At 67.4% G+C, this 114,430-nt stretch carries 101 protein-coding genes, 2 tRNA genes and 1 pseudogene (1 of these 104 cut by a window edge); 48 read left to right on the top strand and 56 right to left on the bottom strand.

The genetic code is table 11. From position 1 onward, the window contains the following. Positions 1-271: the 5' portion of a hypothetical protein gene (locus tag ASC81_RS18565; protein ID WP_056270308.1), read on the bottom strand. It extends 206 nt beyond the left edge of the window; the window shows 271 of its 477 coding nt (coding positions 1-271); the start codon lies at positions 269-271; its stop codon lies off the left edge, out of view. Positions 272-347: 76 nt separating this feature from the next. Here ASC81_RS18565 and ASC81_RS18560 point away from each other — a divergent pair, with 76 nt between their 5' ends. The 6 genes from ASC81_RS18560 to ASC81_RS18535 all read left to right on the top strand — a co-directional run bounded on the left by ASC81_RS18560 (position 348) and on the right by ASC81_RS18535 (position 3,859). Then, positions 348-1,643: an SDR family oxidoreductase gene (locus ASC81_RS18560; RefSeq protein ID WP_056270305.1), complete on the top strand. Its 1,296-nt coding sequence runs from the start codon at positions 348-350 to the stop codon at positions 1,641-1,643. Between the two features lie 12 nt (positions 1,644-1,655). Continuing rightward, positions 1,656-2,120 carry a DUF2269 domain-containing protein gene (locus ASC81_RS18555; protein ID WP_056270302.1) on the top strand — a complete coding sequence of 155 codons (465 nt, stop codon included), beginning with the start codon at positions 1,656-1,658 and terminating at the stop codon, positions 2,118-2,120. A 1-nt stretch (position 2,121) separates the two neighbouring features. Next, on the top strand, positions 2,122-2,688 hold the full coding sequence (locus tag ASC81_RS18550) for a hypothetical protein (RefSeq protein WP_056270299.1): 567 nt from the start codon (positions 2,122-2,124) through the stop codon (positions 2,686-2,688). Beyond that, positions 2,685-2,873 (top strand): hypothetical protein, encoded by a 189-nt coding sequence (locus tag ASC81_RS18545; protein WP_056270297.1) that lies wholly within the window; start codon positions 2,685-2,687, stop codon positions 2,871-2,873. The genes ASC81_RS18550 and ASC81_RS18545 overlap by 4 nt, the downstream gene beginning before the upstream one ends. After that, the gene (locus tag ASC81_RS18540) at positions 2,870-3,316 is read left to right on the top strand and encodes a DUF2243 domain-containing protein (RefSeq protein WP_056270294.1); all 447 of its coding nucleotides are present in this window, start codon (positions 2,870-2,872) and stop codon (positions 3,314-3,316) included. The genes ASC81_RS18545 and ASC81_RS18540 overlap by 4 nt, the downstream gene beginning before the upstream one ends. A gap of 66 nt (positions 3,317-3,382) precedes the next feature. Continuing rightward, a complete protein-coding gene (locus tag ASC81_RS18535; RefSeq protein WP_056270292.1) occupies positions 3,383-3,859 on the top strand; it encodes a hypothetical protein in 477 nt (158 codons plus the stop codon). A gap of 20 nt (positions 3,860-3,879) precedes the next feature. Here the strand turns inward: ASC81_RS18535 and ASC81_RS18530 are convergent, their stop codons facing one another. Both ASC81_RS18530 and ASC81_RS18525 read right to left on the bottom strand, forming a co-directional pair. Continuing rightward, positions 3,880-5,919, bottom strand: a complete 2,040-nt coding sequence (locus tag ASC81_RS18530; protein WP_082536638.1) for a S9 family peptidase — start codon at positions 5,917-5,919, stop codon at positions 3,880-3,882. A 75-nt stretch (positions 5,920-5,994) separates the two neighbouring features. Continuing rightward, positions 5,995-6,297, bottom strand: a complete 303-nt coding sequence (locus ASC81_RS18525) for a hypothetical protein (protein WP_056270288.1) — start codon at positions 6,295-6,297, stop codon at positions 5,995-5,997. A 416-nt stretch (positions 6,298-6,713) separates the two neighbouring features. Here ASC81_RS18525 and ASC81_RS18520 point away from each other — a divergent pair. The 7 genes and pseudogenes from ASC81_RS18520 to ASC81_RS18490 all read left to right on the top strand — a co-directional run bounded on the left by ASC81_RS18520 (position 6,714) and on the right by ASC81_RS18490 (position 11,907). Next, positions 6,714-7,874 (top strand): annotated as a pseudogene (locus ASC81_RS18520) (hypothetical protein). Between the two features lie 170 nt (positions 7,875-8,044). Beyond that, positions 8,045-8,827 carry a ferritin-like domain-containing protein gene (locus ASC81_RS18515; protein ID WP_056270287.1) on the top strand — a complete coding sequence of 261 codons (783 nt, stop codon included), beginning with the start codon at positions 8,045-8,047 and terminating at the stop codon, positions 8,825-8,827. A gap of 16 nt (positions 8,828-8,843) precedes the next feature. Next, a complete protein-coding gene (locus ASC81_RS18510; protein WP_056270284.1) occupies positions 8,844-9,164 on the top strand; it encodes a hypothetical protein in 321 nt (106 codons plus the stop codon). Between the two features lie 5 nt (positions 9,165-9,169). Beyond that, positions 9,170-10,168 carry a patatin-like phospholipase family protein gene (locus ASC81_RS18505; protein WP_056270280.1) on the top strand — a complete coding sequence of 333 codons (999 nt, stop codon included), beginning with the start codon at positions 9,170-9,172 and terminating at the stop codon, positions 10,166-10,168. A 148-nt stretch (positions 10,169-10,316) separates the two neighbouring features. After that, the gene (locus tag ASC81_RS18500) at positions 10,317-10,505 is read left to right on the top strand and encodes a DUF3606 domain-containing protein (RefSeq protein WP_056270277.1); all 189 of its coding nucleotides are present in this window, start codon (positions 10,317-10,319) and stop codon (positions 10,503-10,505) included. Positions 10,506-10,508: 3 nt separating this feature from the next. Continuing rightward, on the top strand, positions 10,509-11,312 hold the full coding sequence (locus ASC81_RS18495) for an exodeoxyribonuclease III (protein WP_056270273.1): 804 nt from the start codon (positions 10,509-10,511) through the stop codon (positions 11,310-11,312). Between the two features lies 1 nt (position 11,313). Next, a complete protein-coding gene (locus ASC81_RS18490; protein WP_056270272.1) occupies positions 11,314-11,907 on the top strand; it encodes an alpha-ketoglutarate-dependent dioxygenase AlkB in 594 nt (197 codons plus the stop codon). Here the strand turns inward: ASC81_RS18490 and ASC81_RS18485 are convergent. Then, on the bottom strand, positions 11,904-13,064 hold the full coding sequence (locus ASC81_RS18485) for a glycosyltransferase (RefSeq protein ID WP_056270269.1): 1,161 nt from the start codon (positions 13,062-13,064) through the stop codon (positions 11,904-11,906). The genes ASC81_RS18490 and ASC81_RS18485 overlap by 4 nt on opposite strands. 82 nt (positions 13,065-13,146) lie before the next feature. On the opposite strand from ASC81_RS18485, the gene ASC81_RS18480 reads away from it, so the two are divergent. The 7 genes from ASC81_RS18480 (at position 13,147) to ASC81_RS18450 (ending at position 20,343) form a co-directional block, all read left to right on the top strand. Then, complete coding sequence (locus tag ASC81_RS18480) at positions 13,147-13,863, top strand: HAD-IIIA family hydrolase (RefSeq protein WP_200946907.1); 717 nt, start codon at positions 13,147-13,149, stop codon at positions 13,861-13,863. Beyond that, on the top strand, positions 13,812-14,312 hold the full coding sequence (locus ASC81_RS18475; RefSeq protein WP_235533706.1) for an adenylyltransferase/cytidyltransferase family protein: 501 nt from the start codon (positions 13,812-13,814) through the stop codon (positions 14,310-14,312). The genes ASC81_RS18480 and ASC81_RS18475 overlap by 52 nt, the downstream gene beginning before the upstream one ends. Next, positions 14,309-15,259 carry a D-glycero-beta-D-manno-heptose-7-phosphate kinase gene (gene rfaE1 / locus ASC81_RS18470; protein WP_156392273.1) on the top strand — a complete coding sequence of 317 codons (951 nt, stop codon included), beginning with the start codon at positions 14,309-14,311 and terminating at the stop codon, positions 15,257-15,259. Before ASC81_RS18475 ends, rfaE1 begins: the two co-directional genes overlap by 4 nt. Beyond that, a complete protein-coding gene (locus ASC81_RS18465; RefSeq protein WP_056270264.1) occupies positions 15,256-15,861 on the top strand; it encodes a D-sedoheptulose 7-phosphate isomerase in 606 nt (201 codons plus the stop codon). The genes rfaE1 and ASC81_RS18465 overlap by 4 nt, the downstream gene beginning before the upstream one ends. Before the next feature lie 145 nt (positions 15,862-16,006). Continuing rightward, a complete protein-coding gene (locus ASC81_RS18460) occupies positions 16,007-18,091 on the top strand; it encodes a hypothetical protein (RefSeq protein ID WP_056914146.1) in 2,085 nt (694 codons plus the stop codon). Positions 18,092-18,192: 101 nt separating this feature from the next. Beyond that, the gene (locus ASC81_RS18455) at positions 18,193-19,185 is read left to right on the top strand and encodes a PEP-CTERM sorting domain-containing protein (RefSeq protein WP_056270260.1); all 993 of its coding nucleotides are present in this window, start codon (positions 18,193-18,195) and stop codon (positions 19,183-19,185) included. 135 nt (positions 19,186-19,320) lie between these two features. Next, a complete protein-coding gene (locus ASC81_RS18450) occupies positions 19,321-20,343 on the top strand; it encodes a PEP-CTERM sorting domain-containing protein (RefSeq protein WP_156392271.1) in 1,023 nt (340 codons plus the stop codon). Here the strand turns inward: ASC81_RS18450 and ASC81_RS18445 are convergent. Both ASC81_RS18445 and ASC81_RS18440 read right to left on the bottom strand, forming a co-directional pair. Continuing rightward, positions 20,312-20,959 (bottom strand): general secretion pathway protein GspB, encoded by a 648-nt coding sequence (locus ASC81_RS18445; RefSeq protein ID WP_056270253.1) that lies wholly within the window; start codon positions 20,957-20,959, stop codon positions 20,312-20,314. The genes ASC81_RS18450 and ASC81_RS18445 overlap by 32 nt on opposite strands. A 6-nt stretch (positions 20,960-20,965) precedes the next feature. Continuing rightward, positions 20,966-22,651 (bottom strand): ExeA family protein, encoded by a 1,686-nt coding sequence (locus tag ASC81_RS18440; RefSeq protein ID WP_056270250.1) that lies wholly within the window; start codon positions 22,649-22,651, stop codon positions 20,966-20,968. 338 nt (positions 22,652-22,989) lie between these two features. Here ASC81_RS18440 and ASC81_RS27125 point away from each other — a divergent pair, with 338 nt between their 5' ends. Both ASC81_RS27125 and ASC81_RS27120 read left to right on the top strand, forming a co-directional pair. Further along, complete coding sequence (locus tag ASC81_RS27125; protein WP_156392270.1) at positions 22,990-23,898, top strand: hypothetical protein; 909 nt, start codon at positions 22,990-22,992, stop codon at positions 23,896-23,898. An 84-nt stretch (positions 23,899-23,982) separates the two neighbouring features. Then, positions 23,983-24,357 (top strand): hypothetical protein, encoded by a 375-nt coding sequence (locus ASC81_RS27120; RefSeq protein WP_156392268.1) that lies wholly within the window; start codon positions 23,983-23,985, stop codon positions 24,355-24,357. A gap of 596 nt (positions 24,358-24,953) precedes the next feature. Here ASC81_RS27120 and ASC81_RS18430 read toward each other — a convergent pair. From ASC81_RS18430 to ASC81_RS18405, 6 genes are read right to left on the bottom strand one after another with little or no spacing between them, the layout of a single operon-like run. Beyond that, positions 24,954-25,928 carry a UDP-glucuronic acid decarboxylase family protein gene (locus ASC81_RS18430; RefSeq protein ID WP_056270239.1) on the bottom strand — a complete coding sequence of 325 codons (975 nt, stop codon included), beginning with the start codon at positions 25,926-25,928 and terminating at the stop codon, positions 24,954-24,956. Beyond that, a complete protein-coding gene (locus ASC81_RS18425) occupies positions 25,925-26,875 on the bottom strand; it encodes a glycosyltransferase family 4 protein (RefSeq protein ID WP_056270237.1) in 951 nt (316 codons plus the stop codon). Before ASC81_RS18425 ends, ASC81_RS18430 begins: the two co-directional genes overlap by 4 nt. Then, on the bottom strand, positions 26,851-27,933 hold the full coding sequence (locus ASC81_RS18420; RefSeq protein ID WP_056270234.1) for a glycosyltransferase family 9 protein: 1,083 nt from the start codon (positions 27,931-27,933) through the stop codon (positions 26,851-26,853). Before ASC81_RS18420 ends, ASC81_RS18425 begins: the two co-directional genes overlap by 25 nt. Then, entirely contained in the window at positions 27,933-28,922 is a 990-nt protein-coding gene (locus tag ASC81_RS18415; RefSeq protein ID WP_056270231.1) for a glycosyltransferase family 2 protein, read from the bottom strand. The genes ASC81_RS18420 and ASC81_RS18415 overlap by 1 nt, the downstream gene beginning before the upstream one ends. Further along, positions 28,919-30,025 carry a glycosyltransferase family 9 protein gene (locus ASC81_RS18410; protein ID WP_056270230.1) on the bottom strand — a complete coding sequence of 369 codons (1,107 nt, stop codon included), beginning with the start codon at positions 30,023-30,025 and terminating at the stop codon, positions 28,919-28,921. The genes ASC81_RS18415 and ASC81_RS18410 overlap by 4 nt, the downstream gene beginning before the upstream one ends. Further along, complete coding sequence (locus tag ASC81_RS18405) at positions 30,022-31,353, bottom strand: glycosyltransferase family 1 protein (RefSeq protein ID WP_056271737.1); 1,332 nt, start codon at positions 31,351-31,353, stop codon at positions 30,022-30,024. The genes ASC81_RS18410 and ASC81_RS18405 overlap by 4 nt, the downstream gene beginning before the upstream one ends. A gap of 242 nt (positions 31,354-31,595) precedes the next feature. Here ASC81_RS18405 and ASC81_RS18400 point away from each other — a divergent pair, with 242 nt between their 5' ends. The 12 genes from ASC81_RS18400 to ASC81_RS27100 all read left to right on the top strand — a co-directional run bounded on the left by ASC81_RS18400 (position 31,596) and on the right by ASC81_RS27100 (position 46,569). Beyond that, positions 31,596-34,241: an ATP-binding cassette domain-containing protein gene (locus ASC81_RS18400; protein ID WP_162245925.1), complete on the top strand. Its 2,646-nt coding sequence runs from the start codon at positions 31,596-31,598 to the stop codon at positions 34,239-34,241. 148 nt (positions 34,242-34,389) lie between these two features. After that, positions 34,390-36,240: a carbamoyltransferase C-terminal domain-containing protein gene (locus tag ASC81_RS18395; RefSeq protein ID WP_235533705.1), complete on the top strand. Its 1,851-nt coding sequence runs from the start codon at positions 34,390-34,392 to the stop codon at positions 36,238-36,240. A gap of 63 nt (positions 36,241-36,303) precedes the next feature. Beyond that, positions 36,304-37,524, top strand: a complete 1,221-nt coding sequence (locus ASC81_RS18390) for a glycosyltransferase (RefSeq protein ID WP_156392266.1) — start codon at positions 36,304-36,306, stop codon at positions 37,522-37,524. Positions 37,525-37,534: 10 nt separating this feature from the next. Continuing rightward, positions 37,535-38,404 (top strand): amidohydrolase family protein, encoded by an 870-nt coding sequence (locus ASC81_RS18385; protein ID WP_056270224.1) that lies wholly within the window; start codon positions 37,535-37,537, stop codon positions 38,402-38,404. After that, on the top strand, positions 38,395-38,901 hold the full coding sequence (locus ASC81_RS18380) for a glycosyltransferase family 4 protein (RefSeq protein WP_056270213.1): 507 nt from the start codon (positions 38,395-38,397) through the stop codon (positions 38,899-38,901). Before ASC81_RS18385 ends, ASC81_RS18380 begins: the two co-directional genes overlap by 10 nt. Continuing rightward, a complete protein-coding gene (locus tag ASC81_RS27565; protein WP_255354452.1) occupies positions 38,895-39,611 on the top strand; it encodes a glycosyltransferase family 4 protein in 717 nt (238 codons plus the stop codon). Before ASC81_RS18380 ends, ASC81_RS27565 begins: the two co-directional genes overlap by 7 nt. Next, a complete protein-coding gene (gene glf / locus ASC81_RS18370) occupies positions 39,608-40,765 on the top strand; it encodes a UDP-galactopyranose mutase (protein WP_156392264.1) in 1,158 nt (385 codons plus the stop codon). Before ASC81_RS27565 ends, glf begins: the two co-directional genes overlap by 4 nt. Positions 40,766-40,806: 41 nt before the next feature. Further along, entirely contained in the window at positions 40,807-41,835 is a 1,029-nt protein-coding gene (locus ASC81_RS18365) for an SDR family oxidoreductase (protein WP_056270207.1), read from the top strand. Between the two features lie 143 nt (positions 41,836-41,978). Next, the gene (locus ASC81_RS27115) at positions 41,979-44,564 is read left to right on the top strand and encodes a CheR family methyltransferase (RefSeq protein ID WP_056270206.1); all 2,586 of its coding nucleotides are present in this window, start codon (positions 41,979-41,981) and stop codon (positions 44,562-44,564) included. An 18-nt stretch (positions 44,565-44,582) separates the two neighbouring features. Next, on the top strand, positions 44,583-45,503 hold the full coding sequence (locus tag ASC81_RS27110; protein WP_056270202.1) for a PAS domain-containing protein: 921 nt from the start codon (positions 44,583-44,585) through the stop codon (positions 45,501-45,503). 33 nt (positions 45,504-45,536) lie between these two features. Next, entirely contained in the window at positions 45,537-46,157 is a 621-nt protein-coding gene (locus tag ASC81_RS27105; RefSeq protein ID WP_056270199.1) for a sensor histidine kinase KdpD, read from the top strand. A gap of 7 nt (positions 46,158-46,164) precedes the next feature. Next, positions 46,165-46,569 (top strand): response regulator, encoded by a 405-nt coding sequence (locus ASC81_RS27100; protein ID WP_056270197.1) that lies wholly within the window; start codon positions 46,165-46,167, stop codon positions 46,567-46,569. 15 nt (positions 46,570-46,584) lie between these two features. Here the strand turns inward: ASC81_RS27100 and ASC81_RS18340 are convergent, their stop codons facing one another. The 8 genes from ASC81_RS18340 to ASC81_RS18305 form a co-directional block, all read right to left on the bottom strand. Next, positions 46,585-48,999 (bottom strand): catalase, encoded by a 2,415-nt coding sequence (locus ASC81_RS18340; RefSeq protein ID WP_056270194.1) that lies wholly within the window; start codon positions 48,997-48,999, stop codon positions 46,585-46,587. A gap of 97 nt (positions 49,000-49,096) precedes the next feature. Then, a complete protein-coding gene (locus tag ASC81_RS18335) occupies positions 49,097-49,987 on the bottom strand; it encodes a YihY/virulence factor BrkB family protein (RefSeq protein WP_369820869.1) in 891 nt (296 codons plus the stop codon). A 90-nt stretch (positions 49,988-50,077) separates the two neighbouring features. Further along, positions 50,078-52,102, bottom strand: a complete 2,025-nt coding sequence (locus ASC81_RS18330; RefSeq protein WP_255354451.1) for a PAS domain S-box protein — start codon at positions 52,100-52,102, stop codon at positions 50,078-50,080. A gap of 212 nt (positions 52,103-52,314) precedes the next feature. Continuing rightward, a complete protein-coding gene (locus tag ASC81_RS18325) occupies positions 52,315-52,707 on the bottom strand; it encodes a DUF6766 family protein (RefSeq protein ID WP_056270190.1) in 393 nt (130 codons plus the stop codon). A gap of 56 nt (positions 52,708-52,763) precedes the next feature. Continuing rightward, positions 52,764-54,878 (bottom strand): TonB-dependent siderophore receptor, encoded by a 2,115-nt coding sequence (locus ASC81_RS18320; RefSeq protein ID WP_056270189.1) that lies wholly within the window; start codon positions 54,876-54,878, stop codon positions 52,764-52,766. A gap of 29 nt (positions 54,879-54,907) precedes the next feature. Next, positions 54,908-55,228 carry a DUF3325 family protein gene (locus ASC81_RS18315; protein ID WP_056270185.1) on the bottom strand — a complete coding sequence of 107 codons (321 nt, stop codon included), beginning with the start codon at positions 55,226-55,228 and terminating at the stop codon, positions 54,908-54,910. Beyond that, positions 55,221-56,888 (bottom strand): PepSY domain-containing protein, encoded by a 1,668-nt coding sequence (locus tag ASC81_RS18310; protein WP_056270182.1) that lies wholly within the window; start codon positions 56,886-56,888, stop codon positions 55,221-55,223. The genes ASC81_RS18315 and ASC81_RS18310 overlap by 8 nt, the downstream gene beginning before the upstream one ends. A gap of 17 nt (positions 56,889-56,905) precedes the next feature. Then, positions 56,906-57,208, bottom strand: a complete 303-nt coding sequence (locus ASC81_RS18305; RefSeq protein ID WP_056270181.1) for a hypothetical protein — start codon at positions 57,206-57,208, stop codon at positions 56,906-56,908. 223 nt (positions 57,209-57,431) lie between these two features. Here ASC81_RS18305 and ASC81_RS18300 point away from each other — a divergent pair, with 223 nt between their 5' ends. Genes ASC81_RS18300 through ASC81_RS18290 form a run of 3 tightly spaced genes read left to right on the top strand, consistent with a single transcriptional unit; the run spans position 57,432 to position 60,991 of the window. Beyond that, on the top strand, positions 57,432-58,817 hold the full coding sequence (locus ASC81_RS18300; protein ID WP_162245924.1) for an acetylxylan esterase: 1,386 nt from the start codon (positions 57,432-57,434) through the stop codon (positions 58,815-58,817). 11 nt (positions 58,818-58,828) lie between these two features. Beyond that, positions 58,829-60,055: an AGE family epimerase/isomerase gene (locus ASC81_RS18295; RefSeq protein ID WP_156392260.1), complete on the top strand. Its 1,227-nt coding sequence runs from the start codon at positions 58,829-58,831 to the stop codon at positions 60,053-60,055. 3 nt (positions 60,056-60,058) lie between these two features. Next, positions 60,059-60,991 carry a carbohydrate kinase gene (locus tag ASC81_RS18290; protein WP_056270171.1) on the top strand — a complete coding sequence of 311 codons (933 nt, stop codon included), beginning with the start codon at positions 60,059-60,061 and terminating at the stop codon, positions 60,989-60,991. 13 nt (positions 60,992-61,004) lie between these two features. Here the strand turns inward: ASC81_RS18290 and ASC81_RS18285 are convergent, their stop codons facing one another. From ASC81_RS18285 to ASC81_RS18265, 5 genes are all read right to left on the bottom strand, one after another. After that, entirely contained in the window at positions 61,005-61,358 is a 354-nt protein-coding gene (locus ASC81_RS18285) for a DUF1428 domain-containing protein (RefSeq protein WP_056270170.1), read from the bottom strand. 143 nt (positions 61,359-61,501) lie between these two features. Next, complete coding sequence (locus ASC81_RS18280; RefSeq protein ID WP_056270167.1) at positions 61,502-61,942, bottom strand: SRPBCC domain-containing protein; 441 nt, start codon at positions 61,940-61,942, stop codon at positions 61,502-61,504. Then, the gene (locus ASC81_RS18275) at positions 61,939-62,310 is read right to left on the bottom strand and encodes a helix-turn-helix transcriptional regulator (protein WP_056270164.1); all 372 of its coding nucleotides are present in this window, start codon (positions 62,308-62,310) and stop codon (positions 61,939-61,941) included. The genes ASC81_RS18280 and ASC81_RS18275 overlap by 4 nt, the downstream gene beginning before the upstream one ends. 51 nt (positions 62,311-62,361) lie before the next feature. Continuing rightward, positions 62,362-63,528, bottom strand: a complete 1,167-nt coding sequence (locus tag ASC81_RS18270; RefSeq protein WP_156392258.1) for a hypothetical protein — start codon at positions 63,526-63,528, stop codon at positions 62,362-62,364. Between the two features lie 43 nt (positions 63,529-63,571). Beyond that, positions 63,572-64,237, bottom strand: a complete 666-nt coding sequence (locus tag ASC81_RS18265) for a helix-turn-helix domain-containing protein (protein WP_056270160.1) — start codon at positions 64,235-64,237, stop codon at positions 63,572-63,574. A 205-nt stretch (positions 64,238-64,442) separates the two neighbouring features. On the opposite strand from ASC81_RS18265, the gene ASC81_RS18260 reads away from it, so the two are divergent. Next, a complete protein-coding gene (locus ASC81_RS18260) occupies positions 64,443-65,597 on the top strand; it encodes a YbdK family carboxylate-amine ligase (RefSeq protein ID WP_056270158.1) in 1,155 nt (384 codons plus the stop codon). Between the two features lie 27 nt (positions 65,598-65,624). On the opposite strand, the gene ASC81_RS18255 is transcribed toward ASC81_RS18260, so the two are convergent. The 6 genes from ASC81_RS18255 to ASC81_RS18230 form a co-directional block, all read right to left on the bottom strand. Next, positions 65,625-65,699 (bottom strand) — tRNA-Val (locus ASC81_RS18255). A 54-nt stretch (positions 65,700-65,753) separates the two neighbouring features. Then, positions 65,754-65,828 (bottom strand) — tRNA-Val (locus tag ASC81_RS18250). Positions 65,829-65,862: 34 nt separating this feature from the next. Beyond that, a complete protein-coding gene (dnaQ, locus tag ASC81_RS18245; RefSeq protein ID WP_056270155.1) occupies positions 65,863-66,594 on the bottom strand; it encodes a DNA polymerase III subunit epsilon in 732 nt (243 codons plus the stop codon). Between the two features lies 1 nt (position 66,595). Next, positions 66,596-67,411: a prolipoprotein diacylglyceryl transferase gene (gene lgt, locus ASC81_RS18240; protein WP_056270152.1), complete on the bottom strand. Its 816-nt coding sequence runs from the start codon at positions 67,409-67,411 to the stop codon at positions 66,596-66,598. A gap of 60 nt (positions 67,412-67,471) precedes the next feature. After that, the gene (locus ASC81_RS18235) at positions 67,472-68,455 is read right to left on the bottom strand and encodes a lipopolysaccharide assembly protein LapB (protein WP_056270151.1); all 984 of its coding nucleotides are present in this window, start codon (positions 68,453-68,455) and stop codon (positions 67,472-67,474) included. Between the two features lie 76 nt (positions 68,456-68,531). Continuing rightward, the gene (locus ASC81_RS18230) at positions 68,532-69,398 is read right to left on the bottom strand and encodes a LysR family transcriptional regulator (RefSeq protein ID WP_082536631.1); all 867 of its coding nucleotides are present in this window, start codon (positions 69,396-69,398) and stop codon (positions 68,532-68,534) included. A 91-nt stretch (positions 69,399-69,489) separates the two neighbouring features. Between ASC81_RS18230 and ilvD the strand changes: the two genes are divergently transcribed. Continuing rightward, positions 69,490-71,169, top strand: a complete 1,680-nt coding sequence (ilvD, locus tag ASC81_RS18225; RefSeq protein ID WP_056270145.1) for a dihydroxy-acid dehydratase — start codon at positions 69,490-69,492, stop codon at positions 71,167-71,169. A gap of 9 nt (positions 71,170-71,178) precedes the next feature. On the opposite strand, the gene ASC81_RS18220 is transcribed toward ilvD, so the two are convergent. Continuing rightward, a complete protein-coding gene (locus tag ASC81_RS18220; protein ID WP_056270143.1) occupies positions 71,179-71,436 on the bottom strand; it encodes a TIGR04438 family Trp-rich protein in 258 nt (85 codons plus the stop codon). 59 nt (positions 71,437-71,495) lie between these two features. Here ASC81_RS18220 and ASC81_RS18215 point away from each other — a divergent pair, with 59 nt between their 5' ends. Together ASC81_RS18215 and ASC81_RS27935 are read left to right on the top strand one after the other, a co-directional pair. Next, a complete protein-coding gene (locus tag ASC81_RS18215; RefSeq protein ID WP_056270140.1) occupies positions 71,496-71,798 on the top strand; it encodes a c-type cytochrome in 303 nt (100 codons plus the stop codon). Positions 71,799-71,928: 130 nt separating this feature from the next. Then, positions 71,929-73,302: an esterase-like activity of phytase family protein gene (locus tag ASC81_RS27935; protein WP_056270137.1), complete on the top strand. Its 1,374-nt coding sequence runs from the start codon at positions 71,929-71,931 to the stop codon at positions 73,300-73,302. A 289-nt stretch (positions 73,303-73,591) separates the two neighbouring features. On the opposite strand, the gene acs is transcribed toward ASC81_RS27935, so the two are convergent. After that, positions 73,592-75,553, bottom strand: a complete 1,962-nt coding sequence (acs, locus tag ASC81_RS18205; RefSeq protein WP_056270133.1) for an acetate--CoA ligase — start codon at positions 75,551-75,553, stop codon at positions 73,592-73,594. Positions 75,554-75,672: 119 nt separating this feature from the next. Between acs and ASC81_RS18200 the strand changes: the two genes are divergently transcribed. Continuing rightward, positions 75,673-76,260, top strand: a complete 588-nt coding sequence (locus ASC81_RS18200; RefSeq protein ID WP_056270131.1) for a TIGR00645 family protein — start codon at positions 75,673-75,675, stop codon at positions 76,258-76,260. A gap of 3 nt (positions 76,261-76,263) precedes the next feature. On the opposite strand, the gene fumC is transcribed toward ASC81_RS18200, so the two are convergent. Next, positions 76,264-77,649: a class II fumarate hydratase gene (gene fumC, locus ASC81_RS18195; RefSeq protein ID WP_056270129.1), complete on the bottom strand. Its 1,386-nt coding sequence runs from the start codon at positions 77,647-77,649 to the stop codon at positions 76,264-76,266. 179 nt (positions 77,650-77,828) lie between these two features. Here fumC and ASC81_RS18190 point away from each other — a divergent pair, with 179 nt between their 5' ends. Both ASC81_RS18190 and ASC81_RS18185 read left to right on the top strand, forming a co-directional pair. After that, positions 77,829-78,644, top strand: coding sequence for a PEP-CTERM sorting domain-containing protein (locus ASC81_RS18190; protein ID WP_082536630.1), 816 nt, complete (start codon positions 77,829-77,831; stop codon positions 78,642-78,644). A gap of 186 nt (positions 78,645-78,830) precedes the next feature. After that, positions 78,831-80,372 carry a fumarate hydratase gene (locus ASC81_RS18185; protein ID WP_056270127.1) on the top strand — a complete coding sequence of 514 codons (1,542 nt, stop codon included), beginning with the start codon at positions 78,831-78,833 and terminating at the stop codon, positions 80,370-80,372. Positions 80,373-80,458: 86 nt separating this feature from the next. On the opposite strand, the gene ASC81_RS18180 is transcribed toward ASC81_RS18185, so the two are convergent. The 6 genes from ASC81_RS18180 to ASC81_RS18155 are packed head-to-tail and all read right to left on the bottom strand — an operon-like array spanning position 80,459 to position 88,398. Then, positions 80,459-81,418: a polysaccharide deacetylase family protein gene (locus ASC81_RS18180; protein ID WP_056270125.1), complete on the bottom strand. Its 960-nt coding sequence runs from the start codon at positions 81,416-81,418 to the stop codon at positions 80,459-80,461. Next, positions 81,415-82,734 carry a putative O-glycosylation ligase, exosortase A system-associated gene (locus ASC81_RS18175; RefSeq protein ID WP_056270122.1) on the bottom strand — a complete coding sequence of 440 codons (1,320 nt, stop codon included), beginning with the start codon at positions 82,732-82,734 and terminating at the stop codon, positions 81,415-81,417. Before ASC81_RS18175 ends, ASC81_RS18180 begins: the two co-directional genes overlap by 4 nt. Next, positions 82,727-83,941, bottom strand: a complete 1,215-nt coding sequence (locus ASC81_RS18170; RefSeq protein WP_082536629.1) for a glycosyltransferase family 4 protein — start codon at positions 83,939-83,941, stop codon at positions 82,727-82,729. The genes ASC81_RS18175 and ASC81_RS18170 overlap by 8 nt, the downstream gene beginning before the upstream one ends. Beyond that, positions 83,938-85,143, bottom strand: a complete 1,206-nt coding sequence (locus ASC81_RS18165; RefSeq protein ID WP_082536628.1) for a glycosyltransferase family 4 protein — start codon at positions 85,141-85,143, stop codon at positions 83,938-83,940. The genes ASC81_RS18170 and ASC81_RS18165 overlap by 4 nt, the downstream gene beginning before the upstream one ends. Beyond that, entirely contained in the window at positions 85,140-86,456 is a 1,317-nt protein-coding gene (locus ASC81_RS18160) for a nucleotide sugar dehydrogenase (RefSeq protein WP_056271722.1), read from the bottom strand. The genes ASC81_RS18165 and ASC81_RS18160 overlap by 4 nt, the downstream gene beginning before the upstream one ends. Before the next feature lie 22 nt (positions 86,457-86,478). Further along, the gene (locus ASC81_RS18155; RefSeq protein ID WP_056270115.1) at positions 86,479-88,398 is read right to left on the bottom strand and encodes an XrtA/PEP-CTERM system amidotransferase; all 1,920 of its coding nucleotides are present in this window, start codon (positions 88,396-88,398) and stop codon (positions 86,479-86,481) included. 289 nt (positions 88,399-88,687) lie between these two features. On the opposite strand from ASC81_RS18155, the gene ASC81_RS18150 reads away from it, so the two are divergent. Genes ASC81_RS18150 through ASC81_RS18140 form a run of 3 tightly spaced genes read left to right on the top strand, consistent with a single transcriptional unit; the run spans position 88,688 to position 91,623 of the window. Continuing rightward, positions 88,688-90,241, top strand: coding sequence for a glycosyltransferase family 39 protein (locus ASC81_RS18150; protein WP_056270112.1), 1,554 nt, complete (start codon positions 88,688-88,690; stop codon positions 90,239-90,241). 10 nt (positions 90,242-90,251) lie between these two features. Beyond that, positions 90,252-91,226 carry a glycosyltransferase family 2 protein gene (locus tag ASC81_RS18145; RefSeq protein WP_056270108.1) on the top strand — a complete coding sequence of 325 codons (975 nt, stop codon included), beginning with the start codon at positions 90,252-90,254 and terminating at the stop codon, positions 91,224-91,226. A gap of 7 nt (positions 91,227-91,233) precedes the next feature. Continuing rightward, entirely contained in the window at positions 91,234-91,623 is a 390-nt protein-coding gene (locus tag ASC81_RS18140) for a GtrA family protein (RefSeq protein WP_056270103.1), read from the top strand. Here ASC81_RS18140 and ASC81_RS18135 read toward each other — a convergent pair. The 12 genes from ASC81_RS18135 to ASC81_RS18080 all read right to left on the bottom strand — a co-directional run bounded on the left by ASC81_RS18135 (position 91,581) and on the right by ASC81_RS18080 (position 106,523). Then, complete coding sequence (locus ASC81_RS18135; RefSeq protein WP_200946903.1) at positions 91,581-92,741, bottom strand: TIGR03088 family PEP-CTERM/XrtA system glycosyltransferase; 1,161 nt, start codon at positions 92,739-92,741, stop codon at positions 91,581-91,583. The two genes, ASC81_RS18140 and ASC81_RS18135, sit on opposite strands and share 43 nt — an antisense overlap. Then, positions 92,738-94,018 carry a nucleotide sugar dehydrogenase gene (locus ASC81_RS18130; protein ID WP_056270101.1) on the bottom strand — a complete coding sequence of 427 codons (1,281 nt, stop codon included), beginning with the start codon at positions 94,016-94,018 and terminating at the stop codon, positions 92,738-92,740. The genes ASC81_RS18135 and ASC81_RS18130 overlap by 4 nt, the downstream gene beginning before the upstream one ends. A gap of 44 nt (positions 94,019-94,062) precedes the next feature. Further along, complete coding sequence (gene xrtA, locus ASC81_RS18125; RefSeq protein ID WP_056270098.1) at positions 94,063-95,619, bottom strand: exosortase A; 1,557 nt, start codon at positions 95,617-95,619, stop codon at positions 94,063-94,065. Next, a complete protein-coding gene (locus ASC81_RS18120) occupies positions 95,616-96,809 on the bottom strand; it encodes a TIGR03087 family PEP-CTERM/XrtA system glycosyltransferase (protein WP_056270093.1) in 1,194 nt (397 codons plus the stop codon). Before ASC81_RS18120 ends, xrtA begins: the two co-directional genes overlap by 4 nt. Next, complete coding sequence (locus tag ASC81_RS18115; protein WP_056270090.1) at positions 96,806-97,855, bottom strand: FemAB family XrtA/PEP-CTERM system-associated protein; 1,050 nt, start codon at positions 97,853-97,855, stop codon at positions 96,806-96,808. The genes ASC81_RS18120 and ASC81_RS18115 overlap by 4 nt, the downstream gene beginning before the upstream one ends. Next, the gene (locus ASC81_RS18110; RefSeq protein ID WP_056271716.1) at positions 97,856-98,743 is read right to left on the bottom strand and encodes an XrtA system polysaccharide deacetylase; all 888 of its coding nucleotides are present in this window, start codon (positions 98,741-98,743) and stop codon (positions 97,856-97,858) included. 19 nt (positions 98,744-98,762) lie between these two features. After that, complete coding sequence (locus ASC81_RS18105; protein WP_056270088.1) at positions 98,763-99,860, bottom strand: XrtA/PEP-CTERM system-associated ATPase; 1,098 nt, start codon at positions 99,858-99,860, stop codon at positions 98,763-98,765. Between the two features lie 84 nt (positions 99,861-99,944). Further along, entirely contained in the window at positions 99,945-101,489 is a 1,545-nt protein-coding gene (locus ASC81_RS18100; RefSeq protein WP_056270085.1) for a TIGR03016 family PEP-CTERM system-associated outer membrane protein, read from the bottom strand. After that, on the bottom strand, positions 101,470-102,468 hold the full coding sequence (locus tag ASC81_RS18095; protein WP_056270081.1) for an XrtA-associated tyrosine autokinase: 999 nt from the start codon (positions 102,466-102,468) through the stop codon (positions 101,470-101,472). The genes ASC81_RS18100 and ASC81_RS18095 overlap by 20 nt, the downstream gene beginning before the upstream one ends. A 1-nt stretch (position 102,469) precedes the next feature. Beyond that, positions 102,470-104,059: an XrtA system polysaccharide chain length determinant gene (locus ASC81_RS18090; RefSeq protein ID WP_056270078.1), complete on the bottom strand. Its 1,590-nt coding sequence runs from the start codon at positions 104,057-104,059 to the stop codon at positions 102,470-102,472. Positions 104,060-104,123: 64 nt separating this feature from the next. After that, a complete protein-coding gene (locus tag ASC81_RS18085; protein WP_056270075.1) occupies positions 104,124-104,699 on the bottom strand; it encodes an XrtA/PEP-CTERM system exopolysaccharide export protein in 576 nt (191 codons plus the stop codon). 288 nt (positions 104,700-104,987) lie between these two features. Beyond that, entirely contained in the window at positions 104,988-106,523 is a 1,536-nt protein-coding gene (locus ASC81_RS18080) for an FAD-binding oxidoreductase (protein ID WP_255354450.1), read from the bottom strand. A 262-nt stretch (positions 106,524-106,785) separates the two neighbouring features. On the opposite strand from ASC81_RS18080, the gene ASC81_RS18075 reads away from it, so the two are divergent. Beyond that, positions 106,786-107,532, top strand: a complete 747-nt coding sequence (locus ASC81_RS18075; protein ID WP_056270067.1) for a PEP-CTERM sorting domain-containing protein — start codon at positions 106,786-106,788, stop codon at positions 107,530-107,532. Positions 107,533-107,811: 279 nt separating this feature from the next. Here the strand turns inward: ASC81_RS18075 and ASC81_RS18070 are convergent, their stop codons facing one another. From ASC81_RS18070 to prsK, 4 genes are read right to left on the bottom strand one after another with little or no spacing between them, the layout of a single operon-like run. Further along, positions 107,812-109,095 (bottom strand): GNAT family N-acetyltransferase, encoded by a 1,284-nt coding sequence (locus ASC81_RS18070; protein WP_056270064.1) that lies wholly within the window; start codon positions 109,093-109,095, stop codon positions 107,812-107,814. 18 nt (positions 109,096-109,113) lie between these two features. Continuing rightward, positions 109,114-111,900, bottom strand: a complete 2,787-nt coding sequence (gene prsT, locus ASC81_RS18065) for an XrtA/PEP-CTERM system TPR-repeat protein PrsT (protein WP_056270060.1) — start codon at positions 111,898-111,900, stop codon at positions 109,114-109,116. Further along, positions 111,900-113,261, bottom strand: a complete 1,362-nt coding sequence (gene prsR / locus ASC81_RS18060) for a PEP-CTERM-box response regulator transcription factor (protein WP_056270057.1) — start codon at positions 113,259-113,261, stop codon at positions 111,900-111,902. The genes prsT and prsR overlap by 1 nt, the downstream gene beginning before the upstream one ends. Beyond that, positions 113,258-114,319, bottom strand: coding sequence for an XrtA/PEP-CTERM system histidine kinase PrsK (prsK, locus tag ASC81_RS18055; protein ID WP_235533703.1), 1,062 nt, complete (start codon positions 114,317-114,319; stop codon positions 113,258-113,260). The genes prsR and prsK overlap by 4 nt, the downstream gene beginning before the upstream one ends. Between the last annotated feature and the right edge of the window lie 111 nt (positions 114,320-114,430).

Genomic DNA, 114,430 nt, shown 5'->3' with positions numbered 1-114,430 from the left:
CGCGGCGCTTGCGCAGGCTCTCGTACAGGCCGCTCCACAACAACGCGGCGCCGAAGTGCACGCCGGTGCCGGTCAGCGTGTAGCGGGCCGACACGTCGTTTTGCTGCAAGGCCTTGCGCGGCCAAAGCCAGTGGCTGACCGCGTTCAACGGCGCGGCGGCGCTGCCGGTCTCGGCGCGCCCGCGCCAGGCCAGCACGGCGGCCGACAGGCTGCTGGACAACAGGTCGCTGACGAGCAGACGCCCGGCCAGGTGGGTCAACAGAGGCTTCATCACGGCTCCCGCAGTTCGGTATCGCCACGGCTGGCAAACGTCGCTCCCAGGGCATGCGGCTTGCCACGCAAACGGCATGAAGATCATGCTGACCGGCGCCACCGGTTTCCTCGGCGGCCGGCTGTTGCGACAGCTGCTCGCGGCCGGCCACCAGGTGGTTTGCGCCGGGCGCAGCGCCCCGCGCATCGAGCATGGCCGCTGCGGCTGGCTGAAGCTGGACTTCGCCGCGACGCCGGCCGCCGTCTGGGTGCTGCACCTGCAGGGTGTGGACGTTGTGGTCAACCTCGTCGGCATCTTCCGTGAGAGCGGCGCGGCCAGCTTTGCCGCCGTGCACACGCGCGGCCCGCAGGCGCTGTTCGATGCCTGCGCCAGTGCGGGCGTGCGGCGCGTCGTGCAGGTCTCCGCGCTGGGCGCCGACGCGCAGGCCGAGACCGAGTTCCTGCGCAGCAAATATGGAGCCGACCGCCATCTGCTCGCCCTGCCGCTGGATGGCTGCGTCGCCCAGCCCTCGCTGGTGTTCGCGCCCGATGGCCTCAGTGCGCGGCGCCTGCTGACACTGGCCTGCCTGCCCGTCGTGCCGCTGCCGGCGGGTGGCAGGCAGCGCATCCAGCCCATCCATGTCGACGACGCGGTCGATGCGCTGCACGCGCTGGTCGAGTGGCCGGGCGGCGACCTGCGCGGCCGCCGCGTGCCGCTGGTCGGCCCGCGGCCGCTGATGCTGCAGGACTACCTGCTGGCCCTGCGCCGCGGCATGGGCTTTGCGCCCGGCGCGCTGGTGCTGCCCCTGCCGGCCTGGCTGATGGCGGTTGCCGCCTGGCTGGGCGACCACCAGCCGCGCTCGCTGTTCAACCGTGCCGCCTGGGCCATGCTGCAACACGGCAACACCGGCGACGCCACGCTGGTCGCCCGCCTGCTCGGCCGCTCGCCGCGCCCGGCCTCGGCCTTCATCCCGAACGAGCAGCGCGCCGCCGTGCGCACGCAGGCCCAGCTGGCCTGGCTGCTGCCGCTGCTGCGCCTGTCGCTGGCGGCGGTGTGGCTGGCCACGGCGGCCGTGTCGGCCGGCCTCTATCCGGTCGAGCTGAGCCATCAACTGCTGGGCCGCGCCGGTGTGCCCGCAGAACTGCAGCCGGCCGCGCTGTGGGGTGCCGTCGCGCTGGACCTGTTGCTCGGCCTGCTGACGCTGTGGCCGATGCGCTCGCGCCGCTGGCTATGGCTGACGCAGGCCGGGTTGATCCTGTTCTACAGCGTGGTCATCAGCGTGAGCCTGCCCGAGTTCTGGCTGCACCCCTATGGCCCCATGACCAAGAACCTGCCGATGCTGGCGCTGCTGCTGCTGCTTTGGCAGCTCGAGCCGCGCCGCGGCGAGCGATGAGGAGCGAGCGGCATGGAATACCTCATCGTCAAATGGCTGCACATCTTGTCGTCGACCGTGCTGTTCGGCACTGGCCTGGGCTCGGCCTACTACATGTTCTTCACCAGCCTGAGCCGTCAGCCGGCGGCCACGGCCATCGTCGTGCGCCAGGTCGTCTGGGCCGACTGGCTGTTCACGACGACAACCATCGTCTTCCAGCCGCTCAGCGGCCTTTACCTGGCCCACCTGGTGGGCATCCCGCTGACGTCGAAGTGGATCGTCTGGTCCTTCGCCCTCTACGTGCTGGCCGGCGTGTGCTGGCTGCCGGTGGTGTGGCTGCAGATCCGCATGCGCGGCATGGCGCAGGCGGCGGCCCAGGCCGGCCTGCCGCTGCCGCCGCAGTACTTCCGCATGCTCAAGGTCTGGACGGCGCTGGGCGTGCCGGCCTTCCTCGCGCTGGTCGTCGTGTTCTGGCTGATGGTCGCCAAGCCGGTCTGACATGGACGACAGCGCCGCTCTCGTCCAGGCCTTGCTGGCCTTCGTCTGGACGCCCGCGCTCGTGCTGGCCGGCGCGCTGGACTGGGCCTGCCATCGCCACGAGCGCATCGAGCTGAACGCCGGGTTGAGCGAATCGCTGCTGCATCTGCTGATGCTGGCCGAGCTGGGCACGGCGCTGCTGGCGGCGCTGTTCCTGCAGCCCACGGCCGGGCTGTTCGTGTTGATTGCGCTGGCCCTGTTGCTGCATGAGGCCACGTATGCGCTGGACCTGCGCGTGGCGCTGGCGCGGCGGCGCATCCCGGCCATCGAGCAATGGGTGCACGGCTTCCAGCATGTGCTGCCCTGGGCCGGGCTGGCGGGGCTGATGGCGCTGTCGCCGGGCCAGGCCCAGGCGCTGCTCGGCCTGGCGGGCGAAGCGCCCGACTGGTCGCTGCGCCTGAAGGCCACGCCGCCGCACCCCGTCTACACGGCAGCGACATTGACGGCGGCGCTGCTGCTCAACGGCCTGCCCTTCCTGCACGAGGCCTGGCGCAGCCTGCGGGCGCGCCAGCGCGGCGTTTCAACATGAACCGGCTGCTGCCCTGCCTGCTCGCGCTGCCGGGCGCAGCCCTTGCCTGCGGCTCGTGCCGGCCGCTGGTCTTCGCGCGCATCGCCGCGGAGTTCTCGTGGACCGCCCTGCTCGGGCTCGCCGCACCAGTCGCCGTGATGGTGCTCGTTGCCGCCGGCATCCTCATTGCCGGAAGAAAGCCATGATCAACACCCAACGCCGATCACCGCTGCTGGCCGCCGGCTTGCTGCTTGGCGCCGGGCTGGGCGGCTTCTTCGACGGCATCGTCTTCCACCAGCTGCTGCAGTGGCACAACATGCTGTCGGCGCGGCTGCCGCCCGACAACCTGGTCGACGCCAAGATCAACATGTTCTGGGACGGCGTCTTCCACGCCGCCGTGTGGCTGATGACCGTCGCCGGCGTGGGCCTGTTGTTCCGCGCCGGCCGGCGCGACGACGCGGTCTGGTCGGGCCGCGTGCTGTGCGGCGGCGCGCTGCTGGGCTGGGGCTTGTTCAACCTCGTTGAAGGCGTGATCGACCACCACCTGCTGCAACTGCACCACGTGATGGACGGCGCCACCAACCCCTTGCCCGCGGACCTGCTCTTCCTGGCCTGGGGAACGCTGATGTGGTGGCCGGCGCGGCGCTGATCCGGCGGCGGCGCCGCTAGCGGCCGGTACGGCACTTGCCGGCAATCCTCGTCCGAGGAGACCGACATGTTGCAGCCCGACCAGATCGCCAAGGAGGACGAGCGCACCAGCGGCCGCGCCGCCCGCCCCGAAGCCAAGTTGCCCAGCTACCAAGACCTGTTGGACACCGCGCTGGACGACACCTTTCCCGCCAGCGACCCGCCCGCCATCAGCGCCGCCGCCCATGTGCACGAGCCCCACACCACCCCTCGCGACAGCATCGACTGGACGCTTGAGCCGGGCGGCTGCAAGCCCGTGGGCCAGCCTTGCGACGACGGCCAGGGCCGGCCGCGCTCCGCACCCTGCGACGCACGCCTGCATCAGGCGGTGAAGCTCGACGACGTGGTGGTGCCCGCCGGGCCCTGCTGCATCGAGCAGTCCGAGCAGACCGCCACCCTGCGCTGGACCGACGCCGGCGGTGCCGCGCAGCAGCGCGACATCAGCCTGGAGCATCTGCGCCAGCTGCTGGCCGACGGCGTGCTGGCACGCGACGGAGACCGCTGAGCGGGCCCGGCCGTCCGGCCTTACTTGCCGTCGTCAGTCTTGCCGCCGGACTGCCTGTCCGATTTCGGCTCGGGCAGCGGCTCGTCGATCCAGCGTTCCAGCCAGTCGACGATGCGGTGCTGGATGTCCAGCCGGTGGGCGACCTTGCCTTCGCCGAAGACATGGTGGCTGCCGCCGGGGTAGAGGACCATTTCCGCCGGCGTGCCACCGGCGCGGCGCAGCTTGACGAACAGCTCCTCGGACTGGCCACGCGGGCAGCGCTCGTCGTCGGCGCCTTGCAGGAACAGCGTCGGCGTGCGCACCTTCTCGATGGTCGTCATCGGCGACAGGCGCCCCATCAGCTCGCGCTGCTCGTCGGGCTCGCCATCGGTCGAATAGGCATCGGCGTAGTAGCCGCTGTCGGACGTGCCGAAGTGCGACTCCATGTTGGCCACCGGCGCGCACACGACAGCCACGCGGAACAGGTCGCTGTGGCCGATGGCATAGGCGCTGAGGTAGCCGCCATAGGACGAGCCGGTGATGGCGATGCAGTCGTCCGCCAGGCCGTCGCAGCGCAGTTGCTTGATCGCTGCCAGGTGCTGCGGCAGGTCCAGCTCGCCCCAGCGCTCGCGCAGCCGCGCGGAGAACTTGCGGCCATAACTACTCGACCCGACGGGGTTCAACGCCAGCACCGACCAGCCGCGCGCGCACAGCCCCTGCCAGTAAGGATGCGTCGAGAACTTCAGCTGCACATAGGCTGCCGGGCCGCCATGCACGTCCACCAGCAGCGGGCCGGGCCGGGTGGCGTCTGCCGCCCCGGGCGTCAGCAGCCAGCCGTCGATTTGCTCCGTGCCGCCATCGCCGTCGGGCACCTCGAAGCGGCGGTACTCGACTTGGGGCATCTCGCGGTCCTGCCACCAGTCGTTGAAGTGGCTGAGCTGGCGCTCTTCGCCGCCCTCCCAGCGGTTGCAGAACAGCGCCAGCGGCGATGCGGCCGTCTCACTGCTGTACACCACATAGTCGTTGGCCACCAGCTTGCCGATGTGTCGCTCACCGTCGGCAATCGCGCGCGTTTCGCCACCGGGCACGGCGACGGCGGCGGCATGCTGCAGGCCGCGCACGACCTGGATGAAGGCCACCTCGCTGCCATCGCGGCGCCAGTGCAGGTCGCCCGGCATCACCTCGATGCCCTCGTCGCCCAGCGGCTCGACCCTGGCCTGTTCGACATCGATCAGCCACATCCGCATCTGCGCGTCGCCCTCGTCGAGGCTGCCGCTGAAGACGATCCAGCGCCCGTCCGGTGACCAGGCCGGCGCGGCGGAGTTGGCCTGGTCGAAGCTCAGTCGCCGCGCTTCACCCGGTTGGTCCCCATCCAGCTCCATCAGCCAGATGTCGGAGCAATGCTCCTTGCCCGCCTCGGTGCGCCTGCGGCAGTAGCACAGCCGCTTGCCGTCGGGTGACCAATCGGCCGACAACACGTCGAAGTCGCCACTGGTGAGCTGCGTGCTCGCGCCGGTCTGCACGTCGATGAGGAAGAGATGCTGGCGCGTGTCCAGCGTGTAGCCCGTGCCGTCCATCTTGTACGGCAGGCGCCAGCAGACCTGCGGCGCGTCCTTGTCGGGCGCCTCGGCCACGGCGCCGTCCTGGCGATCACAGCCCGCAGCCCGCTCGTCGGGGTCGACAGTGGCATAGCCCACCACCAGCAGCTTGTCGCCTTGCGGCCGCCAGCAGATCGCCGTCGCGCCGCGTGCCAGATGGGTGAGCTGGCGGGACTCGCCGCCGTCGAAGGGAATCAAATGGACCTGGGGCGTACCGGGCTCCTCGCGGTCCGCCAGGAAGGCGATGGTCTTGCCGTCGTGCGACCAGCGTGGCGATTCGACCAGGGCATCGCCTCGGGTGAAGCACCGGGCCTCGCCCGTATCGAGTGCGAAGGTCCACAGCGGGCCTTCGTACTGCCTGGAATTGGTGTTGATCGACTTGATCGCGCAGACGGCCAGCGGCCGGGTCGGGACGACGTGGACGTCGGTGATGAGCTGTTCCTGCAGCAGGTCGTCGGGTTCGAAGCGAAGCTTGTCGGCCATGAGCAGGCCACCTCATGCACACGAAGAGGTAAAAGAGAAAAGCGGCCCGGCGCCAGCCGGGCCGCACTCAGCCAATTAACGCTGGCCGCCTTGGCGGTTGGAGCCTTCATTGCGCTGCGAACCCTGCTGGTTCTGGTTGCTGTCGCGCTGTTGCGACTGCTGGTTCGAGCCCTGCTCGCGCTGACCACCTTGCTGGCCCTGGTTGCCGCGCTGCTGCTCCTGCTGGTTGGAGCCCTGCTCGCGCTGGCCGCCTTGCTGGCCCTGGCTGCCGCGTTGCTGCTCTTGCTGGTTGGAGCCGCCTTCCTGACGCTGGCCGCCCTGCTGGTTGGAGCCGGACTGCTCGTTGCGCTGGTTCTCGTTGCGGTTTTGCTGGGACATGTGGATCTCCTGAAAGTTAATCGGCATCTGCCGACACCCCCCTGTAGCAACGGCGGTGCCCGGTCCTGGCGCAGCGGTGCACCACATCGCGGCGCAGCGTCCCCTAGAAAAGAACGCGTGCGCCGCGCGAGCGACATGCGAGGCCGCAGCCGGCACGCCGCGTTTTGTTCGGCAAAACCTACATGTTCAAAAAAGCTGAATCGATCGGTCGTATCAGGAGCCGGTCAGCGCGTGGGCGAGATGCGCGGGCAAATCGACGCAGCAATCTTCTGATGCTTTGAATCTCGTCGACCGCCAGACGCTCCGGCGAGGCCCTCAACGCGCTGTCTGACAGGCGCGCTCGTTGCCTTAAAGCGCGCATGGCCGTCGGCCCTTCCGGCATGCGGTCCAGAGGCCCGAACCAAGGAGAACCTGCAATGGGACTGAACATCATGGACAACCGCGGCACGCCGCTCGACCGCCAGCGCTTCACCTGGCGCGACATGGTCGGCAAGCCGATCAGCAAGCTCGATGACGACGCCTACTCGCGCGTGCACATCATCTTGCTCAACGGCCTGGAGATGGAGGCGCTGCGCTTCTCGCACGGCTGCGCACGCATGAACAAGGAGCTTCAGCCGGTGCTGGCCCAGCTGCGCCGCGTGGAGCAGCACCAGGCCACGACGGTGAACTGGCTGATCGGCGCCGACCACTCGCCGCTGGAGACAACCATCGCCTACGAACAGGTCGCCATCGACGTGACCGCCGGCGTCGCGCTGCGCGAGCCCGATGAATACCTGGCCCAGGTCTACCGCTTCGGCCTGCTGGAAGATTTCGACCACATGTACCGCTACTCGGCGCTGCTTGACCGGCTCGAAGGCAAGGACGCCAACAACATCCTGCAGAGCTACACCGACATCCTGCCCGGCCGGCCCACCATCGTGGAGCACCGCGACCCGCTGGACGATCTGCGCGAACCCTACGACCGCACGGCGGTGCATCCGCTGTCCAAGCTGCACGCGCTGACCATCATGGCCGCCGAGCAGCAGACGCATAACTACTACATGAATGTGGGCCCGCTGTTCAGCGACCCGATGGCGCGGCTGCTGTACGCGGAGATCGCCTCCATCGAGGAGCAGCACACCACGCAGTACGAATCCATCATCGATCCGAGCGAAGGCTGACTGGAGAAGTGGGTGCTGCACGAGGCCACCGAGGTCTACAACTACCACGGCTGCGCCGAGCAGGAGACCAACCCGCGGCTGAAGGCGGTGTGGGAGCGCTTCCTGGACTACGAGCTGGGCCAGCTGCATGTGGCCATCGAGCACTTCCAGAAGCACGACGGCCGCGACGTCGCGGAGATCCTGCCGAGCGTGCTGCCCGACCCCATCCCCATCGAGTCGCAACGCGAGTTCGTGCGCAAGGTGCTGGCCCAGGAGGTGGACCTGCGCGCCGACGGCAAGCAGTTCGTCGACAAGTCGCAGGAGCCGCAGCGCTCCATCGACTACCGCGAGCAACTGAACGCCGACGGCTCGCCCACCGAGCAGGTCGCCGATGGCTACCGCTGGCGCCCCGGCACCGAGCTCAAGCGAGCGGCATGAATGGAGCCCCTCGCCCAGCCTCGCCGCGCTGAACGCGGGCGAGTCTGACCGATCCCCCGAGGGGATGGCGATGCTCGCGGGGGCCCCGCTCACACATCGCCTGACGGGCCGGCTTGGGAGCGGCCCGGCGCTCGGCCCGGAACACTGAATACCCAACGAAAGGAATCACCATGGACACGAGAACCCACCTGGGCCACAACCGAACCGGCATCCAGATGTCGCCGATGGACACGGCCGCGATGCGCCACGGCGCTGACGAGATTGCTGACGCCATCGAGCCGACCGATGTCGACGCCGAACTGCTCTCGGCCGATGTGCGCGGCGATCTGGCCGATGCGCAGCTGCGCGAGAGCTATGCCAGCGAGGCCGACGGCCTGGGCTCCGTGCCAATGCCGGCCACGTTGACCGGCGTGGCCAAGTCCGGCGTCGACATGCTGACCGGCAAGCGCCCGCAGGTGCTGATGGACAAGCTCGGCGAGCGGCTGGCCTTTGAGCGCGGCGGCGTGCGGCTCTACGACGGGCTGCTCGTCAAATGCCGCACAGCGATGGGCGTGCTGGGCGATGGCGAGATCGCGATGCTGCAGCGCTTTCGCGACCAGGAGGCCCAGCATTTCGAGCTGGTGGCCAGCGCCCTTGTCGATCTCGGCGGCGACCCGACCGCGCAGACGCCAAGCGCCGATCTGGTCGGCACCGAGAGCATGGGCCTGGTGCAGGCCATGAACGACCCGCGCACCTCGCTGCTGCAATCGCTGCACGTCATGCTCGATGCCGAGCTGATCGACAACGCCAGCTGGGACCTGCTGGGCCGCCTGGCCCGCAGCGCCGGCCACGACGCGCTGGCCGAGCGATTCGAGATCGCCGTGCAGCAGGAGGCCCTGCACCTGCGCACCCTCACCGAGCTGGTGGGCCGGCTGACGCTGGCGGACGCCGGCGTGGCCGACCGAATGATGTGAACCAGGAGAAATCGACATGAGCGAACTTGACCCGAACCCGCCCGGCCACGGCCGCGTCGATGCGGCCGCCCATTTCCTCGATGCCGGCGGAAAGCTGACGCAGACCGTCGCGATGGGTGTGGCCCAGGTGGCCGGCAACATCGCCGGCGCCATGGCCGGTGCCATGGCTGTGCCGTTGACGGCCGCGGCCGCCGTGGCCCATGCGCATGGCGACGCCAATGCGGATGGCGACGCCCGCGGGGCGGCCAACGACGCGTCGGTGGATGACGCGCCCGACGCGCCCGAGCGCCAGGCGTCCGAGGACGAGGCGGCGGCGCCGCAGGACATCCCCGGTTGAGCGGCATGAAAACGGCCGTCGTCTTTCAGGGTGGCGGCCCGCTCGGCGCCTTCGGCTGCGGCGCCTGGCAGGTCGTCGCGCCCTGGCTGCGCCGGCAGGGGCACGAGCTGGTCGCCGTGGCCGGCGCGTCGATCGGCGCACTCAACAGCGCGGTGGTCGCCTGCCATGCGCAGGATGAGCACGACGACCTGGGCGCTGCGGCGCTGGACCGCCTCTGGCGCCGCGACATTGCGGTGCCTCTGCCCAGCGTGCCGCCCATGACGGACGAGATGCGGGCATGGTCGGGCTGGTGGACGGGCTTTGCGCTGGGCAACCCCGCGCTGTTCGCGCCGCTCTACCAGAACTGGCATCCGCTGGCCGGCCTGCGCCGCGTCGCGTTGCCGCTCTACTCGCAGCAGCGCATGCGGAGTATGTTCGAACGCATCGTCGGTGACGGCTATGTCAGCGACGCCAGCGCGCCGGTGCTGGCTGTCGCGGCGACCGATGTGCTCAGTGGCGCGCTGCGCCTTTTCAGCAGCGCCGACGCGCCGGTGGATGCGGTGCAGCTCAGCGCCAGCGCGGCCATCCCGCTGATGTTCGAGCCGGTCACCATCGAAGGGCGGCTGTACTGCGACGGCGAGGTCAACCGCCGCTCCCCCGTCGCCCCGCTGGTGAACGCGCTGCGCGACGGGGGGCGCATCACCGCGGAAGAGCCGCTGCAGCTGGTCACCATCGGTCAGTTTTGCCGCAACGCCGGCAGGGCACCACGCACGTCGCAGGAACTGCTGGACCGCTCGCTGCAGCTGATGCTGGCCGACAAGCTGGCCGAACCACTGGACGTCACGCACCACATTGACATCACCCGTGCACCAGAACCGCACGACAACATCTCGGGCCAGTTCGACTACTCGACGCCGCGCATCGAGGCGCTGATCGAGGCGGGGCGAATCGCGGCGCAGGCTGGGCTGGACGCCTTGAGAGCGCGGTCCCTGCGCGTGGTCGCGACTAGCGCGGGGCGAGCGTGAACCTTCGAGGCGCCGCGTCGGCGGCACCCGCCAGGGTCATCTCAAACGTAGGTTTAGGACTGCGCGCGCCCGAGCGCTTGTCCGGCGCGACTGCCGCACCGCAACAGGCCACCATGCGAGACACCCGCAACCCCACGAAGGAGACGACATGTCCGACGACAAAGGCCAGTCCGGCGGCCAGGACCGCAAGCGCATCAGCCTGGAGCAGGACTACGAAGTGAAGGACTGGAGCAAGAAGTTCGGCGTCACACCCGACGAGCTTCGCGCCGCGGTGAAGGCGGTCGGCAGCGATGCTGCGGCCGTCGAGGCGCATCTTCAAGGCAGCAACCGGCGCTGAGCCGTGCGCGTCGCCAGCTGGAACATCAACAGCATCGGCCGCAGAGCCGAACTGCTGCTGGACTGGCTGGCGCGCACGCAACCCGATGTGGTCGCGCTGCAGGAGCTGAAGGCCCCGACCGAGGCCTTCCCGACCGCGGCGCTCCAGGCCGCGGGCTATGCGTCGGTCGTGGTCGGCCAGCGCACCTGGAACGGCGTGGCCCTGCTGGCCCGCGGCCACGACCTGCTGCCGGTCGTCACCGCCCTGCCCGGCGACGCCAAGGACAAGGAAGCGCGCTATGTGGAGGCCGCCATCAACGGCGTGCTGTTCGCCGGCCTCTACCTGCCCAATGGCAACCCGCAGCCGGGCCCGAAGTTCGACTACAAGCTGCGCTGGTTCGAGCGACTGCGCCAGCGGGCGGCGGCGCTGTGGGCCTCGGGCCAGCCGGTCGTGCTGCTGGGCGACTGGAATGTCGTGCCGACCGATGCCGACATCTACAAGCCCGACAGCTGGCGCGACGACGCGCTGCTGCAGCCCGAGCCGCGTGCCGCCTTCGCCGACGTGCTGAGCCAGGGCTGGACCGACGCCATCAAGGCCACCCACCCCGGCCAGGTGCCGTTCACCTTCTGGGACTACCGCCGCCGCGCCTGGGAGCGCGACGCCGGCCTGCGCATCGACCACATCCTGGTCAGCGCCGCGGTGACCGTGCTCAGCGCTGGCGTTGACCGGGAGGAGCGCGGCCGCGAAAGCGCGAGCGACCACGCGCCGGTGTGGGCCGAGATCAAGGTGGGCAAGCCCAAGCGCGCGCGGGCGGCCAAGCGCGCCTGACATGGAACAGCCATCGCTGTTTGACGACCTGCCGCCCTCGCCCGGCGCGCTGCCCGATGGCCTGCGCTATGAGACGGGCTTTCTGGGCACCGACGAGGAAGCGGCACTGATCGCGCTGGTGCAGGGCCTGCCTTTGCAGGAGGCGCAATACAAGGGTTACACCGCGCGCCGCCGCGTGGTCAGCTACGGCGGCAGCTTCGACTACGACGCCAACGCGCTGCTGCCTTCCGCCGAGCTGATCGAGGAACTGCAGCCGCTGCGCGAGCGCGTGGCGCAATGGGCGGGCCTTGATGCTGCCGCCCTGGTGCATGGGCTGGTCGCCGAATACTGCCCCGGCACACCGCTGGGCTGGCACCGCGATGTGCCGGACTTCGAGGACGTGTTCGGCGTGTCTCTGGGCAGCGAGGCCCTGCTGCGCCTGCGCCCCTACCCGCCCGAGCGGCCGCGGCGCGAGGACATCGTCCGGTTGCGCGTCGAGCCGCGCTCCATCTACGCGCTGCGGGGCCGCGCGCGCTGGGCCTGGCAGCACAGCGTGGCGCCGGTGGAGGCGCTGCGCTGGTCCATCACCTTCAGGACGGCGCGCCTCGCTGCTTAGGCGGTGGCCCTGGCGGCAGGTGGCATGGCCAGCGCCATCGCGTCGTCGCCATGCACCAGCCGCTGCATCAGTCGGCCCACCGCGGCCACGCTGTCGGCGAGGTCGAAGCGCGCCTCGGCACGCTGGCGGCCGCATTCGCCCATGCGCCGGCGCAACGCCGGGTCGGCAACCAGCGCGGCGCAGCGGCCGGCCATGTCGTCGAAGTCCCCCGGTGCCACCAACCAGCCGCTGCGCCCCTGCTCGATCAGCGCCGGCACGCCGCCCACGCGCGTCGCCACGACCGGCAGGCCGCTGGCCATGGCCTCCATCAGCGCCAGCGGCATGGCCTCCGAATGCGAGCTGGACACGACGACATCGAGCTCCTTGTAGAGGTTTGCCACGTCTTCGCGCAGACCCAGGAGGTGCAGGCGCTGCTGCAGGCCCAGCGCTTCGCCAAGCTGGCCGAGCTGGGCGCGCATCGGACCGTCGCCGATGACGACGCCATGCACATCGGGCGGCAGCCGCTGCACCATGCGAACGAAAACGTCCGGCCCTTTCTCGGGCGACAGCCGGCCGACAAAGCCGACCACGGCAGCCTGCGGGGCCAGGCCGAGCGCGGATCGCAGCGCGCTGGCGCCGCGGCGCTGCGGCCGGAAGGCGTGCAGGTCGACACCATTGGTCTCGCAGCTCAGCCGCTCGGCGCTGACGCCAAGTCCGAGCGCACTGTAGTAGCTGGGCCAGCAGACCGTGCTCACGTGGCTGTCCACCAGGCGGTGCACTTCCAGGTCCAGCACGGTCGGCTGCCGGCCATGCACGGTGGCCAGCACCGGCCGCGACGTCAGCCGCCCGACGATGCCCGCCAACACATGGGCGCGCGGCAGATGGGCATGCAGCAGGTCCACGTCGGTGAATCGCACGAGCGCGGCGGTGGCCTGGATGCTGTCCCAGGGTGGGCTGTCGGCCATGGACATCATGTGCACGTCCACGCCAAGCGCGCGCAGCCGGTCAGCGAACGCGCCGTCGGCCGGGCAGACGGCCGTGAAGCGCACCTGCGTTCGGGGCATGTGCTCGATCAGCTTTTCCACCCAGGTTTCCATGCCACCGACGATGGCGTTGCCGATCACCTCCAGCACGTGCAGGGGAGCGCGACCAGTGGCCGCATTGCGAAGCTGGCTCATCGGGGCTGCTGCAAGTCGGGACGGCAGCGCTTGGCAATACCGATGCCCACGACGGGTATGCAGTTTGCCAAACGAGCCCCTTGTGAACACCCATCTCGACCCACTCGGCATGCTCATGCCCCAGGATGTGACCCGCCCGCTGCGCCCCTGCCTGTTCATCGACAAGGACGGCACGCTGGTTCACAACGTTCCCTACAACGTCGACCCCGCGTTGCTGCGCTTCATGCCCGGCGCGGGTGCAGCGCTGGCGCGGCTGCAGCGGGCGGGGCTGGCGCTGGTCATCGTGACCAACCAGAGCGGCCTGGCCCGCGGCTTCTTCACGCGGGCGCAGTTCGATGCACTGCAGCAAGCGCTGCTGCAAAGACTGCAGCAGGAATTCGGCGTGCGCATCGACGGCGTCGAGATGTGCCCGCACGGCCCCGACGATGAGGGCCGACCCGCCTGCCCCTGCCGCAAGCCCGCGCCCGGCATGCTGATCCGCGCGGCGCAGCAACACGGGCTGGACCTGGCGCGCTCGTGGATCGTGGGCGACACGCTGGACGACGTTGAGGCCGGCCACCGCGCGGGTGCCGGCGGCCTGTTCTTCAACAGCGGCGGCGAAACCGTCTGGCGCCGCTCGCCGCTTCGCAACGCCGACGCCAGCTTTTCCAACTGGACGGCGCTGGCCGACTACGTCGAGAAAGCCCTGGCCGGGAACACCGGCTGCCCACCGGCCTGGATCCGACCCCCCGCCACAGGAGACGCCCCTTGCAGCAACACTGGAACAGCGCGTTCAAGTGCCTCGCCCCGGGCCAGCTGATCGAGCGCGAGCCCTGGCTTGAGCGGCCCCTGGTGTTCACCAATGGGGTGTTCGACCTGCTGCATGTCGGCCATGTCAGCTGCCTGGAGGCCGCGCGGCGCCTGGGCAGCACGCTGGTGGTGGCGCTCAACAGCGACGCTTCGGCGCGCGGCCTGGGCAAGCCCGGCATGACCGACATGCGGCCCTACTGCAAGCTGCAGGAACGCAGCCTCGTCATCGCGGCGCTCGGCTGCGTGTCCTGGGTCACCTGGTTCGACGAGGCCACGCCCGCCGCGCTGCTGGACAAGCTGCGGCCCGACGTCTACGTCAAGGGCGGCGACTACAGCGAGGACAGCCTGCCCGAGACGCCGCAGGTGCGCGCCTGGGGCGGGCGTGTCGTCGTCGTGCCCTATCTGCCGGGCCACTCCAGCACGCGGCTGATGATGCAGCTGGAGGCGGAGGCAGCATGAGCATGGGCAATTTCTCGGCACAGCTCAGCGCACCGCCCAAGGTGCTGGTCGTCGGCGACTGCATGCTGGACGTCTACCTGGAGGGCGCCGTGCACCGCATCTCGCCCGAGGCGCCGGTGCCCATCCTCAAGCTGAACCGCCAGTCCCAGCGGGCCGGCGGCGCGGCCAATGTGGCGCTGAACCTGGCGCGGCTGCGCTGCCCCGTCACGCTGACCGGCCTGGTCGGCACCGACACGGCTGGCGCCTGCCTCGTCGAGCTGCTGGACGAGCCCGGGCTGACCCAGCATTTCGTGCGCAGCGCTCACCTGCAGACGACGCAGAAGATCCGCCTCGTCAGCCAGCGCCAGCAGCTGCTGCGCATGGACGTCGAAGGCCCGCCGCCGCCCGAGTGTGTCGAGGAGCTGGCTGCCCGCGTGCGCGAGCTGAGTGCGCGCCACCGCTGGTTGCTGCTGTCCGACTACGGCAAGGGCGCGCTGGGCGGCGAGCTGCAGGCCCTCGTCGCGCATTGCCGCGCCGAGGGCTGCCTGGTGCTGGTGGACCCCAAGCGCAAGGACCTGTCGGCCTACCGCGGCGCCTGGCTGCTCAAGCCGAATCTGGCCGAGCTGCGCGAGGCCGTGGGCGACTGGGCCAGCGAGGCGGAGCTTTGCGCCCGCCTGGCCGAGCTGCAGCAGCAGCTCGACATCGAGCACGTGCTGCTGACCCGCGGCGAGGACGGCATGAGCTTGTACTCGCGCGGCGGACGCTGCCTGCATGTGCCCACCGAAGCGCGCGAGGTCTACGACGTCAGCGGCGCGGGCGACACCGTGCTGGCGGCGCTGACCTGCTGGCTGGCCCGCGGCGAGCCGCTGGAGAGCGCCGTGCGCGCCGCCAACCGCGCCGCCGGCCTGGTCGTCGGCAAGTTCGGTACCGCCGCCATCACACCCGAAGAACTGGAAGCCGTCACATGAGCGCCCTGCCCTCAGTCATCGTCCCTGCTCGCCGCAACATCTTTGCGTCCGGACTGGCCTCGCACCGCGCGCTGTTCGAGCGCATCCATGCCTTGCAGGACGACGTCGAGCGCGCCGCGGAGCTGATGACGCAGACCCTGCGCCGGGGCCGCAAGCTGCTGCTGATGGGCAATGGCGGCTCGGCGGCCGACTGCCAGCACCTGGCCGCCGAGTTCACTGGGCGCTTCCAGCACGAGCGCCGGCCGCTGGCCGCGCTGGCGCTGACAACCGACACCTCGGCGCTGACCTGCATCGGCAACGACTACGGCTTCGAGCACGTGTTCGCGCGCCAGCTGCAGGGCCTGGCCCAGCCGGGCGACTGCGTCATCGGCATCTCCACCTCGGGCCGCTCGCCCAATGTGCTGCGCGCGTTGGACAAGGCGCGCGAGCTGGGACTGACCACCATCGGCCTTTCCGGCCGTGACGGCGGCGAGATGCGGGCGCTGTGCGACCTCTGCCTGGTCGTGCCGCATGCCGACACGGCGCGCATCCAGGAGGCCCACATCTTCATCGGCCACAGCTGGTGCGCCCTTGTCGAGCAGGCGCTGGCAGAAGACGCATGAGCGCCGCGCCGGGCCGTCCCAAGCAAGCTCGCGCCCGCTCGGCGGGAGTGAGCCTGGACATGGGATGCCCTGAGGGCATGCCGTGCCTGGCGAACGCCTGGCCGATCCGTCGGAAAGGCAAGGCCGCAGGCCGAAGGGTGCACCAGTGAGCGCCGACGCGCTGCCCTCCTTCTGGATGGGCGGCTTTGAAGGCGCCGACCATGTGAACGGCGTCGGTGAGGCGCTCGACATGGTCGCCGCCACCGGCCACGACCGCCGCCTGGACGCCGACTACCGCGCCGCGCGCCGGCTGGGCCTGCGCTGCTTGCGCGAAAGCATCGGCTGGCGGCTGACCGAGCGCGCCGACGGCAGCTTCGACCTCAACCGGGCCGTGCGCATGGCCGAGGCCGCACGTCGCCAGGGCGTGCACATCCTGTGGACGCTGATGCACTACGGGGTGCCGCCAGACCTGACCCTGCTGGACGATGCCTTGATCCCGCGCTTCGCCCGCTTTGCCGGCGCCGTCGCGCGCACGCTGGCGCCGCTGTGCCCGGCGCCACGCTTTTACACGCCGATCAACGAGATCAGCTTCCTGTCCTGGGTGGCCAGTGCGACCAACGAGATGGGGCCCGCCGGCGTGCTGCACGCGCCGATGACCGAGGACTCACGCGTCAGCGGCTACCTCGTCAAGCAGCGCCTGGTGCGCGCCGCCCTGGCCGGCATGGCCGCCATCAAGGCCGCCGACCCGGGCGCGCGCTTCCTGCACATCGAACCCGTCGTGCATGTCGTGCCCTGCGACGGCAACGATGCCGAGCAGCGTGAGCAGGCCAAGCGCATCACCGCCTACCAGTGGCAGACCATGGACATGCTGACCGGCCGCATGGACCCGCAGCTGGGTGGCCACGTGGATGCGCTCGACTGGGTGGGCCTGAACCACTATCACAGCAGCCAGTGGGAAGTGCCCAGCGAGAAACGCCTGCCCTGGCACGCGCGCGACCCGCGCCGCCAGCCGCTGTCGGCCTTACTGGGCGACGTCTGGCGCCGCTACCGGCGGCCGATGATCCTGGCCGAGACCGGCCACATCGGCGTGGGCCGTGCGGCATGGCTGCACGAGATCGCGGCCGAGGCGCAGCGCGCCCGCGCCTTGGGCGTTCCGCTGCGCGGCGTTTGCCTGTACCCCCTGCTGGACCGGCCCGACTGGAACGACACGCGGCGCTGGCACCGCAGCGGCCTGTGGCACCTGGCCCGGCCGGATGCACGCTGCCTGAACCGGCCCTTTGCGCGCGCGCTGGGCCAGTGGCACAAGCCGCCGGCGGCCCCGCCTGGCGACGAGCGCCCCGGCTTGCTGGTGCTGCTGCCCTGCGCCTGGGAAGACTGGACCGCGCCGCGCGAGCGCCTGCTGCAGGCGCTGACCGCCCAGGGCCCGCTGCGCCTGCTGGAACCGCCACGCGCCAGTACCGGCACTGGCCAGCCACTGCTGCGCTGCCACGGCGTGTGGCCGCAGGCCGACCTGCTGCTGCTGCACGGCCCCGGCCGCGGCGGCTGGGCCGAGCCGCCGACCGCCGCCCAGCTGCAGCTCTTGCGCGCCGCGCTGGCCGAAGCCGGCTCACGCCGCTGGGCCTGCTGGCTGGCCGGCTGGCGCAGCGATGGTCACCCGGCCTGGTGGCGCGAGCTGGCTGACACGGGGCTGGTGCTGCAACCCGACGCCGCGCAGCCGCCGAGCACCGAACTGCTGCAGCGCGCGCGCGCATCGCTGCCCCCGCTGTGGCCGTCGCCCGCTGCGCGCCGGCCGCCCGCACACAGCTACGAAGCCGAAGAGATCGCGCGCCTGCTGCGCGGCATCCGCAAACCGCACTGCTGGCTGCTGGCGGCACCGGCCCATGTCGACGTCGGCGTGCGCCTGCGCGCCATCGCCAAGCATTGGCGGCGCCGGCAGTGGCTGATCGACGCTGTGGCGCCGCCCAGCGACCGACCTTGGCCGCCCAACCTGCACTGGCTGGGCCGCGTGCATGACGGCCTGCATGAAGCGCTGGCGGCGGCCGTCCCGCACGTCGTCAGCTGGGGCGGGCCGCCCGGCTGGCCGGGTGCCGACACGCCGGGCGGCGCGGCGGCCGCCGAACCGGTGGCCGCCAGGGTGGATGCCGCGCTGCAGGCCGTGCAGCGGCTCCACCGAGCGCCGCCGGCGCCCCATCCCACCAGCGCCTCGGCCTGGCCAACCGCCGCCGGCCGGCTCCAGGCGTCGCCCCCCTAGAAACGGCGAAACGCCCACGTCGGGACTGGCGCGGCGGCGATGCGGGGGCTATGTTCCGCCGCACCCCGACGCCCCTGTGCGGGTCATCTGAAGGATCCCCCATGCGTCGTCTCTGTCTGGCCTGGCCGCTGCTGGCCGCTCTCTGCGCCTCACTCGGTGCAGCCGCCCCGGCCGCTGCCGCCACCTTCGTCTCCCGTACCTCGGCCAGCGGCACGCCCGGCCCCGGTGGCGAACACAAGGACTTTGCCGCCGGCCAGGCACCGGTCCAGGCGCAGTCCGAACACCAGGGCTCGCGGCTCGTCCCCTACGACCCCATCCCGCCGTCCGCACCTTTCGAGTCGCACACCCTGGTGTATTCGCAGGCCACTGCGCGCGCTGACCTGGGCGGCGTCCACCTGGTCGCCCGGGGCCGCGGCCTGATCGAGGACGCGCAGCCCTTCTACTTCAGCACCTTCGCCGCCCATGCCACCGCCAGCGGCGGCTTCGGCGACAGCTTCACCATCAACGCGCCCGGCACCGCGGGCCTGCTGCAAGGCACGGCTGGCTTCTCCGTTCATGCCCTGCTGAGCGGCGCGGTGCAGGTGGCAGGCTCTGTCGACCCCGCCATCCCCGGCAATGCCGAGGTCTACCTGAGCTGGACCGCGCGCATGGTGGTGAGCGACGCCAGCGGCGTTCTCGGCGACCTGTCGCTCTCGGGTGGCTGCAGCAGCCTCACCAGCTTCAACGGCGGGCAGCTCATGTGTGGCGGCGATGCGCTGGGCATGCATTTCATGAACCTGAGCTTCTCCGGCGGCCAGACGATGTCGGTCAGCATCGAGGGCGAGGTGCGCACCTCCGTCTTCGGCACGCAGGGGCGCGGCGGCATGGCGCAGGCCGACGGCCTGGCCGACTTTGGCAACACGCTGGCCTGGGGCGGTTTCCAGAATGTCCAGGACGCCGCCGGCAACCCGGTGGCCGGCTTCTCGGCGCTCAGCGCCAGCACCGGCCTCAACTACGCCACGCCCTTCCCGTCGGCCATCCCGGAACCATCGATCTGGTTGCTGATACTGGTCGGGCTGGTCGGGCTGGCCAGGCTGGGTCAGCGGCGGCGCTGAACGCCGACCTGCACCGGCCGCGCGGGACAACGGGCGCCACCCCCTGAAGCTTGGGGGGTGGGGCATGGCCGGTTTCGCCCACGCATGGCGTTCGTTCAAGCAGGCCTTCCGGGCCGCTCATGAACGGAGATTGCCATGCGACATCGATACCTCACGCGCCTGCCACGCGCCCTTCGCCCTGCGACCGCGTTGACCCTGGCCGCGCTGACGCTGCTGCCCGCCACCGCCCAGGCCGCGGCCGAAAGCTGGGGGCGCTCCGAAACGCAGGTGCGCGTGGGCGGCCAGCCGATCCAGTTCAAGGCCGATCCCGACGACCGCTGGTTGCGGCAGGTCGATGGCTTCACGGTGCTCACCGGCGTCGACAACTTCAGCAGCGCCATCGATCCCTGGACCGGCAACCTGATGGCCGCGACCGCCAATGCCAGCTTCAGCCTGGAGGCCGGGCGGCCGCGCATGGAACTGCTGACGGCCGCCGACGCCGGTACCTACAGCTATGCGACCGCCGGCGGCGTGGTGTTTGTCACCGGCACCATCACCGGCACGCCCGGCGCACGCGGCCTGGTCACCTTCGATGGCAGCTTTGCCGCGGCCGTGGCGCCGTCGACCCAACCGGCCCTGTCGAGCGCCGCCACGGTGGACCTGGGCGCCGGCCTGGTGCTGACAGGCGCGGGCCAGAGCGCCTGCCGTTCCCAACGCTGCCAGGCCTTCGACTCGCTGACCCAAAGCTTCGACAACGGCAGCCACCCGCTCAACGGGCTGTCCAAGCCCTTTTCGCTGAGCCTGGAGGCCAGCGTGGGCGACAGCTTCCACATCTCGTTCAACGTGGGCGCCACGGCCAGCAATGGCTACTTCGTGCTGATCGGCCAGCCGGCCGGCGTGCCGCTGAACGCGCCGGCCGGGCTGGATGCACTGGCCGCGTCGGCCAACAGCGCCGCCACGGCGCCGGGCAGCTTCGCCGGCATCGGTGGCCTGCGCCTGAGCAACGGCCTGGGCGTGTCGGCGGACAGCGGGCTCTTGCTGCAGCCGGATGGCCGCTGGACACCGCCATCGCCGGTGCCCGAGCCGGCCGCTGGCTGGCTGCTGAGTTTCGGCCTGGCAGGCCTGTGGCTGCGGCGCTGGCTTGGCGCTAAACCGGCAGCCGGTAGCGCTGCCCCTTGAAGCTCAGCACCAGCTCGCGCGGGCGGATCTGTTCCAGCACCAGGTCGGCGCCCAGCTTGGCGCCCTCGCGCACGACTTCGCCGTTGACCATCACGAAGCGGCTGGCCGGATCGTCGGAGTAGACCGAGCCGCTGATCGCCAGGTTGGGCAGCTCGCGGCGCGTGCTTTCGGGCAGCTCGGCCAGCCGCGGGATGCGCGCTTCGCCCGCGGCAGCGGGCGCCGGGGCGGTCACGGTGGCGGGCGTGGGTGCCGGCGCAGGCGCCACGGCGACCGGCGGTGGCGCGGGCGGCAGGTAGGGCGAGCTGGCCGCTTCGGGCTGCGGCACCGGCACGCTGGGGTCCGGCGGCGTGCCGACGTCGGCAACCGGGGCGGGCGGCGGCGCCGGCTGCGCCACCGGTGGCGGTGCTGGCTGCGGCCCGCTCGCCCACCAACTGCCGGCACCGATGCCGGCCAACAGCAGCAGGCCGGCGCCGGCCCAGGGCAGCCAGCGGCGTTGGCCAGCGGCCGGCGCGGTCTCGCTGCCGGCCGTCGCCTGCGTGTGCAGACCCGGCACCTGGCCCCGCTCGCGTTCGCGGTCGGCTTCGGCGCGGCGCAGGGCGTCGAGGATGTAGGACATGGCGGCTCAGTCGGTAGATTCGGGGTTGTCCAGGCGCGGCTCGGCGATGCCGGCAGCCCGGTTGATCAGCATCAGCGTGATGGGCCCGACGCGGCCGTCCGGCTGCAGGCCCTGGCTGGCCTGGAAGGCTTGCACCTGGGCGGTCACCTCGGCCCAGGTGGGCGGCGCGGTGGCGGCCGTGGAAGCCGCGGATGCTGATGCGCCCGGTGGACCCGATGTGAGAGCCAGCTGGGCCGCCAGCCAGTCGCGCAAGGGGCCGATGTTGTCGGTGCGGCCGAGATAGCCCGGCGGCACGCGCCAGAAGGTGCTGAACTCGCCGCGCCAGGCGCGCGCCAGTTCGGCCAGCGCGACGCGCCGCCGCTTGCCGTCCACCATCAACGTGGCCTGCTCCGCATCCAGCCCCACCAGCGCGGCCAGGGCCGGCGGCTGGCCGGGGCGGCGCAGCGTCAGCAACACCGGGCGGTCGATCAGGCGCACCAGCGACAGGCTGCCGCTGGGCGTGCGATAGCACTGCAGGCCCCGCTGGGCGGCTGCCGTGCAGGGGTCGACGCCGTCCGGCAGCGGCAGGCCCCAGGCTTGCGCCAGCGCGGCCCAGGCATCGCCATCGTGCGGCGCCCAGTCGGCCAGCTGCAGCGGCTCGGGCGCCGGCGCCACGCTGCTGGCCGCCGGGGCGGGTTGTGAAGCAGCGCTCGCAGCCAACGGTACCGCGCTGGCAGGTGCGGACGTCGCGCTCGCCGCAGTGGCCACGACCGCTGCGGTTTCGCCGCCATGTTGCTGCTGCAGCCCCCACGTCAGCCCCGCACCGGCCACGGCCGCGGCCAGCACGGCCAAGCCGACAGTGGCCGGCGCTGGTCCACGCCGGGGCACCGGCGTGGCGTGCTGCGCATCGAACACCTCGGCCGCGGCCTGGCGAACGATGGCGGGCGTGACCTGCGCCTGGCCGCTGGCATAACCCCCCAACAGCGCGCGGTCGCACAGCAGGTTGATGCGGCGCGGCACGCCGCGGGTGAGCTCGTGGATCAGGCGCAGCGCCTTGGCGTCGAACGGCAACGCCCCCGTGTGGCCCGCCACGGCCAGGCGGTGGCGGATGTACTGCGCCGTCTCGGGCTCGGACAGCGCCCCCAGGTGAAAGCGCGCAATGACGCGCTGGGCCAGCTGCTCCAGCTCGGGCCGGGCCAGCATGCCGCGCAGCTCGGGCTGGCCGATCAGCACCACCTGCAGCAACTTGCGCTCGCTCGTCTCCAGATTGGTCAGCAGGCGCAGCTGCTCCAGCACGTCGGCCGACAGGTTCTGCGCCTCGTCGATGATCAGCACGTTGTTGCGCCCGGCCGCGTGCTGGGCCAGCAGGAAGGCGTTCAGCGGGTCGACGTAATCCTTCACCGTCTGCGCGCCCGCCGGCACCGGCGCATGGAACTCGTCGCAGATCGCCTGCAACAGCTCGGTCACCGTGAGCTTGGGGTTGAAGATGTAGGCAACGTTGCAGTTCGCCGGAATCTGCTCCAGGAAGCAGCGGCAGACAGTGGTCTTGCCGGCCCCGATCTCGCCGGTCAGCAGCACGAAGCCGCCACCGCCGTCCAGCCCATACAGCAAATGCGCCAGCGCCTCGCGGTGACGCTCGCTCATGAACAGGTAATGCGGGTCCGGCGCGATCGAGAACGGCGCTTGTTTCAAGCCGAAGAAGGTCGCGTACATGGGGCGGCAGGATAACCAGTGCGTTGGGGCGGCAGGAGGCGGATGCGCCTTGGCGGCATCACGGCTTTCCAGAGCAAGGTCGTCTCCCAGTACCGCCGAGTCGAGCGGACCGACATATCCGCTAGGTAATTCCGCGCTGGTACGCGGGGCCAACTGAAACTTACATTTCCTTGTCGCCGCCGCTGACGTGACCGTCAATGGGCGGGTGGTTCCGAGAGAGCATCGGTCGGTGCTATACCAACACCCCCCCAATGGACTTGGCATGCCCGGCTGTCAAACGCTAGCGCACATGTAGCTGAATATGTTTGCATGAAAACAATCTAGGGAGGACTTAAATAATGGACCACGCACTTCATAAACTGCGATTGCACTTCTTCTATTGCTCGGTAATTTTAACATTAGTAATAATTGCAATTGCCACCGACCGTTGGACCTTGCAACCGAAGTTCACTGAGTTTTTAAGCAACGCGGCCACGATGACCTCTCTTGTACTTGGTCTGGTTGCAATTTTCTACTCGTTCATCGCAAACGACGGACTTTCCAAAAGTCTGGGCAGTATAGGGGCCGTATCAGACGAGGTGAAAGCTTCTCGAGATCAGATCGTCAATCAAGTAAATTTGAGTACCCAAACTACGAAATCAGCGCAGCGAAGTGCAGAACTAATTGAAGGCGCGTCATCGTCAATCAGCGCCAATCTCGCAACGCTATCTGCCACGCTTTCCGCAATTAGTACCCATACCGAATTTTTGCACGGCTCTTTGGGTGATCTACCGACACGCCTGGATCAACTCGAAACTAAACTGATTGATGCCACGAAGTCACTGGGGATAAAGCCTGTAACGCCCGCATCAACCACAACGTCAAAGAGCATTGACCCAGTCATAGTTAAAACATTTTTATCAACGTCGTCACTTGCGGCAAACACATTGGCTTACGCCTGCGTGCTGGCATATCAAACGGGCAAGCCGCTGAATATTCCAGAGTTTTGCAGAGCAACAGGATCCAAACTAGAGAACTATCTAAATGGATTTTTAGCTTGCATGGATGCGGTCCAGTTGGCAGATATATTTCCAGTCGATGGCGCAATTCGGACATACACCATTACAGGCATTCACGATTCTTTAGTTAAAGACACCCGAGAATACATCTTTGGCTTTATAGAGCGCCAATATAAAGACAAAAACACCCAAGTATATGAACGATGGAAAAATGCGATGGTCCAACTTGAAACCCTATACGGCCAATAAGCTCAGCATCGGTTCAAATAAGATTTTTAAGGGGTTCCTAGCTAGAGCCTTGGGCGTTCCTCATCTCAAACATCAAATCTCACGATGAAGTTCCCTGAAGTGCTTGCATTTGAGGAGGGAGGCACTCTGCGCCTCTTCGCCAGCGTGAAAGACGCGGAACTCGCGTTTGAAGGAGTTGATGTGGAAAGCGGCACCGTGTCGTTCTATGACCAACATGGGCAGCCGTTGCGCGTTGACTTCGTCACCCCGAACCGCCGGGGTCGGCTGCTCGGTCATCTCGCTTGGTTCTCATCTGGGGCGTACAAGCTTGTACCCGCAGAGCCGGGCATCGCCGATCCAATTGCCCTAGCCATATTCGAGTCGTGTGCGCTTGATCCAAATCCTTGGTTTGCCTCACTCGAAGCGCTGAAGTCTGAGCTGCGCAGGCGCGGTGTCGACGCCCAGTGGAGGGAGGGATGACGGCAAGACTTCGCATCCCAATCAGTCGAAACGCCTACGGGGTTCCAGTCACTTCTACAGTCGGCTCCAAATGGGACCAGAGCCACTAGTCTTCCCGCTTGCCTTCATTGGCCTGATTGGGCTGGTCGTCTCATTGACGTTCATTGTCAAAGCACGAGGTCGATCGTGGTTAGCAATTCCGCTTTTCGCTGGCGTAGCGTTTGCCGCCTACGGGGCGCAGGGTGCGGACTATTTCCGTCACACGGTGACCACGTTCCTCATGGTTTTCGGCATCTTCGTCATAGCGAGCGCAGCCGTCTTTGCCACCGGATGCCTGCTACTGCTTCCTTTCAAGCCGCAATTGGTGCGCTTGGTAGGACGACTTGGATTCAAGAGAAAGTCGCCTCCTGCTCCGTGAACCGACAACTCCATGCGAGAAAAGTTTGAGCTGCAACCCGCCACTCGCTGAGCTAAATCGTTGAACGCCGACTTCACTGCGGCGCAGTCAGCCTCTGCCAACCGCTCTGGATCTGCCTCCGTACTCAATTCCCAAGCTTCCATCGTGCGCACGGTTCACGCCGCTCAATCAGGCAGGCAGCCTAGCTACCGCGCCACCCTCAAGCCACCGTCACCCTTCGCGCCCCCAACAGCCCGCGGAAGTGATGGATGGTCCGCTGCAGGCCGTCCTCCAGCGCCACTTCCGGCTGCCAGCCCAGGCGCTCCCTGGCCAGTGAGATATCGGGGCAGCGCCGCCGCGGGTCGTCCTGCGGCAGGGGCTTGAAGACCAGTCGCGCGCGGCTGCCGGTCAGGCGCAGGACCATCTCGGCCAGCTGCAGCATGGTGTGCTCGCCGGGGTTGCCGATGTTGATGGGGCCGATCTCGCTGCTGTCCATCAGCGCCAGCAGCCCGCGCAAGGTGTCGTCGACATAGCAGAAGCTGCGCGTCTGCTGGCCGTCGCCGTAGACGGTGAGGTCGTCGCCCTGCAGGGCCTGCACGATGAAGTTGCTGACCACGCGGCCGTCCCCCGGGGACAGGCGCGGGCCATAGGTGTTGAAGATGCGCGCCATGGTCACGTCAACGCCATGCTGCTGGCGCCAGGCCATCAGCATGGCTTCGGCACAGCGCTTGCCTTCGTCGTAGCAAGACCTGGCCCCGTTGGGGTTGACGTGGCCCCAGTAGTCCTCGCGCTGCGGGTGCTGCTGCGGGTCGCCGTAGACCTCGCTGGTGGACGTGTGCAGCAGCCGCGCGCCGCTGGCCCGGGCCAGCTCCAGCAGCCGCCAGGCACCCAGCACGCTGCTCAGCACGGTGTCCACCGGCCACTGCTGGTAGTGGGCCGGGCTGGCCGGGCAGGCCAGGTTGAAGATGCGGCCGGCGTCGCTCATCTCGGGCGTGGGCTCCAGCCCCACGTCGCGCTTGCTGAAGGTGAAGCCCTTGTGGCCGAGCAGGCGCTCCAGGTGGGCAACGTCGCCGGTGCTGAGGTTGTCCACCGCCATGACGCGGTGGCCGCGGGCCAGCAGGGCTTCGCACAGATGGCTGCCGATGAAGCCGGCGGCGCCGGTGACCAGCACGGTGTCGGTGGTGGTGTCGCTCATGTGGTGACCTCGTGGAGTGCGTGCAACCAGTCGCCGACGAAGCGGTCGATGTTGAAGCGCTGCTGCGCCAGTTGGCGCCCGCGCGCGCCCCAGCTGCGCGCCAGCTCGGGCTCGCGCAGCAGCTGGCGCATGGCATCGGCCAACGCGGCCGGGCGGTTGTCGATGAAGCCGTTGTCGCCACTCTGGATGACGGTGGCCAGCTCGGTGGTGGCCAGGCCGATGACAGGCTGGCCGACCATCATGGCCTCGATGAGGGCCAGGCCAAGGCTGGTGTAGCGCACCGGGTGGAAGTAGAAGCGGTGACTCGCCATCAGCTGGGGCAGCTCCAGCTGCGAGACCTCGCCGATGCCGCCGGGCAGGGTTTCGCTTTCCATGCCGGCCAGCGTCAGCGGGACGTCATGGCGCAGGCCGAGGTAGAGGTCCAGGCCGAGGCGCCGGCCGCGCTTGCCGAGCTGGTTGATGACGACCAGGCCGGAGGGCTTGTCGCCAACATAGCGCGCTTCGGCGACGGGCTTGACCCCATGTTCGATGACGCGCGACGGTGTCTCGCCGGCATCCCACATCAGCGCATTGAAGTGGCTGCAATGCACGAGCAGCGTGCCCGGGTCCTGCACCCAGTGGCGCTCGTTGGTCGGGTGCTGCTGCGGCGGGTCGTGCTCCAGGTAGATGCGCGGCAGCTTCTGCTGCGCGGGGCTGAGCCAGCGCAGGCGGTCGGACTCCCAGCCGACCCGGTGCTGGTAGAGCACGACGTCGAAGTCCATGTCTTCCACCTGCTCGACCGGCGCCTCATGCACGTTGGGCCCCCAGGGCAGCGTACCGACTCGGCCGACGCGGCCGGGCGTGCGCTCGGGGTCGGTCAGCAGGTAGAAGTCATGCGGCACCTGGGTCAGGTTGTACAGATAGTTGCCGTGGACATGCCAGGTCAGGATGCGCAGGCGACGGGGCATCGGATCTCCTCTTCAAAACGGCTCAGCAGGTCCTGTGCGGCGCGCACGACCTCGGTCACGCCGACGTCCAGCGCGCAGCCGTGGCCGACGGGGCATTCGGCGTGCGCACAGGGTCGGCAGGGCGCGGGCGCGGCCAGCACGCGGTGGCGTTCGACATCGGGCGGCGCCCAGCGCGCCACCTCGCTGCCGCAGGACACCACGACGCTGGGCACGCGCAGCGCGGCCGCGATGTGCGACACACCGGTGTCGTTGCAGACCAGCAGGCGCGCATCGCGCAGCAGCACGCCCAACGTCCACAGGCTGGTACGGCCAACCAGGTTGACATGGGGCACGGCGAGCAGCTCCGACAGCTGCTCGCCCAAGGCCTGCTCGCTCGGCGCGCCGGTCAGCACGATGCGCAGGCCAAGGTCGTGCAGGGCCTCGGCGACGGCTGCGAAGCGCGCCACCGGCCAGCGCCTGGATGCGAGCTGGGCGCCGGCATGGACGCAGGCATAGGGCGACCCGCCCTCCCAGCCGTGCCAGGCCAGGCGCAGCATGGCGTCGTCACCGGACCGCAGCGGGAACTCCAGCGTGCCGTCGTCTACGGCCAAGCCGAGGTGGCGGCACAGGCCCAGCAGGCGCTGCACCTCGTGGCCTCCCTCAGGCCAGCGGCAGAACAGGCGGGCGTCTGGCACATGGGCGCCCTCGGCGTGGAAGCCCGCGACATGCCGCGCACCCAGCAGCGCCACCAGCGGGTTGGTGAGCTGGCCGCTGCCGTGCAACTGGATGGCCAGGTCCCAATGCGCCGCCTGCATCGCGGCCAGGAAGTCGGGCCAGGCGCGCACGTCGAGTGGCTGCTCTGGCAGCCCCGGCCAACCGGGAAACGGCAGCCATTCGTCAACATGGGGCAGGCGCTCCACCAGGTCACGGCTGGCCGGGACGCCCAGCAGGCTGATGTGGGCGTCGGGCCAGGCGCGGCGGATGGCGCGCAACGCCGGTACCGCACACAGCGTGTCGCCCAGCATCAGCGCGCGCAGCACGACGATGCGGCGCACCGGGCCGGTGATGGCGTGGTTCATCACAGGAAAGGAGTACGAAAATGCCAGGCCCCGCGCAGCCGCCAGTAGACCGACAGGAAGGGAATGGCGGCCGACGTGGCCAGCATCTCCAGCACGTGGCCAGGCGCACGCGAGGTCGGGCGCAGCCGACGCCAGGCCACGGCCAGGATGAGCAGCAGCGCCGCCGCCAGCGCCAGCGCAGAAGCACGCGTCTGCCCGGCCAGCGCCAGCAGCGGCACGGCCAGCGTCAGCGCCACGATGGCGTAGTAGTCCCAGGGCGGCACGGGCCGCACGCGGCTGCGGTAGGGCCGCGGGTGCTTGCGGTAGAGCAGCGCGTCGAAGAAGACATTGCGCTGCTGGCGCAGTGACACGCCCCAGCGCTCGGGCCGCACCGGGTGCGTGACGACGGCCCGCGGCGCGCGGCCGATGGGGCCGGCCTGCAAGAGCCTGAAGTGCAAGTCGGAGTCCTCGCGCCAGGCGCGCAGGAAGCGCTCGTCGAAGCCGCCGATGCGGTCCAGCACGTCACGCCGCACGAAGGCATTGGCCGTGACGAACTCGGCCGTCTCCAGGCCGCGCGTCATCAGCTCATGGTCCGTCGGTCGCCGGCTGTCGTCGCCATCGCGAGGCACCCTCACCTGCCCGGCGGCGGCGACCCAGTCGGGATGCAAGGCGAGCGTCGCCAGGCCCTCCTTCAGCCAGTCGGCGTCGGGCCGGGTGTCGTCGTCGGTGAAGGCCACCCAGTCGCCCCGCGCGGCGCGCCAGCCCGCGTTGCGCGCCACCGCGGGCCCACGGCCAGTCGGCGGGCGCAGGTAGCGGATGGACACCGCGGCGGTGGCCGCCATGCCGTGCACCTGCTCGCGCGTCGCATCGTCATGGCCATCGTCGACGACGATGATCTCGAAGCGCCCGGCCGGCAGGGTCTGCGCCAGCAGCGCGTGCAGGCATCTCGCCAGCAGATCCGGGCGATGGAAGGTCGGCAGCACCACGCTGATCCTCGGTGCCGTTGTCATGCTTTGTCCTCCAGCAGCGCCAGCGTCGCGTCGGCCACCTGGCGCGGCGCCACCTGGCGCAGGCAGTCGTGATGGCCCTGGGCGCAGACGCTTTGCAGGCAGTTGCGGCAGGGCACGTCATGGTTGAGCACGCGGGCACGAACCTGCCACGGCGTGTGCTGGGGGTTGGTCAGCGCATACAGGTCGACGACCGGCGTGCCTAACGCCGCAGCCAGGTGCACCGGGCCGCTGTTGTTGGCGACCAGCACGCGCGCGCCGGCCACCAGCGCGGCCAGCGTGCCGAGCTGCTGCAGCGGCGCCAATACGCACCCCTGACGGCCGCCGCCGCCCATGGCCGTGGCGGCCTCGTCCAGCAGGCCGCCCTCGCCGGGGCCGGCGCAGAACACCACCTGCACGCCGGCATGCTGCAGCAAAGCCGCCGCGGCACCAAAGCCAGCCGCCGGATAGCGCCGCGAGGCCGCGCTGGCGCCGGGGTGGATGAGCACATAGGGCCGCACCGGGTTCACGCCGGCTGCGAGCAGCAACCGGTGCGCCTCGGCCCGGTCGGCCTCGCGCAGTGCAAAGCGCAGGCGCTCGTCGCTGGTGCGCAGCCCCACCTGGGCGACCAGGTCGAGCTGGCGCCTGACTTCGTGGCGCATGCCGGCGGCGATCTGCTCCGTATCGGGCACCTCGTCGCTGAGCAGGCCATAGGCGCGCTCGCGGGTGTGCGCCAGCACCAGCGGGATGCCCGCCAGGCGGCACAGCAGCGCGGCCGGCAGCGCGCTCTGCGTGCAGACGGTGAAGATGATGGCGGCGTCGAAGTGCTGTTGCTGCAAGGCTTGCAGCAGCGCGCCTTCGGCCTCCCCCGGCGGCTGGCCCTGCAGCGCCGCGGCGCCCGCCTTCACCCAGGGCGCGTTGAAACCCATGATCTCGTCGAGCCCCGGCAGGTGCGGCACCAGCGCCTGCGCCATGGGTGCGGCCAGCAGCGCCAGATGAGCGGCCGGCAGGCACTCGCGCACGGCCGCGATGGCCGGCGTCGTCATCAGCACGTCGCCGAGGTTGTCCAGCCGGACCAGCAGCACCCGCCGCGCTGCCCGCCAGGCCTGCTCGCGCGCCTCGCTCACACCTTGGCCCCCAGCGTGCGCAGCGGCATGACCACGCTCGGCTGCGGCCTGAGCTTGGGCGGCAGCAGCCGCAGCGTGGTTGCGGCCACACGGCTGCGGCGCCGCTCGGCGACCTGCGCATAAACGCGCGCCAGCTTGGCCGCCACGCCATCCCAGGTGAACTCACGGCCGACCCGCGCCCGCCCGCCGCGGCCCATCAGCCGGCCCAGGTCGGGCAGCCAGCGCAGGTCTTCCAGGCGCTGGGCCAGCACCTCGGGGTCGTTGGGCGGCACGAGGTAGCCGGTCAGGCCGTCCACCACGGTGTGCTGGATGCCGCCGACGGCCGAGCCGATGACGGGCGTGCCACAGGCCATCGCTTCCAGCGGCGTGATCCCGAAGGGCTCGTACCAGGGCGTCGTCACGAACACGTCGGCCGCCTGGTAGTAGTCGCGCAGCTCATGGCGGTCGCGCCGCCCCGTGAAGGTCACCTGCCCGGCCACGCCCGCCTCGCGCGCCACGGCGCGCAGCCGGCCGATCTCGGGCGTCAGCGCCTCGTCGGGCTCGCGCGCCTCGCCGCCGACGACGAGCAGCCGCCACGGCCGGCCGCCGCTCGTGTTGTCCAGCCGGCCGACCGCGCGGATGACGTTGTCGATGCCCTTGCGCGGCACCAGGCGGCCCAGCTGCAGCACGATGAACTCGTCCTCCGGCAGGCCCAGGCGGCGCCGCGCGGCCAGGCGGTCACCGGGCGTGAACTCGTCCAGGTCGACGCCACAGGGCACCTGGGCAATGCGGTGCGCGGGCACGCCGCAATGGCGCATCAGGTCCGCCGCGTCCTGCGGGCATTCCGCAATCACGCAGTCGGCCTCGCGCGCGATGCGGCATTCCAGCTCAATGCGGTCGGCGGGGAACTTGTCGGCCTCCTTCTGGTGCAGACGGCGCACCGCGCCGAGGGCGTGGAAGGTCTGCACCAGCGGCACGTTCAGGCGGCGCTGAACGCGCAGGCCGACCAGGCCCGACATGAAGAAATTGCCGTGCACGACGTCATACGGGTGGCTGGCGCGCATCAGCCGCAGCGTCTCGGTGCCGAAGGCCTGCATGTGCGGCAGCAGCTGCTCCTTGGGCACAAACTCGGCGGGCCCGGCGTCGATGTGCAGCACCCGCACGCCAGGCCGCATGTCCACGGCCGTCGGCAGGCTGCGCTGGTCGCGCCGCGTCAGCACGTCGACATGGTGGCCGCGGCGCGCCAGGGCCTGGGCGACGTGCAGGACATAAACATTTTGTCCACCGGCGTCCACACTGCCCTGGCTGGCGAGGGGCGACGCATGCTCGCTGATGAGCGCGATTCTCAAGGCTGCCGTCATGACGATTCCCATTCCGTTGTTTGCCCGGCGGCTGGCAAACGACATTCCAGCCGCTTCATGCGTTTGACCTGTAACGCTGCTCAGCACGCTGTTTGCCCGCAACGCTTTGTGCAGCACTTCTTGCAGTCCCCCTCCCCTCGGCACCACGGCCCTGCAGCAGCCGCGGGCATGGCGCTTGCGTATCGCTAGAGATGGACATCACGAGAGCACCGGCAGCGGGCAGGCAGGCCTTGTCGAATCTCTGGGACGCGCTGCGCCCATGGCGCCGGCCGGTGCTGCTTGCGCTGGCGCTGCTGGTGCTGTCCAAGCTGGCGGCCGTCGCGGTGCCGGGCATGCTCAAGGCCATCGTCGACCACCTGTCGCCAGATTCGGCGACAGTCGCGCTGAGCGTTCCCTTCGGTCTGTTGGCGGGTTATGCGCTGCTGCGCTTTGCCGCGGTGCTGTTCACCGAACTCCGCGACCTGGTTTTCTCGCGCGTGGGCAAGCAGGTCGTCAGCGGCTTCTCGGAGCGCGCCTTCGCCCACCTGCTGGCCATGAGCCCGCGCTTCCACGCCAAGCGCAACACCGGCGCGCTGGTGCGCGAGGTGGAGCGCGGCATCGCCGGCATCGGCTATCTGCTGGGTGCCGGCGTGTTCACCGTGCTGCCGACGGCGGTGGAGTTCCTGGTCGTGCTGGTCATCGTGTCGGTCGGCTACGGCCTCAGCTACGTCATCGTCATCGGCGCGACCATGGTGGCCTATGCCGTCTGGACCGGCTGGAAGACCCGGGCGCGCGTCGAGAGCCAGCGCGCCATGAACGAGCACGACACCCGCGCCCACGGTCTGCTGGTGGACACGCTGCTGAATTACGAGGCGGTGCGCACCCACGGCCGCGAGTCCAGTGAAAGGTCGCGTTATCGGGAGGTGCTGACGCGCTGGGTGGACGGCAGCGTCAACAGCCAGAAGACGCTGTCGTCCTTGCACCTGGGGCAGGCCGGCATCATTGCCGTGGGCGTGGGCGTGGTCATGCTGATGGCCGGCAGCGACACCGCAGCCGGGCGCATGAGCATCGGCGACCTGGTGATGGTCAACGCCTACCTGATCCAGGTCTTCCTGCCGCTGAACACGCTGGGCTTCGTCTTTCGTGAGACGCGCGACGCGCTGCTGAACACCGAGATGCTGTTCGGGCTGCTGGGCCAGCCGCCCGACATCCAGGACGCCCCGGGCGCCGGGCCGCTGCAGGGCAGCGACACGGGCGTGCGCTTCGAGCACATCGACTTCGGCTACGAGCCGCAGCGGCGCGTGCTGCACGACTTCTCGCTGGAGATCCCGCACGGCCGCACCTGTGCGGTGGTTGGCAGCAGCGGCTCGGGCAAGTCCACGCTGGCGCGGCTGCTGATGCGCATGTACGAGCCCGATGCCGGCCGCGTGCTGATCGGCGGCCAGCCGCTGCAGGCGCTGACCCAGCAGGCGTTGCGCGACACCATCGGCGTGGTGCCGCAGGACCCGATGCTGTTCAACGACACCATCGCCTACAACATCGGCTATGGCCGGCCGGGCGCCGTGCGCGAGGAAATCATCGCGGCCGCGCGCGCCGCCCAGGCCGATGACTTCATCCGCCTGCTACCCGACGGCTACGAGACGCTGGTGGGCGAGCGCGGCGCGCGCCTGTCGGGTGGCGAAAAGCAGCGCATCGTCATCGCCCGCGCCTTCCTGAAGAACCCGCCCATCATGGTGCTCGACGAGGCCACGTCGGCGCTGGACACGCGCGCCGAGCGCGCCATTCAGGGCGCGCTGGAGCGCGTCTCGCGCGACCGCACCTCGCTCATCATTGCGCACCGGCTGTCGACCGTCGTCGGCGCCGACGAGATCATCGTCATGGACGGCGGCCGCATCGTCGAGCGCGGCCGCCACGAGGCGCTGCTGGCCCAGCAGGGCCTGTATGCCCAGCTGTGGGAACTGCAGCGCCAGCAGCAGCAGGCGCAGACGCTGGAACGCCGCCTGGCCCTGCATCCGGTCAACCTCGCCGCGCTGCTGGTCATCAATCTCGACAGCCTGCACGGCGAGCTTGCGGCAAAGCGTACCGAGCCCTACACCAACATCGACATGGGCGTGGCCAATGTCATCGGCGACGCCAGCCGCATCGCGCGCATCGTGCAACTGGTCTGCGAGCTGGCCCTGCAGGGCGCCGAGCGCGGCCGCATGGAAGTCAGGCTGGAGCGCCGCGGCAACGGCAGCCAGCTCACCGTCGGCTTCCATGGCCACATCGACACCGCGGCGGGCGGCGCGCCGGACACGCTGGAGCTCAGAACGCTGGCGGGCGAGGCCGCCGCCGACCTGTCCATCCAGCGCGACCCGGCGGTCGGCGAGCAGCAATACCAGCTCGTTTTCCCGCTGCCTGCCATCGTTCCCAGCGAGCCGGCCTGGCCGGAGAGCGACACCATGCCGCTGGACGACGACGACGAACCCCTCATCACCGACCCTCGGCCGCTGGCCGGCCTGACGGTCCTGTGCGTGGACGACGACGAGGACGCGCTGGCCTCATTGGGCAGCCTGCTGGAGCTGGACGGCGCGCACACCGAGCGCGTGACCTCGGGGCAGGCGGCGTTGTCGCTGCTGGCCGGCCGCCCGGTGGACGACTGGCCCGACGTGCTGCTGTGCGACATCGCCCTGGGCGCCGAGGACGGCCATGCGGTGGTGCGCAGCGTGCGGGCGATGGAGGCGCGACGCGAGGTGCCGCTGAACCAGCGCCTGCCGGCCATCGCGCTGACCGGTCTGGCCCAGCCGGAGGACAGGATCCGCGCGTTGGCGGCGGGCTTCCAGCGCCATCTGGCCAAGCCCGTGGCGCCCGACCAGCTGGTGCGCGCGCTGCGCCAGCTGTCTCGCGTGCACGCCTGAAAGCGCGCTCTCGCGCGGGCCGGCTTGGGAGCGGCCCGGTGCTCGGCCCGAAGAGCCCGAAGTACCGGTAACCGGCGCTACCTAACTTGAAGGAGGTACGGCGGCATGCGGCTTGCCATCTGCTGGCAAACCGCAGGAGAAATCACCGATGCAACCCGCCCCCGCACCGGCCGAGCCCGGATCGCCAGCCCCGCGTCTGTTCACGCTGGGCATCAACGCGAGCTTCCACGACTCTGCGGCCGCGCTGGTGCTGGACGGCCAGGTGCTGGCCGCCGCCGAGGAGGAGCGCTTCACGCGCATCAAGCATGGCAAGCGCCCCCTGCCCTTCACCGCCTGGGAGCTGCCCTACAACGCCATCGACTTCTGCCTGAAGGAGGCCGGCGCGACGCTGGCCGATGTCTCGCATGTGGCCTACAGCTACGACCCGCAGCTCTTCATCGGCGACCGCGCGCCGGACGAGCGCATCACGCTGCCGCTGCAGCCCTCCGACTTTGAGCCCGGCGCCTGGGAAAGCCCCTGGGACCCGCTGTTCGCCGCTTACATCTTGAACGCCCCGCGCCAGCTGCGCGACGGTGCGCCCCATCACCTGAAGAAGCGCTTCGCCCTGCCCGACAAGGCCAACCCGCCCTACCGCTGGCACTTCGTCGCCCACCACCTTTGCCACCAGGCCAGTGCGTTTCTTGCCGCACCTTTCTCCCGCTGCGCCGTGATGACGCTGGATGGCCGCGGCGAGCATGCCAGCACTACCTATGGCCGCTACCGCGACAGCCGCTACGAGGCCCTGGGCGAAGTGCGCGTGCCGCATTCGCTGGGCCTGCTGTACGAGCAGGTCACCCAGCACCTGGGCTTCCTGCACAGCAGCGACGAGTACAAGGTGATGGCGCTGGCGGCGCTGGGCACGCCCGCCCATGTGGACATCCTGCGCGACCACCTCGTCGTGGGTGCCGAGGGGCAGTACCGCTGGCAGCCGCTGGACTTCACCAAGGCCTTCGGCCCGTCGCGCGTGCCGGGCTCGACGATGAGCCAGCAGCACCTCGACCTGGCTGCCTCGCTGCAGCGCGTGCTGGAGGAAACCGCGCTGCAGCTGGCCAGCTGGCTGCGCGAGCGCAGCGGCGAGCAGGACCTGGCCATGGCCGGCGGCGTGGCGCTGAACTGCCTGATGAACTCGCGGCTGCGGGACGCCGACATCTTCAAGCGCGTCTGGATACAACCCGCCGCGGGCGATGCCGGCACGGCGCTGGGCGCGGCGCTGTGGACTGACGCCCGCGAGCGCCGCGGGCTGGAGGACGACAGCGCCCAACCCGAAGGCGCCGAGGCCTCGGACGCGAAATCGGGCGCCGTGTTCACGCTGGCGCCGCGGCGCTGGCAGATGGACCATCCCTATCTCGGCCCGTCCTACGAGGACGACGAGATCGAGGCGCTGCTGCAGTGGGCCAAGCTGACCTACCGGCGCGTCGACGACGTCGCCGACCAAACGGCACAACTGCTGGCACAGAACAAGATCATCGGCTGGTTCCAGGGCAATATGGAATTCGGCCCGCGGGCCCTGGGCGCGCGCTCCATCCTGGCCTCGCCGGTCGACCCCGAGATGCAGGCCCGCCTCAACGAGCTCAAGGACCGCGAGGACTTCCGGCCGGTGGCGCCGGCCGTCAATGCCGAGAACCTGGCGGACTGGTTCGAGCCCGCCGACGCCAACGACGGCGCGTCGTCTTTCATGCTGTTCGTCTACCGCGTCAAGCCCGGCCGCGGCGACCGCATTCCGTCGGCGCTGCACAGCGACCACACGGCCCGCGTGCAGACGGTGCACAAGGAAACCAACCCGCTCTTTCACGAGCTGCTCGACGCCGTGGGCCGCAGCACCGGTGTGCCGGTGCTCGTCAACACCTCGTTCAACGTGCGCGGCGAACCCATCGTCGCCACACCCAAGGCCGCCATCGAGGCCTTCTTCAGCACCTCGCTCGACGCCCTGGTCATCGGCTCTTTCATCCTGGAGAAATAAGCCAGCGAAAACAACGCTGATCCACACGACCGCGTCCACCCCGGCGCGCCTTTCAACCACCTGATGTTCACCACCATGCCGCCACCCGTACTGGTCGTTTTTTGCCACCTCCGCTGGAGCTTCGTCTATCAGCGCCCCCAGCATCTGATGTCGCGCCTGGCCGGCCGATGGCGCGTCGTGTTTGTCGAGGAACCGATGCGCTGCGACGGCCCCGCCCACGTCGAGGTGCGCGACATCGCACCGCAGCTGCAGCTGCTGGTGCCGCACACGCCGGTCCCCGCGACCGGCTTCCACGACGACCAGCTGGCCGCCACGCAGACCCTGCTGGAAGCCCACTTCGCCGCCGAGCAGCTGCATGTCGATGTGGCCTGGCTCTACACGCCCATGGCCCTGCCGCTGGTCAGCGCCGTGCGGCCCGACTGCGTCGTCTACGACTGCATGGATGAGCTGACCGCCTTCAAGGACGCGCCGCGCCAGCTGCGCCAGCGCGAATCGGCCCTGCTCAAGCGCGCCGCCATCGTGTTCACCGGCGGGCCGTCGCTGTACGAGGCCAAGCGCCGCCTGCATCCGCATGTCGTCTGCCTGCCCAGTGCCGTGGACGCCGACCATTTCGACGCCAACCGGCTGCAGGCCGACAGCCCGCATGCCGCCGAGGTCGACCGCCTGCAGGGCGACCTGCCGCAGCCTCGCCTGGGCTTCTTCGGCGTCATCGACGAGCGCCTGGACACCCGCCTGGTCGCCGCCGTTGCCGATGCGCACCCCGAGTGGGCCATCGTCATGGTCGGCCCCGTCGCCAAGATCGACCCGGCCACGCTGCCCCAGCGCCCCAACCTGCACTGGCTGGGCATGCAGGGCTATGAGCGCCTGCCCTATCTGCTGGCCGGCTGGGATGTTGCGCTGATGCCGTTCGCCCTCAACGAGGCCACGCGCTTCATCAGCCCGACGAAGACGCTGGAGTACATGGCCGGCGGCAAGCCCGTGGTCAGCAGTCCCGTCGCCGACGTGGTCTCGCTGTACGGCGACGCCGTCGAGGTGGCCGACGGACCGCAGCAGTTCGTGCAGGCGTGCGAGAAGCTGCTGGCCGAGACCGCCGCAGAGCGCGCCGAGCGCCGCGTGGCGATGGCGGCCAGCGTCACGCGCTTCTCCTGGGACTTCGCCGCCGACACCGTGCATGCGCTGTTGTCCCAGGTCGTGCGCCTGGCCCGCCCGGCGGCGGTGGTCGAGCAACTGGCCGCCGAGACGCGCCCGGCGCCGCTCGCCGCGGTCGGCGGCCTGCGCAACTGACCCTGGCGCGATGCTGATCGACGCCCACCTGCACTGCACCGGCCGCGAGACCCGGGCCGACGTGCTGCGCACGCTGGACGAGGCCGAGGTGGACATCGGCGTGCTGCTGGCGCCCTTCCTGTCGGACGGCTATTCGCTGGGCGACGCCGACTCGCTGACGCGGGCCAACAGCCATCTGGCCGAGCTGGTGCGCGGCGAGGCGGACCGTCTCGTGGGCTTCGCCGTCGTCAACCCGCTGCACCCCGGCGCGGTGGATGAGCTGCAGCGCGCCGTGGACAGCGGCCTGCGCGGCGTGAAGATGGTGCCCAGCGGCTGGTACCCCTACGACGACGCGGTGCAGCCGGTGTTTGCACGCGCGGCCAGGCTCAAGCTGCCGGTGCTGTTCCACAGCGGCATCTTCATCGACGGCCGCTCGGGGCGCTTTTGCCGCCCGGTGTTCTTCGAGGCCCTGCGCGACCACCCCGGCGTGCGCGTGGCGCTGGCGCATGTGGGTTGGCCGTGGACGGACGAGGCCATTGCCGTCGGCCTCATCGACCGCATCCACGGCGTGCCGGACGCGCAGGCGGTGTTCCGCTTCGACCTGTCCTTCGGCCCGCCGCCGCCCTACCGGCGCGAAGTGCTCAAGCTTGCGCTGGAAGTGCTGGGCCCGGGCCTGCTGCAGTTCGGCAGCGACTGCTTCCTGCCCTGCCCCGGCGCGCAGCTGCGCGAACGGCGCGGCTGGCTGGAGAATTTGCTGAACGAGTTGCAGACGCCGGCCGACGCACTCGACAAGATCTTCAGCGGCACCGCCGCCGCCTGGCTGGACGGGCCACCGCCGCATGTGCCGGGCCGGCCGCTGCTCAAGCTGGGCTCAGGCCGCTGGGGACCGGTGTGCTGCTGAACACCGTCACGCCGCTGCCGCCGCTGCCACCGCAGCGTGAGGGCCGCGTGCAGGTGCTGGAAGTGCTCGGCAACGCCATCGTCGGCGGCATGGAGAGCTGGGTATTGCGCCTGGTGCAGGCGCTGCCGGCCGAGCGCTTCGCGTTCACGGCGCTGTGCCCTTTCGAGAGCCCGCTGACCGACCAGTTGCGTGCCAACGGCGTGGAAGTCGAGATCGCGCCGATTCCCGACGACCTGCCGTGGCCGACGCTGCAGGCCACCTGCGCGCTGATCACCCAGCGCCGCATCGAGCTGCTGCACGCCCACCTGCCAACCGCCCACATGCTGGCCGGCCTGGCGGGGCGGCTGACACAGCGGCCGGTACTGGCCACCATCCACGCCCGCGAGCTGACCACGCTCGACCTGGAAGTGCACCGGTTGGCGCGCAGCCATGTCAGCGTGGTCGCGCGGCAGAGCTATTTCCACGCGCTGGGCCTGGGGTCGATCCGGCGCTGCTGAGCTGCGAGCCCAATGGCGTTGACACCGAGCTGTTCAAGCCGCGCGAACGCGTTGCGGGCGAGCCGCTGCGCGCCCGGCTGGGCCTGGGGCCCGAGGCACCACTGGTCGGCTTCGTGGGCCGCCTGTCGCCCGAGAAGGGCCCCGAGATCTTCGTGCGCGCGGCGCTGATGCTGAAGGCGCGCATGCCCGAGGCGCACGCCGTGCTGGTGGGCGAAGGCCCCATGCATGGCGAGCTGCAGTCGCTGGTGCACCGCTTCGGCCTGGCGGGCCAGGTGCACTTGGCGGGTGTCTGCCACGACATGCCCGCGCTGTACGGCGAGCTGGACGTGCTGGTCTGCTGCTCGCACACCGAGGCCATGCCGCTGGCGCTGATGGAGGCCATGGCCTGCGGCCTGCCCGCCGTGGCCACGCGCGTGGGCGGCGTGCCCGACATCGTCGAGCAGGGCGCCACCGGCTGGCTGGTCGCGCCCTGCGACTTCGACGCCATCGGTTACTGCTGCGCGCGGCTGCTGGCCGACCCCGACCTGCGCCGCAGCACCGGCGCCCGTGCCCGCCAACGCGCCGTGCAGCGCCTGGGCCTGGGCGCCAGCGCCGCCGGCGTCAGCGCGCTGCTCGAACGGCTGGGCCGGCCCGCCGCGCCCCATCAACTCAGCGGCGCCGACACCCGATCCGGGAAGGCGCCACGCCCCTCACGCACTGGAACTTCATGAGCATGCACACCTTCAAGAGCCAATTCCCCGCCGCTCCCGGCGGCACCCCGGGCTACGACACCCTCGTGGTCGGCGCCGGCTTTGCCGGCAGCGTCATGGCCGAGCGCCTGGCCTCGCAGGCAGGCCAGCGCGTGCTGGTCGTGGACAAGCGGCCGCACATCGGCGGCAACGCACATGACCGCTACGACGAGAACGGCCTGCTCATCCACCCCTATGGCCCGCACATCTTCCACACCAACTCGGCCGATGTGTTCGCCTACCTGTCGCAGTTCACCCAGTGGCGGCCCTATCAGCACCGCGTGCTTTGCAGCGTTGACGGCCAGCTGCTGCCCATGCCCATCAACCTGGACACCATCAACCGCCTCTACGGCCTTTCGCTGAGCGCCTTCCAGGTGGACGAATTCCTGGCCGGTGTGGCCGAGAAGGTGGACCGGGTGCGCACGTCGGAGGACGTCGTGGTGTCGCGCGTCGGGCGCGACCTGTACGAGAAGTTCTTCCGCGGCTACACGCGCAAGCAATGGGGGCTGGACCCGTCGGAGCTGGACGCCAGCGTCACCGCCCGCGTGCCCACGCGCACCAGCCGCGACGACCGCTACTTCACCGACACCTACCAGGCCATGCCGCTGCACGGCTACACGCGCATGTTCGAGCGCATGCTGGCCCACCCCAACATCCACGTGATGACGGGCACCGACTACCGCGACATCGTGCATGTCGTGCCCTGGAAGCACATGGTCTACACCGGGCCCGTCGACAGCTTCTTCGGCCACCGCCACGGCCAGCTGCCCTACCGCAGCCTGCAGTTCGAGCATGTCACCGTGCAGCCGCCCGATGGCCAGGCGCATGTGCAGTCGGTCGGCACCATCAACCATCCCAACGACCACCTCTACACCCGCGTCACCGAGTTCAAGCACCTGACCGGCCAGCGCCATGAGGCCAGTTCGCTGGTCTATGAGTACCCGCGCTCCCAGGGAGAGCCCTACTACCCGGTGCCGCGCCCCGAGAACACCGCCCTGTACCGGCGCTATGAGACCGACGCGGAGGCGCTGTCCGACGTCACCTTCATCGGCCGCCTGGCCAGCTACAAGTACTACAACATGGACCAGGTCGTGGCCCAGGCGCTCGCCACCTTCAAGCGCATGACGCAGCCGTGATTCGCGGCGCATTTCCCTTCTCGCCATCCCAGGAGCAAGCCATGACCCAACCCACCAATACGCAACGCCGCCAGGCCCTCGCGCTGGCCGGCGCCGGCCTCGTCGGCGCCCCCGCCATGCTCGCCCAGGCCGCCGACGCGCCCACGCCCAGCGGCACGCCGCCCGGTGGCGCGTCAAGCTCGACCCGCCCGCCGATGCAGGACCCGCGCGAGCAATACCCCAAGCCGCCGTTCCCGGCGCAGCGGCAGGAGCCCCCCGGCCTGACCGCGCGCATGAAGCCCAGGCCCGACCACGGGGAGAGCAGCTATGTCGGCTCCGGGCGCCTCAAGGGCCGGCGTGCCTTCATCACCGGCGGTGATTCCGGCATCGGCCGCGCGGCCGCCATCGCCTACGCCCGCGAGGGCGCCGACGTGGCCATCGGCTACCTGCCCGCCGAGGAGGAAGACGCGCGCGAGGTCATCGCGCTGATCCGCGCCGAAGGCCGCCGCGCGGTGGCCCTGCCCGGCGACATCCGCACCGAGAGCGTCTGCAAGCAGCTGATTGAAGATGCCGTCAAGGGCCTGGGCGGGCTGGACATCCTCGTCAACAACGCCGCCAAGCAGCAGGCGCGCAAGTCCATCGCCGAGATCGACAGCGAGCAGTTCGACGCCACCTTCAAGACCAACATCTATGCGCCCTTCTGGCTGACCAAGGCGGCCCTCAAGCATCTGAAGCCGGGCAGCGTGGTCATCAACACGGTCTCGGTCGTGGCCTACGACCCGCCACAGGACCTGTTGGACTACGCCAGCACCAAGGGTGCGCTGGTGATCTTCACCAAGGCGCTGGCCAAGCAGTTGGCCGAGCGCGGCATCCGTGTCAACGCCGTGGCGCCGGGCCCGATCTGGACGCCACTGCAGCCCAGCGGCGGCCAGTTGCCCGACAAGCTGCCCAAGTTCGGGCAGGACGCGCCGTTGGGCCGGCCGGGGCAGCCGGCGGAGCTGGCCGCCGCCTTCGTGCTGCTGGCCTCGCAGGAGGGCAGCTACATGGTAGGCAGCGTGCTGGGCGTGACCGGCGGCCGGCCGGGGCCCTGAGCGGCCCTTGGCAAGGCACATGCCCGCGGCGCCCTAACGGCACTGTCAAACGCGGGATACCAACGGGCACTGTGCCTGCCCCGGCGCAACCTTAATTCGCCGCTTCTAAAACCGAAAAGCGCCGCGGGGAGAGACCACAGAGCATGGAGCACGACCCCACACAGCCCGACCACGCCGAGGAGGATCTGGCCGACGAAATCGACAACGTGGTCCCCACGCGGGGCTACCAGATGCTCCCGGTGGTGGGGCTGGGCGGGTCGGCGGGCAGCATCGTGCCGCTGCAGCAGTTTTTCGAGCGCATGCCGCCGGATACCGGCATGGCCTTCGTCGTCGTGCTGCACCTGTCGCGCGACCATGACAGCAACCTTGCCGAGGTGCTGCAGCGCGCCACCACGATGCCGGTGAGCAAGGTGACGGAGGCGGTGCTGGTGGAGCCCAACCAGGTGTATGTCATCCCGCCGGGCAAGGGGCTGCGGACCATGGACGGCCACCTGCGGCTGTTCGAGCTGCCCAGCGACCGCACCCGCCACGTGGCGGTGGACCACTTCTTCCGCACGCTGGCCGATACGCAAGGCCCGCATGCATCGGCCGTCGTGCTGTCCGGCGGCGACGGCGACGGCGCCATCGGTATCAAGCGCATCAAGGAGCGCGGCGGCCTGACGGTGGCCCAGGACCCGGGCGAGGCCGAGTTCGACGGCATGCCGCGCGCGGCCATCGCCACAGGCATGGTCGACTGGATACTGCCGGTCGCCAACATGCCGGAGCGGCTGCTCGACTACAACCGCCAGGAGCGGCGCGTGCGCCTGCCGCCCGAGGACGGCCCGCAGGTCGAGCTGCAGGACACCGCCAAGGACGAGGCGCTGCTGCGCGACGTGCTGAACTACCTGCGCAGCCGCACCGGCCGGGATTTCTCGTACTACAAGCGCGCGACCATCCTGCGCCGCATCGGCGGGCGCATGCAGGTCAACGCCATCGACGATCTGGGCGGCTACCTGGACTGCCTGCGCACCCGCCCCGGCGAGTCGGGCGCCCTGCTGCAGGACCTGCTGATCAGCGTCACCAACTTCTTCCGCGACGGCGACTGCTTCGATGCGCTGCAGGCGCGCATCCCCGAGCTGTTCCGCGGCAAGGGGCCGTCGGACCTGCTGCGCGTCTGGGTGGCGGCCTGCGCCACCGGCGAGGAGGCCTACACGGTGGCCATGCTGCTGAACGAGCATGCGCGCACGCTCGATTCGCCGCCGGTGGTGCAGGTGTTCGCCACCGACCTCGACGAGGACGCCATCCAGGTGGCGCGCGAGGGTGTCTACCCGGGCGCCATCGAGGGCGATGTGTCAGAGGAGCGGCTGCGCCGCTACTTCAGCAAGGACCCCCGCGGCTACCGCGTGCGCCGCGAGGTGCGCGAGATGGTGCTTTTCGCGATGCACGACCTGCTCAAGGACTCGCCCTTCTCGCGGCTGGACCTGGTCACCTGCCGCAACCTGCTGATCTACCTGAACCGCGAGGCCCAGGCCCGCGCGCTGGACATCTTCCACTTCGCGCTGCGCCCGGGCGGCCTGCTGTTCCTGGGCTCGTCGGAGTCTGTCGAGGACGGCACCGCGCTGTTCTCGGTGCTCGACAAGAAGAACCGACTGTTCTGCCAGCGCCCTGCGCCGCGCACCGGCCTGCCCGTGCCCAGCGGCCCCGGCACGCTGGCCCTGGCGCTGGAGGCCCAGCAAATGCAGGCCGACAGCCCCCACGTGATCGGACGGAATTTCGAGCAGGGCCAGACGGGCCCGCGGGTCGTGGACCGCTTGACGAGCACGCGCATGGTGCCCTGGGGCGACGTGCACCTGCGCCTGGTGGACCGGCTGGCGCCGCCGTCGGTGCTGGTGGATGCCGACTACGAGATGCTGCACCTGTCGCCGGCGGTGGGGCGCTTCCTGCAGTTCAGCGGTGGCGAACCCAGCCGCAACCTGCTGCGCGCCGTGCACCCGGCGCTGCGCATCGAGCTGCGCGCGGCCCTCTCTCAGGTCGCCAAGAGCGGTGAGCCCGCCTCCGTGCCGGCCGCGGCCGTGGCCCTGCAGGACGACACGGTCAAGGTGGACGTGCGGGTCTATCCGGCGCGCGATGTCTCGCCCGGCCTCCTGCTGGTGACCTTCCAGGAAGGTACGCCGGACACGGCGGAAGGCACGCATGTGCCGCCCCGCACCGCCGAGCCCCTGGCGCGCCAGCTGGAACTGGAGATCGAGCGGCTGAAAACGCATCTGCGCGACACCGTCGAGGAGTACGAGGCGTCGACCGAGGAGCTCAAGGCCAGCAACGAAGAGCTGCAGGCCATGAACGAGGAGCTGCGCTCGGCCACCGAGGAGCTGGAGACCAGTCGCGAGGAGCTGCAATCCATCAACGAAGAGCTGACGACGGTCAACCACGAGCTCAAGAGCAACGTCGACGAACTGGGCCACGCCAACAGCGACCTGCACAACCTGATGGATGCGACGGCCATCGCCACCGTCTTCCTGGACCGCGATCTGCGCATCACACGCTTCACGCCGTCGGCCGTGGGCCTGTTCAACCTCATCGCCACCGACGTCGGCCGCCCGCTGACCGACCTGAAGAGCCGGCTGCGCTACTTCAACCTGGCGGCAGACGCCCAGCAGGTGCTGGAGACGCTGGTGTCGGTGGAGCGCGAAGTCGGCGAGGCGGGCGACAGCTGGTACCTGGCGCGGCTGCGGCCCTACCGCACCATCTAAGACCGCATCGCCGGCGTCGTGCTGACCTTCGTCGACATCACCGAGCGCAAGCGCACCCAGGAAGCGCTGCGCAATGCCGATGCGCGCTTTCGCGCCATCGTCGACCAGGCCACCGTCGGGGTGCTGCAGGTGGACCTGCAGGGCCGCGTCGCCTTCGTCAACGGCCGCATGTGCAGCCTGCTCGACTACGCCGAGCAGGAACTCGTCGGCATGCCGGTGGACCGGCTGGTGCATCCGGACGACATGGCCCTGCACCGTGAGCGCCTGGACCGGCTGCTGCACCAGGGCCAGTCCTACGAGATCGAGAAACGCGTGCTGCGCCGCGACGGCAGCGCCGTTTGGGTTCACAACAGCGTCACGGCCTTGCCGGCGACCGAAAGCGATGCCGGCTCCGTCATCGCCGTCTGCGTGGACATCACCGAGCGCAAAAGCGCCGAGGCGGCCCTGCGCAACAGCGACGAGCACCTGCGCATGGTGCTGGAAAACGCCCGCGAATACGCCATCTTCACGACCGACACCGAGCGCCGCATCACCGGCTGGAACCCGGGTGCCGAGCGCATCCTGGGCTATGGCGAGGCCGAGGCGGTGGGCCGCAGCGGTGACATGATCTTCACCGAGGAAGACCGCATCGCCGGTGCGCCCGAGGCCGAGGCCGGGCAGGCCCGCACCGAGGGCCGCGCTGGCGATGACCGCTTCCACAAGCGCAAGGACGGCGGCCTGTTCTGGGCCAGCGGCGTCATGATGAAGATGCTGGACGGCGAGGGCCGCCATGTCGGTTTCCTGAAGATCCTGCGCGACCAGACCGACGCCCGCTTCGCGCAGCAGGAGCTGGAGCGCAGCCGGACCGACCTGCTGCAGGCGCTGCACGACAAAGAGGCGGCGCGCGCCGCGCTGGAGGCCGCCAATGCCGCCAAGGACCAGTTCCTGGCCGTGCTGTAGCACGAGCTGCGCACGCCGCTGACGCCCGCCGTCATGGCGCTGCAGCTGCTGTCACGGCGCAAGGACATGCCGGCCGAGGTGCACCAGACCCTGGAGCTCATCCACCGCAACATCGCCGTCGAGTCGCGCCTCATCGACGACCTGCTCGACCTGACGCGCATCTCGCGCGGCACGCTGGCGCTGGAGCGCGGGCCGGTCGACCTGCACCAGGTCATCCGCAGCGCCTGCGAGATCTGCGAACCCGACCTGCGTGACAAACAGCAGCAGCTGGAACTGACGCTGGACGCGCCCGAGCACCGCATCGTCGGCGACGGCCACCGGCTGCAGCAGGTGGTGTGGAACCTGCTGAAGAACGCCTGCAAATTCACGCCGCCCGAGGGCCTGATCCAGCTGACGACCTCGGTACAGGACGGCAGCTTCGTCATGGCCATCACCGACAACGGCGTGGGCATTGACGCCGAGACGCTGCCGCGCATCTTCGAGGCCTTCGTGCAGGGCGGCACCTGGGTGGCGCGCGAGTTTGGCGGGCTGGGGCTGGGCCTGTCGATCTCCAAGGCCACCGTCGAAGCCCACGGCGGCCACCTGCTGGCGCAGAGCCCCGGCCGCGGCCAGGGAGCGACATTTGCCATGCATCTGCCGTTGACAGAAGTGTGAGGCGGTGATGGCGACCAGCTCTACCCAACCCAGTGGCGGCCTGCGGATATTTGTCGTCGAGGACAACGAGGACACCCGCAACATCCTGTCGCAGCTGCTGCAGGTGATGGGTCACCAGGTCAGCAGCGCCGGCACGATCAGGCAGGCGGTGCAAGATTTGCGGCACACCGACGTGGACGTCATCATTTCCGACCTCGGCCTGCCCGATGGCGAGGGCTATGAACTGCTGGGCCAGCTCAGCCCGTCGCACCCGGTCTATGCCATCGCGATGAGCGGCTACGGCACGCTGGACGACCGCGAGCGCAGCGCCGCCGTCGGCTTTCGCCACCACCTGGTCAAGCCGATGGACATCGACAAGCTGGAGTCGGTGCTGGCCGAGGCGGCAGCGGAGCGCTCGCTGCCCCGCCACTGAGGCGGCCGCCCCGCGTCAAACGACGGGGGGATCGGTCTCGCGCTCGGGGTGCCGATGGCGCGCCAGGCCGCCGATCAGCGCGGCGGCGCCGGTGGACGCGTCCGCCGTGATGGTCAGGCCGGGGTCGGGTTCGCCGTTGGGCAGCGTGCGCGGCAGGCCGACGAGGTCCAGCAGGTCGGCGCCGGTGCCGAGCGCCAGGATGGTCTTGCAGTGGCGGTACTGGTCGCGGATGCCTTCCATCGAATGACCGTCGGCCGACAGCGCGATGACGGCCGCGTCGCCGTCGGGCAGTACCAGGGCGTCGAACAGGAAGGCGGGTTCGTTCTCCAGCGAGGCGTCGGCCTCGATCACCACGCCGTCCACCGTCGCGACGGGCCCGATGCGCGGCGCGACGAAGCGCGGCACCGCGCCGGCATTCAGCAGCGCGGCGTGCACGTCGGCCGCGCTCTGGCCCGCACAGCCGTCGGCAACGAAGATGGCCACCTTGCGGCCCTTGACCGAACCGTCACCCGGCCGTGCCATCAACGACAGCGGCGGCGAGTTGGTGACCTCGGGCTTGAGCTTGCGGGTCAGCGCGCGCGGCATCGGCTCAGGCAGCGGGTTCATGTTGAGGCCGGCAGCCACCTGGGCGGCCAGCGTCTCAGAGGCATTGCGCAGCATGGCCACGACGCGCTGGCGGATGGCCGGCACGGTGACCTTGCTCAGCTCGAAGCGGAAGGCCGCGGCGATGTGGGCCTGCTCGGCCGGCGTCTGGCTGTTGAAGAACAGCGCGGCCTGGTTGTAGTGCTCGGCGAACAGCTCGGGCTTGGCGCGCACCTTGGCCTGGTCCTCGCGGGCCTTCAACCGGGCGGCCACGGAGGTGAAGCCTTGCGCCGCGCCGGCCTGGAATGGGCAGCCGCCGGCCAGCGAATTGGGCTCGTAGGCCACTCGGCCCCGGTTGATGGCCTGGCGGTGCATGCCGTCGCGCTGGTTGTTGTGCACCGGCGCGATGGGCGCGTTGATCGGGATCTCGTGGAAGTTGGCGCCGCCCAGGCGGCTGATCTGCGTGTCCACATAGGAATGGATGCGGCCGGCCAACAGGGGGTCGTTGGTGAAGTCCAGGCCCGGGATGATGTTGGCCGTGCAGAAGGCGACCTGCTCGGTCTCGGCGAAGAAGTTGTCGGGATTGCGGTTGAGCACCATGCGGCCGACGGGCTGGATGGGCACCAACTCCTCGGGAATGATCTTGGTGGCATCAAGGATGTCGAACGAGAACTTGTCGGCCTGCTCCTCGGTGAAGACCTGCAGGCCCAGCTCGTACTCGGGGAAGGCACCCGCCTCGATGCGCTCCCAGAGGTCGCGGCGGTGGTAGTCCGGGTCGGCGCCGGAAATCTTGACCGCCTCGTCCCAGACCAGGGAATGCGTGCCGTACTTCGGGGTCCAGTGAAACTTGACGAAGGACGATTCACCGGCCTCGTTGACGAGGCGGAAGGTGTGCACGCCAAAGCCTTGCATGGTGGCGTAGGAGCGCGGGATGGCGCGGTCGCTCATGACCCACATCAGCATGTGGGTAGATTCGGGCATCAGCGAGACGAAGTCCCAGAAGGTGTCGTGGGCGCTGGCGGCCTGCGGCATCTGGTGATGGGGCTCGGGCTTGACCGCGTGCACGAGGTCGGGGAACTTCATCGCGTCCTGGATGAAGAAGACCGGGATGTTGTTGCCGACCAGGTCCCAGTTGCCCTCGTCGGTGTAGAACTTGACGGCGAAGCCGCGCACGTCGCGTGCCGTGTCCTTGGAGCCGCGCTCGCCCTGCACGGTAGAAAAGCGCACGAACACCGGCGTGATCTTGCCGGCCTGCTGGAAGGGTGCCGCCTTGGTGAGGTGCGGGATGGCGTCGTAGGCCTCGAAGAAGCCGTGCGCCGCCGAGCCGCGCGCATGCACGATGCGCTCGGGGATGCGCTCGTGGTCGAAGTGGGTCAGCTTGTCGCGCAGGATGAAGTCTTCGAGCAGCACCGGCCCGCGCGTGCCCGCCTTCAGCGAGTTCTGGTTGTCGGCAATGGCCACGCCCTGGTTGGTGGTCAGGTGCCGGCCGCTGCTGTCGACGCGCACGCGCGTCAACGGCCCGTTGGTGGGGTTGTTGCCTTCGGCCGGGGCCTCCCCGGTCTTGGGCGAAACGTTGACCTCGGTCAGCGTGCTGGACGCCGGCAGGCGCGAGGGCGGCGCGACGGTGGCGCCGACCGGCGGGTTCTGCCCGTTCGCGGCGCCATGTTCGGCGGCCTTGTTCGGGTTGGCGGGCATGGCCGCGGCCATCTCGCCGGTTTCCGCCATCTTGCGGGCGGCAAAGTCGCCGTCGCTGGCCGCCATCGGGTTGGCTGGCCCGCTGTCGGTGTTGCGGGCGGCAGCTTTGGCAGCGGCGGACGAGCCGCGGGCGGTCTTGCGAGGCGTGGGCATGGAGTCTCCAGGTGACGAAACGGAATGGCGCCCTTGGCAAGGGCGCTTCGTGTTCGTGCACGCTTAGGCAAACCGCATGCCTTGCAATTCCTGCCGGCTAGCTTGCCGAGCGATGGCGCAGCGAGCCCATGCGGTGGGCATAGACCCAAGTGAACTCGGCCCCGACCAGAAAGATCTGCGCCGAGTAATAGACCCAGACGAACACGATGGCCACCGAGCCGGCCGCCCCGAAGCCGCTGGCGATGCCGCTTTTGCCGATGTACAGGCCGATGAGCAGGCGCCCCAGCGTGAACAGCAGCGCCGTCACCGCCGCGCCCACCCACACGTCGCCCCAGCCCACCTTGACGCGCGGCATGACCTTGTAGATCAGCGCGAACACCGCGGTCGTGAGGCCGAAACCAACGACCGTGTTGATGCCCTGGGCCAGCATCTCCCAGCCCTCGAACCAGCCGCCCCACCACTTCCCCAATGCGGCGATGACCGCGCTGGTGACGAGCGACACCACCAGCAGGAAGGCCACACCAAGGATCAGGCCGAAGGACAGCAGCCGCGCGCGCAGCAGCCCCCACAACCCGCTGGACCCGGACCTGGCGGGCGCGCGCCAGATGCGGTCCAGGGCGTCCTGCAATTCGGCGAACACGGTGGTCGCGCCGACCAGCAGCACGACGCCGCCGACCACTGTGCCAAGCGCTCCGGCGCCAGGCTTGCTGACGGCGGCCAGCATGTCCTGGATGGCCTTGGCCGCCTCCGGCCCCATCAGGCCGGCGATCTGCGCGAACAGCTCGCCGCGCACGGCCTCGTCGCCGAACAACAGCCCCGCCACCGACACGACGATGACCAGCAGCGGCGCCAGCGAGAACACCGTGTAGTAGGACAGCGCCGCCCCCATGCTGGGCGCGTAATCGTCGATCCAGGCCGACAGGGCCGCCTTGATCAGCGCCCACCAGTTGGCCAATGACCAGCGCGACGCATCGCCCGTGCGAGGCAGGTCGGCCTTGGCAACGCGCTGAGGGGCACGGGAGGGAACAGCATCGGTCTGCACGCCGCCCTGCGGCAAACCCCGTTCCCGGCCGGGCAGCTACAGGCCCAGCAGCTCGGCCAGCAGCGCGGGGAGTTCCTCCAGCGTGTTCTGCTTTTGGAAGGTGGCGCGCACACCCGCCCGCTCGGCGTCCGCCAGCAGCTCGGGCGGCAGGTTGCCCGACCCGATGACGACCGGCACGCCCGGCCGTATGGCATGGATCTCGCGAAGCACGTCCAGCCCCGACAGGCCGGGCATGTTCAGGTCGGTCACGACGATGTCGACATCCGACGGCGCGTTCTCGAAGCACCGCAGCGCGTCGGTTGCATGGCCGAAGACGGACACGCGGTAGCCCGCGCGCTCCAGCAGGCGCGACACCATCAGCGTCATCACCTCGTCGTCGTCCACGTACATGACATGCCGGCCGGCACCGTGGGCCGGCTGCGGCTGCATCGGCATGGGCTCGGTGGCGGCCGCGTTGTCGCCGGCCGGCAACCAGATGTGGAAGGTGGTGCCCTTGCCAGGGGCGCTGTCCACCGTGATGGCACCGCCATGCCCGGTGACGATGCCGTGCACGACGGACAGGCCCAGGCCCGTGCCCTCGCCTTCGGGCTTGGTGGTGAAGAAGGGCTCGAACACGCGCTTGACGGTGGCCTCGTCCATGCCCGGGCCGTCGTCGCGCACGAACAGGTGCACGTGGCGCCCTGGCGCCAACCCGCCCAGGCGCTCGGCGGCTTCGCGGTCCAGCGGCGTCTCGCTAGCGCCGATCACGATGCGCCCCGGCCGGCCGGCCATCGCCTGCCAGGCGTTGGCACACAGGTTGATGAGGGCCTGCTCGACCTGGGTCGCATCGGCAAAGACACGCAGCGGCCGGCCGGGCAGCTGTGTCTCGATCTTGACCGAGGTGGGGATGGTCGGCCGCAACAGGCTCATGGTCTCGTCGACGAGCGCCTGCAATTCGCAATGGCCCGCGCGCTGCGGCCGGCGGCGCGCGAAGGTCAGGATCTGCTGGACCATCTCACGGCCACGCAGCCCGGCCTTGCGGATCTGCTGCAGGCTTTGCACGGCGGGATGCTGCGGGTCGAGGTCGTCCAGCGCGAGCTGGGTGTTGCCAAGGATGCCGGCGACGATGTTGTTGAAGTCATGCGCAATGCCGCCCGCGAGCACACCGATGGCTTCGAGCTTCTGGGTCTGGCGCAGATGGTCTTCGAGTTCGCGACGTGCGGCCTCGTTGCGGCGCAGTTCATGCTGGGCGCGGTTGCGCTCGGTCAGGTCGCGCATGAAGGCCGCGAAATGCCGCCGGCCGCCCACCTCCAGCTCGCTGAAGGCCACCTCGATCGGCACCTCGCTGCCATCGGCCCGCAGGCCGATCGTCTCGGTCGCCCGCCAGTCCAGGCGGCGCTCGCCGCTGCGCAGGTAGGCGGCAAAGCCGCGGTCGTGCGCGCCGCGCAGCCGCGGCGGCTGCACCATCGCGAGCGACTGGCCGATGACATCCTCGGGCCTGTGGCCGAAGAGGGTCTGCAGCGCCGGATTGGCGAAACGGATGATGGCTGCGTCGTCGATGATGAGCACCGCGTCGGTCGTCGTCTGCCACAGCAGCCGGTAGCGCTCCTCGCTTTCGCGCAGCGTCACCTCTGAACGCGCCAGCGCTGCCATCAGCGCCTCGCCCTTGGCCCGCTGCTGCTCGGCTTGCGAGCGCTCCAGCCGCACGCGCAACAGGTCGGCGACCAGATCGGCCAGGTGCCTGAGCACGGTGACCTGGTCGGGGGTGAGCGCGCCCGGCACGGCATCGAGCACGCAGACTGCGCCCAGCAGGTGCCCGTCGAAGCAGATCGGCTGGCCGGCGTAGAACCTGACCATCGGCCCCTCGGTGACCAGCACGTTGCCGCGAAAGCGCGGGTCGGCCGTCGCGTCGCAGACCTGCAGCAGCGCGTCGCTGCCGAGGGTGTGAACGCAGAACGACTCCGACAAGGGATGGAAGAGGCGGTCCCAGCCGACGCGGGACGCGACCCATTGGCCGTCGGGCGTGATGAAGGTGATCAGCGCCGTCGGGCGCCCGGTAGCCAGCGCGGCCATGGCGGTCACCCGGTCGAACGACGCGTCCTCGTGAGGACGCAGCAGATCAAGCGTCCGCAGAAGCGTGAGTCGAGAGGGATCGTCGAGGTCTGACACCACGTTGTGCAGGTTGGCCGAGGCATCGTGCCTGAGCGCCGCCAGCCGCGCAATGTGGGACGAACCCCGTGCGCAACCACCCAAAACAGGGATACACAGCGCGAGGAAGCTCGTTCAGCGTCACCCTAAAGCTGCGGGCCCACGTGGCGGCCGGGATAGCGGGCGTTGAGTTCATCGATCAGCCGGTTGGCGTTGGACGGATCGACCTTCCTGAGGATGGCATCGAGCTTTTCCTCCAGGCGGTCGTCCTCTTCCTTGGACTGCGGCGAGCCGATGTAGAGGAAGTAGGTCAGGCCGACGACCTGCCACAACAGTTGCAGGAACTCGGACTGCCAGTTCTCCAGCGTGTCGCGCAGCATCTGCACGGCGAACTGACCGGCCTGCACGGCCTGCCCATGGGCGCGCTGTTCCTCGACGTATTCAAACCAACCGAAAAGCCAATGCCCTGCCAGCGTGAACACGAACAGGCCGCCCGTGATCCAGCCAAAGCCATACCGCTTCCAGATCGAGATCCGCATCGGGCCTCCACCGACTGACCGAACTGCCCCTGTTGGGGCAAGCAGCGATCCCGGGGTCAGAGCTGGTAGTTCAGCGAGACGGCGTAGTTGCGCGGCGCGTTGTAGATGGCGCCATAAGCCAGGCCCTGGACTGCCTTCTTGTTGAACAGGTTGTTGACGTTGAACCGCACGGTGGTGCGGTCGTTGATGTCATAGGCGGCGAAGGCATTGGCGACCAGGTAGGCGTCCTGGCGTGCGCCGGCGGTCTTGCTGATGTCGGACTGCCAGCGGCCGCCGATGCCGAGCTTGAGGGCCGGCAGCGCGGGCAGCCGCGTATCGGCGCGGAAGTTGACCGTCGTGCGGGGGATCCACTCGTAGGTGTCAGCACCGTTCGGGCCCTTGACGCTCAGGCGCGTCGCGCCCAACGTCAGCCGGGTGTCCTGGCTAATGCGGCCCGTGGCTTCGACCTCGATGCCCTTGGACTTCACGTCGCGGCCTTCGTAGTAGTCGACCGGCTGGTTGTTCTCGTCCTGCTTGGTGCCGACCCTGAAGGCCAGGCCGTGCTGCTCGGCGCGGAAGACGGCCAGCGTGGTCAGCAGCTGTTTGTCCAGCCACTCGGCCTTGACGCCCAGCTCCTGGTTGACGCCCTTCATCGGCGCCAGGTAGGTCTTGAGGTCGGCGCCCTTCTGGTCCTGGTTCTGGAAGATGTCGGAGTGCGACACATAGGCCAGCATGTCCGGCGTGATGTCGTAGGTCAGGCCGACGTAGGGGCTGGTTTCCTTGGTGGCGGGGTAGACAGGGTCGTTGGGCGAGACGCTGCCGTAGCGCGAGCTGCCAGCGCGTTCGAGCTTGATCGCGTTGACGCCGACGATGGCCTTGAGCTGGTCGGTCAGCGCCAGCCGCGTGGCGGCATAGAAGCGCGTCAAGGTCTGCTCGCCACCGGAGGCAGGCGACGACGCGCCCCAGACCGGCTCCGTGTAGGCATTGCCGGGATAGGGGAAGGCCGGCAGCGCCTGGTACTGATACTTCGTCGTGTCGTAGTCAAGCGTGTCGGTGGCGCTCTCCTGGTGCGAACGGCTGATGCCGGCAATCAGCGTGTGCGAGCGGCCGAAGGCATCGAAGCGGCCGTTGACGCTGGCGTCAAACAGGCGGTTGTCGGTGCTCGTCCGGGCGCTGTAGGGCCAGCCGAACAAGCCGGTGTTGTCATTGTTGAGGCCGGCGGTGAAGGGGAAGGCGTAGAGCAGGCGCACGTCTTCCTTGGCACGCCGCAGGTTGTAGGTCAGCCTCGCTTCCCAATCGGGGGTCAAGGCATGCGTGTACTCGACGAAGGCGTTGCTGGATTCGACGTTCCAATAGGTCCAGTCCTGCGAGGTGGAGGACGAGGCAGGGAAGTCGGCCTGGCGGCCGTCGGCGTAAACCAGCGTCAGCGAACCCCACATGGGCGAGCGCTGCTTGGCGTCCTGATGGGTGATGCCCAGCGTCAACACGCCGTTGCTGCCGATCTGGCCGTCGACGACGCCATACAGCGTCGTGCGCTTGTCGTGCAGCGCGCGCAGGTAGGAATCCTTGTCCTCGTGCGCGACGACCACGCGGCCGGCCCAGGCGCCGTCGCTGCTGAAGACCTTGTTGTAGTCCAGTTCGGCGCGCTTGAGCCCGTAGGAACCGGCCGAGAAGCCGACCTGGCCACCGTCCGTGTTGGTGGGGCGCTTGCGCACGTAATTGATGGTGCCCGAAGCGTTGCCGACGCCGGTCAGCAAGCCGTTGGCGCCGCGGATGAGCTCGATGCGCTCGAACAGGTAGGTGTCCTGGCGGCCCACCACCGTGCCCCAGTCGTTGCTCATGCCGACGCCGTCGACCTGGGTCAGCTGGATCTCGAAGCCACGCGAGTTGAAGGTGGCGCGGTTGGTCTCGTACTGCTCGACGTTGATGCCGGTGGCCAGTTGCAGCGCTTCGTTGCTGCCGGTGAGGCCGAAGTCGGCCATGTCTTCCTTGTCGAGGGTGCTGATGGTCTGGGGCGTGTCCTTCAGTGCCATCGGCAGGCCGGTTGCGCCCTTGGAGATGCGGTTGGCGCGCTTGCCCGTCACGACGACGGACTCGATCTGCTGCGTCGGCGCCTGGGCCTGTGCATCGGCGTCAGCGAAAAGGGCAGCGGCGGCCAGAGCGCAAGCGCTCGTCATGAATTTCGATTGCATGGAAACGCGGTAAGTGAAGAGAGTCGGGGTCAGGCCTTGCGGAGCGCAGGCCACAGCGGGCGCAGCCAGGCCGGCCGCGTCGACAAGGTCATGGCGATGGCCACCGCCGCAGCGGCGATCAGCATCAGCCAGACCAGCACGGCCATCGACGGGTGGTCAGCAGCCAGGCAGAGCGCCAGGGACACGGCCAGCGCCGCGCTGCCGCCGATGCGCAAGGCGCGCGCGGTGGCCGGCGTTTGGGGCGCGGCCTGTTGGACCTGCGCCCAATGCACCTGCATGGCCAGGGCCAGCCAGCCCAGGCCGGCGAGCGCGGCCGCCGCTGCGGCGGTCAGCAGCAGGGCCTCAGCCATGGCTGGCCTGCGTGCCGTTCAAAGCGGTGGGGGCCGCGCTGGGCATGCGCTGGCCCAGACGCCGGGCAGCGTGCAGCGTGATGGCGGCCAGCGCGAGCAGGCTGAGGTCGACGCCGGCCACCGGCCAATAGCCGATGGACAGGGTGCGCAAAAGGTGGTCGCCGGTGGTCAGCGCATTGGCGACCACCGCCGCCACGGCGCCCATGGCGGCCAGCACGCACTGCTCGCGCCAGGCCGGGCTGAGCCGCCCTTGAGCGACCGCTGCATTGCGCACGAAGGCGTGCAGCAGCGCCAGGCCCCAGGCGCTCCAGAACACGGCCTTCTCCCATTCGCCCTTGTCGGCCAGGGCCTCGGGCAGCAGGCGATTGGCCACCAGCATGGCGGTCGTCGCGATCAGCATGCCGGTCACGGTGGTCACGGCCAGCGCGTCGACGATGCGGCTGCCCTGCCCGCCTGACTTGGCATGCTGCTTCTTGCGCTTCTCGACGAAGAAGATGAAGCCGGTGGCGATGCACACGCAGCCCAGCAGCCCGCCCAGCACATACAGCCAGCGCAGCAGCCAGTGCCTGAAATGCTGCAGGTGCAGGCCGGTCAGGAATTCGTTGACGCTGTCGACCGCCGTGCGCGGCGGGTCCTCGCGCAGCAGCTCGCCGCTGCTGGCCTTGAAATGAATGCCCTCGCCCGTGAGCGCCACGCGGTCGGTGCCGGCCCGGTAGACGCTGACGTAGGCGTTGGCATCGCCGACATGCTCGATGCCGAGGTAGCCCACGTCGCCGGCCATGCCCTTGGCCGCCCAGCGCCGCCGCGCCTCGGCCACCATCGCGTCGACCGAGGCCATCGGCGCGGCGACACCGGCGCGGTCATGCGGCAGGCCGGTCTCGCGCGCCTCGATCTTCTCGCTGAGCTCGTGCAGGTCATGCAGCTGCGTGTGCGCCACCGGGAAGTAGATGCCCGCGAAGATGACCAGGCCCGTGAACGCGAAGAAGAAGTGGAAAGGCAGCGCGACGACGCCGGTCAGGTTGTGCAGGTCGAGCGCGCTGCGCTGCACGCTCTTGTCGCGCCGGAAGGTGAAGAACTCGCGGAAGACCTTGCGGTGCATGACAACGCCGCTGACCAGCGCCGCCAGCATCATCAGCGCCGCAAAACCGACGATCCAGGTGCCCAGGTTCTTCCAGTTCAGGTTGAGGCTGTAGTGCAGCGGGTAGAAGAACTGGCTGCCGATGCGCAGCTGGCCATCGGGCAGCACCTTGCCATCGCGCGGGTCCAGCGCATGGATGGCCCAGACGGTCTCCTCCGGATCCTTGGCGTTGGGCACGCTGTAGCCGGCGAAGACGGCGACGACCGGGTCGCGGTGGGTGGTGTAGGCGCCCCAGCGACGGACGGTGTCGAAGCGCTCGGGGATGGCGCCGTCGACCTTGCCTTCCAGCAGGGCCACGCTCTCCTTGGCCGGCTGCATGCGCTCGAAGGCCGGCTTCAGGATGGCGTCAAAGGACGGCATCGGCTGCGGCTGGAAGCGCGACTCGGGCACCGCCCAGCGATCGATCTCACGGTCGAACACCGACAGCGCGCCGAAGAAGAACACCACCATCAGCACGAAGCCGAGCACCAGGCCGAACCAGGTGTGCAGCCACGCCATGGAGAGGCGAAAAGTCTGGAACATGTCGCGCGCCTTTCAGTTCAGACCAGCGCGCGCTGCGTCAGCGTGGCCAGGCCGGCCATGAGGGCCCCACCGCCCAGCAGCAAAAGCCAGACGCGGCCGACGCGCCGCACGCTGAAGGCCCAACAGAACACCACCAGGAAGAGAAGCACGCCAAGGATGCTGCTGAGGTGTTCGGCGTCGTGGAAAGCCATGCCGGCGGCATAGAGGCCGCTCAGGCCCAAGGCGACGAAGCCCCAGCAGAACGCGTAGCCGCCGAGGACGGCAGCAGCGATCCGCGAGATCAGCGGCAGTGGGCGCAAGGGGTGGGAGAGAGAGTCCATGGGCGCGGGTCCGAGTGACGCCCAGTTTAGACGTTATTGCGCATGATTCTCATTTGCGCATGAGATTTATTGTCATTTAGCGGCCAAGCAGGCCTTGAACCCGCGGCAGATGACCGCGCGCCAACGCGGTTGGCGAGGCGGCAGTTGCAGACTTGCAGGGCCTGGCCGGCCGCTGGCACGCCGAAGTTGCGCGGAAACTGTCGCCTTGCGCTTCCCCACCCCCATGACTCGCCAACCCTTGATCAAAGTGGCCCGCCTGAGCTTGCTGGCGCTGGCGCTTGGCCACGCCGCCCTCGCTGCCCAGCCCTCCCCCGCCGCCGCGGCGCCCGCATCGATCCTGCTGCCGCCATTGGCTTCGGCCACGTCGGCGGACGGCGCACTGTCGGTACGGCCGGACCGTGCCGACTGGACCTATGCACTGGGCGCGAGCGCGAGCTTTCGCATCACGTTGAATGTCAAGCCCTACCCGGCCGGCGGCGTGCCCATCCGCTACCGGCTCGGCCCCGACATGCGCGAGGGCGCCGAGGTCGATGCGCTCGTGCCAGCCGAGGGCCTGACGCTGACGGTTCCTGCGCAAAGCGCGCCAGGCTTCATCCGCTGCCTGGTCACCGCCAAAGTGGCAGGCAAAACGCTGGCTGCCGTCGCCACCGCCGGTTTCGCGCCCGAGCGCATCCAGGCCACGCAGGCCGACCCGGCCGATTTCGACGACTTCTGGCGGCGGCAGCAGGAGGCGCTGGCGAAAGTACCGCCAGACGTGCAGACCGTTGCCGCGCCGGAGCTGTCCAACGACAAGGTCGAGGCCTTCTACCTGAGCTTCCAGAACGTCGGCAACTGGGCCGGCCCGAGCCGCTTCCACGGCGTGCTGGCGGTGCCGCGTGCGCAGGGCAAGTTCCCGGCGCTGCTCAACCTGCCCGGCGCCGGCGTGCGGCCCTACCGCGGCAACATCGCCATGGCCGAGAAGGGCTTCATCACGCTGCAGGTGGGCATCCACGGCATCCCGGTGAACCTGGCGCCGGAGGTCTACGAACAACTCGCCCGCGGGGCGCTAGCCGAGTACCCGCGCAACCAGCTCGACGACCGCAACAGCTACTACTACCGCCGCGTCTACCTCGGCGCCCTGCGCGCCAGCGACGTGCTGGCCGGCCACCCGCGGTGGGACGGCAAGACGCTGGTCGTCGCTGGCGGCAGCCAGGGCGGGCAGCTGTCGCTGGTGGTGACGGCGCTGAACCCGCGTGTCACCGCGGTGGCGGCCGACTTCCCGGCCTACAGCGACGTGTCGGGCTATCTGCAGGACAGCACCGGCGGCTGGCCCGCGCTGTTCCGCACCTCGCCCAGTGGCCAGCTCAGCGACCAGCCCGTCGAGCCCAAGCTGGCCACGACCCGCTACTACGACAGCGTCAACTTCGCGCGCCGCGTCAAGGTGCCGGGCCACTACAGCTGGGGCTACAACGACATGGTGACGCCGCCGACCTCACTGCACGCGGCCTACAACGCGATCACGGCGCCCAAGCGCCTGGTCATCGCGCCGGACATGGCCCACAGCAGCTCGCCCGAACAGAACCGCTTGCGCACCGACTGGATACTTCAACAAGCCGGCAACAAGCCTTGACCCCAAGCCACATGACCCAGCCCCTGCCCGACTTCCGCCAGCGCGCCACGCTGCTGGCCCACATCCAGCACACACTGGCCTTCTACGCGCCACGCTCGGTGGACGACAGCGGCGGCTTCTTCCACTTCTACAAGGACGACGGCAGCGTCTTCGACCGCCAAACGCGCCACCTCGTCAGCAGCACACGCTTCGTCTTCAACCATGCGATGGCTTGGCGCCAGTTCGGCCACGCCGACGACCTGGCGCGCGTGCGCCATGGCCTGGCCTTCATCCGCGACGTGCACCGCAACCCCGCCACCGGCGGCTACGCCTGGCAGCTCGACTGGCGCAACGGCGAGAAGACCGTGCAGGACGGCACCAACCACTGCTACGGCCTGGCCTTCGTGCTGCTGGCCAATGCGCATGCGCTGCAGGCCGGCGTGACGGAAGCGCGCGGCTACCTGCGCGAGACCTTCGACCTGATGGAGCAGCGCTTCTGGCAGCCGGCCCACGGCCTGTATGCCGACGAGGCGAGCGAGGACTGGTCAGTGCTGGAGCCCTACCGCGGGCAGAACGCCAACATGCATGCCTGCGAGGCGCTGATCGCCGCCTTCGAGGCCAGCGGCGAGCGCGACTATCTGCTGCGCGCCGAAACCCTGGCCCGCCACATCACGCAGCGCCAGGCGGGTCTCTACGGCGGGCTGGTGTGGGAGCACTACCGCCAGGACTGGTCGGTCGACCCCGACTACAACCGCGACGACAAGACCAACATCTTCCGACCCTGGGGCTACCAGCCCGGCCACCTGACGGAATGGGCCAAGCTGCTGCTGATCCTGGAGCGGCACGCGGACCAACTCGCCGGCCCTGCCGACTGGCTGGCGCCGCTCGCCCAGCGCTTTTTCGACGTCGCGCTGGACAAGGCCTGGGACCACGCGCATGGCGGCATCTGCTACGGCTTCGGCCCCGAGAGCGACGGCTTTGCCATCTGCGACGCCGACAAGTACTTCTGGGTCCAGGCCGAAAGCCTGGCCGCTGCTGCGCTGCTGGCCGAGCGCACCGGCGAGCCACGCTACTGGGACTGGTACGACCGCATCTGGGCCTACAGCTGGGAGCACTTTGTCGACCACCAGCACGGCGCGTGGTACCGCATCCTCAGCCCGTCGAACGCCAAGCTGACCGACGAGAAGAGCCCCGCCGGCAAGACCGATTACCACACCATGGGCGCCTGCTACGAGGTGCTCAACGTGCTGAAGGCCTGAACGATGAGCGCTGAATTCCCCGTCTTCGTTGCGGCCGGCGAGGCGCTGACCGATCTCATCGTGCAGGACCCGCAGCACCAGCGCTGGCAGGCGCTGGTCGGCGGCTCGACCTGGAACGTCGCCCGCGTGATGGCGAGGTTGGGCCTGCCAAGCGCCTTTGCCGGCGCCATCAGCCAGGACGTGTTCGGTGATGCGCTTTGGCGCGCTAGCGGCGAGGCCGGCCTGGACCTGCGCTTCCTGCAGCGCGTCAAGCGCTCGCCGCTGCTGGCCATCGTGCACGAGACCCGGCCGCCGCAATACTTCTTCGTCGGTGACGACAGCGCCGACTTGCACTTCGACGCTGCGCTGCTGCCTGCGGGCTGGATGGCGCAGGCGGGCTGGGTTCATTTCGGCGGCATCAGCCTGGCGCGACAGCCACTCAGCAACAAGCTGCTCGAGCTGGCCGAGGACCTCAAGCGGGCGGGTGTGCGCATCAGCTACGACCCCAACTACCGCGCGCTGATGGACGAGGCCTACGACGCCACGCTGAAGCGCATGACAGCGCTGGCCGATGTGGTGAAGGTGTCCGACGAAGACCTGCAAGGCCTGTTCCGCACCGACGACATCGCCGCGGCCTTCGACAAGCTGCGCGCTCTCAACCCGGCGGCCACCTACCTCTACACCCGTGGCGCGGCCGGCGCGTCGCTGCATGTCGGCACGGCCAGCTGGCAGGCCCGGGTGCCGCCGGTCGAGGTGGTAGACACGGTCGGCGCGGGCGACGCCAGCATCGCTTCGCTGCTGTACTCGCTGAGCCAACGCGCCAACCTGCCGCCGGCGGAGCACCTGCGCTTTGCAGTGGCCGGCGGGGCCGCGGCCTGCCTGGGCGCAGGCGCCAGCCCGCCGGGCATCGAGCTGATCGAGGGCCTGCTGGCTCAGGTAACAGTGCGGGCGGGCTGACGGACGGGCGCGGTCAGGCGTCGACGACCACCTCGAAGCCGCCGAAGATCATCCGCTGCCCGTCAAAGGGCATGCCTTCCGGTCCCTTCTGCATGCTCGGGTGCGCCATCACCTGCTTCATGCCCTCGTCGCGCGCCTGCCTGGACGGCCACACGATCCACGAGAAAACGACCGTCTCGTCGGGCTTGCGCTGCACCGCCATTGGGAAGGACGTGACCTTGCCCTCCGGCACGTCCTCGCCCCAGCACTCCACCACCTGCAGCGCGCCGTGCTGCTTGAACAGCCCTGACATCTCCTGCGCCAGCGCGATATAGGCAGCCCGGTTCGCCGTGGGCACCGGGACCAGATAGCCATCGACATAGTTCATGTTTCGCTCCGTTGAGGGTCACGGCAACAGCGCCGTCTGCTGGACGACGAAGCGCCGCGGCCATGATCGACAGCGAAGGCTCAGCAAGGATGTAAAGGCAGGTTTCGCAGCCTCGGCTGATTCCAGCGCGCGGGGCTGCCTTGTCAAGCCAATGCTTCGTCAAGGCTCTCGAGGATCTGCCGCCAACCCTGGCCCGCACGATCCACGTAGTCCTTCCACTCGGGCTGCATCTGCGCCGTCAGCCGCAGCGTGCAGCCCCCGTCGCTCTCGGGCGAAATCTCGATGGTCACGATGTCAAAGCTTGGCGACGCCGCCGGTATGCCGAAGGTGAAGACCAGCCGGCTCGGGCGGTCGATGACCAGGTATTCCCCCGTGTGCTCGACGTCGCCGTCGGCGCGTCGGTCCGTCAGCACGAACCGGCCACCGACGCGCGGATCGATGTCGCAGCGGACCATCTCGCCGGTGTCGGTGGAAAACAGGAACTGGCGCGCCAGGCCCACGTCGAGCCAGGCGTCGAACACACGCTCTGCCGGCTGCCGGAACCGGTGATGGACTTTGACTTCAAGATGGTCGGTGCTCTTCATGATCGTCGGACTCCTGAGGGTTGCTTGCGGGGACTCGCCTCCTCTTCATCGAGCAGCGCCTGAAGCCGCTGCACCCGGCCAGCCCAGAACCGCTGGCGCGACTGCAGCCAGTCCGAGGCTTCGGCCAAAGGCCGGGGATTGAGGCTCAGGTAGTGGTCACGGCCCGAGCGCCGGCGAGCAACGAGGCCCGCACGCTCCAGGATGCGAATGTGCTTGGAGACAGAGTTCAGCGAGATGTCGAACGGCGCCGCCACTTCGGTCACACGGGCTTCCCCCGCGGACAGCCGCGCAAGGATGGCACGACGGGTTTCGTCGGCCAGAGCCACGAACACATCATCGAGTTGGCTGGCAGGCGGCGCCTTGTTCATTAACCCATTTTGGTTAATGTTCAAGCCAAGGTCAACCGCCTGACGAATCGGTCACGGCTTGGGCAGAGGCCAAAGCGCCGTGACGGGCCGCTCCAGCACGCGCGCGGCGACCGGGTGGAACACGGCCGGCTTCAAGCGGCCACGGCGCACGGCCTCTGCCAGCCAGTGCTCGATGGACCCGCCGCGTTCGGTCCAGCGGTCCTGGCGCAGCAGCCCGTACAGGCCGGCGGCGATGACGTGCATGCCGTCATCGGCCCGGCGCCAACGGTCCGCAGGGTTGCGGGCCACCCCCAGTGCCTCGCTGATCAGTTGGTCCAGCGCCTGGGCGAGGTCCTCGTCCAGCATGCCCTTGAGCGTCGTGTAGCCCCAGCGCGGGTCGTGCTCGCGCACGATTTTCATGATGAGCGGGTCGCGTTCGAACACGGCCAGCGCTGCGCGCGCCACCAGGCCGTCCATGGGCACCGGCGGATGCAGCATCTCGTGGGCAGCGATGCGCACCGTCGTCGCGGTGTCGTAGTCGGCCGCCTGCAAGAAGGTCTGTCCCTGCACCTTGATGCCGTGGGGCTTGGAGAACTGCAGCAGCACGATCTGTATCTCCGGATCGAAGGTCCGGCCGGTCAGTTTCTCTTGCCAGGAAATCACGTCGAACCCGGCCAGGGCCCGGCCCACCTCGGCGACGCGGCGCGCCAGGTCGGGGCCGATGCGCTCCTGCCGGAAGGCCGCGAAGCCGGCATCTCGCAACGCGCAGAAGATCGCGTCGATCCGCGGCGCCGCACGGTCGAACCAGGCCCAGTCCGCCTCGCTCCAGTAGCTGCTCGCCCGGTAGCTCGGCAGGATGGACGTCTGCCGTGATCGCAGCGCTGCCAGCAGCGTGTCCAGCGTCGCATCGTGGCCATGGGCCGAGAACAGCACCTGCAGGTTGGGACCGAGCAGACCGAAGCCATCCTCGTTCGCCTCGCGCCAGAGCTGCACCGCGTCGGCACGAACGGCCTCGGGCAGGCGCGGCGAGAAGGCAGCCACATCGTCACCGTAGATGTCGAGGTAGAGCGGCGTGCCTGACAGCGGCCCGAGGAAGGCGATGGCATCGAAGCCTTCGGAGGCGCGCACCTTCCAGCGCGTGCGGTTGGCGCCGCTGCCTTGCGCGTGCAATGCCTCGGCAGAAAGCGCGGAGGCCACCGACGCGATCAGCGGCACGGAGAGGAGTGTTCGTCGTTGCATGCCGTGATGCTAGGCAGGCGATCCCGCCGAATCTTGAACGGACTTAACCCGGATTCAAACCCACCAGCCGCGTCGGCGTCACGCCGGTCATTGCGACGATGGCGCGCGTCATGTGGGCCTGGTCGGCGAAGCCGGTCTCGGCGGCCAGCATCGCCATGGAGCCGCGCCACCCCGGCAGCCGGCGCAGTGCCTGCACGGCGCGCAGCTCCAGCCGGTAGCGCTTCGGGGTGGTGCCATAGGCGCGGCGGAAACCGCGGCTGATGGACGGCGGGGCGATGCCCTGCGCGTCGGCCCAGACGCTGAGGTTCAGGGTCGGGTCGCTGGCCAGCGCCGCGGCCAGCGCATCAGGCCAGTCGTCCAGCCGCGTGGTGCAGGGGCGCCATGTGGCCTTCAGCAATTCGGCGGCCTCGATGGCGTCGCGCTCGGCGAGGCGGGCGATGGCATCGACGTCGGCCACCTGGCCCTGCACAGTGTCGATACCGCCGGCAGCCAGCGGGAGATTCAGCACCCGCGCGCCTTGGCGGAAGAACTCGTTGCGATGCGACTCATACCGGTCGTGGATGACGGCCTGCCCGGCCTCGATGCGCAGCCTGCCGCGGTCGCCAGCTTCCACGTAGCCGCCTGCAAGCACGAGCGCCACATAGGCATCGCCGTGGCGGTGCCGCGGCATCCGCTCGAAGGCGCTGTGGACGGTGAAGGTGGTGATCACGCGTGTTCCCTTTGCCGGCGAGTATTGCAGCCGAACGCCCGCGCGAGACCGTCGCCACCGCATGGACATGCGATATGCCCGATCAAGGTCATGGGGCGCCTGCCCGCCCGGCCTGAAATGGCGGTGAAGTCCTACACCCGTGAAGCGACGCGTTAGCGCAATGTGACGGCATCCGACTTTGGAGCCCACAGGGCGACGCCAACACATGGAATTTGCAACTTCAGAACGTCTGACCTTCGGCCTTGAACTTGAGCTCGAGGTCATCGATGGCGGCACGGGCCAGTTGTCACCCTCCAGCTTGCCGATCTGGGAAGAGCTGCAGGCCACGGAGCATGGCCAACAGTTCGCGCTGGAGGCCACGCAGGCGACCATCGAGCTGAACTCTTCCGTTCACACCGACGCTGATGCCATGCATGCGGAGGTGGCCGCGCGCGTCAGGCAACTGCAGGACGTTGCAGCATCACGGGGGCTGGCGGTCTGCGGAGGCGGTACTCATGTCGCCCAGTTCTGGAATGAACGCGTCCTGACCCCTTCGGAGCGCGCCTACAAGCTGGACGACCGCTTCGGCTTCCTGCCCAAACGCTTCTCGACCTACGGGATGCACGTCCACGTCGGCATGCCCGACGCCGAGAGCGCACTGCGCGTGGCCAACGTCCTCCAGGCCCACACGCCGCTGTTCATTGCCATGGCAGCCTCGTCGCCGTTTCTGCAGAACGGCGACTCGGGCTTTGCCGCCTCACGCCCACTGGAGACGCTGGTGTATCCGAATGGCGGACCAATGCCCTACCTGCTCGATTGGGCGCACTTCGAGGCGCTGGTACAGGAGTTCTTCAACACAGGCATTGCCGACTCGCTGAAGGACATCTACTGGGACGTGAGACCGAAGCCCGAGTTCGGGACCGTCGAGGTGCGGGTTTTCGACACGCCGTTGCGGGTCACGAAGGCCGTCAATCTGGCCGCTTTCACGCGCGCACTGGCAGGTCTGGTGCTGGACGGCAAGCTGGATCTGCCGAATCCGCGTCGCCACGTCACCGAGAGCAAGGTCAGCCGCTTCCTGGCGTGTCGTGATGGTCTGCAGGCGAGGTTGTTCGACCCGGTCAGCGGTCGATGGCTGGTGGCGCGTGACTGGGCTCTTGCGATCAGCGAACAGATCGCGACGCATCGCCCGACCGCGATGGACCGGCGGGCATTGGAAGCGCTGGCATCCGGCATTCATGATGAAGAGGATCACGCGCGCATGCGGGCTCTTTGGCGGGATCTGTCGCCGTCGGGACGCTTGCCCGAAGGCTCTGCGCCAAGCGGCGAGACACTGGCCGCTTACTCGGCGAACTTGTGCGGCGAGTTGCTGCAAACAGGTTGATCTTCAGCCTGGCGGCCTGTGTCGGATTGGTGGGCGGTGCAGGTTTCGAACCTGCGACCCCCACAGTGTGAATGTGGTGCTCTACCCCTGAGCTAACCGCCCAATCCATACGACCGAAATACCCTGCGTTCAGAACCACCGCGACTCCGGGAGCCGTGGTGGGCGGTGCAGGTTTCGAACCTGCGACCCCCACAGTGTGAATGTGGTGCTCTACCCCTGAGCTAACCGCCCTGAACGCGAATCAGGCTTCTCGCGAAGCCAGCGATTATGCCACGGCTTGCGGTGCGGGCTGGAGCTTTCGCCACTGGCAGGCGCCGCCTGACGCCTTGTCCAGGTCCGCCAGCAGCTTGGCGTGGGCCGCCACCTCGGCCTCGCTAGCGATCAGCACCGGCAGCTCGAAGCGGCTCAGGTCAGTGGCCTCGACGGTGACCTGCATGTCGCTGTTGCCGGCGTCGCCATGGTCGTCCATCAACAACGCGTCCTGGCCGCGCGTCAGGCGGATGTAGACGTCGGCCAGCAGCTCGGCGTCCAGCAGCGCCCCGTGCAGCACGCGCTTGGTGTTGTCGACTTCCAGGCGGCGGCACAGCGCGTCCAGCGAGTTGGCCTTGCCGGGGAAGAGGTCGCGCGCCATCAGCAGCGTGTCGCGCACGCCGCCAACATGGTCGGTCAGCACCCCGCGCCGCAGGCGCTTGAGCTCAGCGTTGACGAAGCCGATGTCGAAGGGCGCGTTGTGGATGACCAGCTCGGCGCCCGCCAGGTAGCTCAGCAACTGGTCGACGATCTGGGCGAACTTGGGCTTGTCGGCCAGGAACGCCTCGGTCAAGCCGTGGACCCGCAGCGCATCTTCATGGCTGGCGCGCTCGGGATTGATGTAGAGGTGCAGGTTGTTGCCGGTCAACTGTCGGTTGACCATCTCGACGCAGCCGATCTCGATGACGCGGTCGCCCTTGTCGGCGTCCAGGCCGGTGGTCTCGGTGTCGAAAAAGATCTGTCTCATGTCAACCCTGGGCCGGTCTCGCGTCGCGCTTGGTGGCCCACACAAAAATGCCGATACCGGCCAGGACCATGGGCAGGCTCAGCCACTGGCCCTGGCTCCAGTTCAGCGCCCGCAGGCCAAGGAAATCATCGGGCTCGCGGAAGTATTCCGCCACGAAACGGAAGGCGCCGTAGCCCATCATGAAGACGCCCGAGATCTGCCCGGTCGCGCGCGGCTTGCGTGCATACAGCCACAGGATGACGAAAAGCAGCAGGCCTTCACCGGCTGCCTGGTAGAGCTGGGACGGATGGCGGGCGATGCCGCCATCGTTGGCCTGCGGAAAGATCATTGCCCACGGCAGGTCGGCCGGCGCCTGCCGCCCCCAAAGCTCGCCGTTGAGGAAGTTGCCCAGTCGCACGGCCATGATGCCGGTGGGCACGCAGGGGGCGACGAGGTCGGAGACCTCGAAAAAGCTGCGGTTGCGCTGGCGCCCGAACAGCCACAGTCCAAACAGCACGCCCAGCAGGCCGCCATGGAAGGACATGCCCCCCTTCCAGACCGCGAACACCTCGGCGAGGTGGTCGATGTAGTAGTCGGGCTTGTAGAACAGGCAATAGCCCAGCCGCCCGCCGACCACGACGCCAAGTACGCCATAGAACAGCACGTCGTCGACGTCGCGCTTGGTCCAGCCCACGGCCGCATGCTGGGGCATGCGCACACGCCGGCCAGCCAGCCACAGGAAGAGGCCGAAGGCCACCAGATAGGTGAGGCCATACCAATGCACGGCCACGGGGCCGAGCTGGAGGGCGACGGGATCGAACTGCGGATGAACCAGCATGGCCCGGGGGATTAGCGGAAGCGGCGCGCATCATAGCCAGCGCCCCCTACGCCGTTGGCTTTAGCCCAGCTCGGCCAATTGCTTCCTGGCGCTCTCCACATTCCGCGGGTTGGCGCGCTTGTTCTGCACGAATCGCTCCAGCGCCAGCTTGGCGCCGGCCTTGTCGCCCTTGGCGAGCAGGGCCTGACCCAGGCGGTGGTCGATGGGCAGGCGCTCGGCACCTTCCAGCGCGCGAGCCCGCTCCAACGCCTTGACCGCCTCGTCCGGCTGGCCCATCTCGACCAGCACGCGGCCCAGGCCGTAGGGGCCGGCTGCATGGCCGGGATGGTCACGCTGCAACGCTTCGAAGATGCCACGCGACTTGGGCAGGTTCTTCTGCTCCATGAACTCGAACGCCAGCCGCGTCCACTGGCCGCGCAGCTCGCGAACCAGGGCGCGGTCCTCGCCCGGCTTGACGCCGGCCAACTCGCGCTCGGCGCCCGCCCAGTCCTTGTCGTTCATGGCCAACATGGCGCGCAGCAGCCGGGCCTGCTCGGGCTGGCGCGGCTGCACGTCGGCGGCCAGCTCCTTGGCCTTGGCCGCACTGCCACCGGCGAAGCCTGGCGCTATCAGGTAGAACTGCGTCAGCCCGCTGCGCGCCTCGAACAGCTGCGGGTCCTGCTCGACCGCCTTGACGAACTGCTCCTTGGTCTTGCTGGCCAGGCCGGGCATCTTGAAGACGCTGGCCGACATGGCCTGCTGGCCGTAGACGCGGCCCAGCGCATAGCTGCAGATGGCCTGCGGACGCTTGTCGGTGCAGGCCTGCAGCGCGGGCAGGCTGGCTTCCAGACGCGCAGCGTCGTTGTCGTCGACGGCGGCCATCGCCAGCGCAACGGCGGCCTGGTCGTCGTCGGGCTGCAGCTTGATACGAGCGTGCGCAGCACGGCTCAGCTCGGCAGTCCTGCCGGTATCCAGCCAGGCCTGCCATTGCGGGTCCTTGAGCAGATCGGCCTGTGCAGAACCGGCCAGCAGGGCGAGCGCGACAGGAAGCAGACGTAGGTGCATGTGGGGTGTCCAAAAAGGGGTTTGCATTGAACGCGTCAGGGCGCTACGGCGGCGCCCGGGTTTCCCCGGCGTGACTTCAGGCATGGTGGCGCATGTGTTCGACAAAGCGTGCAACCACGGGCGGCGCATCGGCACGCCAGATCAGGCTGGTCTCCACCTCAGGCGCGTCGGCCATCGCGCGGTAGACGACACCGGCGCGCTGCAGGCCCTGCAGGCTGGCCGGCACCCAAGCCACACCAATGGCGGCCGAGACCAGGTTGATGATGGTCTGCATCTGGATCGCTTCCTGCCCTACCCTCACATCTTGGCCTGCGCCGCCGTGGTGGGCCAGGATGGCGTCGTAGAGCGAGGGCGCAACGTCGCGTGGAAAGATGACGAGCGGGGCCGCCCGGCATTGCGCATCGCTGGGACGCTGGTCGCTGCTGGGCAGTGCCAACACCAGCGGCTCGACGCCAACGGACAGGCGCTCGAAGCCGGCCGGCGCCTGACCCGGCGTGTGAATGACGAAGCCGGCGTCGACGCTGCCGGCAGCGAACTCGTGCAGTTGCACATCGAGCGTCGCCTCGCGCAGCGCCAGCGCGACCTGCGGGCAGGCATCGCGGAAAGATCGCAGCCATTGCGGCAGCCCGCCAAAGCCGACGGTCGAGACGAAGGCCAGCCGCAGCCGTCCAGCGAGGCCGGCGGCCACCGCCCTCACTTCGGCCGGCAGCGCAGCCGCTTCGGCGAGCAGCTTCTTCGCCAAGGTCTGCAGAGCAGCTCCCGCAGGCGTCAGCTGGACGCTGCGGCTGCTGCGCTCAAATAGTTGCACGCCAAGCTGCCCCTCCAGCTTGCGCACGGCCTGCGTCAGCGGCGGCTGGCTCATGTGCAGCGCTTGAGCGGCGCGGCCGAAGTGCAGCAACTCGGCCACGGCAAGGAATTGCTGAAGGGGGCGCAGTTCGATCATTGATTCACTCGGTGTATCGATCACCATCGAACAATATATTTGAAACGCGAACCTTCACGCGCCACACTGCCGTCTTCAAGAGGAAACCGCCATGAGCTTCAACCGCCGCAGCAAGAACATCACCGAAGGCGTGGCACGCGCCCCCAACCGTTCCATGTACTACGGCATGGGCTACCAGGAGAGCGACTTCGGCAAGCCGATGATCGGCATCGCCAATGGCCACTCTACGATCACGCCCTGCAACTCCGGCCTGCAAAAGCTCGCCGACGCCGCCGTCATCGGCCTGAAGGCCGCCGGCGCCAACGCCCAGCTGTTCGGCACGCCCACGATCTCGGACGGCATGGCCATGGGCACGGAGGGCATGAAGTACAGCCTGGTGTCGCGCGAGGTCATTTCCGACTGCGTGGAGACCTGCGTGGGTGGACAGTGGCTGGACGGCGTCATGGTCATCGGCGGCTGCGACAAGAACATGCCGGGCGGCATGATGGGCATGCTGCGCGCCAACGTGCCGGCGATCTATATCTACGGCGGCACCATCAAGCCGGGCCACTACAAGGGCCAGGACCTGAACATCGTCAGCGTCTTCGAAGCGGTGGGCCAGTTCAGCGCCGGCAAGATGAGCGAGGAAGACTTCTGCCAGATCGAGAAGCGCGCCATCCCCGGCAGCGGCTCCTGCGGCGGCATGTACACGGCCAACACGATGAGCTCCGCCTTCGAGGCGCTGGGCATGAGCCTGCCGTACTCGTCGTCGATGTCCAACGTCGAGGACGAAGTCGTCGAGAACACGAAGAAAGCGGCGGTCTACCTCGTCGAGGCCGTCAAGGCCGACCTGAAGCCGCGCGACATCGTCACCAAGAAGGCCATCGAGAACGCCGTCGCCGTCATCATGGCCACGGGCGGCTCGACGAACGCGGTGCTGCACTTCCTGGCCATCGCCCATGCGGCCGAGGTGGACTGGACCATTGACGACTTCGAGCGGATGCGCAAGAAGATCCCGGTGCTGTGCAACCTGAAGCCTAGCGGCCAGTACCTCGCCGTGGACCTGCACAAGGCGGGCGGCGTGCCCGCCGTCATGAAGGAGTTGCTGACCGCCGGCCTGCTGCACGGCGACTGCATCACGATCACCGGCAAGACCGTGGCCGAGAACCTGGCCGACGTGCCAGCGCTGAGCGCCGAGCAGGACGTCATCCAGCCGGTTGCCAAGCCGATCTACGCTGAGGGCCACCTGGCCATCCTGCGCGGCAACCTGAGCCCGGAAGGCTGCGTGGCCAAGATCACCGGCCTGAAGACGCCGGTGATGACCGGCCCGGCGCGCGTCTTCGACGACGAGCAGAGCGCGCTGGCCGCCATCATGGCCAACAAGATCGTGGCCGGCGATGTGATGGTGCTGCGCTACTTGGGCCCCAAGGGCGGCCCCGGCATGCCGGAAATGCTGGCGCCCACCGGCGCGCTGATCGGCCAGGGCCTGGGCGAAAGCGTGGGCCTGATCACCGATGGCCGGTTCTCAGGCGGCACCTGGGGCATGGTCGTGGGCCACGTGGCGCCCGAAGCCTACGAAGGCGGTGTCATCGCCTTGGTGCAAGAGGGAGACTCGATCACCATCGACGCCCATCAGCTGCTGCTCAACCTGAATGTCGGCGATGCGGAAATCGCCAAGCGCCGTGCAGCCTGGGTTCAACCATCACCGCGTTACACGCGCGGGGTGCTGGCCAAATTCGCCAGGAACGCGTCCAGCGCCAGCTCGGGCGCCGTGCTGGACCGGTTCGAGTGAGAGGCGCTCTCAGCGCTTTTTCTTCCCTGGCCTGAACTGCCCCAGCGCTTCCATCTGCTGCTCGCGGCGCGCAGCCTTGCGCTCGTCCATCGACCGCATGGCCTTGCGCTGGGTCAGGCCGGAAGCGTCGGCCCAGGCCCACCAGGCTGCGGCCAGCGCAAAGGGCGACAGCACGATGACCCAGGCCCATAAATCGTCCTGGTGGAACTGAACCCAGCCGCCGAGCCGCAAAACAACGCACAGCACGCCAATCAATACGAAAACCATGCGTCAACTCCTTCAGGTATCTTTGCGTTCACTGTAGTCCAACGCCCCGAAAGGTTTGCATGAAGAATGTACTGATCCTCAGCCTCGCGCTTCTCGCCCCGGCTGCCGCCTTCGCCAACCAGGAACTGGCCCAGAAGAAGAACTGCATGGCCTGCCATGCAGTCGACAAGAAGCTGGTCGGCCCGGCCTACAAGGAAGTGGCCGCCAAGTACGCGAAGGACAAAGATGCGTACAAGAAGCTGGCCGAGAAGATCCAGAAGGGCGGCGCCGGCGTCTGGGGTCCGGTGCCGATGCCGGCCAACCCGCAGGTCAGTGCGGCTGAAGCCGAGACGCTGGCCAAGTGGGTCATGACGGTCAAGTAAGCCGGCCGTCGACCTGATTCAACAGGCCCTGCGGGGCCTGTTTTCATTGGGCGGGCGTCATGGGCGTTTCACGGCCACTGCCAAGAATCGCGCCGCGCAGGCTGTTCTGCGCTTTCCTAACGGCTCGCCCATGACCACCTTCCGCCTCACGAAACGCACCGCAGCCGCGGCTGCCGTCGTCGCCCTCTTCGCCGCGCCGCTGGCCCAGGCCGCCTCGGCATCCCTGGCAGGCTGGGCGCTGATGCCGGCCAATACGTTTGCAGACGGGCCCACGTCCGGCCAGTTCGCCAGCGGCGCCGGCGGCAACCCGCTGCCGCTGCTGAACAAGCAACCGGTGCAAGGCTTTTCGGCCGTGCTGAACGGCCCCAAGGCCGGCAGCTACATCTACATGGCCGACAACGGCTTTGGCGCGCAGGGTAACTCGGCCGACACGCTGCTGCGCCTGTATGCCGTCACGCCGGATTTCAAGACTGCGTCCGGCGGCAGCGGCACGGTTGCCGCGGCCAACTTCAACACCGGCGCCGCCATGGCGGGCTTCACGGCCGGCAGCCACATCACACTGTCCGATCCCAACCATCTCCTCAGCCTGAAGGTGCAGGCCGACTACACCCGCTACTACAACAACGCCGCCAACCCGCTGGTCGATCCCAGCATCCGCGCCAACCGCTTGTTGACCGGTGCCGACCTCGACGTGGAGGCCGCCCGCAAGGACAAGAACGGCAACTACTGGTTCGGTGATGAGTTCGGCCCCTACCTGATCAAGACCAATGCCAACGGCGAAGTCCTGCGCCGCGAGGTCGGCATGCTGGGCGTCGCCTCGCCGCAGAACGAGGCGGTCGTGAACGGCACCATCGGCGCGACGCTGGGCCGCTCCCTCGGCTTCGAGGGCATGGCCTCCAGCCCGAATGGGGACCGCCTCTACACGCTGCTCGAAGGCACGGTGACCGGCGACCCGGCCCGCACGCTGCGCATCAACGCTTTTGATATCGACACCGAAAGCTACACCGGCCAGCAATGGCGCTACAAGCTCGATGCCGCCGGCACGGCCATCGGCGACATGACGGCCATCAACGAGCACGAGTTCCTGGTCATCGAGCGCAACGGCGCCACCGCCACCAGCGGCACGCCGTTCAAGAAGATCTTCAAGATCGACCTGAACCAAGTCGACGGCAGCGGCAACCTCAGCAAGACCGAAGTGGTCAACCTGATGGACATCGCCGACCCCAACGACCTGAACGGCGACGGCAGCACGGCCTTCACCTTCCCGTTCACGACCATCGAAAGCGTCCTCATCCTCGATGCGAACACGCTGCTGGTCGCCAACGACAACAACTACCCCGGCACCGGCGGGCGCAACCTGGGCTCGGACAACACCGAGTTCCTGAAGATCCGCCTCGACCAGGCGCTCAATGTGTCGCCTGTGCCTGAACCGGCCAGCCTGGCGATGCTGCTGGGTGGGCTGGGCGTCGTCGGCTTCGTGGCGCGCCGCCGTCAACGCGGTTGATCCGCACCCGTCAATACAAAGGCCGCCCGGGGGCGGCCTTTTCGTTGGCACTCGCGGCAGCGATCAGTAGGCCTGACCCAGTTGCTCCAGGATGGCCGGGTTTTGGTGCTCGCTCACATCGCAAGCGATATGAGCACGCCCCAAATCCCGCTGTCGGCTTGCGCCTCCCCGCACTGCGTGCGGCTTGAGCAGCTGGTCAGTAAGCCTGACCCAGCTGCTCAAGGATCGCGGGATTTTGGTGTTCACCCACATCGCTGGGCGATATGAGTGAACCCCGAACCCGGCCCGGTCAGTAAGCTTGACCTAGCTGCTCCAGGATGGCCGGGTTCTCCAAGGTCGAGGTGTCCTGGGTGACCGTCTCGCCCTTCGCCACCGACCGCAGCAACCGCCGCATGATCTTGCCCGAGCGGGTCTTGGGCAGGTTGTCGCCGAAGCGGATGTCCTTGGGCTTGGCGATGGGGCCGATCTCCTTGGCCACGTGGTCGCGCAGCTGTTTGGCAATCGCCTTGGCCTCGTCGCCGCTGGGGCGCGGGCGCTTCAGCACGACGAAGGCGCAGATGGCCTCGCCGGTGGTGTCGTCCGGGCGGCCGACGACGGCCGCCTCGGCGACCAGCTCGGTGCAGCTGACCAGCGCCGACTCGATCTCCATCGTGCCCATGCGGTGGCCGGACACGTTCAGCACGTCGTCGATGCGACCGGTGATCGTGAAGTAGCCCGTCTCGGCGTCGCGGATGGCGCCGTCGCCGGCCAGGTAGTAGCCCTTCAGCTCCGGCGGGTAGTAGCTTTTCTTGAAGCGCTCAGGGTCGCCCCAGATCGTGCGAATCATGCTGGGCCACGGCTTCTTGACGACCAGGATGCCGCCCTGGCCGTTGGGCACGTCGTTGCCGGTCTCGTCGACGATGGCCGCTGTGATGCCCGGGAAGGGCAGCGTGCAGGAGCCGGGCACCAGCGTCGTGGCGCCGGGCAGCGGCGTGATCATGTGGCCGCCGGTCTCGGTCTGCCAGAAGGTGTCGACGATGGGGCAACGGCCGCCGCCGACATGCTGGTGGTACCACTCCCAGGCAGCGGGGTTGATGGGCTCGCCGACTGAGCCCAGCAGGCGCAGGCTGCTGAGGTCGGAGCGCGCGGGGTGGACAGCGGCGTTGCTCTCGGCGGCCTTGATCAGCGACCGGATGGCCGTGGGCGCCGTGTAGAAGATCGTGACCTTGTGTTTCTCGATCATCTGCCAGAAGCGGCCGGCGTCTGGGTAGGTGGGTACACCCTCGAAGACGATTTCGGTGCCGCCCAGGGCCAGCGGGCCGTAGGTGATGTAGGTGTGGCCGGTCACCCAGCCGATGTCGGCCGTGCACCAGAAGATGTCGTCGTCCTTCAGGTCGAAGGTCCACTTGGTCGTCAGCGCCGCGTGCAGCAGATAACCGCCGGTGCTGTGCTGCACGCCCTTGGGCTTGCCGGTGGAGCCGGATGTGTAGAGCAGGAAGAGCGGGTGCTCGGCCTCGACCCATTCGGGCGCGCAGGTCGTGGACTCAGCGGCCATCAGCTCATGCAGCCACGAGTCACGGCCTTCGACCCAGCCAACCTTGCCGCCGGTGCGCTTGTAGACGATGACGTCCTTCAGCGTCGGGCAGACGCCGCCGTCCAGCGCCTCGTCGACGATTGATTTCAGCGGCAGCGCCTTGCCGCCACGCGCCTGCTCGTCGGCGCAGAGAATGGCCACGGCGCCGGCGTCCTGCACGCGGTCGCGCAAGGACTGCGCCGAGAAGCCGCCGAACACGACCGAGTGCGTCGCGCCGATGCGGGCGCAGGCTTGCATGGCCACCACGCCTTCGACAGACATGGGCATGTAGATGACGACGCGGTCGCCTTTCTTGATGCCGCGCGCCTTCAATGCATTGGCTAGCTGACCGACCTTGGCCAGCAATTCCGAGTAGGTGACATTGGTGACCTTGCCATCGTCGGCTTCGAAGATCAGCGCCGTCTTGCCACCCTTGCCGGCTTCGACATGGCGGTCGAGGCAGTTGTAGGAAACGTTCAGCTTGCCGTCCTCGAACCACTTGAAGAAGGGCGCATCGCTGTCGTTCAGCGTCTTGGTGAACGGCGTCTGCCAGCTCAACAGCTCGCGGGCCTGGCGGGCCCAGAAGCCGGCGTAGTCGGCCTCGGCCTCGGCCACCAGCGCCGCATAGCCGGCCTCGCCTTTGACGTGGGCATTGGCAACCCACTCGGCGGTGGGCGCATAGGTGTTGAGCGTGCTCATGGCTTGTCTCCTGATGATTTCTTGGCGCGGACTGTGCTTCTGGCGTCTGACGATGCCCTGACGATGTGGCGTCATGCACGGCACCTAGAATTTCCCCCAATTCTGCTCGCGCCCCATCCATGCCCAACGATCCCCAGCTCCGCCCTCTGCCCCGCCTTATCTTCGCCAGCCGCTGGCTGCAGCTGCCGCTGTATCTTGGGCTGATCCTGGCGCAGGCTGTCTACGTGTTCCAGTTCTGGACGGAGCTGGTGCACTTGATCGAGGCGGCGTTCGGCAACCAGGCGGCGTTGGACATTCTGGTCAAGAGCATCGGCTACAAGGGCGAGGCGCTGCCCGGCAAGCTCAACGAAACCATCCTGATGCTCGTCGTGCTCGGGCTGATCGACGTGGTGATGATCTCCAACCTGCTGATCATGGTCATCGTGGGCGGCTACGAGACGTTCGTATCGCGCATGGACCTGGATGGTCATCCCGACCAGCCGGAGTGGCTCAGCCACGTGAACGCCTCGGTGCTGAAGGTCAAGCTGGCCACGGCCATCATCGGCATCAGCTCCATCCACCTGTTGAAGACGTTCATCAACGCCGACAACTACAGCGAGAAAACGCTGATGTGGCAGACGCTGATCCATGTCGCCTTCCTTGCATCGGCGATGGCGATTGCCTACACGGATCGGCTGCTGGCTTCCACGGAGTCGGGCAAGCACTGATCCTCAGCGGCCGACCATTTGCGCCGGTACCACCCAGGCGTCGAACTGCTCGGCCGTTACGTGGCCGAGCGCCAGCGCGGCCTCGCGCAGGCTGCTGCCGTCCTTGTGCGCTTTCTTGGCGATCTGCGCGGCCTTGTCGTAGCCGATATGGGTGTTGAGCGCTGTCACCAACATCAGTGAGCGTTCCACCAACTCGCTGATCCGCCGCTCGTTCGGCTCGATGCCGACGGCGCAATGCTTGTCAAAGCTGGCCATGCCATCGGCCAGCAGCCGCACGCTCTGCAGGAAGTTGTGGATGACCATGGGCCGAAACACGTTCAGCTCGAAGTTGCCGGACGCGCCGCCGATGTTGATGGCCACGTCGTTGCCCATCACCTGAGCGGCCAGCATCGTGACCGCCTCGCTCTGCGTCGGGTTGACCTTGCCCGGCATGATGGACGAGCCCGGCTCGTTCTCCGGGATGCGGATCTCGCCGATGCCGCTGCGCGGGCCGCTGGCCAGCCAGCGCACATCGTTGGCAATCTTGGTCATGCTGGCGGCGAGCGTTTTTAGCGCGCCGTGGGCATGGACCAGGGCGTCGCAGGAAGCCATCGCCTCGAACTTGTTCGGCGCGGTGACAAAGGGTTGGCCGGTCAGCCGCGCCAATTCGGCTGCGACCTGCTCGGCATAGCCCTTCGGGGCGTTGAGGCCTGTCCCGACCGCCGTGCCCCCCAATGCCAGCTCATAAAGATGCGGCAGTGCGGCCATCACGTGGCGCTCGCCGTGCGTCAGTTGCGCCACCCAGCCGGAGATCTCCTGGCCCAGCGTCAGCGGCGTCGCGTCCTGCAGATGGGTGCGGCCGATCTTGACGATGTCGTCAAACGCCTCGGTCTTTTGAGCCAGCGTCGTGCGCAGGGCGTGCAGCGGCGGAAGCAGCCGCTCTGTCAGCGCCTGCACGGCGGCGACGTGCATGGCAGTGGGGAACACGTCGTTGCTGCTCTGGCTGCGGTTCACGTCGTCGTTGGGGTGCACCAGCCGCCCTTCGCCGCGCTCGCCGCCCAGCAGCTCGCTGGCGCGGTTGGCCAGCACCTCATTGACGTTCATGTTGGTCTGCGTGCCCGAGCCGGTCTGCCATACGACGAGCGGAAACTCGTCGGCATGCAGGCCGCTGATGACCTCGTCGGCCGCGCGAACGATTGCGTCGGTCTTCGTCGCGTCCTGCAGCCCGAGCGCCTGGTTGACGACGGCCGATGCGCGCTTCACCTTCGCGAGCGCGCGGATCAATTCGGGCGCCTGGCGCTCACCTGAAATGTCAAAGTTCAGCAACGAGCGCTGCGTCTGCGCTCCCCATAGCTTGTCGGCGGGCACCTCGATAGGGCCAAAGGTGTCGCGTTCGATGCGGGTGTTCATGGAGCCTCCCAACAGATGGCACGGTCTCAGCATGCCCATCTTTGTGGTGTCGAGCAAATTTACACAGGCCGCCCCATTTCTTTTTACAGCGCATCAAGTCATTGATTTAATTAAGAAATTCGTCATGGCACTCTCCTTGCTAAAACCGGTCGGTTACTTACCTTTCCGTGGAGATAAATATGCAGATTCACAAAATCCTCGCCACAGCGTCGCTGCTGGTCCTGACCGCTACTTCGGCCGTCGCCGCCCCGGTTGTCTACAACCTGTCGCTGCCGAACATCTCGACCTTCGACAGCGTCATCACCGGCACCGGTGCTGCCGTGACGACAGCTCAAGTCACGGCCGCCAGTTCTTACGCCTACACGGATCTGGGCGGCAACCCCGCAACGGTTACCGTGACGCGCACGTCCAACGGCGCTGCGGCCACCCCGAACGGCGGCGCCTACAGCAGCAACGGCCAATCGCTGTCCGGCAACACCTGGAACATCAACCCGACCGCCGGTCTTGGTGGCGGCGCCGCCGGCAAGCCGGACATCAACGGCTACACCAGCGGTCTGACCTTCACGTTCTCTTCGCCGGTCAATGCCTTCGGCTTCGAGATCGGTGACTGGGGTACCTGCTGCACGACCAACACCCGCTCCGCTGCCGTCCAAGCTGCCTATGGTGTCGCTGCCACGGGCTCGGGCCTGTGGATCGCCTTCGACGGCGGCGCTGCAACCCTGCCGGCCAACGCGCTGAGCGCCAACGACAACCCCGGCTATGCCGCGGCTCAGAGCTACACCAACTTCATCGGTGCCATCGACTCGTCGGGCACCTTCAGCAAGATCACCTTCTTCGGTGACGGCTTCGGTGAATTCCTGGTTGCCGGCGGCACCCTGCGCTTCGCGTCGGTGGCCATCGGTTCGGTGGGCAACCTGCCCGAGCCGGCTTCGCTGGCCCTGGTCGGCCTGGCCCTGGGTGGCGTGGCTTTCGCTCGCCGTCGCAAGAGCTCCTGATAAGGCTTCTGCGATCAGCGCGCATGCGCTGACGCAGGGTTGAATCCAACAAGAATCCCCGGCAATGCAAGTTGCCGGGGATTCTTCTTTTTGACCTGCACATCGGTTTGCCCGGCACGGGCGCGGGCCGAACAAGGGGAAGCCTGCGGGATAATTCCGCCTCGCCGCACCGAGCCCTAGGACCCCATGAGCACCACGATCAAGTACGCGGACCTCGTCGACAGCGTCGCCGCCGCGCTGCAGTACATCAGCTACTACCACCCCGCCGACTACATCGCCCACCTGGCCCGCGCCTACGAGAGCGAGGCCTCGCCCGCCGCCAAGGACGCCATCGCGCAGATCCTGACCAACAGCCGCATGTGCGCCGAAGGTCGCCGCCCGATCTGCCAGGACACCGGCATCGTCAACGTCTTCTTGAAGATCGGTATGGACGTGCGCTGGGAAGGCTTCAGCGGCAGCATCGAGGACGCCATCAACGAAGGCGTGCGCCAGGGTTATCTCAACCCCGATAACAAGCTGCGCGCTTCGGTGCTGGACGACCCCATCTTTGCCCGCAAGAACACCAAGGACAACACGCCCGCCGTCGTGCAGATGGAGGTGGTGCCCGGCAACACGGTCGACGTCATCGTCGCGGCCAAGGGCGGCGGCTCGGAGAACAAGAGCAAGGTCTACATGCTCAACCCCAGTGACGACATCGTCGAGTGGGTGCTGAAGACGGTGCCGACCATGGGCGCCGGCTGGTGCCCGCCGGGCATGCTGGGCATTGGCGTCGGCGGCACGGCCGAGAAGGCCGCCCTGCTGGCCAAGCAGGCGCTGATGGAAGACATCGACATGTACGAGCTGCTGCAACGCGGCCCGCAAAACAAGCTCGAAGAGATGCGCATCGAGCTGTACGAGAAGGTGAACGCTTTGGGCATCGGCGCGCAGGGCTTGGGCGGCCTCACCACAGTGCTAGACGTGAAGATCAAGACCTTCCCGACCCACGCGGCCAGCAAGCCCATCGCCATGATCCCTAACTGCGCTGCCACGCGCCATGCGCACTTCGTGCTGGACGGCAGCGGCCCCACCTACCTGGAGCCGCCCAGCCTGGACCTGTGGCCCGACGTGCAGTGGGCGCCCGACTACAACAAGAGCCGCCGCGTCGACCTGAACGCGTTGACGCCGGCCGAAGTCGCCACCTGGGAGGCCGGCGAAACGTTGCTGCTGAACGGCAAGATGCTGACCGGCCGCGACGCCGCCCACAAGCGCATCCAGGACATGCTGGCCAAGGGTGAATCGCTGCCGGTGGACTTCACGAACCGCGCGATCTACTACGTCGGCCCGGTCGACCCGGTGCGTGACGAGGTCGTCGGCCCCGCCGGCCCCACCACCGCCACGCGCATGGACAAGTTCACCGACATGATGCTGGCAAAGACCGGCCTCATCGCGATGGTCGGTAAGGCGGAGCGCGGCCCGGTGGCCATCGAATCGATCAAGAACCACAACAGCGCCTACCTGATGGCCGTCGGCGGTTCGGCCTACCTCGTCAGCAAGGCCATCAAGGGCGCCCAGGTTGTCGGCTTCGAGGACCTGGGCATGGAAGCCATCTACGAGTTCGACGTGGTGGATATGCCTGTCACCGTGGCGGTCGACGCCACCGGCACCAGCGCCCACATCACCGGCCCGGCCGAGTGGAAGCAGCGCATTGCCTCGGGCAAGGCCATCGGTATCCCCGTCGCTGCGGCCTGACGGCACCATGCGCGGGTGGTTGGGCAGACCGCCCGACATGGTCCAGGTCTGCACTCTCCGCAGGGGCGCCTTGATGGGCCTCGTCGCTAGTTCGAAAAATTGCGAGCGAGGCGCAGGCCGAACTTCAGCCGCCCTCTGTCCCACGGTGTGAATCGCGGGATCTGGAAGACGTCTTCACCGCGTCGCGCCGCCGCCCAGCGGGTCGAGACCGCCGCATCGAAACCCAGTTCGCGGACGATGCCAGGGTGTACGTCGGGAAGGTAATCGGTCCCCGGCTTTCCGTTGGGATACGCGAACAGGCCGACATGCTCTCCGAGCAAGGCCTGCAACGCGTCTCGACTGCGAGCGATCTCGTCGGCGGCCTGGTTGACGGGAAGCTTCGCCAGGATCGGGTGGCTGACCGTATGCGCCCCGATCTGCATGCCGGCGCGGCGCAGGTTGCGCACCTGCTCGCTGTTCATCATCAGGTCGTCGGGCGGGCTGGCCTCGGCGCGCTGCGCGATGGCGTCGACGCAGGCGACGCGCGGCTCCGGGGCCAGATACTTGACGCGCTGGATCAGGTGGCCGAGGGCTGTGCGGCGGTGGGCATCATCGCCCAGCGCATGCTGGCCCAGATCCTCACCGTGGCCGTCCTTCAGACCGCGCAGATCCAGCACGGATTTGCTGCTGCGCCGAACCGATTCAATCAGCGTGTCGTTCCACATCCGCCCACCGTCGAGAAAGCCGGTGGCAACGAAAAAACTGCACGGAAGGCCATGCTTTCGCAGCAACGGCAGCGCCACATCATGGTTGTCGGCGTAGCCGTCGTCGAAGCTCAACGCAGCCGCTCGTGCTGGCAGAGCGCCTTCGTGGAGCTGCCGGATGGCCCTATCAAGCGGCAGCACGTTGAACCAGGACTTGGCCCAGCCCAGCAACTCATCGAAGCGCGCGGCATCGACCTCGTCGGGGAATAGCGGATCCGGCACGCGCAGCACGCGATGGAAGATCAACACCGTCAGGCGCGCCCGCGCGCCCGCCGGAGACAACAGGCTGAACAAGGGCTTCATGGCAGCATCGGCACCGGTTTCTTCTTCTGGAAACGCTTCTTCAGGAATTCGGGCCAGTAGATGACCGGCTCCTCCTTCTCTTGCAACCACGCCTTGTTCTGCATCCAACGCTGGCCGATGACCGCGAGGATGAGCAGGTTGTAGGGCAGGTCCCAGTAGCTGAGGCTCAGGAAGGCCCCGCCCACGGCATAGCCGGCCAAGCTCACCTGCAGCATGCCGCCAAGGTCGGACAGCCACTGTGTCTGCGGCTGCGCCCTCCCCTTGATACGCAGCTTGCCCGCCGTGAACCAGGCCATGGTGAACATGGTCAGGAAAAGGAACAGGCCGATGAAGCCCTGCTCGCCCAGCACCATGAAATAGATGCTGTGCGCGGCATGCACGCGGTCGGGCTCAGGCCCGTAGATGGCGAAGATGCTGGCCGTCCAGATCATGTAGCCGCCACCGAAAATCCGGTCCTTGGCCAGATTCCAAGCCATGCCCCAGGCGTTGAGGCGGCCGAGCGCTGAATCGTCTTGGTCATAGGTCTTGATGGTGTTCATCCGGTCCCACCACTCGGCCGGCATCACCGACAGCAGCGCAATGCCGACAACCACCATCAACATCGCACCGACCATCTTGTTCTTGCCGCGCCACCACAGCACCAAGGCCATTGCCGCAATGGCCAGCAGTGCGCCGCGCGAGTGGCTGCCGAGCGCCGACATCGCCATCAGCACCATGCAGACTGTCATCGTCGTCTTAGCCCATTTAGCCTGCATCTGCATCTGCAGGAAGCGCATCAGGGGGATGACCATGACGATGGCCAGCGCTACCTCGTTGTTGCCCTCAATATAGGTGTTCTCCGGTCCCCACACCTTGTAGCTGCCGCCGGTCGCGAGGGTGAACGCGCCGCCCTTGACGCCGAAGAAGCCGATGGAGAAGACCAGCACCCAGGTCAGCAGCATGGCGTGTCGCTTACTGTGCAGCAGCACGATGGCCACCAGGATCATCAGATCGATCTTCATGACCCGCTTCCACAGCTCGAAGGACGGCTCGAAGATCATCGAGAAAGGCAGCGTGATGCACATCCAGACCATGAAGAGGATGAGGACGATGCCCTCGCGACTTTGCGAGTAGTCGCGCCTGTCCTTGGTAATGAAGAGGCCGATCAGCGTGGCGCCGCCGATGGCGGCCGCGATCGGCATCGTGTTCAACGACCAGCTCAGCTGGTGGGGGTTCATGATGCTGAGCCAGGTCCAGCCCAGGATGCCGATCCAGGGCCGGCGGAAGGCCTGGATGAAGATCCAGCCGATGATGACCAGCAAGGCAAGGTCACGCATGACGGGCCCTCCAGCAGCGAGCCATGTCCCCAAACAGCGTTAGCTGGCCTTCGGTCGTCGCCTGCCAACCGAAACCCTGCGCATAGCCGCGCACGGCGTCGCGTGACGATGGCGACTGCCAAAGGGCCTTGGCAGCCTCTGCCAGGCTGCGTGCGGAGCGCTCTTCTACGACGCGACCGGTAAACGGCATCTTGACGATCTCCGGGATTCCGCCCACCGCGGTAGCGATGACGGGCGTTCCGCAGGCCATGCTTTCCAGCAACACGTTCGGCCAACCCTCGCGTTCCGATGCGAGCAGCAGCATGTCGGCCGCGGCGTACCAGCCGGCCAGATCCTGCTGCGGCAGAGCCCCGAGGAAGCGGACTTCCGAACGCAGTCCCAGGCGATCCGCCAGCGCTTCAAGGGTGGGGCGCAGCGGCCCTGCGCCGATGATGCATAGACGCGCCTGCAGTCCTTGGCCGCGCAAAATGGCCAGCGCCTCGATGACGAGGTCATGGCCCTTCAACGGCACCAAATTGCCGACCGACACCAACAGCGGACTGCCTTCGGCACCCAGGCGAGCACGCAGGGCAACCCGATCTGCGTCAGCGCGAAAACGCTCCACATCGACACCATTGCGCAGCACCAGCTGGCGCGGGCTGACGATGCCGAGTTCATTCATCCGGTCGACCAGTGCCTGACTGACGCCGATGGAGGCATCGGCGATCTTGGAAGCCCAGCGCATCCAGCGTCGCGGCAGGCCATGGCGGCCGATCAGGTTGACGTCGCTGCCGCGGGCCGTCACCGCCAGCGGCTTGCGGAACCACTTGGCCAGCAAGGCGGCGGCGACACCGTCGGGGTAGTAGTAGTGGGCATCGATGACATCAAAGTCGAAGCCCTCGTCGATCACCTGCTGCAAGGCCGCGCGCGCGCCGAGGGCGAGGGTCAGCGGTGCCGTGGTCATGCCCACCTTGGGCAGCAGCAGATAGCGCGGATGCAGCACATCCAGGCCATTGCGCTGCTCCCGCGCGGGCGTGGCGGCAAACCTGGCGTAATCGCCCCAGCGCGGTTTGGTTGATGGAAACCAGGGCACGGGTGCGACGACACGGGATTCGACCTCGCCGCTCTTCACCAACTCGCGCAGCCTTGTCTCGACAAAGATGCCATGGCCTGGGCGAACGCTGCTCGGAAACAGCGTCGAAAAGGTCAGCACCTTCAACCTCGTCATGCCGACGCCTCGACGGCTTCCACGAGGATGCAGGCGAACACCTCGGCCGCGACACGATGACCGAAGCGCGCTTCAACCAGCTCGCGCGCCGCACGTGACAGCTTCAGGCGCAGCGCGCCATCGGCAATCAACTTGAGCGTCGCGTCGGCCAACGCCTCGGCGCCATCAGCACGAAGGAAATGCGTGCCGTGGTCGACATCCAGCCCCTCGATGCCGATGGTCGTCGACACGACTGGCAGGCCCATGGCCATGGCCTCGAAGGCCTTGATGCGGGTGCCGCCGCCGACGCGCAGCGGGATGACGAAAGCCTGCGCATCACGCACATGGTCGCGCACATCGTCGACAAAGCCGGTGAAGGTCACGCCGGGCACATTGCGCTGCGTCAGCGACGCGGGCGGATGGCGGCCGACGACACGCAATTGCGCGTTAGGGATCTGGCTGCGCACACGCGGCCAGACCTCGTCGATGTAGAAACGGATGCCGTCGACATTGGCCTCCCAGTCCATCGAGCCGGTGAAGACCACCACCGGGCTGCCATCCGCCGGTGGCTGCCAGGAGAAGAAGTCCAGGTCCACGCCGGTCGGGATGGCGCGTGCGGTCTTGAGCCCATCGTTCTTCTCGAACATCTTCGCGTCGCGCTCCGACACGGCGACCACGCGCGTGAAGCGGGCCAGCGCCTCACGCTCAAAGCGGCGCATCTTGGCCGCCTGCGCGGCCCACAGCCAGCGCAGCGGTGCGCTCGCGGCCGTCTTGGCGTGACGCTCGAAGATCTCCGTCTCGACGTTGTGCGTGAAGCAGACTGTTGCACCCTGAAGCTGGTCGGGTCGCAGCACAGCGGCATGGACGAAATCGAAGACGACAACGTCGAACCGCTCGGCGGCCAGCGCCTTCTCGACGGCGGCAACGGCCGCGGGCGTGCGGTCATTCACCACGTTGATCGGCAGCGAGGACAGCAGGTCTGGCGCGCGCTTCCAGCGCGGTTTCGGCGAGTTCGGCTGCCAGCCAACGAAGCGCTCGCAAAGCCGGTCGATCTCGCCCTGCCATTCACGCTGCTGCTCAGGCGTTGCCGGCGACAGCAGCGTGATGTCGAACTGGCCGCTCTCCTTGAGCCCGCGCAGGATGTTGCCCGTGCGGATCTTGCCGCCGGCATCGGCCGGAAACAGGAAGACAGGCGAGACGAACGCGACCTTCAAACGGTTCACCAGCAGATGCCTTCGTACTGGGCAAACCCGGCAGCGCGGAGATCGGCATAACCATTCAAGTCCACGACGCGCGCACCCTTCGCCAACGCAATGATGCGCTGACGCGTCTCGGCATCGGCATGGCCGACGACCACGATCTCGGCCTTGGCCAGCACGGCCTCGGGCGTGTCGTGCAGCAGCTTGTCGAGGTGGGGAATCTCGCGGTCGATGTATTCCTTGTTCTTGCCCAGCAAGCGCGCGATCTTGACGAACTTGTCGTAGATGGCGAGGTCGAAACCCTTGCCGAGCAGCTTCTCGGCCAGCACCACCAGCGGCGAGTCGCGCAGGTCGTCGGTGCCGGGCTTGAACGCCAGGCCGAACAGCGCGACCGGCTTGCGGCCGGCAGCAGCGATCAGCTCATAGGCGCGGCCGATGTGGGCGTCGTTGCTGTCCAGCAGCGCGCCGAGCACGGGGATGTCGACGCCGCGTTCGCGCGCGATGGTCAGGAAGCCCTTGACCTCCTTGGGCAGGCAGGAGCCGCCAAAGGCGAAGCCGGGGCGCAGATAGGCCTTGGAGATGTTGAGCTGGGTGTCGCGGCAGAACAGCTCGAGCACGTCGCGCGAGTCGAGACCGGTTTCCTTCAGCACGGCGCCTGCCTCGTTGGCGAAGACGATCTTCAGCGCATGGAAGACATTGCACAGGTACTTGACCGACTCCGCCACGCCGACATCCGCCGCGACGAAGTTGCCCGGCACGCCGGTGTAGAGACGACGCATGACTTCGACGCCGGCCTCGTCCAGGCTGCCGACGATGGTTTGCGGCGGGTTGTGGAAGTCAGAGACCGACGAGCCCTCGCGCAAGAACTCCGGGTTGAAGACCAGCGACAGGCGGTCGCCGATCTTGCGGCCCGCGGCTTTCTCCAGCAGCGGCGCGATGCGCGCACGCGTGGTGCCGGGCGCGACGGTGCTGCGGATGACCAGCGTGTGCTGGCCGTCCTTCTTGGCGATCTCGGCGCCGATCTGGCCAACAACGGCGTCCAGCGCGGTCAAGTCGGGCATGAAGTTAGGCAGCGACGGCGTGGCCACCGAGATCAGCGAAATCTCGGTATCGCGCACCGCCGCGGCAACGTCGCGCGTGGCTGTCAGCTTGCCGGCCTTGACGGCGGCGCCGATCAGCTCCTCGATGCCCTCCTCCACCACGGGCGACTGGCCCGATGCGATCAGCTCGACCTTGAGTGGGTTGATGTCCACGCCCACCACGTCATGGCCGAGTTCGGGCAGGCAGGCGCATGACACGGCGCCCACGTAGCCGAGACCGAAAACCGAAACCTTCATCTTGTTGTCCTTGTGATCGTCTTCAGGCCGCGGCACGGGCCGTGGCGGTGCCCAGACCCGCATTGCGCAGGAAGGCGTCGAACATCAGCAGCACCCACAGCGGCTGGGCATGGTCCATCGCGCCGCGCTCGTGCTGGTCCAGCAACCGTGAGATGACGCCAGGGTTGAACCAGCCGGTCTGCGCCAGCGCGCCGTGCTGCAGCGCCTGGCGCGTCTGCTCGCGCAGCGGGCCGCGCAACCAGCGCGCCAGCGGCACGGCGAAACCCATCTTGGGCCGGTAGAGCACGTCATGCGGCAGCATGGGCTCCAGCGCCTTCTTGAAGATGTACTTGCCTTCCTGGCCGCGCAGCTTCAGCGCGGACGGCAGCGTGGCCACCCACTCGACCAGCTTGTGGTCCATCAGCGGCTCGCGCACCTCCAGGCTGTGCGCCATGCTGGCGCGGTCGACCTTGGTGTTGATGTCGCCCGGCAGATAGGTGTGGATGTCGAGGTACTGCACCAGCGCCAACGGGTCGTCCGTACCGGCGCGCTGGGCGTGTTCGTGGAAGACCTCGCTGGCATGCCAGCCCTGCAACTCGCGCTTGAAGCTGTCGCTGAAGAGCTCCTGCCGCAGTGGGTCGCGCACCAGGCCCATGGTGTTGAAATAGGCGTCGACCGAATTTCGAGCAATGGCCTGGAAAGTGGTCTTGGCGCGGAAGACGCGCGGCGCCCAGTCGGCCTTGGGATACAGCTTGGCGAGCGGCCCGAAGATGCCGCGGCGCAGGGCGGGCGGGAAGGCGCTGCGCATGCGCTCTTCCATCATGTGCATCTTGTAGCGGCGGTAGCCGCCCAGGCTCTCGTCGCCGCCGTCGCCGCTGAGCGCCACGGTCACATGCTTGCGCGCCAACTCGCAGACGCGGTAGGTCGGGATGGCCGACGAGTCCGCATAGGGCTCGTCGTAGAGATGGGCCAGCAGGTCGACGAGGCCGAAGTCGTCGCTGCCGACGGTCTCGACGCGATGGTTGGTCCGGTAGCGGTCGGCCACCATCTGCGCGAACTCGGTCTCATTGAACTTGGGGTCGTCGAAGCCGATGGAGCAGGTGTTGACCGGTTGGTCATCCAGCTGCGCCATCGCCGCGACGACGGCGCTGGAGTCGACGCCCCCGGACAGGAAGGCGCCGAGCGGCACCTCGGCCTTCAGACGCAGCTTGACCGACTCCGACAACTGGCGACGCAGCTCCTCGGCGGCCTCTTCTTCGCCGATCTTGGCGTCAAGCGTGAACCTGACGTCCCAGTAGCGCTGCGGCGTGCCCACGGCCTGGCCACGTTTGACGAGCAGGCGGTGTCCGGGGGCGAGCTTCTTGGCGTGTTTGTAGATGGTGGCCGGGTCGGGCACATAGCCGAGCGCGAAATAGGCCTCGACCGCGCGCGGGTCGATCTCCTGACGCAGTCCGCCGTGGGCCATCAGGCTCTTCAGCTCGGAGCCGAACAGCAGCCAGCCATCCTCGGTCAGCGCGTAATGCAGCGGCTTCACACCCAGGCGGTCGCGCGCCATGAACAGGCAGTCGCGCTTGCGGTCGTGGATCATGAAGGCGAACATGCCGCGCAGGTGGTGCACGCAGTCCTCGCCCCAGTGCTCCCACGCGCGCACGATGGCCTCGGAGTCGCTCTTGGTGCGGAAAACATAGCCGTGGCCGCGCAGCTCGTCCATCAGCTCCAGGTAGTTGTAGACCTCGCCGTTGAAGACCAGGGCCACCGACTTGTCGTCATTGAAGATGGGCTGCTGGCCGGTGGCAATGTCGATGACCGACAGGCGGCGGTGGCCGAAACCGACGCCGGGCTCGATGTGCAGGTCCCCCTCATCCGGCCCGCGGTGGTGCTGGGATTCGTTCATCCGATGCAGGCGCGCGCGCTCGGGCAGGCGCTGGCCGCGGGTATCGAACAGACCGGTGATGCCGCACATGGAGGGGAACGAGAGTAGGCAGGGACCCGGATTCTCACAGACCGGCTGCAAGTCTCTCCACAAGAGGCGCCGCCGATGAGGAACTCGTTCACTAGCACCCCCAGATCACGGGGGGCGCCGCGTTCCAGTGACAACGTCGCGCGAGTGAATGGTGCCCAATCCGCCTGACACGGCAGTGCCGCTAAGTAAACTGACTTGGCGTCGTGCACCTGGCTCTTCTGCCCCGGCGGAGAATTCTGACGCCCCCATACGAATATCAAGCGTCGCACACTCCCCACGCATGAATCCAATGCCATCGCACACCGACGTTTCAGCCAAAGCCGCGGTGGTCTTCAGTCTTCTGTTCGCTGCGCTGTTGGCGCTCCAGGGACTGGTGTTTGTCGGCTTCCAGGCCAGCGACGACGCCAACTACCTGAGCGGCGCCCTCGGCTGGCTCAAGGACACCTTTTATGTCGGCAACAGCCACTGGACGCTGCGTCACACGCTGACGCTGCCGACCGCGCTGAGCGTGAGCAGTTTCGGGCTGTCGCCGCTGACCGTCAGTCTGCCGACCCTGCTCTATTTCATCGGTTTTCTGGCCATCCAGGTCTGGGCCCTGCATCGCTATTTCGGACTGGGCGTGGCAGCCGTGTTTGGGATGCTGGTCATTTCCATGCCCGGCATGGTGGTCAATTCGACCTACCTCGCGCCCGATGTGTCAGAGCTATTTTTCGTGGGTTCGACGTTCTGGCTCGTCGTCGGTCTGTGCGAAAAAACAGCCTCGGAGAGGCGGCCGCTGCGATGGGGCTGGCTGGCGGTCGGTGCCATTGCGGGTCTTGCCTGGCTCAACCGTCAGACCTCCATTGCGCCGGTGGCGGCCTGCGCATTGTTCGCATGGTCAATCAGTCACGGTCGCAGTCGGGCCGGGGTTGGCTGGGCCTTGCTTGGATTCATCTTGGTGGTGGGCGGCGAATGGGCCTACCTGACGGCGATGACGGGGGAGCCGCTGTACAGGTTGCGCACGGACTTCCATCATGATCCGGTCGACCGGTTCGCCGAAGTGTCCCGGCTGCGCCAGTCGGGCGGCTGGATCGACAAGGAGGGCAACCTCAGTGTCAACGTCTTTATCGACCCGATCCTCGCTTTGGTCATTTCGCAAAAGTACGGCCTGATTTTCTGGACAGCGGTGGCCGCCTCCTGGCGGCTGTTTCGGGGGGGCGCGAGTGCGCATGGCAGGGTGCTGAAGGGGCTGCTGCTGCTGGGCGTGCTGTCCTATGTGTTCGTGGCTGCCAACCCGAAGCTTTACCTCGTACCCCGCTACTTGATTGTGGCGGCATGGGTGGCCGCAGCCTTGACGGCCTGGTGGATCGTCGAGTTGTGGCACCAGGGTCGCACGCGGGTCGCGGCCGTCGTGCTGACCGTACTGCTGCTGGCGCAGTGGGCCGGGCTCGCGCTGGAGAACACACGTCCTCGCGCTGTCGAGCAAGCCTTCGTCGAGTGGGTTCGCGCGCATCCCGATCAGACGGTCTACACCGATATCGAAACGGCGGCACGCGCCAGCTACTTCTTCGAGTTTGCAGGCGTGTCCGGTGACAAGGTAATGACCGCAGCGCCGCCGCCTGGCGCCCTGTTCTTTCACAGCACTGACCGGGTGGAGCAATGCGCGCGGCAGCCGCGGTGCCGCGCGCAGGCGTCCGCCTTTCGTCCCACGCCGGCCTGGGCGCCCGTCGAGCGGATCGTCGGGCCGCTCAAGCCTCTGGGTCATCTGCTGGAACGGCTGCCGATCAGCGGGTGGGTGCCACCCGACATCCATCGCAGGATGGTTTCACCGTCGTTTGTTGTGACCGTCTATCGAGTCAATTGAGGAAGCCCTGATGAACAACGCCACGCCGGCGACGGCCACCGCCGCAACAGCCTTTGCACTCTCCGGCTTGCGCGTCGCCGTCCTCGTCCCTTGCTACAACGAGGAAGCAGCGATCTCGCAAGTCATCGCCGATTTCCGCTCGGCGCTGCCGCAGGCTTCCATCTACGTTTACGACAACAACTCAAAAGACGGTACCCAAGCCGTGGCGACACAGGCAGGCGCCAACGTGCGGGTAGAACGGCGGCAGGGTAAGGGCAATGTCGTGCGTCGCATGTTTGCCGACATCGAAGCCGACGCCTACATACTGGTCGACGGCGACGCCACCTACGACGCGGCCAGCGCGCCGCGCATGCTGCAAACGCTGCTCGATGAGCAACTCGACATGGTGGTTGGCTGCCGCGTGCACACGCAGATGGAGGCCTATCGCCCGGGACATGTGTTTGGCAACGCCATGCTGACCGGCTTCGTGGCCAAGCTCTTTGGCCGCAGCTTCACTGACATCCTGTCGGGCTACCGGGTGTTCTCGCGTCGTTTCGTCAAGACCTTTCCGGCGCTGTCGGCGGGGTTTGAAACCGAAACCGAACTCACCGTGCACGCGCTCGAACTGCGCATGCCGGTTACGGAGATCTCCACGCCGTATGGCGCCCGCCCCGAAGGCTCGGTCAGCAAGCTGTCGACCTATCGTGACGGCTGGCGCATCCTGCGCTTGATCCTGCAGCTCTACAAACACGAAAGACCGCTGGCGTTCTTCTCGGTGCTGGCCGGGCTGCTGGCATTGCTCTCGATGCTGCTGGCCATCCCGGTGGTGCTGGACTGGCTCGCAACGGGCTTGGTGCCGCGCTTTCCGACGGCCATCCTGTCAACCGGCATCATGATCCTTGCATCGCTCTTTCTGGTTGCCGGTTTCATCCTGGAAACGGTGACCCGTGGTCGCCAGGAGATCAAGCGGCTGCTTTATTTGCAGATCCCGCGCTGGGGCGCTTGAGATCGAGATGAGCGCCAGATCGCAGTTCTTCCGCTTTTGCCTCACCGGCGCGGTGGGCTTCGTCACCGATGCGGGCGTGACGCTCGCATTGACGAGTTGGGCGGGCCTTCACGTCGCTCCCGCGCGCATCCTGGCCTTCCTGGTAGCCGGCACGGTGACGTGGTGGTTGAACCGCCAGTTCACTTTCCGTACCAGCGGTGGGTCGGCCAACTGGCTGCAATACCTGCTGACGACGGGCATGGGCGCCTTCATCAACTTCGCCATCTACCTCGGCGTCATTCGCCTACTGGGCTCGGCCCCGCTCCAATTGCTTGCCGCCGTGGCTGCCGGCTCCGGTGTCGCCTTGTTCTTCAACTATTTCGTGTCACGGCGCTGGATATTCCGCGCTTCTTCGTAGAGTGAGCCGTAAGCCTTCACCATCCCGTCAAGGCTGAACTCGGCCCGCGCCCGGGCGAGTGACCGCTGCGCCAGAGTGTTTCGCAGCTCGACGTCCGCGACGACCCGCGACAGCGCCCGCGCCAGCTCACCTGGGTCGCCTGAAGGAACGAGAAGGCCATTGACCCCGTTCTTCACAAGCTCCGGGTTGCCGCCCACATCGGTGGCAACCGGCGCGCAGCCGCAGGCCATGGCTTCCAGCAGCGTGTTGCTGATGCCTTCGGCCTGCGACGGCAGCGCGAAGATGTCGAAATGCGGCAGCAGTTCGGCGACATCGCTCCGGTCACCCGGCAGCCACGCCTGGGTGGCCGTCCCGGCTTCCGAAAGCCGCTCGCGTGCGGCGTCGAGCAGCGGGCCACCGCCCAGCATGACCAAGCGCAGCCGCGGCCAGTCGGCCGGACAGAGCTCGCGCAAACGCAGGAAGGCATCCACCAGGTTCAGCGGGTCCTTGACGGCCTGCATGCGGCCCACGGCGCCGATGACCAGGTGCTCGCCGCGCCGGAAGGGCCACGCCTCGGGCGCACTTGAGGTCGGCGCGAAGCGCTGGGTGTCGACGCCGTTGCAGATGCGCTGCACGCGCGCCGGCGCAAAGCCGACGGCGCCCGTCAGATAGGTTTCGATGGCCCGGGACAGGGCGACGAAGCGATGCGTGCCCATGCCGTAGATGCGGCGCAGGCGCTGGTTGCTGCGGTTGGCGCCACCGAGGTCATTGGTGTCCCAGCCGTGCTCGCTGTGCACGCGCAGCGGCACGCGCGCCGCCCAGGCAGGCCACTGAAATTCCATGGCGCCGAGGTTGCGCGTGTGCACGATGGCTGGGCGAAGTTCACGCAGCAGCTTCAAGACGCGCGGATAGAGCCAGAAGCCCTGCCCTGGCGGTTTGTTCAGCGCGATGAACTGGGTTCCCGGCGCCTTGACGCGATCCTTGAAAGCGGTGATCTCGGTCACCGCCACCACCGCATGCCGGAAAGCCGGCAGGTGGTTGATCAGGTTGACGACGCCGTTCTCCAGCCCGCCGGTGTCGAAGCGGTGCAGCAGATGCACGACCAGCGGCCGCGTATCTGCGCCACCGTCAGAGATCACAAGCGCCAGAGGCGGAAGCCCGCGTCCACCAGGGCCTTGGCGTCGAAGGCGGCCTTCACATCGATGAAGGCACCGCCCTTGATCAGCTTCTTGCTGACGTCGGCCGGCGTCAGCGCGGCGTACTCGCGGTGCGAGACGGCGGCCACGATGGCGTCGGCTTGCGGCAGGTCGTCGAAGGCCATCAGGCGTACGCCGTACTCGTGCAGGGCTTCTTCGGCCTCGGCCTGCGCGTCGGTGACGAAGATCTCGACGCCGTAGGTCTTCAGCTCGTTGATGATGTCGATGACCTTGGAGTTGCGCAGGTCGCCGCAGTTCTCCTTGAAGGTCAGGCCCAGCACATTGACCTTGGCGCCCTTGACCGGGCTGCCGCTGGCGATCATCTGCTTGATGGTCTGCTCGGCGATGAACTTGCCCATGCCGTCATTGATGCGACGGCCGGCCAGGATGACCTGCGGGTGGTAGCCCAGCATGTCGGCCTTGTGCGTCAGGTAGTAGGGGTCGACGCCGATGCAGTGGCCGCCGACCAGTCCCGGCTTGAACTTCAGGAAGTTCCACTTGGTACCGGCAGCTTCGAGCACCTCGGAGGTGTCGATGCCGAGCTTGTCGAAGATGATGGACAGCTCGTTCATCAGTGCGATGTTGAGGTCGCGCTGGGTGTTCTCGATGACCTTGGCGGCCTCGGCGGCCTTGATGCTGGAGGCGCGATGCACGCCCGGCTCGACGATCATCTCGTAGACCTTGGCGACCGTGTCGAGCGTCTCGGGCGTGTCGCCTGAGACGATCTTCAGGATCTTGGTCAGCGTGTGTTCCTTGTCGCCCGGGTTTATGCGCTCGGGGCTGTAGCCGACGAAGAAGTCCTGCTTCCACTTGAGGCCGGATTCGCGCTCCAGCACGGGAATGCAGACCTCTTCGGTCGCGCCCGGGTACACGGTGCTCTCGTAGACAACGATGGCGCCCTTCTTCATGTGGCGGCCGACGCTGGTGCTTGATCCGATCAGCGGGCGGAAGTCGGGGATGTGGGCCTCGTCCACCGGCGTCGGCACGGCGACGATGATGACGTCGGCCTCGGCCAGCATCTTGGGGTCGTCGGTGTAGACGGCATGTTTGGCGGCCTGCACTTCCTCGTCGGTCAGCTCGCGGCTCGGATCGGTGCCGCGCTGGCAAGCCTCGACCTTGTTCTTGGCAATGTCAAAACCGATGGTGCGGACTTGCTTGCCGAACTCCACCACCAGGGGCAGGCCGACATATCCGAGGCCGATGACTGCGAGCGTATTCATGGGTCGTTTCTCGTTGCTTTGAGGTCTTGGAGGGCGCGTGATTGTCACCGCTGGCGCGCGGCATCCCGGTCGCGGACGCCCCGCAAAGTGGTGTCCAGGGCCGCCCAATGCTTGTGAACAAAGTCGCGCAGCAGCGCATCGTCAGCACCTGCGCTGGCCTTGTCGGCATAGACGAGGACGACCGCGGCGTCGTCTCCCTGTCCGAGGAGGCTCTGCCAAGCGCCGTAGAGCTTGGCCTGCCAGTCGCTGGTGAAGGGGCGGCCATTGATCCAGTAGGTCTGCCAGACACGCAACCGCGGCGCCTGACTGCCGCCGCCGCTGACCTGGTTCAGTGCCTGGCCACGCAGATCAGCGGTGCGCCATGCCATGGCGCCGACGTCGGCGCGGCCGGTCGCCGTGCGGGACCACTCCTTGTGGTCATCGTTGACGAGCACGTTGACCGACGTGACCAGTTGGCGACCGTAGCGCTGGTCACGGTAATAGCCAACGTAGACCCCAACCGGCGAGCCGCCCGCCACGCGCTCGAAGCGGCCGTGCAAGATGGCGGCTGAATTCTTGAAATCGGGCCGCCAGCTGCTCAGCGGCTCAGCCACCCAGGTCAACCCCGGCAGGGCCGGCGCGGCGAGCTGCGGCTGGCTATGAACCGCAGTGCGAGCCGCTTGCGCGCGAAGCCCGATAGGCAGGGCGACAAGCAGCAGCGATGCCAGCAGCACGGTGGCAAAACGGCTCGAAGACTGCGGGGTCGCAGCGTCCTGGGGAGACGCCAGCACCGGTTCAGCATCAGGTTCGGCCCAGCGGGCGCCGATCATGAACATCGCCAGCATGATGACGCCGAAGAACACCCAGCCGTAGATGAGGTGATCCACACCGACTGCCAAGGTGTTGCCGGACAGGTGACCCACGATGACGATCATGTAGGCGCGCAGCCAGTTGGCCACCAGTGGCGTGACGATGGCGACGCCGACGAAGGCCCAGCGCTTGCCGTTGCCGCGGTAGTTCAGGTAGGCGAACAGCGTGCCCACCATGACCGAGGCCATCAGGTAGCGGATGCCGCTACAGGCCTCCACCACCGACCATGAGCCCGAAGGGATGACGAACTGCAGCGCCTCGCGGAACACCGGGATGCCGGTGGCACGCAGCGCGACAACGGTGAAGTCGGCCGTGCGCTCCATCAGCCAGGGCGTCATGAAATCGCCGAAAGGCACGGCAAAGAACAGGAAACCCAAGGGGAACGCGATGCGCGCCGCAGCCGCGGTGCCGATCAGGGCCGGCACGAGCACCACGCCCATGCCCAGCAGCGCGAACTGCGTCGCCGCATTCGCCGCGGCGAGGTCGCCCATCAGCCACAGCAGGCCCAGCGGCAGCAGCAGCAGCAGCCACAGCGGCGCCGGGCGTGGCGTCATCGACGCCAGCTCGGCGCGACGTCGCCAGATCAGCCAGGCCGAGATCGGCGGCACCACCCAGGCGTGCGCAAAGGTTTCCGAGCGATTCCATATCTCGACCATGGCCGCGCCGGTCGCGTAATACAGCGCGATAAGCAGCGCGAAGGCCAGGGCCAGGCCGAGCAGCGGCAGTCGCCAGGGTTTGGGCAGATCGATCACGCGGCCTCCAGGTGATGGTCAAGGCCGGCGAGATGAGCCTCCCAGCTGTAGGCGCCCAGCACGAAGCTGCGCGCGCTGCGCCCGGCGGCATCGGCAGCCGCGCGGTCGGCCAGCAGTGCGCTCAGCCGGTCGACATAGGCGGCCACATCCTCGGCCGGTTGCAGCCCGGCCTGCGCGCTTGCAGTGATGGCCCGTACGCAGCTGCCGGCGGCGACCACCGGCCGAGCCATGGCCATCGCTTCCAGCACCTTGTTCTGGATGCCGCGCGCAAGACGCAAAGGCGCGACGACCGCCGCGGCATGCTGCAGATACGGGCGCACATCCGGCACGGTCCCGGTCACGTTGACATGCTCACCGGCCAGGGCCTGCACGGCCGGCGCAGGGCTGCGGCCGACGATGTGAAAACGCAGCGCAGGGAACCGCTCGCGCAGCGCGGGCAGGATGTCGCTGGCAAACCAGGTCACCGCGTCGACGTTCGGCCAGTAGTCCATGGCACCAGTGAACACCAGGGCCAGCTCATCCGCTGCAAACGGGCTCGCCCGGGACGGGTCCGGCGTGAAGAAGTCGGCATCGACACCGTTGCCCAGGGCAGCCAGGCGCAAGTCTTGGCCTGGGCTGAGTTCGCGGAACAGGGCGACCTCGTTGTCCGTCACGAAGAAGCTGCAGGCCGCGCCGTCGGCGACACGCTGTTCGAAGCCGAGCAGCTTGGCGAATTCGCGGCGGTAGAGCCAGGACATCGGCCAGGCATGCTCGGGCGCGTAGTCGCGCCACTTGGCAGAGTCGACGTCGACGAAATCAACCAGGGTCTTCACGCCCTTGAGACCGCGGGTGTACTGCGCCATGACACCGCTGAAGACAACGACGGCGTCGAACCCGACGCACGCGGCCGTCTCATCAACCCAGGCCTGCAGGCCGGCATCGCGGTAGTAGGGCAGGCTCAGTGCCTCGCCGCTCAGGAGGCCGCGCAAGCTCAGCAGCTTGGCGGACCGCGGGTTCAAGCGCGCGATGTGCGAACCGGCACAGAGTTCACGCACGCGCGGCAGATGCTGCTCGTCGTCCGGGTCGTCCAGGAAACTGCCGAGGTGGACCTCGTGCCGGGCCGCCAGATGCTTGAGCAAATGGTAGGAGCGGACCTTGTCGCCCTTGTTGGGCGGGTAAGGCAGGCGGTGGACGAGGTAGAGGATCTTCACCCGAGGCTCTTCACGATGAAGGGCCCGAGCCAGTTGGCGACGCCGATGGGCAGCTTGCGCCAGGCCTTGATCATCAGCTGGTACTTCGGGTTGTTCGGGTTGTTCTGGGGAATGGCGTCGCGCTTGAACAGCCGGTATTCGTAGCTCAACGGCTGCGGCTCGAAACCCCAGTTCTTCTTGAAGGCGTAGGGACCGGTGCCCTGCTTGCTGCGGCCGTAGTCGAAGACCTTGAGGCCGCGAGCGCAGGCGCGGCGCATCAGTTCCCAGTACTTGAAATCGTTCGCGGCCAGGTCGCGCGCGGCCTCGTCGTCGCCGGCGTAATAGGGCAGCACCTCGTCGCGGAAGTAGAAGCTCAGCACGGTGGACAGTGGCTTTCCGCTGGGCGCGGTGACGGTCAGCACCTCGGCGTCCGCGCCGAACTCGTCGAGCAGCGACTGGAAGTATTTCTTCGGCATGGCCGGCGTGCCGTGGCGGTGCACGTTGTCGGCGTAGAGGTCAAAGAAGCGGTCGACGTTGGCGTCGACCTCAGCCTTTAGCTCGTTCTTGATGCCCTTGCGCACCATGGCCCGCTGCTTTCGTGGAATGGCCAACATATTGGCTTCCTCGTCGGCCAGGATCTCCTTGCGGAAGGTCACATACAGGTTCTGGCGCGGCCAGTCGACATGGCGGGTGGGGCCGAGGTTGCGGTATTCGAGGTGCTCGGCGCCCTGCCCTCTGGCGATCTTCTCGGCCTCGGCTTCAAGCGCCGCCGCGGCCTCGTCATTCAGTGCCGCAACACCGCCATAGACGGCAAACGGCAGGCTGGTCACCGCATGGCCGAATAGGCGGCTTTTGACCTCAGCCAGGGGCAGCACGCCTTCGATGACGCCGTCACGCTCGGCATAGAGGAAAAAACCGCGATGACCAAACACGGTCTCGATGACGCGCAGCCAGCCGCTGCGGTGGAAAAAGGTTGCCAGCGGGTGGGCGAAGACAAAGGCGTCCCAGCGCGCGGACACAGCCTTGTCTTGCGCGGCGAGCCGCGCAATGCGGAGGGGCGCGCTCATTCAGGCGGGACTCAGCGAGGGCGCCAGCGCGCGCGGGCTGGCCTCGCGGCCCAGGAAGATCTCATCCATCCGGCCCCAGCGGAAATCGCCCAGCAGACGGGCGATGCGGTCATGGGTGCGCGGGATGTTGACGTAGTGGCGGAAGCGAGTCTTGGCGTCGATGCCGGCAATGCGCGGCTGCTCGCTGTCGATCTCCCAGGGATGGAAGTAGAAGACCGCCGGCTCGCCGTCGATCTCGTTGACGCGACGGATCATCCAGCGCGACAGCGCATACGGCAGCAGGCGGAAGTAGCCGCCGCCGCTGCTGGGCAGGTTTCGCGAACCTACGCGCAACGTCGTCACCGGAATCTCGAGCAGGCCCTCGCGCACCGGGTAGGCAAAGCGCGGCGAATCGGGCATGCCGTAATGGTCGTGGGCGATCGGGTAGACGCTGCTTGTGTAGCGGTAGCCCGCGTCGCGCAGCACGTCGAAGGCCCAGAGGTTGGATTTGCCGATCGAGAAGCTCGGCGCCCGGTAGCCGACGACGGACACGCCACCCAGGTCTTCGAGCAACTTCTTGGCGCTGGTGACGTCTTCGAGAAAGGCGGCCGGGCTCAGATCGCTGGCGCGCTCGTGCCCATAGCCGTGGCTGGCCAGCTCATGGCCGCCAGCCACGATGGATTTGACGACCTGCGGGTAGCGTTCCGCGATCCAGCCCAGCGTGAAGAAGGTGGCATGCACCTGCTTGTCCGCGAGCAGGGTCAGGATGCGCTCGATGTTGCGCTCGACGCGGCACTCCATGCCGTTCCAGTCCTCGCGGCGGATATAGGGCGCAAAGGCGGAGACCTGGAAGTAGTCCTCTACGTCGATGCTCATTGCATTGCGCAGGGCTGGGGTCGGGGTGGGCATCAACATGATCCGGACTCCGTCAGTGCTGCTTCACGGCGTCGACCAGCTTCTGAAGCAGGGCCAGCGTTTGCAGGTTGATGCGCTCCAGGCGCATCATGCTGCGCTCCAGGCGCTGCAGGCGGTCGGTGTGATGGTCGGCGCTGAGTGCGGCGATCTCGGTGGACAGGCCTTCGACCTCGGCGACGCTCATCTTCAACCGGTTGACGTCCAGCGCACCAGGCGCGCTGTCGAAGGCGCCGGGGCGGCTGTCCGGCAGCTTGGACGGCCTGCTGTCGAGCGGGCTGACGTCGCTGTTGCGCGGCACTTCGCTTTCCTGGGCGATGTCACGCAGCACTTCCTTCACGTCGGCCAGCGTCAAATGGCTGCGACCCTGCATGAAGCCCAGCAGCAGCAGGCGATCACACAGCCGATTGATGCGGCGCGGGATGCCGTTGCTGGCCTTGTGGATGGCCGGGAAGGCGTCGTGGTCGAAAGTCGGTTTGCCCGAGGAGCCCGCGCACTTCAGGCGGTGTTCCATGTAGCGCTGGGTCTCATCCTCATCCATCGGGCCGATGTGGCAGGTGGCCGCAACGCGCTGACGGAACTGTTCCATCTCGGGCTTTTGCAGGATGCCGCGGAACTCCGGCTGGCCGACGAGGAAGGTCTGCAGCAACGACTGGTTGCTGAACTGGAAGTTGGACAGCATGCGCAACTCCTCGACCGCACGGGGCGTGAGGTTCTGCGCCTCGTCGACGATCAGCAGGCAGCGCTTGCCCTGGGTGACCTGGTTGACGAAGAAGGCCTCCAGCGTCATCAGCAGTTCGGACTTGGGCGCGTCTTTCACGCGCACACCGAAGGCGGCGCCCACCATGCGCAGCGTGTCCTCGGCGTCAAGCTGGGTCGTGACGACATTGCCGATGACGACATTGCTGCGGTTCAGGCTGTCCAGCAGGCCGCGCAGCAGCGTGGTCTTGCCGGCACCGATCTCGCCGGTGATGACGATGAAGCCGTCATTGCGCAACACGCCATAGTCCAGGTAGGCCTTGGCCCGGCGATGCTGCTTGCTGCCGTAATAGAAGTTCGGATCGGGGCTGAGCTGGAACGGCTTGCTGCTCAGGCCATAGAAGGCTTCGTACATGTCAGTGGCACCCAGCCGAGCGACGTCGCTGAAGCAACCCTTCAGGGAATCGTGAGCAACGCGAGCGCGGGGGCGGCTTCATCTTTAGAACTGTTGGGTCAAGGTGGCGTACACCGCATTCTCGGAATAGGGCGTGACACCTTCGAAACGGCTGTGACGGGCACCGAGCTGGACATTGATTCGCGAACCCAGGCGGCTGTTCCAGTTGGCCATGAGGCTGCTCAACTGTGTGCGGCGGCTGCTCGACTCGCCGACGGATTCCTGCCGCGCAGCCGTCAGCGACAGGCCGGTTACGGGCGTGAGCTGGTAGCTGGCCGACAACGAATAGGACCGCTGTTCGATGCGCGCGTTGTTGGCGAGGTCACCCTGGTTCAAGTTGTCGCCCAGGCGGCTCGTGACGGCGCGGCTGACACTGGCCGTGATGTTGGCGCGCATGCCTTGCAGCGTGAAGCTGAACATCTGGCTGCGCAGTTCACTGGGCCCATCGGAAAGAAAGCCCACGGAGGCCTGAGCGTCGGGCGACAAGCCCAGCGCCAGCAGCTCCGCACGTACCAGCGTGTCGCGCTTGACCGGATCGGGCTCCCGAGCCGCATACAGCAGGAAGAATAGGTCGTAATAGGTACGCACGCCGCCCGAAGCCCCGGTATTGCCAAGGGTGACGGTGCGTGAGTCCGACAGGCGCCAGACTGAACTCCGCATGCGGTGCTCGAAGTTCAAGCCGTGACTGTCGCCATAGCCATGACGTTGCCAGTTGCCGTTGACGCGCGTGCGCAGCGTTGGCGTCCAGGCGGCGGTCACCCCCCCCGTGAAGCCATCCTCGTCGCTGCCACTGCGGCTGAGGTAATCGTTGCGCTCCTGGCCCACGTTGGCGCTGAAGGACCAGTCTTGGTTGGGGCGGTAGTTCAGGCCGGCCGTAGCCGAACTGCTGCGATTGGACAGCGCACCCTTGGACCGGACCTGCTGCGTGTTGGCCTGTAGATACCAGCCCAGCACGCCGGCGTTCAGCTGCCTGACAAGGAGCGAACCGCCTTTGCCACGGCTGTCGCCCAGCGCACTGCCGCGCACCTCGGTGATGGAGAAATTGCCGCGCAGGTCGGCGCTGGCCAGACCGCCAAGTTGGCCACGCAGCAGCGGCGAGACGGTCAGCGAGCCAGTCTCGCGCCGGTTGGGGTTGTCCAACGCGGCAACCGCGCCTTGCGAACCCAGCGTCGGCGCCGCTTGCAGGCCGAAAACCGACGCGTTCTGCTGGCCGATGTTGGCCTGCGCGTCGACAAAGAAGGTTTGCGGAACGACCTCTGCCTGAAGGCTGGCCGACAACGCGTTCTGCACCTGGGACCCGTAGCTGGTCTTAAGGTACGTAATGCCATTCAGCGAGTAATCGAGGCTGCCGCGGACTGCGCCGGTGTTGCGCACGATGCTGATGCCGGGCGACACCGTCGTGATCAATGCAGCATCCTTGTCGCGGTCGCTCAGGCGAAGGTTGTCAGTCCAAGTCTGAGAGAGGCCGATGCGCGGGCGGATGGTGCCGCCACCAGCGCCGGCCGCGCCGCCCTGCTGGGCATGGGCCGTGATCGCGCAAAGGGCGAAGGCCAGTGACAGATGGCGCGGCTCAGGTCGGAGCCGAGTCATTGCTGCCATAGCCGTAGCCGTACCCGTATCCGTAGCCGTAGCCATACCCGTAGCCATAGCCACCTGCGGCGTTCGGGCTGGCCTGGTTGAGCAGCATCATCTTGACGGGGCAGGTCTCGATGGCGGCCAGCGCCTGCTGGACGGCGCTTTGCGCGGTCTTCTCGGCGTGGACCACGATGATGATCTGGCCCATGTGCGAGGCCAGCACGCGAGATTCCGTCGTCAGCAGCAGCGGCGGCGAGTCGAAGATAATGATGCGGTCGGGGTAGCGCTTGGCCATGTGGTCTAGCAGATGGCTCATGGCATCGCTGGCGAGCAGCTCGGTCGCACGTGGGTGCGGGGTGCCGCTCGGCAAGATCGTCAGCTTTTCGACGTTGGTGCGCAGCAGCACCTCGGACATGTCGACGCGCTCCTCCAGCACATCGAGCAAGCCCGGACCCTGCGGCAAACCCAGCATGCGAAGCACCGACGGCCGCGCCACGTCGGCATCGACCAGCATGACAGTGTTATCCAGTTCGGCCGCGATGCTGAGCGCGAGGTTGATGGACGTGAAGCTCTTGCCTTCACCAGCCAGCGCACTGGTCACCATCAGCAGGTTGGCGTGATTGATAGTCGCCGCGCCCTTGCCCATGGCGTTCTTGATCAGCGGGCGCTTGATGACGCGGTACTGGTCGCCCGTTTGTGAGCGCGGCGTGTGGGGCATCAGGAAGCCCTGGGCCGCCAGTGCAACGACGTCGAGTTCGACGCGCTTGGAAGAAGGGTGATGCCCGTCATCCAGCAGCGTGATGCCGACCTGAGGCGCTGGTGCCGGCGCCTCAGGTGAAGACGGCACGGGCGGGGCAGCGGCCAACCCTGGCGCCGCCACGGGCACCAGCGCCGGTTCTGCCGCAGGTTTGGATTGATCATCTCCGGGCAGCACAACGCCGGCCTGGCGAAGTTGCTCTAGCCGCTGGGCGGCTTGTTCTATCAGGCTTGTCATGTCAAACCACCTGCCGGCTCAGTTGTATCGCCAGGACCGTCAGCGCGACGGCAAACATTGCCAGCAAACCTCCGGCTCCCGCGGAGAAGCGGATCAGGTCAACGCGTTGACGCGCGCGATCTGCCTCCGTGACCAGCCGTGTCACAACGCCCAGTATCGGCAGTTCCACCCGAGCGCGCAGGTCATTCGCGTCATGAAAGACGGGCCGCAACTGGCTCGCCGCAAATGTTGTGAACAGCCCGACACCCAGGGCGCCCGCCATCGCGCCGGCCAGCAGCAGCAGACGGTTGGGCGCTACCGGCTTGGGATTCGCGCGCGGGGGATCGATGACACGAAAGTCCGCGACGCCGGAGGCTACGTCAAGGTCACCCGACATCGATGCCTGTTCACGACGCTGCACGAGTTCCTCGTAGTTGCGCTTGTGGATGGCGTAGTCGCGATTCAATTGAGCCGCCTCCGCCTCGACCTGAGGCGCCGTCTTCATCGCCGACAGCGCCTGCGCATAACGGCCCGAATATTCATCAACCCGCGCACGTAACGATGCGACCTGTACCTCGGTCGTGGCAAGGATGCGCACCATCTCCTGTGTGGCGAGGCTGCCATTGGACTGGCCGACCGAAGCCATCGGAATGTTCATAGCGGCCTTGCGCAGTTCGGCTATCTCGCGCTTCCGCTGCTCTTCAAGGTCCTTGATGAGCTTGCGGGTTGCGATGATGTCCGGATGCTGGTCGGTGTAGCGCTGCAGCAGCGCGTCGAGATTGCGGCGGTGGTCGGCAAGGCGGGAGTCCAGTTCGGGCGTGCTGACGTTGGCGTTCGATTCCTGCATCAGGCTCTGCGCCGTGGTCTGTGCGCCACCACGCGCCTTCTCCGCCTCCAACTGAGCCCGCGCCGCGTCGCGCGCATTCATGGCCTCGCGCAATTCAAGCCGGGCACGCTCCATCTGAGCGCTGAGTTCGGAGATATGTGCCGCCGAGTCCTTGCCGTCGCCGGCCATGTTGGATAAATTCTTCAGTCGGAACTCTTTCAACCGCGTCTCGGCCTCTTCGAGCTTGGTCTCGTAGGCCTTGATCTGCTCGTTGATGAAGGTGGTGGCAGTCGAAGCTCCTTGCCGCGTCTGGCCAAGGCTCGATTCGACAAAGATGGACACCAGCGCCTGAACGACACGTTTGGCGGTTTCAGGATCGCCGTCGCGATAACCCAGGATGTAGAGGTTGTCGCGACCACTGCTCTGAATGGAGAGGTTGCTCGTCACCGTCTCGATGGTCGCCTCTTGCTGGGCCTTGGACTGATTCTTCAGGTCCAGATCGGCCATGCGCACCAGCTTCTCGACATTGGGCCGACTGATCAGTGTGCGGCTCAGCATGATCACCTGCTGCTCGATGTTGGGCTGCACTGCCAGACCCGACATCAACGGCTTCAAAATGGACTGGGTGTCCACATAGATGCGAGCACTGGCCTCGTAACGGTCAGGCAGCACGAATACCACCGCGGCGCCGACCATGCCCGTCACCCAGGCCACGACCAGGCCCACCCAGCGGTATTTCCACATCCGCCGGACGATGATCAGCAGCTGGGCAATCAGCAATTCCATCAGGAAAAATCTCGGTTAGATCAACAGCTTGGAGGCGCAATGCGAAGCCTGCGCGCCCAGGAATTCAGAACAAGCTTTGCGGGATGATCAGGATGTCGCCCGGGCGCATCTCGACATTGGCGGACACGTCGCCGCTCTTGACCAGATCCTTCAAGCGCACCGAATACTGTTTGTTGCCTTCGGCCGTGCGAAGAATCGTGGCGCTGTTGCCGGAAGCAAAGTCGGTGAGGCCGCCCACGGCGATCATCACGTCAAGGACCGTCATCTTCTGCTTGTAGGGCAGGAACTGGGGCTTTGCCGCTTCGCCGACAACGCGGATCTGCTCGCTGTACGGACCGACGAAGCTCGTGACGATGACGGTCACGACCGGGTCACGGACATATTTGCCAAGCTGCTTCTCGACCTCGCGCGCCACTTGCACCGAAGTCTTGCCCTGCACGACCATTTCATCGACCAACGGGGCTGCAATCTTGCCGTCTGGGCGAACGGGCACGGCCATCGACAGCTCTGGGTTGCGCCAGACCTGAATGCTGAGGCTGTCACCGGCACCGATGATGTAGCTGTAGTCGTCGTTGGCCACAGACGGCGGCGCTGGCGGATGACTGGTGCTCGCGCAACCGGTCAGCACCACAAATGCCATGCCTGCAAGTGCCCGACCCAGCCAGCCGCCATCGGGTGTCCCGACAGTGCGCAAAGCAGTCCCGGACGTCATTTGCTCACAGCCGTTTTTCGAAGCGTGAAGGGTGTTCAAGGCGAGTCCTCTGTGGGTCTGTTCATCGAAAGCCCCCAAAAGGGCGGTGCCGCCCCGCATCGCGAGGTTCAAAGCCGCGGAATGATGCCATAGCCCTCCCGCGTTGCCGGCAACCTGAATCGGGGGCAGCGCCACTGCCGCGCGGACTTTCGCACAGCAAGGTGAGGTGAAAACGGCTCAGGCAAGGGGCGCTCGCGGCAGGTTGTACCGGCCAGGCGCGATCACGTTGTCCGGGTCAAACACTGACTTCAACTCCCAGGCGGTGCGCCAGAAAGGGTCGGCCGGGTCAACCAGCTCCTCCATCATGTCAGCCCGCGCCCGATACACCTCGAGCCCCTGCGACCGTAAATAGTGCCAAAGGGCGCGCGCGCAGGCATGAGCGCCCTTGACGGCCGCAGCGTCGCTGCGGTCAAACAGCAAGTTGGCAACCGCCACGAACGAGGTGGTGGTTTCTATGTTCAGCGTGACATACAGCTCGTGGCCAAGCTCGGCAGCCATCGATGTCATGCGGGCAACGATGGCGACGACGGCTTCACCGTCCATCGGCAAGGCGGGGTTGATGAATAGCAACCCGCAGTTCGATGCATCGAGGTCTCTAGCGGCCGCCTGCGGCTGGCCGAACCGCCACAAAAGATTGGCAATCGCTGCATCGGTGGGACGCCCGTCTGCCAAACCTTGCAACGGCCGGATGGCCGCAATGGCCGCCGCGTTGGCGCGAGCCCACGGCCAAACCTTGCGCATCGGATGCAGCAGACGAAACCCAAGCGCCAGCTTCTCATCGTCGACGACCATCACCCTGGCAATTTCCCCCAACACGCGCCTGATCTCCGCGACTGCCGCCTTCACCTGACCCGAACTGCCTGCCACGCCGCCCAGGCTGGTCCATTCAAAAGGCGCCGCCGTGGCTAGAGCCCGCTCCGCTTCTGCGACCAAGTCCGACGCCCCGATCGCACAGGAAGAATTCAGGTATTCACTGATGCCGGACATCATGCTGGCCCGCGTGCGTGCCTGGTTCCCCACATGCGTGACGCCGCTTATCACGCCCAGCCGCTTCAACATCGCCAAACCGTTCAGGAATTCGGCAAGACGCGCCGAATCACGCAAGGCCAGCGACACGGCAACGGACCGCTGAGGTCGCGGTACCAGCTTGAGGCAGGCGCTGGTCACGATGCCAAAATTGCTCTGAAAGAACAGACCGTCCAGCATCGGTCCCAAGCCGTAAGGATGGGTGTGCGCAAGGGGCGAGCCCTCGCCGAGCCGACGAAAGCCGGTTTGGAGCACCTCCCCTCGCCCGCTTACCACCTCCAGGCCGAAAACGTCCTCGCGACGCGGGCCGAGGTAGCCCACGCCGCGATCCAAAGCATTGCCGAGAATGCTGGTGTCGATGGATGACCCGGTCACGTTGAAGCTCAGACCAGGGTGGGATTCCCGCAGGAAATCATGGAGTTGCCGCTGGGTGACCCCCGGCTCGATGACGGCGACAGAGCGGAGCGGCGAAATCTGCGCGGCGTTGCGGATACGGTTCATGCCACTCAAGTCCAGCAGCACCGAACCCGCCTCCGGGGGAGCGCCCGAGCCGTACCCCCAATTCAGCCCCGTTGATATGGGATACAGCGCGAGGGAGTGACGCCGGGCATGTTGGACGCAATCCCGCACGTCATCTACCGTGGTCGGGCGCCAGCATGTCAGCTCACCACGGTCCCACCCGGTCACATTGCTCGTGCTACGCCTCGCCCCGGACTGCACCTCAGAAGAATCCTGCACGCTGCCCTCCCGTGTTCCCTACTGTCGACGGACTTTACAGCTCACTCCCCTAAGCGCCAGAGCCCACGGCAAGCCGACACCAGACGCAGTGCTAACTCGTTGTCGCAACAAGAAAAATGCCAGAGAAAGATGCCGCTGGCACGCTCCCTGCTTATTACCCTGCGTCCGGGGCCGCGCCCCAACTTCTAGCAAGTGAATCAAGGAGATTCAAATGAGCAAGACCCTGAAGACGCTGGTTGCCGCAGCGGCCCTCGCAGCTACGACCCTCGTCTCGGCAACCCCGATCGTCGGCACCGCCAACCTCACTTTCGGCCTGGTCCGGGTCACGCTGGGGAATATCGACTGGAATCCCAGCGTCGACACCCCGCCGAATGCCGTCCCGACTTTCGGTGACTTCTCTACCTTCGGCCCCGCAAACACCGGCTCGTTCGCCGTTGGCTCGATGGCTGGCCTGACGCAAGGTGACGTTCATGACCTGAGCGCCAATCCGGCCGATGCAAACTACATGCCCATCGGCGCCGGCACCCTGACGAACATGTTCAAGTTCGACGCTCATGACGGCGTCATGGGTTCGCATTGGATGTTCACTGCGACGTCACTGTCGACTGGCAGCTTCCCCGGCGCTCCTTACCTGTTGACCGAGAGCTTCACCGGCGGCCAAGTCAGCACCTCTGCCACGCTGAGCGTTGCTGGTTGGACCTGCGATGACGTCAACAACGACAACGTCTGCCAGGTCGCCGAAGACAAGACCAACTTCATCGCCATCCTGAGCGCTCAGTATCCTGGTCAGTCGATCGCCGATCTGACCGCCATCCTGTTGGGCGGTGGTGCTCTGCCGAACAACACCTGGTCTGGCACTCTGCGCGCTACGCCCCTGCCTGAGCCGGCTTCGCTCGCTCTGGTAGGTCTGGCCTTGGCTGGCTTGGGTTTTGCTGGCCGTCGCCGCCAAGCCAAGTAATGAACTGAGCAGCGACGGATTCCGTCCCCCACCTCAGGGAACCCCGCTTCGGCGGGGTTTTTTATTGCTCTCGCCAAGTTGAGGCGCGCCAGCCGCTACGTCGCCACGACCAGTTGCGTCCAGCTACTTGGCGATTGCCCGACGCCGCCAAGCATGGTTCTCAGTATTCGGAACGGCGTCGCCGATTCGGCCGGGGGCACGGCCACAAGTCCGCAGAACTCGGCCGCCCGTCACACTAGCCAAACAGGCCGCCGCCAGAGCTGGCGGCGTCTTCTCGTCTTACAGGTCGCCTGCCACGTGCTCTGTCTCCAAAGCGCTGACACAGCGGCGCCAAGCTTCGTCCGGCTCTGCGACTTTGAAGCCGTAGAACTCGCCGGTATCGCCGTGGTGATGACGCATGACTTTCACGTCCAGCATCGCTCGCTCCGAGGCGCCCAATTCGACCCAGACTGCACCTTCAACACCAATCGGGATGTCGAGCTTGGACTGCGCCTGAAACCCGAGCAGGGAAATCTCGATCACCGTCATGACGATGGAGCGGTCCGAGTCATGAAGGCGCACGCGCAGTTCGGCAGGGCAGCGCAACGAGAAGCGCTGGTGCCTGCGCATCGGGTGGAAGCCGGTTGCCGAGCCGCTCAACATGGGCAGTACGGCGCGGAACTCAGGCTGGTCGTAGATGGACCACAACAAAGCCTTGTGCCGATCATCCAAATGTTCGAAAACCTTGCTACGTTCGTTGAAGAAGTAGTCGAGGATGGCCGGCGTCAGTACCGGGTCATTGGTCGTGAAGTAACGCCGCTTCGGGAGCTTGATGTTGGATAGGCTCAGCGTCACGAAGTATTGGTAGAGGTTCTTGCGATCCTTGCGCTTGCCATAGACACGCCGAAATATCTCTTTGGCCACCGGGAGATCCAGAGTCGCGCCCACCGCCGGTGCGCCGTTGGCGAAGTCGTACTTCTCAACGACGTTCTTCTGGAGTCGTTCGAAGAAAAGCAATGACTCGTAGAGCTCGATCTTGTCCGGGTTGACTGCGATGACAAGGTGGCGCGTGTCGAAGTACTTCGTGCAGTACTCGTACATGAACTTCATCAGCGGGAACAGGACCGCGCCGCCAGTCTTGCGAAAGTCAGGATGCACGGCCAGTGCGGAGATTTCGGCAATTTGGCCCTGCTTGGCACGCACATCGCTGAGGTCGAAGACCGTCTGGAGCGGAAAACCGAACACGCCCTCGCGGATCATCGACATCGTGCCGACAACACGACCGTCGTACTTGGCGCACAGCGTCGTCGTCGTCGGCAGAGCGTGGTACATCGTGACGCGCAAGCCCGACGCCGCTGGTTTCATGAAGCCACTCGCCACGTAAGCGTCATGCAGGATCGCAAAGCACGCTTCCAATTCCTCACGAGTCTCGGCAACTTTGAGTTCAAGCCTGCTGTCGGGCGACGGGTCGCAGTCGATCATGCCGCGGTAGATGGCGTGGCGCGTGTCTCGCGGCAGCAGCGCGAACGCCCGCCGCAACAGCTGGTGCAAACGTTTCTTAAGGCTTGCTTGTTTGATCTGCATGCCAGATAGGTCCTTCGGCTACAGCGACGACAGCAGCTTTTGGACGTCCTCCTGGCGCGGGAAGCTGGCGCCAAGCCGAGACAGCGTCTGCAGTTCCTGTCGAGCCTCCGACTTCTGACCGTTCCTGGCTAGATACTGCGCCAAATGCAGGCGGTGCATAGGTTGCTGGGGTTCGAGCTCCAGTGCCTTCTTTTGAAGCGTCAAGGCTACATCCAATTTGTTGGCCGCCGCATAGATTTCAGCAGTCGTATCCAGGAACGCTGCATTGTTAGGTTGTAGAGCCTGGGCCTTCTCGGCCATTTCCAACGCCCCAGGCTTGCCAGCACGCTGCATCAACCAAGCCACGTTGTTCATGGCGACGGCATTCTGGGGCGCCTTCACGAGGGACTTGCGCAGCAATGCTTCCGCCCGCTCATAGTCGCCGGCCGCCAGCGAACGGTCGCCAAGGTAATAGGTAAACGTCGGGTCGTCTGGCTGCCTGCTCAACCAGTCGGTCTCGAACTTAGCGGCATCGCCGTTTTGCCCCGCATCCAGCAGCGCGCGGTGCAACTTGACGGCAATGTCACCCGCCTGCCGTTTCAACAAAGCGCTGCGATAGGCAGCGACAGCGGCGGGCCGGTTGCCCTTGGAGGCCTGCAGGTCGCCTTCCATGACCCAACCTATCGGATCAACAGGCTGCTTGGCCTGAACTTCCTTGGCGAGGACGAGCGCATCGTCGATCTTCCCGGTTCGCGCGAGCAGGGTGACGAGCATGCCCGTAGCAGGCGGATATCCAGGCCTGATAGTGAGAACCTTGCGCAACTGAGTGATTGCGGCTGGCGCATCTTTGCGGGCGATTTGCACTTCCACCATGTGCATGATTGGCGCGACAGAGTTCGGCTGTAAAGCCGCCATCTTCGAGAACGCTTGCGCCGCCTGATTGAAGTCACCGGCAGCCAGTAGCACCGAGCCGAGCAGTTCCTGGAACTTGGGATTCTCCGGGGAACGAGCGATACCTTCCTGGGCGACCTGTAGCGCCGCTTTGTACTCACGGGTAGACATCAGCGAATTGGCCAACGCCAAACGCGGTGCATCAGACTCCGGAAACTGCTTGATTGCAGCCTCAAGCTGAGTGCGAATCTCGGCAGGTTTCACACCAGCGGCGACACGCGCCTCAACAAGACCCATCAGGGCCGGTACCGAAAGCGCGTCTGATGCAACGAGCTTCTCGTAGCGAGCTACCGCCGCCTGCGGCTTGCCAGCGTCAATATCCAGTTTGGCCAGCGCTGCCACAGCAGGCAGGTAGGTCGGAGCACGCTTGGCAGAGACTTCCAACCATTCGCGCGCCTTCTGCTGTTGACCACGCATCATTTCAACGCGGGCGTGGAAATACGGCGCAATGGGTTTGTCCGGTTGTTTCTTTTCCAGCGTCTCCAGCACCTGCGTCGCCTTGTCGAGTTGGTTGGCGCGCAGATAGTTCATCAGCATGAGCACCTCAGCCTGTGCGCTGTCGTCATCGACCGCGACTGACTTCAACTCAGCCATGGCCTGCTCGGTGCGGCCCGCATCAAGGTCCACCAAGGCAAGGGCAGTGCGCCCGCGGCTGTCCTTCGGGTTCGCCTTGACGGCTAGCGCGTACATCTTCTTGGCCTCGACGGCGTTACCGGACTGAAGGTAAGCATCGGCTGCCACGGAGTACACCTCCGGAGCGGGCGGCGTTTTGGCGTCGAGCAAGGGCTGCACAGCGGTCAGCGCTTTGCGAGGGTCGCCGGCACGCAGCAGCGACCGTGCAAGCAGGGTACGAACCGCCACGGGCGAAGACGCTCCCGCCACTGCCTTGCCGAGGTGGGCGGCGGCCTGCAAATAAGCACCCCGCTCATACTCGATCATGCCGGCCAGGTGCAGGAAGCGAGGACTGTCGGGTGACATCTTCAGTAACTGCTGCGCGCTCTCCTGAGCGGTCTTCAGATCCTTGCGCTCCAGTGCCAGCGTGGCGTTGAAGTAGCTGACGTAAGGGGTGCTCGGCAGTGCCTTGCGCAGATCCTGAAGTTGCTTGTCCATTCCGGCCAAGTCCCTCTGGCGCCACAGCAAGTTAAACACACCAATGTGTGCCTGCAGGCTGGTGGCGTCGCGCTTGAGCACCTCGCGATAGGCCGCCATCGTCTCGGCAGCATCGGCCCCCGAGATCTGTAGCGATTCCGCGCGCGCCAGCCAAGGGCTGGGTGATTCGGGATGGGCCTTGAGGGTACGGTCGATCTGCGCCAATGCGGCCTGTTTATCGCCGCCGATCAGCAGCAGCCGGGCCACAGCGAGTTGCGCGATGACGTTGTCCGGATCCGCCTGCAGGGCGGCGTCAGCCGCGGCGCGGGCTTGTACATACTTGCCCTGGCTGCCGTAGGCGGTCGCTAGGGCGGCCTTGAGTTCGGCCTGCCGTTTCGGAACCGTCAGATCGACATCCGCGTACTCGGCAATGAATTTTTCGACCTGCCCACGGATGATGAGAGCCGAAGCCATCGGAGGCACCAACTCGTCGTTGCTGTAACCGGCATCGCGGGCTTTGGACAATTCGACCCAAGCACCTTGGACGTCACCACTCTCCAGCAGCGCCTTGCCCAGAAGGAACCGAGCTTCGACCAGCGAAGCGTCCTTCTGCAAGGCGTTTTTGAACTCGACGGCGGCGGCTTTGTACTCCTTCTTCTGCATTCGGGCCTTGCCCGACTCAACCAGTTGCGAGGCAGACTGTTCCCAGCACCCAGCCAGCAAGACGGAAGCTAACAGCACAGCGCCGGCCAGGCGCTCGGGGTTGAAGCGCTTCTTGCTGTTCATCATTTGATCTGCAACCGGTTCATCATGTCGTAAAGGGTCGGGCGGCTGATGCCGAGCAGTTCGGACGCACGCACGATATTGCCGTCGGTGCGCGCCAATGCCGTGATGAGCGCTTGGCGTTCGGCGTTCTCACGGACCGTGCGCAAGTCGAGCATGGCACTGTCGTCACCTGACGAGGGATCGGCCCGCAAGCCAAGGTCGAGCGCCGTGATACGGTCCTCCTCGGCCATGATGACGGCGCGCTTGAGCATGTTCTGCAGTTCACGCACATTGCCGGGCCAGCGGTGCACTTCCAATGCCCGTACGGCGTCGTCAGCGAGTGTGGGCACGGGGCGACGCATCTCGGTGGCGAAGCGGCGCGCAAAAGCATGCGCGAGCAGCACCGGGTCACCCATGCGTTCACGCAGCGGCGGGATCTCCACAACGATCTCAGCCAGCCGGTAATACAAGTCCTCGCGGAACCGGCCGTCCGTGATGCGTGTCTTCAGATCCTGGTGCGTGGCACCGACGACGCGCGCGTCGATCGGGATCTCCTGGCGTCCGCCAACGCGCTCGATGACGCGCTCTTGCAGGAATCGCAGCAGCTTGGCCTGCAACGACATGGGCAGGTCGCCGATCTCGTCGAGCATGAGCGTGCCACCGTTGGCCGTCTCAATCTTGCCGAGCGTCGCCTTGGTCGCACCGGTGAAAGCGCCCTTCTCGTAACCGAAAAGCTCGCTTTCAAGCAGAGTTTCCGGAATGGCCGCGCAGTTGATGGCGACAAAGCGCCCCTTGCGCTTGGAGGCGTCATGCAACCCCTGGGCAAGCACCTCCTTGCCGGTGCCGCTTTCGCCAAGCAGCAGCACGGTGGCATCGCTGGGAGCAACTTTTTCGATCATGCGGCAGACACGCTGCATGCCGGGATCACGCGTGATGAGGCCGGAGAAGACATCGCTGCTCTGCTGCATTTGCAAGCGGCGGTTCTCTTGCTGCAATTCGTACAGACGGTAGGCACGCTCGACGGTGAGGCTCAGCACGTCCGGATCGACGGGCTTGGACAGGAAGTCATAGGCCCCCATTCGAATTGCCCGGAGCGCGTTTTCCTGGTCGTTCTGACCTGTCAGCACGATGACTTTGACGCCCGGGTCGAGTTCCAGCAACTTCTCAAGGCACTTGAAGCCTTCCGACACGGAATCGCGATCCGGCGGCAGACCGAGGTCCATCGTGACGACGGCGGGACCGTGGCGGCGGAACTGAAGCACCGCACTGGCGACGTCGTCCGCCGTCACGGACTCGAAGCGGTCCAACGACCACTTGAGCTGCTTCTGCAAAGCGAGATCGTCTTCGACGATCAACAGCGGCGCATGGCGGGGAGTGCTCATTGCACGTCGAGCGCCGCGAGCGGCGAGTCAGCCTGCGCATGGAACAACGGGAGCAACAGGGTCACGGTGGTCCCCCGGTTCAATTCACTTTGCACGCTGATCTTGCCTCCCAATTCCTGCACGTATTGATAGCTCTCGTGTGCGCCTATGCCCATGCCGCTGGACTTGGTGGTCTGGAACGGCTTGAATAGGCGATTCTGTATGAAATCCTCGCTCATGCCGCAGCCCGTGTCCTCTACACGAACCCGAGCCTGGCTGCCCTGGGCATCCAGCGTCAGGCAGACACGACCGCTGGCTGGTGTTGCATCGAAGGCGTTCTGCACGACATGGCCCAGCACACGCTCCACCCGCTCGGCATGGCCCCGCGTACTAACGCCGGCTTGCAGCGTCAACTCCAGCGCCCTGCCCTTGCTGGATGCTGCCGCGGCCAGGCGCTTGGCGATCTGCTCCAGGTCGACACCGCTGGTCACGCCGTGCGGCTTGTCGCCATCGCGCAGTTGCAGCATCAGTTGACGCATCTTCTCAAGCGAGTTCTCGACCGTGTCCAGCATGTCCTGCTGAAACTCCGGGTTGTCGCGCAGGCGCTTGGCGTTTTTCATCATCAACGAGAGCTGGGTGACGATGTTCTTCAAATCATGGACGACAAACGCCGACATGCGGTTGAAGGCGTCGAACTTGCGCGCCTCCAACAGGGCTTCGGTGGCCTGCGCCTGGTCGAGATAGCCTGACGCCTGGCTGGCGGCTGTTCGCAGCAGATCCCGCACTTCCCAGTTGAGCTCGACCATGGCGCGCGGGCGCCCGAGCACGACAAAGCCGATCAACGCTTCGCGCACCAGCAGCGGCACCACCAGCCAGCAGCGCGGCTCGTCCGTCAGCCAGCTTGGCAACTCCAGGCCGGGATAGGCGTCGTGCCGCGCGCGCCACTCATCGAGATCGATGATCCAGGCACGCTCGCGCCAGAACTTGGCGAGCCCGCCGTCGCGCGCCTCGGCGCCGATCTCGGCGGGCAAGTTCCAACGCGCGGTCTGCATGAAGTCGCTGTTGGCAGCGCGTTGCATCCACAACATGAGCTAGCCCCCTGAATGACCGGACACGGTCCATCGCTTATCTTTGAGGATAGGAGTAGGACTGTGAATATGACTAGGCGGACGGAGTCTGTAGAGATCGTG

The sequence above is a fragment of the Pelomonas sp. Root405 genome (assembly GCF_001425165.1).
Taxonomy (GTDB): domain Bacteria; phylum Pseudomonadota; class Gammaproteobacteria; order Burkholderiales; family Burkholderiaceae_C; genus Pelomonas.
This window is presented reverse-complemented; position numbering and strand designations above follow the sequence as displayed.

Bases quoted from the DNA above. Each gene is read 5' to 3' on its own strand.
- ASC81_RS18295 (WP_156392260.1), top strand. From the start codon at position 58,829: ATGACCCAGCCCCTGCCCGACTTCCGCCAGCGCGCCACGCTGCTGGCC.
- ASC81_RS18340 (WP_056270194.1), bottom strand. From the start codon at position 48,999: ATGCCCACGCCTCGCAAGACCGCCCGCGGCTCGTCCGCCGCTGCCAAA.
- ASC81_RS18190 (WP_082536630.1), top strand. From the start codon at position 77,829: ATGCAGATTCACAAAATCCTCGCCACAGCGTCGCTGCTGGTCCTGACC.
- ASC81_RS18450 (WP_156392271.1), top strand. From the start codon at position 19,321: ATGCGACATCGATACCTCACGCGCCTGCCACGCGCCCTTCGCCCTGCG.
- ASC81_RS18550 (WP_056270299.1), top strand. From the start codon at position 2,122: ATGGACGACAGCGCCGCTCTCGTCCAGGCCTTGCTGGCCTTCGTCTGG.
- ASC81_RS18395 (WP_235533705.1), top strand. From the start codon at position 34,390: ATGCAACCCGCCCCCGCACCGGCCGAGCCCGGATCGCCAGCCCCGCGT.
- ASC81_RS18185 (WP_056270127.1), top strand. From the start codon at position 78,831: ATGAGCACCACGATCAAGTACGCGGACCTCGTCGACAGCGTCGCCGCC.
- ASC81_RS18320 (WP_056270189.1), bottom strand. From the start codon at position 54,878: ATGCAATCGAAATTCATGACGAGCGCTTGCGCTCTGGCCGCCGCTGCC.
- prsT (WP_056270060.1), bottom strand. From the start codon at position 111,900: ATGAACAGCAAGAAGCGCTTCAACCCCGAGCGCCTGGCCGGCGCTGTG.
- fumC (WP_056270129.1), bottom strand. From the start codon at position 77,649: ATGAACACCCGCATCGAACGCGACACCTTTGGCCCTATCGAGGTGCCC.
- ASC81_RS18175 (WP_056270122.1), bottom strand. From the start codon at position 82,734: ATGCGTGACCTTGCCTTGCTGGTCATCATCGGCTGGATCTTCATCCAG.
- ASC81_RS18385 (WP_056270224.1), top strand. From the start codon at position 37,535: ATGCTGATCGACGCCCACCTGCACTGCACCGGCCGCGAGACCCGGGCC.
- ASC81_RS18500 (WP_056270277.1), top strand. From the start codon at position 10,317: ATGTCCGACGACAAAGGCCAGTCCGGCGGCCAGGACCGCAAGCGCATC.
- ASC81_RS18365 (WP_056270207.1), top strand. From the start codon at position 40,807: ATGACCCAACCCACCAATACGCAACGCCGCCAGGCCCTCGCGCTGGCC.
- ASC81_RS18390 (WP_156392266.1), top strand. From the start codon at position 36,304: ATGTTCACCACCATGCCGCCACCCGTACTGGTCGTTTTTTGCCACCTC.
- ASC81_RS27115 (WP_056270206.1), top strand. From the start codon at position 41,979: ATGGAGCACGACCCCACACAGCCCGACCACGCCGAGGAGGATCTGGCC.
- ASC81_RS18440 (WP_056270250.1), bottom strand. From the start codon at position 22,651: ATGTACGCGACCTTCTTCGGCTTGAAACAAGCGCCGTTCTCGATCGCG.
- prsR (WP_056270057.1), bottom strand. From the start codon at position 113,261: ATGAGCACTCCCCGCCATGCGCCGCTGTTGATCGTCGAAGACGATCTC.
- ASC81_RS18085 (WP_056270075.1), bottom strand. From the start codon at position 104,699: ATGGCATTTGTGGTGCTGACCGGTTGCGCGAGCACCAGTCATCCGCCA.
- ASC81_RS18160 (WP_056271722.1), bottom strand. From the start codon at position 86,456: ATGAAGGTTTCGGTTTTCGGTCTCGGCTACGTGGGCGCCGTGTCATGC.
- ilvD (WP_056270145.1), top strand. From the start codon at position 69,490: ATGAGCTTCAACCGCCGCAGCAAGAACATCACCGAAGGCGTGGCACGC.
- ASC81_RS18100 (WP_056270085.1), bottom strand. From the start codon at position 101,489: ATGACTCGGCTCCGACCTGAGCCGCGCCATCTGTCACTGGCCTTCGCC.
- ASC81_RS18230 (WP_082536631.1), bottom strand. From the start codon at position 69,398: ATGATCGAACTGCGCCCCCTTCAGCAATTCCTTGCCGTGGCCGAGTTG.
- ASC81_RS18545 (WP_056270297.1), top strand. From the start codon at position 2,685: ATGAACCGGCTGCTGCCCTGCCTGCTCGCGCTGCCGGGCGCAGCCCTT.
- ASC81_RS18075 (WP_056270067.1), top strand. From the start codon at position 106,786: ATGAGCAAGACCCTGAAGACGCTGGTTGCCGCAGCGGCCCTCGCAGCT.
- ASC81_RS18260 (WP_056270158.1), top strand. From the start codon at position 64,443: ATGGAATTTGCAACTTCAGAACGTCTGACCTTCGGCCTTGAACTTGAG.
- ASC81_RS27120 (WP_156392268.1), top strand. From the start codon at position 23,983: ATGAAGTTCCCTGAAGTGCTTGCATTTGAGGAGGGAGGCACTCTGCGC.
- ASC81_RS18180 (WP_056270125.1), bottom strand. From the start codon at position 81,418: ATGAAGCCCTTGTTCAGCCTGTTGTCTCCGGCGGGCGCGCGGGCGCGC.
- ASC81_RS18130 (WP_056270101.1), bottom strand. From the start codon at position 94,018: ATGAATACGCTCGCAGTCATCGGCCTCGGATATGTCGGCCTGCCCCTG.
- ASC81_RS18455 (WP_056270260.1), top strand. From the start codon at position 18,193: ATGCGTCGTCTCTGTCTGGCCTGGCCGCTGCTGGCCGCTCTCTGCGCC.
- ASC81_RS18315 (WP_056270185.1), bottom strand. From the start codon at position 55,228: ATGGCTGAGGCCCTGCTGCTGACCGCCGCAGCGGCGGCCGCGCTCGCC.
- ASC81_RS27125 (WP_156392270.1), top strand. From the start codon at position 22,990: ATGGACCACGCACTTCATAAACTGCGATTGCACTTCTTCTATTGCTCG.
- ASC81_RS18305 (WP_056270181.1), bottom strand. From the start codon at position 57,208: ATGGACTCTCTCTCCCACCCCTTGCGCCCACTGCCGCTGATCTCGCGG.
- ASC81_RS18095 (WP_056270081.1), bottom strand. From the start codon at position 102,468: ATGACAAGCCTGATAGAACAAGCCGCCCAGCGGCTAGAGCAACTTCGC.
- rfaE1 (WP_156392273.1), top strand. From the start codon at position 14,309: ATGAGCATGGGCAATTTCTCGGCACAGCTCAGCGCACCGCCCAAGGTG.
- ASC81_RS18430 (WP_056270239.1), bottom strand. From the start codon at position 25,928: ATGAGCGACACCACCACCGACACCGTGCTGGTCACCGGCGCCGCCGGC.
- ASC81_RS18215 (WP_056270140.1), top strand. From the start codon at position 71,496: ATGAAGAATGTACTGATCCTCAGCCTCGCGCTTCTCGCCCCGGCTGCC.
- ASC81_RS18540 (WP_056270294.1), top strand. From the start codon at position 2,870: ATGATCAACACCCAACGCCGATCACCGCTGCTGGCCGCCGGCTTGCTG.
- ASC81_RS27105 (WP_056270199.1), top strand. From the start codon at position 45,537: ATGGCGCTGCAGCTGCTGTCACGGCGCAAGGACATGCCGGCCGAGGTG.
- lgt (WP_056270152.1), bottom strand. From the start codon at position 67,411: ATGCTGGTTCATCCGCAGTTCGATCCCGTCGCCCTCCAGCTCGGCCCC.
- ASC81_RS18525 (WP_056270288.1), bottom strand. From the start codon at position 6,297: ATGTCCCAGCAAAACCGCAACGAGAACCAGCGCAACGAGCAGTCCGGC.
- ASC81_RS18560 (WP_056270305.1), top strand. From the start codon at position 348: ATGAAGATCATGCTGACCGGCGCCACCGGTTTCCTCGGCGGCCGGCTG.
- ASC81_RS18150 (WP_056270112.1), top strand. From the start codon at position 88,688: ATGCCATCGCACACCGACGTTTCAGCCAAAGCCGCGGTGGTCTTCAGT.
- ASC81_RS18425 (WP_056270237.1), bottom strand. From the start codon at position 26,875: ATGCCCCGTCGCCTGCGCATCCTGACCTGGCATGTCCACGGCAACTAT.
- ASC81_RS18285 (WP_056270170.1), bottom strand. From the start codon at position 61,358: ATGAACTATGTCGATGGCTATCTGGTCCCGGTGCCCACGGCGAACCGG.
- ASC81_RS18510 (WP_056270284.1), top strand. From the start codon at position 8,844: ATGAGCGAACTTGACCCGAACCCGCCCGGCCACGGCCGCGTCGATGCG.
- ASC81_RS18200 (WP_056270131.1), top strand. From the start codon at position 75,673: ATGCCCAACGATCCCCAGCTCCGCCCTCTGCCCCGCCTTATCTTCGCC.
- ASC81_RS18275 (WP_056270164.1), bottom strand. From the start codon at position 62,310: ATGAACAAGGCGCCGCCTGCCAGCCAACTCGATGATGTGTTCGTGGCT.
- ASC81_RS18155 (WP_056270115.1), bottom strand. From the start codon at position 88,398: ATGTGCGGCATCACCGGTCTGTTCGATACCCGCGGCCAGCGCCTGCCC.
- ASC81_RS18415 (WP_056270231.1), bottom strand. From the start codon at position 28,922: ATGACAACGGCACCGAGGATCAGCGTGGTGCTGCCGACCTTCCATCGC.
- ASC81_RS18465 (WP_056270264.1), top strand. From the start codon at position 15,256: ATGAGCGCCCTGCCCTCAGTCATCGTCCCTGCTCGCCGCAACATCTTT.
- glf (WP_156392264.1), top strand. From the start codon at position 39,608: ATGAGCATGCACACCTTCAAGAGCCAATTCCCCGCCGCTCCCGGCGGC.
- ASC81_RS27935 (WP_056270137.1), top strand. From the start codon at position 71,929: ATGACCACCTTCCGCCTCACGAAACGCACCGCAGCCGCGGCTGCCGTC.
- ASC81_RS18115 (WP_056270090.1), bottom strand. From the start codon at position 97,855: ATGAGCGCGCCCCTCCGCATTGCGCGGCTCGCCGCGCAAGACAAGGCT.
- ASC81_RS18445 (WP_056270253.1), bottom strand. From the start codon at position 20,959: ATGTCCTACATCCTCGACGCCCTGCGCCGCGCCGAAGCCGACCGCGAA.
- ASC81_RS18145 (WP_056270108.1), top strand. From the start codon at position 90,252: ATGAACAACGCCACGCCGGCGACGGCCACCGCCGCAACAGCCTTTGCA.
- ASC81_RS18090 (WP_056270078.1), bottom strand. From the start codon at position 104,059: ATGGAATTGCTGATTGCCCAGCTGCTGATCATCGTCCGGCGGATGTGG.
- ASC81_RS18535 (WP_056270292.1), top strand. From the start codon at position 3,383: ATGTTGCAGCCCGACCAGATCGCCAAGGAGGACGAGCGCACCAGCGGC.
- ASC81_RS18310 (WP_056270182.1), bottom strand. From the start codon at position 56,888: ATGTTCCAGACTTTTCGCCTCTCCATGGCGTGGCTGCACACCTGGTTC.
- ASC81_RS18110 (WP_056271716.1), bottom strand. From the start codon at position 98,743: ATGCCCACCCCGACCCCAGCCCTGCGCAATGCAATGAGCATCGACGTA.
- ASC81_RS18505 (WP_056270280.1), top strand. From the start codon at position 9,170: ATGAAAACGGCCGTCGTCTTTCAGGGTGGCGGCCCGCTCGGCGCCTTC.
- ASC81_RS18420 (WP_056270234.1), bottom strand. From the start codon at position 27,933: ATGAACCACGCCATCACCGGCCCGGTGCGCCGCATCGTCGTGCTGCGC.
- ASC81_RS18490 (WP_056270272.1), top strand. From the start codon at position 11,314: ATGGAACAGCCATCGCTGTTTGACGACCTGCCGCCCTCGCCCGGCGCG.
- ASC81_RS27100 (WP_056270197.1), top strand. From the start codon at position 46,165: ATGGCGACCAGCTCTACCCAACCCAGTGGCGGCCTGCGGATATTTGTC.
- ASC81_RS18280 (WP_056270167.1), bottom strand. From the start codon at position 61,942: ATGAAGAGCACCGACCATCTTGAAGTCAAAGTCCATCACCGGTTCCGG.
- ASC81_RS18235 (WP_056270151.1), bottom strand. From the start codon at position 68,455: ATGCACCTACGTCTGCTTCCTGTCGCGCTCGCCCTGCTGGCCGGTTCT.
- dnaQ (WP_056270155.1), bottom strand. From the start codon at position 66,594: ATGAGACAGATCTTTTTCGACACCGAGACCACCGGCCTGGACGCCGAC.
- ASC81_RS18485 (WP_056270269.1), bottom strand. From the start codon at position 13,064: ATGAGCCAGCTTCGCAATGCGGCCACTGGTCGCGCTCCCCTGCACGTG.
- ASC81_RS18220 (WP_056270143.1), bottom strand. From the start codon at position 71,436: ATGGTTTTCGTATTGATTGGCGTGCTGTGCGTTGTTTTGCGGCTCGGC.
- ASC81_RS18300 (WP_162245924.1), top strand. From the start codon at position 57,432: ATGACTCGCCAACCCTTGATCAAAGTGGCCCGCCTGAGCTTGCTGGCG.
- ASC81_RS18290 (WP_056270171.1), top strand. From the start codon at position 60,059: ATGAGCGCTGAATTCCCCGTCTTCGTTGCGGCCGGCGAGGCGCTGACC.
- prsK (WP_235533703.1), bottom strand. From the start codon at position 114,319: ATGCAACGCGCTGCCAACAGCGACTTCATGCAGACCGCGCGTTGGAAC.
- ASC81_RS18530 (WP_082536638.1), bottom strand. From the start codon at position 5,919: ATGGCCGACAAGCTTCGCTTCGAACCCGACGACCTGCTGCAGGAACAG.
- ASC81_RS18325 (WP_056270190.1), bottom strand. From the start codon at position 52,707: ATGCGGATCTCGATCTGGAAGCGGTATGGCTTTGGCTGGATCACGGGC.
- ASC81_RS18070 (WP_056270064.1), bottom strand. From the start codon at position 109,095: ATGCAGATCAAACAAGCAAGCCTTAAGAAACGTTTGCACCAGCTGTTG.
- ASC81_RS18140 (WP_056270103.1), top strand. From the start codon at position 91,234: ATGAGCGCCAGATCGCAGTTCTTCCGCTTTTGCCTCACCGGCGCGGTG.
- acs (WP_056270133.1), bottom strand. From the start codon at position 75,553: ATGAGCACGCTCAACACCTATGCGCCCACCGCCGAGTGGGTTGCCAAT.
- ASC81_RS18270 (WP_156392258.1), bottom strand. From the start codon at position 63,528: ATGCAACGACGAACACTCCTCTCCGTGCCGCTGATCGCGTCGGTGGCC.
- ASC81_RS18555 (WP_056270302.1), top strand. From the start codon at position 1,656: ATGGAATACCTCATCGTCAAATGGCTGCACATCTTGTCGTCGACCGTG.
- ASC81_RS18105 (WP_056270088.1), bottom strand. From the start codon at position 99,860: ATGTACGAAGCCTTCTATGGCCTGAGCAGCAAGCCGTTCCAGCTCAGC.
- ASC81_RS18170 (WP_082536629.1), bottom strand. From the start codon at position 83,941: ATGACGAGGTTGAAGGTGCTGACCTTTTCGACGCTGTTTCCGAGCAGC.
- ASC81_RS18515 (WP_056270287.1), top strand. From the start codon at position 8,045: ATGGACACGAGAACCCACCTGGGCCACAACCGAACCGGCATCCAGATG.